Annotated in this window: 85 protein-coding genes, 3 pseudogenes, 1 riboswitch and 1 other annotated feature; of the genes and pseudogenes, 41 read left to right on the forward strand and 47 right to left on the reverse strand. The window is 65.3% G+C overall.

The window, feature by feature from the left end; translation table 11 throughout:
• Positions 1-111: pseudogene (locus tag QLH51_RS08025) on the forward strand (IS5/IS1182 family transposase); the annotation flags it as partial.
• A gap of 66 nt (positions 112-177) precedes the next feature.
• On the opposite strand, the gene QLH51_RS08030 reads toward QLH51_RS08025, so the two are convergent.
• From QLH51_RS08030 to QLH51_RS08040, 3 genes are read right to left on the reverse strand one after another with little or no spacing between them, the layout of a single operon-like run.
• Positions 178-765 carry a hypothetical protein gene (locus QLH51_RS08030; protein WP_283514463.1) on the reverse strand — a complete coding sequence of 196 codons (588 nt, stop codon included), beginning with the start codon at positions 763-765 and terminating at the stop codon, positions 178-180.
• Positions 766-774: 9 nt separating this feature from the next.
• Positions 775-5,220 (reverse strand): RHS repeat-associated core domain-containing protein, encoded by a 4,446-nt coding sequence (locus QLH51_RS08035; RefSeq protein ID WP_283514464.1) that lies wholly within the window; start codon positions 5,218-5,220, stop codon positions 775-777.
• 13 nt (positions 5,221-5,233) lie between these two features.
• Complete coding sequence (locus tag QLH51_RS08040) at positions 5,234-5,659, reverse strand: DUF1795 domain-containing protein (protein WP_283514465.1); 426 nt, start codon at positions 5,657-5,659, stop codon at positions 5,234-5,236.
• Between the two features lie 135 nt (positions 5,660-5,794).
• Between QLH51_RS08040 and QLH51_RS08045 the strand changes: the two genes are divergently transcribed.
• Positions 5,795-6,304, forward strand: a complete 510-nt coding sequence (locus tag QLH51_RS08045) for a hypothetical protein (RefSeq protein WP_283514466.1) — start codon at positions 5,795-5,797, stop codon at positions 6,302-6,304.
• A gap of 4 nt (positions 6,305-6,308) precedes the next feature.
• On the opposite strand, the gene QLH51_RS08050 is transcribed toward QLH51_RS08045, so the two are convergent.
• Positions 6,309-6,767: a hypothetical protein gene (locus QLH51_RS08050; RefSeq protein WP_283514467.1), complete on the reverse strand. Its 459-nt coding sequence runs from the start codon at positions 6,765-6,767 to the stop codon at positions 6,309-6,311.
• Between the two features lie 54 nt (positions 6,768-6,821).
• Here QLH51_RS08050 and parA point away from each other — a divergent pair, with 54 nt between their 5' ends.
• The 3 genes from parA (at position 6,822) to QLH51_RS08065 (ending at position 8,020) form a co-directional block, all read left to right on the forward strand.
• The gene (gene parA / locus QLH51_RS08055; RefSeq protein WP_283514468.1) at positions 6,822-7,475 is read left to right on the forward strand and encodes a ParA family partition ATPase; all 654 of its coding nucleotides are present in this window, start codon (positions 6,822-6,824) and stop codon (positions 7,473-7,475) included.
• Complete coding sequence (locus QLH51_RS08060; protein WP_283514469.1) at positions 7,472-7,747, forward strand: ribbon-helix-helix domain-containing protein; 276 nt, start codon at positions 7,472-7,474, stop codon at positions 7,745-7,747. The genes parA and QLH51_RS08060 overlap by 4 nt, the downstream gene beginning before the upstream one ends.
• A 96-nt stretch (positions 7,748-7,843) precedes the next feature.
• The gene (locus tag QLH51_RS08065; RefSeq protein ID WP_283514470.1) at positions 7,844-8,020 is read left to right on the forward strand and encodes a hypothetical protein; all 177 of its coding nucleotides are present in this window, start codon (positions 7,844-7,846) and stop codon (positions 8,018-8,020) included.
• 54 nt (positions 8,021-8,074) lie between these two features.
• Here QLH51_RS08065 and QLH51_RS08070 read toward each other — a convergent pair whose 3' ends face one another.
• The 3 genes from QLH51_RS08070 to QLH51_RS08080 form a co-directional block, all read right to left on the reverse strand.
• Positions 8,075-8,665: a class I SAM-dependent methyltransferase gene (locus QLH51_RS08070; RefSeq protein ID WP_283514471.1), complete on the reverse strand. Its 591-nt coding sequence runs from the start codon at positions 8,663-8,665 to the stop codon at positions 8,075-8,077.
• Positions 8,666-9,203: 538 nt separating this feature from the next.
• Entirely contained in the window at positions 9,204-10,340 is a 1,137-nt protein-coding gene (locus QLH51_RS08075; protein ID WP_283514472.1) for a sensor histidine kinase, read from the reverse strand.
• A 351-nt stretch (positions 10,341-10,691) separates the two neighbouring features.
• Positions 10,692-11,918, reverse strand: a complete 1,227-nt coding sequence (locus QLH51_RS08080) for a sigma-54-dependent transcriptional regulator (protein ID WP_283514473.1) — start codon at positions 11,916-11,918, stop codon at positions 10,692-10,694.
• A gap of 94 nt (positions 11,919-12,012) precedes the next feature.
• On the opposite strand from QLH51_RS08080, the gene QLH51_RS08085 reads away from it, so the two are divergent.
• From QLH51_RS08085 to QLH51_RS08100, 4 genes are all read left to right on the forward strand, one after another.
• Positions 12,013-13,341 carry an efflux RND transporter periplasmic adaptor subunit gene (locus QLH51_RS08085; RefSeq protein ID WP_283514474.1) on the forward strand — a complete coding sequence of 443 codons (1,329 nt, stop codon included), beginning with the start codon at positions 12,013-12,015 and terminating at the stop codon, positions 13,339-13,341.
• Between the two features lie 8 nt (positions 13,342-13,349).
• Entirely contained in the window at positions 13,350-14,027 is a 678-nt protein-coding gene (locus tag QLH51_RS08090) for an ABC transporter ATP-binding protein (protein WP_283514475.1), read from the forward strand.
• 158 nt (positions 14,028-14,185) lie between these two features.
• Entirely contained in the window at positions 14,186-14,932 is a 747-nt protein-coding gene (locus QLH51_RS08095; RefSeq protein WP_283514476.1) for a GIN domain-containing protein, read from the forward strand.
• A 16-nt stretch (positions 14,933-14,948) separates the two neighbouring features.
• The gene (locus QLH51_RS08100) at positions 14,949-17,378 is read left to right on the forward strand and encodes an ABC transporter permease (RefSeq protein ID WP_283514477.1); all 2,430 of its coding nucleotides are present in this window, start codon (positions 14,949-14,951) and stop codon (positions 17,376-17,378) included.
• 9 nt (positions 17,379-17,387) lie between these two features.
• Here the strand turns inward: QLH51_RS08100 and QLH51_RS08105 are convergent, their stop codons facing one another.
• Together QLH51_RS08105 and QLH51_RS08110 are read right to left on the reverse strand one after the other, a co-directional pair.
• A complete protein-coding gene (locus tag QLH51_RS08105) occupies positions 17,388-17,777 on the reverse strand; it encodes a type II toxin-antitoxin system VapC family toxin (protein ID WP_283514478.1) in 390 nt (129 codons plus the stop codon).
• Positions 17,774-18,016 carry an AbrB/MazE/SpoVT family DNA-binding domain-containing protein gene (locus tag QLH51_RS08110; RefSeq protein WP_283514479.1) on the reverse strand — a complete coding sequence of 81 codons (243 nt, stop codon included), beginning with the start codon at positions 18,014-18,016 and terminating at the stop codon, positions 17,774-17,776. Before QLH51_RS08110 ends, QLH51_RS08105 begins: the two co-directional genes overlap by 4 nt.
• A 439-nt stretch (positions 18,017-18,455) precedes the next feature.
• Between QLH51_RS08110 and QLH51_RS08115 the strand changes: the two genes are divergently transcribed.
• The 3 genes from QLH51_RS08115 (at position 18,456) to QLH51_RS08125 (ending at position 21,818) form a co-directional block, all read left to right on the forward strand.
• On the forward strand, positions 18,456-19,865 hold the full coding sequence (locus QLH51_RS08115; protein WP_283514480.1) for a methyl-accepting chemotaxis protein: 1,410 nt from the start codon (positions 18,456-18,458) through the stop codon (positions 19,863-19,865).
• Positions 19,866-20,187: 322 nt separating this feature from the next.
• Positions 20,188-21,243 carry an N-acetylmuramidase domain-containing protein gene (locus QLH51_RS08120; RefSeq protein ID WP_283514481.1) on the forward strand — a complete coding sequence of 352 codons (1,056 nt, stop codon included), beginning with the start codon at positions 20,188-20,190 and terminating at the stop codon, positions 21,241-21,243.
• On the forward strand, positions 21,240-21,818 hold the full coding sequence (locus tag QLH51_RS08125; RefSeq protein WP_283514482.1) for a hypothetical protein: 579 nt from the start codon (positions 21,240-21,242) through the stop codon (positions 21,816-21,818). The genes QLH51_RS08120 and QLH51_RS08125 overlap by 4 nt, the downstream gene beginning before the upstream one ends.
• 156 nt (positions 21,819-21,974) lie before the next feature.
• Here QLH51_RS08125 and QLH51_RS08130 read toward each other — a convergent pair whose 3' ends face one another.
• A complete protein-coding gene (locus QLH51_RS08130; protein WP_283514483.1) occupies positions 21,975-23,312 on the reverse strand; it encodes an ABC1 kinase family protein in 1,338 nt (445 codons plus the stop codon).
• 124 nt (positions 23,313-23,436) lie between these two features.
• On the opposite strand from QLH51_RS08130, the gene QLH51_RS08135 reads away from it, so the two are divergent.
• On the forward strand, positions 23,437-24,474 hold the full coding sequence (locus QLH51_RS08135; protein WP_283514484.1) for a nucleotidyltransferase domain-containing protein: 1,038 nt from the start codon (positions 23,437-23,439) through the stop codon (positions 24,472-24,474).
• Positions 24,475-24,492: 18 nt separating this feature from the next.
• Here QLH51_RS08135 and QLH51_RS08140 read toward each other — a convergent pair whose 3' ends face one another.
• Both QLH51_RS08140 and QLH51_RS08145 read right to left on the reverse strand, forming a co-directional pair.
• Positions 24,493-26,970: a TonB-dependent receptor gene (locus QLH51_RS08140; RefSeq protein ID WP_283514485.1), complete on the reverse strand. Its 2,478-nt coding sequence runs from the start codon at positions 26,968-26,970 to the stop codon at positions 24,493-24,495.
• Between the two features lie 96 nt (positions 26,971-27,066).
• Positions 27,067-27,936, reverse strand: coding sequence for a hypothetical protein (locus QLH51_RS08145; RefSeq protein ID WP_283514486.1), 870 nt, complete (start codon positions 27,934-27,936; stop codon positions 27,067-27,069).
• 416 nt (positions 27,937-28,352) lie between these two features.
• Between QLH51_RS08145 and QLH51_RS08150 the strand changes: the two genes are divergently transcribed.
• Positions 28,353-31,397, forward strand: a complete 3,045-nt coding sequence (locus tag QLH51_RS08150) for a TonB-dependent receptor plug domain-containing protein (RefSeq protein WP_283514487.1) — start codon at positions 28,353-28,355, stop codon at positions 31,395-31,397.
• A gap of 70 nt (positions 31,398-31,467) precedes the next feature.
• Here the strand turns inward: QLH51_RS08150 and QLH51_RS08155 are convergent, their stop codons facing one another.
• From QLH51_RS08155 to QLH51_RS08185, 7 genes are all read right to left on the reverse strand, one after another.
• Positions 31,468-31,590: a hypothetical protein gene (locus QLH51_RS08155; protein WP_283514488.1), complete on the reverse strand. Its 123-nt coding sequence runs from the start codon at positions 31,588-31,590 to the stop codon at positions 31,468-31,470.
• Between the two features lie 211 nt (positions 31,591-31,801).
• Positions 31,802-32,056, reverse strand: coding sequence for a WGR domain-containing protein (locus QLH51_RS08160; protein ID WP_283514489.1), 255 nt, complete (start codon positions 32,054-32,056; stop codon positions 31,802-31,804).
• Positions 32,057-32,187: 131 nt separating this feature from the next.
• The gene (rfbA, locus tag QLH51_RS08165) at positions 32,188-33,057 is read right to left on the reverse strand and encodes a glucose-1-phosphate thymidylyltransferase RfbA (protein WP_283514490.1); all 870 of its coding nucleotides are present in this window, start codon (positions 33,055-33,057) and stop codon (positions 32,188-32,190) included.
• Positions 33,054-33,941 (reverse strand): dTDP-4-dehydrorhamnose reductase, encoded by an 888-nt coding sequence (rfbD, locus tag QLH51_RS08170; protein ID WP_283514491.1) that lies wholly within the window; start codon positions 33,939-33,941, stop codon positions 33,054-33,056. Before rfbD ends, rfbA begins: the two co-directional genes overlap by 4 nt.
• Positions 33,942-33,972: 31 nt before the next feature.
• On the reverse strand, positions 33,973-35,022 hold the full coding sequence (gene rfbB, locus QLH51_RS08175) for a dTDP-glucose 4,6-dehydratase (protein ID WP_283514492.1): 1,050 nt from the start codon (positions 35,020-35,022) through the stop codon (positions 33,973-33,975).
• Between the two features lie 13 nt (positions 35,023-35,035).
• Positions 35,036-35,602 carry a dTDP-4-dehydrorhamnose 3,5-epimerase gene (gene rfbC, locus QLH51_RS08180; protein ID WP_283514493.1) on the reverse strand — a complete coding sequence of 189 codons (567 nt, stop codon included), beginning with the start codon at positions 35,600-35,602 and terminating at the stop codon, positions 35,036-35,038.
• Between the two features lie 49 nt (positions 35,603-35,651).
• Entirely contained in the window at positions 35,652-36,599 is a 948-nt protein-coding gene (locus tag QLH51_RS08185; protein ID WP_283514494.1) for a 2OG-Fe(II) oxygenase, read from the reverse strand.
• Between the two features lie 89 nt (positions 36,600-36,688).
• Between QLH51_RS08185 and QLH51_RS08190 the strand changes: the two genes are divergently transcribed.
• Both QLH51_RS08190 and QLH51_RS08195 read left to right on the forward strand, forming a co-directional pair.
• Positions 36,689-37,327, forward strand: coding sequence for a DapH/DapD/GlmU-related protein (locus QLH51_RS08190; RefSeq protein WP_283514495.1), 639 nt, complete (start codon positions 36,689-36,691; stop codon positions 37,325-37,327).
• Between the two features lie 105 nt (positions 37,328-37,432).
• Positions 37,433-38,248 (forward strand): glycosyltransferase, encoded by an 816-nt coding sequence (locus tag QLH51_RS08195; RefSeq protein ID WP_283514496.1) that lies wholly within the window; start codon positions 37,433-37,435, stop codon positions 38,246-38,248.
• Between the two features lie 3 nt (positions 38,249-38,251).
• Here QLH51_RS08195 and QLH51_RS08200 read toward each other — a convergent pair whose 3' ends face one another.
• The 10 genes from QLH51_RS08200 to QLH51_RS08245 form a co-directional block, all read right to left on the reverse strand.
• A complete protein-coding gene (locus QLH51_RS08200; protein ID WP_283514497.1) occupies positions 38,252-39,721 on the reverse strand; it encodes a glycosyl hydrolase family 28-related protein in 1,470 nt (489 codons plus the stop codon).
• A 259-nt stretch (positions 39,722-39,980) separates the two neighbouring features.
• Entirely contained in the window at positions 39,981-41,012 is a 1,032-nt protein-coding gene (locus QLH51_RS08205; RefSeq protein WP_283514498.1) for a glycosyltransferase family 2 protein, read from the reverse strand.
• Position 41,013: 1 nt separating this feature from the next.
• Positions 41,014-42,051 carry an EpsG family protein gene (locus QLH51_RS08210; RefSeq protein WP_283514499.1) on the reverse strand — a complete coding sequence of 346 codons (1,038 nt, stop codon included), beginning with the start codon at positions 42,049-42,051 and terminating at the stop codon, positions 41,014-41,016.
• Positions 42,048-43,205 carry a glycosyltransferase family 2 protein gene (locus QLH51_RS08215; protein ID WP_283514500.1) on the reverse strand — a complete coding sequence of 386 codons (1,158 nt, stop codon included), beginning with the start codon at positions 43,203-43,205 and terminating at the stop codon, positions 42,048-42,050. Before QLH51_RS08215 ends, QLH51_RS08210 begins: the two co-directional genes overlap by 4 nt.
• Entirely contained in the window at positions 43,205-44,221 is a 1,017-nt protein-coding gene (locus tag QLH51_RS08220; protein ID WP_283514501.1) for a polysaccharide biosynthesis protein, read from the reverse strand. Before QLH51_RS08220 ends, QLH51_RS08215 begins: the two co-directional genes overlap by 1 nt.
• Before the next feature lie 12 nt (positions 44,222-44,233).
• Positions 44,234-45,559: a lipopolysaccharide biosynthesis protein gene (locus QLH51_RS08225; protein WP_283514502.1), complete on the reverse strand. Its 1,326-nt coding sequence runs from the start codon at positions 45,557-45,559 to the stop codon at positions 44,234-44,236.
• The gene (locus QLH51_RS08230) at positions 45,559-46,692 is read right to left on the reverse strand and encodes a DegT/DnrJ/EryC1/StrS family aminotransferase (RefSeq protein WP_283514503.1); all 1,134 of its coding nucleotides are present in this window, start codon (positions 46,690-46,692) and stop codon (positions 45,559-45,561) included. The genes QLH51_RS08225 and QLH51_RS08230 overlap by 1 nt, the downstream gene beginning before the upstream one ends.
• The gene (locus QLH51_RS08235; RefSeq protein ID WP_283514504.1) at positions 46,689-47,780 is read right to left on the reverse strand and encodes a DegT/DnrJ/EryC1/StrS family aminotransferase; all 1,092 of its coding nucleotides are present in this window, start codon (positions 47,778-47,780) and stop codon (positions 46,689-46,691) included. The genes QLH51_RS08230 and QLH51_RS08235 overlap by 4 nt, the downstream gene beginning before the upstream one ends.
• An 11-nt stretch (positions 47,781-47,791) precedes the next feature.
• A complete protein-coding gene (locus tag QLH51_RS08240) occupies positions 47,792-48,676 on the reverse strand; it encodes an acyltransferase (protein ID WP_283514505.1) in 885 nt (294 codons plus the stop codon).
• A gap of 39 nt (positions 48,677-48,715) precedes the next feature.
• A complete protein-coding gene (locus tag QLH51_RS08245; RefSeq protein WP_283514506.1) occupies positions 48,716-49,984 on the reverse strand; it encodes a sugar transferase in 1,269 nt (422 codons plus the stop codon).
• A gap of 256 nt (positions 49,985-50,240) precedes the next feature.
• Between QLH51_RS08245 and QLH51_RS08250 the strand changes: the two genes are divergently transcribed.
• The 9 genes from QLH51_RS08250 to QLH51_RS08290 all read left to right on the forward strand — a co-directional run bounded on the left by QLH51_RS08250 (position 50,241) and on the right by QLH51_RS08290 (position 62,194).
• Positions 50,241-51,554, forward strand: a complete 1,314-nt coding sequence (locus QLH51_RS08250; RefSeq protein WP_283514507.1) for an O-antigen ligase family protein — start codon at positions 50,241-50,243, stop codon at positions 51,552-51,554.
• 50 nt (positions 51,555-51,604) lie between these two features.
• Positions 51,605-52,318, forward strand: coding sequence for a polysaccharide biosynthesis/export family protein (locus tag QLH51_RS08255; RefSeq protein WP_283514508.1), 714 nt, complete (start codon positions 51,605-51,607; stop codon positions 52,316-52,318).
• Between the two features lie 14 nt (positions 52,319-52,332).
• Positions 52,333-54,534 carry a GumC family protein gene (locus QLH51_RS08260; protein WP_283514509.1) on the forward strand — a complete coding sequence of 734 codons (2,202 nt, stop codon included), beginning with the start codon at positions 52,333-52,335 and terminating at the stop codon, positions 54,532-54,534.
• Positions 54,534-55,754, forward strand: a complete 1,221-nt coding sequence (locus QLH51_RS08265) for a hypothetical protein (protein ID WP_283514510.1) — start codon at positions 54,534-54,536, stop codon at positions 55,752-55,754. The genes QLH51_RS08260 and QLH51_RS08265 overlap by 1 nt, the downstream gene beginning before the upstream one ends.
• A 43-nt stretch (positions 55,755-55,797) precedes the next feature.
• On the forward strand, positions 55,798-56,154 hold the full coding sequence (locus tag QLH51_RS08270; RefSeq protein ID WP_283514511.1) for a hypothetical protein: 357 nt from the start codon (positions 55,798-55,800) through the stop codon (positions 56,152-56,154).
• 136 nt (positions 56,155-56,290) lie between these two features.
• Positions 56,291-57,205 carry a replication initiator protein A gene (locus tag QLH51_RS08275; RefSeq protein WP_283514512.1) on the forward strand — a complete coding sequence of 305 codons (915 nt, stop codon included), beginning with the start codon at positions 56,291-56,293 and terminating at the stop codon, positions 57,203-57,205.
• A gap of 447 nt (positions 57,206-57,652) precedes the next feature.
• Positions 57,653-58,486 (forward strand): helix-turn-helix domain-containing protein, encoded by an 834-nt coding sequence (locus QLH51_RS08280; RefSeq protein WP_283514513.1) that lies wholly within the window; start codon positions 57,653-57,655, stop codon positions 58,484-58,486.
• 263 nt (positions 58,487-58,749) lie between these two features.
• The gene (gene mqo, locus QLH51_RS08285) at positions 58,750-60,483 is read left to right on the forward strand and encodes a malate dehydrogenase (quinone) (protein ID WP_283514514.1); all 1,734 of its coding nucleotides are present in this window, start codon (positions 58,750-58,752) and stop codon (positions 60,481-60,483) included.
• Between the two features lie 307 nt (positions 60,484-60,790).
• Positions 60,791-62,194: a hypothetical protein gene (locus QLH51_RS08290; RefSeq protein ID WP_283514515.1), complete on the forward strand. Its 1,404-nt coding sequence runs from the start codon at positions 60,791-60,793 to the stop codon at positions 62,192-62,194.
• 14 nt (positions 62,195-62,208) lie between these two features.
• Here QLH51_RS08290 and QLH51_RS08295 read toward each other — a convergent pair whose 3' ends face one another.
• The 4 genes from QLH51_RS08295 to QLH51_RS08310 are packed head-to-tail and all read right to left on the reverse strand — an operon-like array spanning position 62,209 to position 65,111.
• Entirely contained in the window at positions 62,209-62,724 is a 516-nt protein-coding gene (locus QLH51_RS08295) for a tetratricopeptide repeat protein (RefSeq protein WP_283514516.1), read from the reverse strand.
• A 43-nt stretch (positions 62,725-62,767) separates the two neighbouring features.
• Positions 62,768-63,505 (reverse strand): ATP-binding cassette domain-containing protein, encoded by a 738-nt coding sequence (locus tag QLH51_RS08300; RefSeq protein WP_283514517.1) that lies wholly within the window; start codon positions 63,503-63,505, stop codon positions 62,768-62,770.
• Positions 63,502-64,485, reverse strand: coding sequence for a hypothetical protein (locus QLH51_RS08305; RefSeq protein ID WP_283514518.1), 984 nt, complete (start codon positions 64,483-64,485; stop codon positions 63,502-63,504). Before QLH51_RS08305 ends, QLH51_RS08300 begins: the two co-directional genes overlap by 4 nt.
• Positions 64,482-65,111, reverse strand: a complete 630-nt coding sequence (locus tag QLH51_RS08310) for a recombinase family protein (RefSeq protein WP_283514534.1) — start codon at positions 65,109-65,111, stop codon at positions 64,482-64,484. The genes QLH51_RS08305 and QLH51_RS08310 overlap by 4 nt, the downstream gene beginning before the upstream one ends.
• Before the next feature lie 138 nt (positions 65,112-65,249).
• Between QLH51_RS08310 and QLH51_RS08315 the strand changes: the two genes are divergently transcribed.
• On the forward strand, positions 65,250-68,219 hold the full coding sequence (locus tag QLH51_RS08315; RefSeq protein WP_283514519.1) for a Tn3 family transposase: 2,970 nt from the start codon (positions 65,250-65,252) through the stop codon (positions 68,217-68,219).
• 21 nt (positions 68,220-68,240) lie between these two features.
• Here the strand turns inward: QLH51_RS08315 and QLH51_RS08320 are convergent, their stop codons facing one another.
• Positions 68,241-68,420, reverse strand: a complete 180-nt coding sequence (locus tag QLH51_RS08320; RefSeq protein WP_283514520.1) for a hypothetical protein — start codon at positions 68,418-68,420, stop codon at positions 68,241-68,243.
• Between the two features lie 89 nt (positions 68,421-68,509).
• Here QLH51_RS08320 and QLH51_RS08325 point away from each other — a divergent pair, with 89 nt between their 5' ends.
• Positions 68,510-68,695: a hypothetical protein gene (locus tag QLH51_RS08325; RefSeq protein WP_283514521.1), complete on the forward strand. Its 186-nt coding sequence runs from the start codon at positions 68,510-68,512 to the stop codon at positions 68,693-68,695.
• 146 nt (positions 68,696-68,841) lie between these two features.
• Here the strand turns inward: QLH51_RS08325 and QLH51_RS08330 are convergent, their stop codons facing one another.
• On the reverse strand, positions 68,842-69,609 hold the full coding sequence (locus tag QLH51_RS08330; RefSeq protein WP_283514522.1) for a glutaredoxin: 768 nt from the start codon (positions 69,607-69,609) through the stop codon (positions 68,842-68,844).
• Between the two features lie 63 nt (positions 69,610-69,672).
• On the opposite strand from QLH51_RS08330, the gene QLH51_RS08335 reads away from it, so the two are divergent.
• Positions 69,673-70,080, forward strand: coding sequence for a MerR family transcriptional regulator (locus QLH51_RS08335; RefSeq protein ID WP_283514523.1), 408 nt, complete (start codon positions 69,673-69,675; stop codon positions 70,078-70,080).
• Between the two features lie 3 nt (positions 70,081-70,083).
• Here the strand turns inward: QLH51_RS08335 and arsH are convergent, their stop codons facing one another.
• The 5 genes and pseudogenes from arsH to QLH51_RS08360 form a co-directional block, all read right to left on the reverse strand.
• Positions 70,084-70,827, reverse strand: coding sequence for an arsenical resistance protein ArsH (gene arsH, locus QLH51_RS08340; protein WP_283514524.1), 744 nt, complete (start codon positions 70,825-70,827; stop codon positions 70,084-70,086).
• Positions 70,827-71,261 (reverse strand): arsenic resistance N-acetyltransferase ArsN2, encoded by a 435-nt coding sequence (gene arsN2, locus QLH51_RS08345; RefSeq protein ID WP_336620698.1) that lies wholly within the window; start codon positions 71,259-71,261, stop codon positions 70,827-70,829. Before arsN2 ends, arsH begins: the two co-directional genes overlap by 1 nt.
• Positions 71,258-71,413 (reverse strand): annotated as a pseudogene (locus tag QLH51_RS08350) (YnfA family protein); the annotation flags it as partial. The pseudogene QLH51_RS08350 and the gene arsN2, both read right to left, overlap by 4 nt.
• 518 nt (positions 71,414-71,931) lie before the next feature.
• Positions 71,932-72,276 (reverse strand): DUF190 domain-containing protein, encoded by a 345-nt coding sequence (locus QLH51_RS08355; protein ID WP_283514525.1) that lies wholly within the window; start codon positions 72,274-72,276, stop codon positions 71,932-71,934.
• 64 nt (positions 72,277-72,340) lie between these two features.
• Positions 72,341-73,699, reverse strand: a complete 1,359-nt coding sequence (locus QLH51_RS08360; protein ID WP_055982128.1) for a voltage-gated chloride channel family protein — start codon at positions 73,697-73,699, stop codon at positions 72,341-72,343.
• Positions 73,700-73,722: 23 nt separating this feature from the next.
• A riboswitch (Fluoride riboswitch) is annotated at positions 73,723-73,799 on the reverse strand.
• Between the two features lie 164 nt (positions 73,800-73,963).
• Between QLH51_RS08360 and QLH51_RS08365 the strand changes: the two genes are divergently transcribed.
• From QLH51_RS08365 to QLH51_RS08380, 4 genes are read left to right on the forward strand one after another with little or no spacing between them, the layout of a single operon-like run.
• The gene (locus tag QLH51_RS08365; RefSeq protein ID WP_229668351.1) at positions 73,964-74,329 is read left to right on the forward strand and encodes a DUF305 domain-containing protein; all 366 of its coding nucleotides are present in this window, start codon (positions 73,964-73,966) and stop codon (positions 74,327-74,329) included.
• A 1-nt stretch (position 74,330) separates the two neighbouring features.
• Entirely contained in the window at positions 74,331-75,770 is a 1,440-nt protein-coding gene (locus QLH51_RS08370) for a YncE family protein (RefSeq protein ID WP_055982125.1), read from the forward strand.
• Between the two features lies 1 nt (position 75,771).
• Positions 75,772-76,281 (forward strand): RNA polymerase sigma factor, encoded by a 510-nt coding sequence (locus QLH51_RS08375; RefSeq protein WP_055982122.1) that lies wholly within the window; start codon positions 75,772-75,774, stop codon positions 76,279-76,281.
• Positions 76,278-77,048, forward strand: a complete 771-nt coding sequence (locus QLH51_RS08380; RefSeq protein ID WP_037529333.1) for an anti-sigma factor family protein — start codon at positions 76,278-76,280, stop codon at positions 77,046-77,048. Before QLH51_RS08375 ends, QLH51_RS08380 begins: the two co-directional genes overlap by 4 nt.
• Positions 77,049-77,099: 51 nt before the next feature.
• Here the strand turns inward: QLH51_RS08380 and QLH51_RS08385 are convergent, their stop codons facing one another.
• Positions 77,100-77,612 carry an MgtC/SapB family protein gene (locus tag QLH51_RS08385; RefSeq protein WP_052149081.1) on the reverse strand — a complete coding sequence of 171 codons (513 nt, stop codon included), beginning with the start codon at positions 77,610-77,612 and terminating at the stop codon, positions 77,100-77,102.
• Positions 77,609-78,667, reverse strand: a complete 1,059-nt coding sequence (locus QLH51_RS08390) for a sulfite oxidase (protein ID WP_283514526.1) — start codon at positions 78,665-78,667, stop codon at positions 77,609-77,611. The genes QLH51_RS08385 and QLH51_RS08390 overlap by 4 nt, the downstream gene beginning before the upstream one ends.
• Positions 78,668-78,822: 155 nt before the next feature.
• Here QLH51_RS08390 and QLH51_RS08395 point away from each other — a divergent pair, with 155 nt between their 5' ends.
• The 4 genes from QLH51_RS08395 to QLH51_RS08410 all read left to right on the forward strand — a co-directional run bounded on the left by QLH51_RS08395 (position 78,823) and on the right by QLH51_RS08410 (position 82,663).
• Positions 78,823-79,695 carry a LysR family transcriptional regulator gene (locus tag QLH51_RS08395; protein ID WP_055982119.1) on the forward strand — a complete coding sequence of 291 codons (873 nt, stop codon included), beginning with the start codon at positions 78,823-78,825 and terminating at the stop codon, positions 79,693-79,695.
• A complete protein-coding gene (locus tag QLH51_RS08400) occupies positions 79,692-80,843 on the forward strand; it encodes a TDT family transporter (RefSeq protein ID WP_055982116.1) in 1,152 nt (383 codons plus the stop codon). Before QLH51_RS08395 ends, QLH51_RS08400 begins: the two co-directional genes overlap by 4 nt.
• An 89-nt stretch (positions 80,844-80,932) precedes the next feature.
• The gene (locus QLH51_RS08405; RefSeq protein ID WP_055982114.1) at positions 80,933-82,168 is read left to right on the forward strand and encodes a molybdopterin-dependent oxidoreductase; all 1,236 of its coding nucleotides are present in this window, start codon (positions 80,933-80,935) and stop codon (positions 82,166-82,168) included.
• A gap of 12 nt (positions 82,169-82,180) precedes the next feature.
• A complete protein-coding gene (locus QLH51_RS08410; protein WP_037529331.1) occupies positions 82,181-82,663 on the forward strand; it encodes a c-type cytochrome in 483 nt (160 codons plus the stop codon).
• 201 nt (positions 82,664-82,864) lie between these two features.
• Here the strand turns inward: QLH51_RS08410 and QLH51_RS08415 are convergent, their stop codons facing one another.
• Complete coding sequence (locus QLH51_RS08415) at positions 82,865-85,822, reverse strand: Tn3 family transposase (RefSeq protein WP_283514527.1); 2,958 nt, start codon at positions 85,820-85,822, stop codon at positions 82,865-82,867.
• A gap of 138 nt (positions 85,823-85,960) precedes the next feature.
• Between QLH51_RS08415 and QLH51_RS08420 the strand changes: the two genes are divergently transcribed.
• Both QLH51_RS08420 and QLH51_RS08425 read left to right on the forward strand, forming a co-directional pair.
• On the forward strand, positions 85,961-86,524 hold the full coding sequence (locus QLH51_RS08420; protein WP_137898443.1) for a recombinase family protein: 564 nt from the start codon (positions 85,961-85,963) through the stop codon (positions 86,522-86,524).
• 20 nt (positions 86,525-86,544) lie between these two features.
• Positions 86,545-86,811: a hypothetical protein gene (locus tag QLH51_RS08425; RefSeq protein WP_037529330.1), complete on the forward strand. Its 267-nt coding sequence runs from the start codon at positions 86,545-86,547 to the stop codon at positions 86,809-86,811.
• Positions 86,812-86,876: 65 nt separating this feature from the next.
• Here the strand turns inward: QLH51_RS08425 and QLH51_RS08430 are convergent.
• Positions 86,877-87,197: pseudogene (locus tag QLH51_RS08430) on the reverse strand (SulP family inorganic anion transporter); the annotation flags it as partial.
• A 54-nt stretch (positions 87,198-87,251) separates the two neighbouring features.
• Positions 87,252-87,307, reverse strand: a sequence feature (sul1 is cis-regulatory element that is thought to sense ions involved in sulfur or methionine metabolism; They are found in Alphaproteobacteria).
• A 242-nt stretch (positions 87,308-87,549) separates the two neighbouring features.
• On the opposite strand from QLH51_RS08430, the gene QLH51_RS08435 reads away from it, so the two are divergent.
• From QLH51_RS08435 to poxB, 3 genes are all read left to right on the forward strand, one after another.
• Entirely contained in the window at positions 87,550-89,637 is a 2,088-nt protein-coding gene (locus QLH51_RS08435; protein WP_283514528.1) for a catalase, read from the forward strand.
• Between the two features lie 219 nt (positions 89,638-89,856).
• Positions 89,857-90,099, forward strand: a complete 243-nt coding sequence (locus tag QLH51_RS08440; RefSeq protein WP_283514529.1) for a hypothetical protein — start codon at positions 89,857-89,859, stop codon at positions 90,097-90,099.
• 249 nt (positions 90,100-90,348) lie between these two features.
• Positions 90,349-92,067, forward strand: coding sequence for a ubiquinone-dependent pyruvate dehydrogenase (gene poxB / locus QLH51_RS08445; RefSeq protein WP_283514530.1), 1,719 nt, complete (start codon positions 90,349-90,351; stop codon positions 92,065-92,067).
• A gap of 15 nt (positions 92,068-92,082) precedes the next feature.
• Here poxB and QLH51_RS08450 read toward each other — a convergent pair whose 3' ends face one another.
• The 3 genes from QLH51_RS08450 to QLH51_RS08460 form a co-directional block, all read right to left on the reverse strand.
• On the reverse strand, positions 92,083-92,541 hold the full coding sequence (locus QLH51_RS08450) for an SMI1/KNR4 family protein (RefSeq protein WP_283514531.1): 459 nt from the start codon (positions 92,539-92,541) through the stop codon (positions 92,083-92,085).
• On the reverse strand, positions 92,541-93,116 hold the full coding sequence (locus QLH51_RS08455) for a hypothetical protein (protein ID WP_283514532.1): 576 nt from the start codon (positions 93,114-93,116) through the stop codon (positions 92,541-92,543). The genes QLH51_RS08450 and QLH51_RS08455 overlap by 1 nt, the downstream gene beginning before the upstream one ends.
• A 181-nt stretch (positions 93,117-93,297) precedes the next feature.
• Positions 93,298-93,567: an NTF2 fold immunity protein gene (locus QLH51_RS08460; RefSeq protein WP_283514533.1), complete on the reverse strand. Its 270-nt coding sequence runs from the start codon at positions 93,565-93,567 to the stop codon at positions 93,298-93,300.
• Between the last annotated feature and the right edge of the window lie 137 nt (positions 93,568-93,704).

Raw genomic sequence — 93,704 nt, forward strand, 5'->3', positions numbered from 1 at the left:
TGCCGACGCCTCGCCAAGGACTGGGAGGCTTCCATCGCCTCGTCAGAAGCATGGCTCATCATCGCATCCATCAGGCGAATGACCCGCCGTATCGCAAAGCTCGAATTATGAGTCGGGCTCTAAGGATTCCCGCCGCCAACGCATTTGGTGCCGTCGACGGCAGGAGCATGTGCTTCACTACGCGGTTTGAACGATGGAACGCGTTGTATCGTCTTCAAGATTTATGAAGACGTAAAGTTGCGACGTGTCATGCTTCAGGGCATCGAGGCTTAACTGGCCCACGAATATCATCGGCTTTTCGCCATTGAATATCCATGACGGGGATTGCAGCCATTTCGGTGGTTTGCCCAGATAAAGAAAATCCCGCTTTATTTCATCCTTGATGATGGAGCGCGCCTGTTTGGCATCGTTTCCCTGGATCTTGTCCTGCAGCTTTTTGATGTAGAATTCCGGAGGATTAAGCCAAGATGGCATCGCCTTGAGTATCAACTCATATTCCTGCAGGGCGGAGTTGTCCCCGGAATAAGAAACGCCTTTCCAGTCCAGGAATTTCGGAAGGACGTCCTGCAAATTTACGTTCGTGTCCGGTTTGTCATAGTTCTGGCTGATTATGTAGAGATATAAGGATCCATCATTGGTGTAGGGTTTGGCGGAAAATCCTTCAAAAAGGTCTTCTGCGTCAGGATTTGATGCGGCCTTTTCGTAGAGCTCTTTGGCGGACATTCGGCCTTCCACAAAGGATTTAATGTCTTCGATCAGATCCACAAGATTACCTCATAAATGTCTGAAAGGATCAAGAGCGGAATGCTGCTCTCGGGTAACTTCACGCAGGTTTCCTGGATTGTTGGTGGTCGGGCTGGGCGCGCGTTGTGGGACGTGGTGGTGCAACTCCATTGGGTTCCCGTTCGCGTCTGGAGGTGCGGCGCCCCGCCGCATCCGTGCCAAGGTCGCGGCATCGAACTCTCCGGTATTTTCGCGGACCGCTGCGTCTGCGCGGTTCTTCCAGTATCGTGATCGTACGACGTCCCATCTGGGCGGGCTACCGTCCGGCATCGGCTTGTCGATTGCGTCGCCCGGTTTCCAGCGCCTGAATTTGACGCACGCAGCCAACCCATCCGGATCCATCCACCGCAACGGATCATGGACATAGGCATGGGTGCGCAGGCCGCCGTCGACGCCGATCGGGTCGGGGGAGAGATACTGGCCGGTGTCGGGGTCGTAATAGCGGTTGAGGTTATAGTGCAGCCCGCTTTCCGCATCCTCCCATTGCCCGGGGAAGCGCAGCGCGCAGGGTGTTTCGGCGTCGGTGCCGGGCTCCCCCTGCCGTTCGCGCAGCAGCGCGCGGGCGGTGCGGGTGCGGCCCCATAGTTCGGGCTCGGCACGCCAGCGGCAGCTGCCGTCCTCGTCGAACAGCGCGTGCGGCGCGCCCAGCTGGTCGGCGACGATCGGCAGCCATTCCGCGTCCGCCGTCAGCGGTTGCGCATCGGCGTCGGCGGGTACCAGCTCCCTGGCGAGCGGGCGCAGCCCGTCGGGTTCGAAATGCCAGCGCTCGATCGACAGGCGGCCCTGCCCATCGTCGCCCGCCGAGCGGTGCCACGCCTCGGCCAGCGAAATGCCCTGCCAGACATAGTTGACCCGCCGCGTGCCCGGACCGCCGCCGACCAGCGCCTTGCCGACGCGTCGCCCGAACGCGTCATAGGTGTAGCGCCAGCGCGCACCGTCGGGCGTTTCCAGTCCCACCAACCGGTCGAACCCGTCCCAGCGATAGCGCCAGCACCGCGGACGAAAGCCGTGTTCGGACAGGATGCGTTCGACCATCCGCCCGCGTGCGTCGTAGCGGAAGCGGTTGGCGCCCGCCTCCACCACGCAGTCGCGCCAGTAGCGGTGCTCGCCCGCCAGCCCCTCGGCAAGGTTCATCAGCGCGTCATAGCGATAAGCCTCGCGCACCGCGCCGCGCTCGACGGCGACCGCCTGGTCGCGCAGGTCGTAGTGGAAGCGTGTCTCGCCCGTGCCCGCCGCCGATCCCGCATCGGCGATGCCGGCGAGCCGTCCGGTGCGATCCCATTCGTAGCGGCGCAACACCGCGTCCGGCGCCTCGCGCGTGCCCGAGAAGACTGCGACGCCTCCGGCGCGCTGTTCGGCGAGGCGCCCCGCCGGATCATAGGCCTGGACCAGCTGGAACGCAGTGCGGGTGCCGAGCGCCGCCGCTTCGCGCAGCGTCTCCAGCCCGCTGGGGTCGTGGCCGAAGCGCAGGGCGTGGCCATTGCTCTCGTAGCGGCGCAGCAGCCCGGCATCGTCGAAGTCCAGCACGGTCTCGCCGCTGGGGCTCGTGCGGCCGATGCAGCGCCCGGCCGCGTCGTAGCGATAGGTGACGGCGATGCCGTTCTGCTCTTCGCCGATCAGCCGCCCCTTGCCGTCGTAGCGCAGCGCGACGTCGGCGACCTGCCGGGGCGTGCCGTCCGCCAGCTGCCACGTCGTGGCGCCGGTCAGCCGGTCGGTATCGTCATAGCGATAGGTGATCGCGTCATCACCGGCGATCACCCGGGTGATGCGGTCGCGATCGTCCCATTCGAAATGCTGCTCGGTCGCGTCCGGCATCCGCCGGGCGAGCACGCGGCCGAGCGCGTCGCGATGGTAGCGCGTCTCGCGCCCCGCCCAGTCGAGCTGCGCCTCGACCCGGCCGGCGGCATCGTAGCGGAAGCGCCATTCCTGCCCCGTCGCATTGGTGATCGCAGACAAACGGCCGGCACCGTCATAGGTGAAGCGGGTGGTGGCGCCCAGCGGATCGATCGTCTGGCGCAGCGTGTCGAAGGCGCCGTGGACGAACCGGGTCGCCTGTCCGTCGCCGCGGATGCGCGCGGCGAGCAGCCCTTCGCCGTCATAGGCGAAGCGGGTCTCGCCGCCATCGGGAGTGCGCGCGCGGCTGACCGCGCCACGCGGGTTGTCGGGCGAGCGGTCATAGGACCACGCGCTGGTGCGCCCGGCCGGATCGGTCAGATCGAGCAGCCGTCCGAACCGGTCCCAGCGATAGCGGGTGACGCGATCGCCCCCCATGGCGGATGGCGGATCGTGGCGGGCGATCGGGCGACCGGCCGCGTCATTGTCATAGGTCGTGGTGCCGGCGCCGGCGACGCTTTCCTCGACCAGCGCACCGCGCGTGTCATAGCGCGCGGTCACCTTGACCCCGTCGGCGCCGGTCCAGGCGATGATGTTGCCGGCCGCGTCGCGGGTCCACTGCGCCGCGCCGTCGGGGCCCGCGAACGCCACCAGTGCGCCCCAGCGGTCGTAGCTCCACGTCGCGGTGCGCCCCGCCCAGTCGGTCTGCGCGATCAGCCGGCCGTCGCTGTCATAGGCGAAGCGCGTTTCGCGCCCGGCGGGGTCGATGCGCCGTTGCAGTCGCTCCAGCGCGTCCCATTCGCTGACCGTCCGCGCGCCGAGCGGATCGACCTCCTCGATGACCAGATTGTTCGCGTCGTAGCGGAAGCTGGTGACCGCGCCCGTGGCATCGACATAGCGCGACAGGCGCTCGTTCGGGAAATAGAGGAACCGGTCGTCGAACATGCCGTCACCGGTGCGCGTGCCGGTAACGCGTCCGGCGGCGTCGTACAGGATCTCGACCCGGGTCGGGCCGCTGTCCTGCCACGCGTTCAGCCAGCCTTCTGGCGAATAGCGATAATGGAACTCGCCGGTGAACGTGCCCAGCACGTCCAGCAGATGTCCGGCCGTGTCGTAGCGGTACCGGACCACCGGATCGCGCTCGCCCTCCATCCACAGCGCGCTGATCCAGCCCTGCGGCGTGGTATCGACGCGAAAGGTGGTGCCGTCGGGCGCGCGGACCCGGCGCAGATGCCCGTCGGCATCGCGGGCGAAATCGATGCGGTTGCCGCTCCGGTCCTCGATCCCCGCCAGCAGCAGCGTCGCGGGATCGCGAGCCGGGGCGAACAGCAGGAATTGCTGGCTGCGGCTGTCATAGAGGCGCAGGCGATCGCGGGTGCCTGTCAGCCGGTAACAGGGTGCCTTCAGGTGGCGGGCGTCGACATGGGGATCGTTGCCGATCGCGAACAGCAGCCGCTGTCCGCCGGCATCCTCGAGCAGGACGGTGCCCGCCGCCGCGTCGAGCAGCAGCCGCTGCGACCAGCTGCAGATCCAGCGGGGCCCCATCAGCCCCTCGACACGCATCCTGCCCGGATAGGTGCGTTCCAGTCGCAGCGGCAGGAGGCCCGGATATTCGAAATCGGTCCGCGCGTCGGCATAGTCGCCGGTGACCACGTCGACCGGTTCGCCGAACAGCCGGCGCAGCGGGCCGTCGAGCAGTCCGCCCTTGCGGACCGCCGAGCGCATGCCGGCCACTTCCGCGACCGACAGCAGCAGCTGTTCGGTGACCGACAGCGCGGCATCGGGCGTGCCGTAGCTGGCGGTGGTATTGTCGCCGAAGATCGTCCGGCACCCCTCCTGTATCACCGCGTCGCACGACAGCTTGTGGCCGATCCGCGCCATGGGCAGGCCGTTGATGAAGACGGTCTCGCTGCCCTCGATGATCGCCGAAGGGGGGGTGCCGGGATGCTTGGTACAGGCGGCGGTGTCGGTGACGCGGGCGGCGTTCTTGCCTTCGAAGAAGACGTTGGGCGAGCCGCTGGTGATCGGGCCGGACAGGGTGGCGGTCTTGGCGCCCGCGCCGGCGATGGCGGTTGTGACGAAGCCGCCTGCGGCCCCCGCGCCGAAGGCGACCGCGGCGCCCACCAGCGGTGTCGCCATGCCCGCCGTACCGATGATCGCCGCCGCGCTGACCGCCACCACCGCGCCGACGATGATCCCGGCCGCGATCCCGGCGAGCAAGCCGTTGAAGGTGTTGTCGTGCGCGATCTGGTGTTCGATATGCGCGGCCTGCGGCCCCGGCGAGGCGATACGTTGCGCGCCGAACTGCTGCGCGACCCAGAAGGCGCCTTCGTCCGCATGCACCGCTTCGGCAAGCCATGCCCCGGCCATCGCGCCCGCAATCGGTGCGGCGATGCGGCCGGCAAAGCATTTCAGCGCGGTCACGCCGCCCGACGCCCCGGCGGAGTAGGCGCCGGCCGCGACGATCCCGGCCGAGGCGACATGGCCGGTCGTGGCGATCGCCGACACGGTGCCGGCATTGCTCGACGCCGCCGTCCGGTCGCGCAGGTCGCGCAGCTTCTCGTCGGCGGTCGGCGTCGGGGCGGGGGTCGCGGGTCCCGTCACGCGGTCGCGTCCGTTACTCGGCGGCGAAGGTGAAGGAGGTGATCGCCGCGACCAGCGCGTCGCGGGTTTCGGCCTCCAGCCCGCCCGGGATCGATCCGGTGAAGGTCAGGATCGCATTGTCCCGGTGCAGCACCATCGCCATCACCTGATGGATCGGCTTGCCGCCGCTGCGCCAGGCAAGTTCGAGGAACTGCGCCTCGTGCCCGTCGATCCGGCCCGGCGTGTCGGCGATCGCTTCGAATCCGGCGAGTTGCGACCGGAAATTCTGCCGCTGCTGGATCACATAATCCTGGAATGTCATGCCGAGCGGCAGCTGGTCGCGGGCGATGACGAGGTTGGTGCCCTGGACCTTCGCGTCCCGGGGCAGCAGCACGTTGATGCTCTGATCCTGCCACGGCATCGGCGCGGCAAGCGATCCTTCGGCAATCCGATACGCCATGCGTGGTGTCTCTCCGCTGTCGATCGTTACGCCTTGTGGTAGCGGCTCGAACCGGCCGCGCCTACCCTTCTTGGAAACACCCGCCCAATTCGGGTCTGACCGTTCGGAGCGGATGAACGTGCATGGAAATTGCGGATGAGCGGTAAGGACCGGCCGGCCGTGGGGCAGATCTTCTACGCCCCCCTGTACGAAGGGGGCTATGCGTTCGGCTATGTCAGTCTGATCGACAAGACCACCATCACCCTGTGCAGTTTCTTCGATCTGGTATCGGAAACGCCCGAACCGCCCACCGGTCTGGTCGATCTGCCGCTGGTGCTCGAAGATCTGCCGGTCGGCGGGGCGGAGTTCATGCAGCGCAAGCGTTACCCCGAACTTCGCTGGATCGCCATCGACCAGCATATGCCGGGGGAAGTGAAGGCGACGCACACCCGCTACATCATGCGCTCGCGCCCGGACTTCCAGTTGGTCGACCTCGCCGACAAGAGCAGCAAGCGGGTCGCCACCGAACAGGAGATCGCGCGCTATCCCGATCTGTCGGTGCCCTTCTCCCCGTTCACGACCAGGCAGGTCGAAAAGGCGGTGCGCCATCTGGATATCGATGAAGAGCTGATCGGTGTCGACCGCGCCGCAGGGACGGTCCACTGACGCGCTATTCCGGCTGACCTGCGATCAGCCGGACCCGCAACTGCCGGTAATAGCGGGCCGAGGCGGCGTTGCCGGCGCGGCGATGGGCTGCGGCGGCTGCGGCTGCGCCCGCGAAACTGTTCTGGAATGCGTGCCCGGACGTGTCCGCCGCCTGATCGATATAGGGCCGCTCGGGTTCGGGCGTCGTAGCCACCATGGTGAAGCCGCCTTCGTCCAGCACGACGATGCCATAGGTCGCCTGACCGGCTTTTGCCCGTCCGGCGAAGACGCCCGGTCCCAACTGGTCGCGTACCCGCCCCGCACCGAGCCCATCGGCCAGCCCCGCGCGGCAGGCGCCGGCCCAGCCCCCCATCACCGGTCCGCCGTCCACGGCGATGCGGCACTTCACCCCCGTCGCTGGCTCCGGCGCCGCCGCGGCGAGCGGGAGGGCGAGCAGGGCAGGAACGAGCAGTTTGCAGACCATATCTACCCTTCGACACCTTGACCTGTCGGCATGTCGACACGTAGAAGCGCCGACATGCCGACCATCGCCATCATCTCGCAAAAAGGGGGCGCGGGGAAGACCACGCTCGCGCTGCATCTGGCCGCCGCGGCACAGGCGTCGGGCCGGGTCGCGCTGGTCGTCGACACCGATCCGCAGGCGACCGCCAGCCAGTGGGCGGCGTGGCGCCACGAGGCGCCGCCCGAGGTGATCGACAGCCCCCCGCCCCGTCTCGCGGCCAAGATTGCGGCGGCGAAGGAACAGGGCGCCGAGGTGATCGTGATCGACACCCCGCCACATGCCGACAGCGCGGCGCGCGCGGCGGTGGAGGCGGCCGACCTGGTGCTGATCCCGTGCCGGCCGAGCGCCTTCGACCTGTCGGCGATCCAGACGACCGCCAAGCTGGTGCAGCTGCTGCGCCGTCCCGCTTTCGTCGTGTTCACCGCCGGGCCGCCCAATGCGCCGCGCATCTATCAGGAGGCCGGCGAGCTGGTCGACGGGTTCGGCACGCCCCCCTGCCCCATGCTGCTGCCCGATCGCGCCGCCTACCGCCATGCCAGCGCCGAGGGGCGCACCGTCATGGAAAGCGAACCCGCCGGCAAGGCCGCCGAAGAGGTGCGCGAACTCTACAAGTGGACATGTCGACAGCTCGACATGCCTGCCCCCCGTTTCAGAAAGGTCGCGTCATGAGCCGCAAGCCGTCCTTCGCCAACCTGCGCGACCGCACCCCTGCCCCCGCCCCCGCCGCGGCGAAACCGGTCGCTGCCAATGCCGATCCGGTCGAGGTGAAGGGGCCGGTGAGTCGCCAGGGCCGCAAGCAGATCGCCGGTTTCTTCACCCCCGACATGTCGCTGGCGATGCACATGCTCGCGCGGCGGCAGGACCGCAGCCTGCAGGCGCTGATGGCCGAAGCGTTCAACGACGTGCTGCGCAAATATGGCGAGAGCCCGATCGGCGACTGATCTGTCGAGCGGTCTACCTGTCGACATGTCGATGCAGCAGAGCGGCATCCTCGGACGGCGGACCGTCGCCTTCCGCACGAAAAGCTGCGGTCCGTTATGGACATTGCGCGCCATGGATTGCAAGAAACTGCCATGGATATGTCGCGCGAACTCCTTGCCTATGCCATTATCGGCCTTGTCGTGGTGATCGGAGCGCCGCTGCTGGGGGTAATGTTGCACCGCCGCAAACGGCGGCGGTTGCGCCAGCGCGGGATCAAGAAATACGGCCACTGACCGAGCGGGCAAGATCGCCTGTCTACCCGTCGACGTGTCGACAGGTAGACGATCCTACCTGTCGGACCTGCGTGCGACGGCGTCGAAATAGTCGTTTCCGCCGGAATCGACCGGCATGCCGACGATGTCGAGGCGATGCCCGGCGAGCAGCGCGCGATACGTCCCCTCCCCCAGCGATCGCGACATCCGCCCGGTCAGCGTGTCGTGCCAGTGGCAGGCGCGGCGCGGGGCGCTGAACAGCAGGCGGCCACCGGGGCGCAGCGCGCCGGCGATCCGCGCGATCGCGCTGTGCTGATCGGCGTCGTCGAGCAGGAACAGCAGCCCGATCGCGACCACGCCATCGAACGTCCGGCCGAAGAAGCTGCTGGTCTGGACCGGTTCGCACGCGGCGGGTGCGCCGGGCAGCGTCTTGCGGAACGCGGCGAGCAGCGTCGGCGAAGGATCGATTCCCGACACGGCAAGTCCGGCATCGGCGAGGATCCGCGCGATCGGCCATCCGGTGCCGCAACCGATGTCGACGATCGATCCGCCCGGCGGCAGTTGTCCGGCCCAATGCTGAACGACATCGCTGCCGGTATCGCTGCGCAGGCTGGCGAAGCGGGTGGCGACCCTGTCCCAGCCCAGCGATGGATCGGATGACGACATGGGAGTTCCGGTTGGGCGAAGCCGCCGGCGTTGTTGCGGGCGATCGCGGCAGGATCGTATCGGAACGCTGGCCAGGACGGAAGAGAGTGGTCTACGTGTAGAGGTGTCGACATGTCGGCAACGCTGGCGAGGGAGGGGCCGGGGGCGGGTCGACCTGCGAGGGACGGAAGGCGCGCCACAAGGGCGGACGTACCCCCACCCGGCTTCCGGGAAAGGAGCAACAGGTGCCGATGCTCTGCTGAACGTCGAACGGTACGAGTTGGGCTTCCTCTGCGAAAGCCGCTTCCTCGCACCCCTGCACAGGCGGAAGTCCAGGCCGGATCGACATTCAGCGGTTCCGGGCGGACCATGGGCGTTCTCGGTCGAACGATCCCCCCAATTCCTTCACCCGGACGTGTTCCGGCGGCCACGGCACGGCGACAGGTGACATCCGGACTTCTATCGACTGCGTCCGCGGCAAGGGGACCCCGGAGCGCGTCCGGGCTGACGAACGGCGCGGGACGTTCGAAGGACACGCGCATCGCCGGTGAACCGGACCCTACATGTCGACATGTCGGATCGCCGCCACGGTCATCCGGAACATAGTCTCGCCGTCGTCGAGCAGCAGGAGGTCGCCGCCATGGCCGCGGGCGATGCGGCGGGCAAGGGTCAGGCCGATGCCCGAGCCGCCCGGCTTGGTCGTATGGAACGGCCGGAACACGCGGGCGCGGTCTGACGAGGAGATGCCCGCGCCGCTGTCGCGGACCGTGATCGTGAGCTGGTCGGTGACGGCGATCAACAGCGCGACGCGCGGTGGGGCGGGGGCGGCGAGGGCGGCTTCGGCACCGTTCTGGAGCAGCGCCCACAAGGCCTGCACCATCTGGTCGCGGTCGATGGTGGCGATCCCCTGCGCCTCGACCGACAGCGCCACCTGTCCGCCGAAGCGGACCGCGAACAGCCGGGCGAGATCGTCGGCCACTTCCTTGAGCGCGACCGGCGCCACCACCGGATCGGGCAGCCGCGCCAGTTCGCGATAGGCGCGGGTGAAGCCCTCCAGCCCCTCGACCCGGCGGGCGAGGGTGGCGAGGATGTCGCCGAGCATCGCGTCGCCCCGGGCGGCCGCCAGCACCGCGCTGTCGGCCAGCGACACGATCGGCGACAGGCCGTTCAACAGCTCGTGGCCGAGGATGTCGATCATCTCGTCCTGCGCGCGCTCCTGCGCGGCATGTTCCTCGGCCGCGATGTCGATCAGCGCCGCGAGGCGCGTGCCGTCGCTTAAGTGCACGGCATCGATCCGCCAGCGCCGCCCGGCGTGGCGCAGATGCGCCGCCGCCGGATCGGCGAGCGCGGGCGGGGGCAGGGGGATGCGATCGTCGGCGACGAACAGCGCGCGGGCGGCGCGGTTGATCGCGCGCACGTCGCCCCCCTCGATGCGCAGCAGCGGCACCGGCACCTGATCGAGCAGCGCGGCGATCGGCCAGGCCTGCCGCGCGGGCAGCGCCGGGGCAGGGGGCGGGGCGCGTCGCAGCGCGATCCAGCAGCCGAGCGCCAGCGTCCAGACGACGATGCCGGCGGCGCCGAGCAGCGAGCCCCACATGCCCGCCTGCCACGCCGCGACCAGCGCCGCGCCGCCGCCGGTGAGGGTGACGCCCGAGGCGAGCGCGGTGAGCGCGCGGCGGTGGCGGGGGGTCAGCATGGGGTTTGGAGTGTGCCGGTGGGGCGGGAGGACGACGGTGTGATGCGGCTGCGACACCGTAACTGGACCCTGGCCTTCGCCGGGGTACGGGGAGGGGTGGGGCAGGCGCCTTCCGTGCCCCCGCGCAGGTAGGGGTCGAGGGTTATGAAGGTCAGCGCTGCCTGGCTCTGGATCCCCGCCTGCGCGGGGATACGGTTTGGGGTGGTCGAGGCATCCCTGTCACGCACGTCACCCCAGCGAAGGCTGGGGTCTCTCGGGCGTAGGGCGGTGTCCTTGCCGCGGGAGACCCCAGCCTTCGCCGGGGTGACGTGCGTGGCGATCGGGATGTTCGCGGGCGTCACGGCACCCGTCCTACAACCCATGGCGCGCCATCCGGCGGTAGAGCGCGCCGCGGCTGAGGCCCAGTGCGGTGGCGGCGTGGCTGACATTGTGGTGATGCTCGCGCAGCGCCGCCTCGATCACCGCGCGCTCATTGCCTTCGAGGTCGAAGCGTATCGCCGGTTCGGCGACCGCCGCGACGGATGCGGGGGCAAGCAGCGCGGCGTCGATGGTGTCGCCGTCGCCCAGCAGCACCGCGCGCTCGACCGCCGCCGCCAGCCCGCGCACCTCGTCGGCCCATGGTCCGGACAGGATGCGCACCTCGGCCGCGGCGGTGAAGGCGGGGACCGGGCGGCCGTGGCGCGCCGCCGCCACCCGCGCGAAATGGCGCGCGAGCAGCAGCGCGTCGCCGTCGCGCGCGACAAGCGGCGGCACCGCGATCTCGACCGTGGCGATGCGGCGGGCCAGCGCCGGGGCGATCGCGCCGGCATGGTCGGCGATGGCGATGCAGCGGGTGTCCGGCCCCAGGCGGGCGAGCAGGCGCGCCTGCGCGACGTCGCCCAACCGGTCGGGATGGCGCAGCAGCAGCACCGGCGCGTGCGCGTCGATCGCGTCCCATGCCATGTCGTCGCGCAGGTCGATCGCCGGCAGCGGGCGTGCGGCGTGGGCCGAGGCGGCGTGGAGCGCGGCGGCGGTCAGCCCGCGCCCCGACCCGGCGGGGCCGGTCACCACCACCCCGGCGCTGGTCGGGCCGATCCGGCGGAGCAGCGCACGCAACCGATCGATCGCCGCACTGTCGCCCAGCAGCCGCGCCGGTTCGAGCGGGGCAGGGGTGGCGGCCGCCAGCGCGCGCGGCGTGGCGGCCGAGGCGATGCGCGCCAGCAGGTCGGCGTTGCGCCACGGTTTCATGATGAAGTCGCGCGCACCCGCGCGCATCGCCTCCACCGCGATCCTGACGCCACTATGCGCGGTGATGACCACGATGGCGGCCCCCGGCTCCTCGGTCAGGATGCGGGCGAGCAGCGCCAGCCCCTCCGCCCCGTCGGTGCGGCCCGGCGCATAGTTCATGTCGAGCAGGATCACGTCGTAGCGCGCCGCCGCCATGCGCGAGAGCGCTTCCTCCGGCCCCGTCGCACCGTCGATGCGGTGTCCGCCCAGGCGCACCGCCAGCGCGATCGATTCGGCGATGCTGGCATTGTCGTCGACCAGCAGTACCGACAGGCCGCTTGACGCCGCGTCCGACTGTCCATTTCCGGACATGCTGTCCGAACCCGGACGGTCACCCGGCGGACATTCGGTGGAATGTTTATATGGTTCAGGCACTTAGGATTTTCCGCCGCGATCGGTGACACTCATGTCCATGATGACCGAAGCGACACACGGCGCAAGCACCCCTGAACCGCACGCCAGCGCACCGGCCGGCGCGGCGATGGACCGGCGCATCGCCCGGCCGGCGCGCGCATGGTGGCGGCGGCGTGCGACGTGGATCGTGGTGGCGGTGATCGTCATGGGCGTCGTGCTGTGGCGCTTCCTGCCCGCCGCCGGATCGACCGACATCGCCGCGAGCGCGATCGAGACGGGCGAGGTGACGCGCGGTGCGTTCGACGATTACCTGCCGGTGCGCGCGACGGTCGCGCCGCGGCTGACGACGCTGGTCGGGGTGCTGTCGGGCGGGCAGGTCGAGCAATTGCTGGTGCAGGACGGGGCGATGGTCGCCGCCGGGCAGCCGCTCGCGACGCTGGCCAATCCCGAACTGCGCCTCGAGGTGCTGACGCGCGAGGCGGCGATCGCCAGCCAGCTCGGGTCCATCGCCGGCGAGGGGCTGGGGATCGAGCGCAGCCGGCTCGACCGGTCGGCGCAGGTGGCGCAGGCCGAATATGATCTCATCAAGGCGCGGCGCGACCTCGCCATCCGCCAGCAGCTGTTCGACAAGGGCATCGTGTCCGAGGCCGGGGTCGCGGGCTATCGCGCCGAGGCGGAATATCAGACCCGCCGTCTGGCGCAGCTGCGCAGCGGCGCCGGGACCGAGGCGCGGATCACCGCGACGCAGGGGGCACGGCTTGCCGATACGCAGGCGCGGCTGTCGGGCAACCTCGCGGCGGTACGCGGCGGGCTGTCGGCGCTGACGATCCGCGCACCGGCGGCGGGGCGGCTGACCAACTTCACGCTGCAACCGGGCCAGACGCTGAAGGCTGGCGACCCGGCGGGACAGGTCGACAGCGAGGGGTCGTGGAAGCTGGAGGCCGATGTCGACGAATATTATCTCGGCCGCGTCGCCGTCGGGCAGAAGGCGAAGGCCGACGGTGCGAGCCTTACCGTCTCCAAGGTCCTGCCCGCCGTGAAGGACGGGCGGTTCCGGGTCGAACTGACGTTCGCCGGCACCGCTCCCGCGCAAGCGGCAAGAACCCCCAACCTCAATCGCGGGCAGACGCTCGACATCCGCATCACGCTGGGTGCCGCATCGAAGGCGGTCGTCGCGCCGGTCGGCGGGTGGCTGGCGACGGACAATGGCGCGTTCGCCTTCGTCCTCGACGCCGATGGCGCCCATGCGACGCGCCGCCCGGTGAAGGTCGGCCGCCGCAATCCCGAAGTCGTCGAGATCCTGTCGGGGCTGAACCCCGGCGACCGCATCGTCACCACCAGCACATCGTCCGTGAAGGGCGACATCATCAACATCCGATAGGGGGGCATATGATCCGTCTCGAGAATATCCAGCGCCGCTATGTCTCCGACGAGGTCGAGACGACCGCGCTGCACGACATCGACCTGCATGTCGAAGCCGGCGAGTTCGTCGCGATCATGGGGCCGTCGGGCTGCGGCAAGTCGACGCTGCTCAACACGCTGGGCACCGTCGATCGCCCGACCGGGGGCAAGTATCTGTTCGGCGACCGCGACCTCGCCGCGCTGGGCGAGAGCGATCTGGCGAAGTTTCGCGGAAGCACGCTGGGCTTCGTGTTCCAGAGCTTCAACCTGATCGACGAGCTGACGATCGAGGAGAATGTCGCGCTCGGCCTCGCCTATCGCGGCGATGCCGGGGATCGCAAGGGCCGGGTCGCGGCGGCGATGGACAAGGTCGGCATCGCGCACCGCGCCCGCCATTTCCCGCACCAGCTGTCGGGCGGACAGCAGCAGCGCGCGGCCATCGCCCGCGCGATCGTCGGCGATCCGAAACTGATCCTGGCGGACGAACCGACCGGCAACCTCGACACCGCCAATGGCGAGCAGGTGATGAACATCCTGATGGGGCTGAACGCCGAAGGCGCGACGATCGTGATGGTCACCCACTCGCCCGCGCATGCCGACATGGCGAAGCGGCGGATCGACATGCTGGACGGGCGCATCGTCGCCAATGCGATGCGGGCGATGTGATCCTCCCTTTCTCCCCATGGCGTACCCCCGCGCAGGCGGGGGTCCAGGGCCACGAATACCGCCGGTTCCTGCCGCCCTGGATCCCCGCCTGCGCGGGGATACGGTCCGGGGCGGGCGCCGCCTTCTTCAAACTTCCCTCCCCATCCGGAGACGCACCCATGAAACTCCTTCCTCTCGCGCTGTTCGCCTCGCTTGTGCCGACCCCGGCGCTGGCGCAGGATGCGCGCAATTTCGCCGCCGCCGGGTTCGACCGCATCGTCGTGCGCGGGTGCGATGCCGTCGTCGTCACGCTCGGCGCGCGCTTCGCGGTGCGGGCGCAGGGACCGTCGGCGTCGCTGACAGCGATCGGCGTCGCGGTACGCGGACAGGTGCTGACGCTGACCCGCGCGCCGGGCAGCTGCGACAGCCGCCAGCGCAAACCCGCCGCGACCATCGCGATCACCCTGCCGCGGCTGCGCGCGGTCGAGGCGAGCGGGACCGGATCGATCCGGATCGGTGCGCTTTCCGCTCCCGACTTCGATGCGAAGCTCGGCGGGACCGGCAGCCTGACGATCGACGGCCTGCGCGCGGCGCGGGCCACGGTCGCATTGTCGGGCACCGGTTCGGCGAAGCTGGACGGGGTGCAGGCCGACCGGCTGTCGCTGACCCTCGGCGGCACCGGGCGCATCGTCGCCGCCGGGCGTGCCGACACGCTGGCAATCACCGCCAGCGGGACTGGACATGTCGACACCTCGACACTGACGACGGGAGCGTTGTCGGTGCGGGCGAGCGGTACCGGATCGGTCCGGGCGCGTGTCGACGGGCCGGCGGCGGTCGACGCCAGCGGTCTGGCGCGGGTGACCGTCACCGGCCGTCCCAACTGTTCGACGTCGAAGAGCGGCCTCGCCCGCGTCACCTGCGGCTGATCTTTCGGGGGTTGCCATGAGCCGTTTCGCGCTGCTGTCGCTCTATCGCTCGCTTGTGCGCCACAAGCTCCACGCCGCGCTCAACATCGGGGGGCTGGCGGTCGGGATCGCGGTGTTCCTGATCCTCGGCCTCTATGTCCGGTTCGAGACGGGGTATGAGACGTGGCTGCCCGATCACGACAAGGTCTATGTCGTGCAGACGGTCTATACCATGCCCGACAGCCCGGCGAACGGGGCCTTTGCCTATACGATGGGCGGGCTGCTCGACCAGCTGCGCGAGGATTTTCCGGGCGTCGTCGGCACCCGGATCGGCGGCGGGCAGGAAGCCGGCACGATCCTGATGAACGGACGCGCAACGCGGGTCGACGCGGCGCAGGTCGACGCTACCTTCTTCGACGTGTTCCGCCTGCCGATGGTGGCGGGCGATGCCGCCACCGCGCTGGCGCAGCCGGGCAATGTCGCGATCGACCAGAAGACCGCGCGCGCCTATTTCGGCAACCGCGATCCGATCGGCCAGACATTGGTCGTGTCGATGGACAAGGTGCGGACGTACCGCGTCGCCGCCGTGTTCCGCGACCTGCCGAAGAACAGCGATTTCAAGCTGTCGGTGCTGATGCCGATCACCCGCGATATGGCGAACCAATATTGGTATCACTGGGGCAGCGTGTCGCTGGCCACCTATCTGCGGTTCGACACGCCGGCCGCTGCGCGTGCGTTCGAGGGCAAGCTGACCGCGTTCGTCGACCGGCGCGGCAAGGAGCTGACCGGGGGCGGCGGCAAGCCGTCGGACCTGCAGCATCTCGAGCTGCTGCCGCTGGTCGACCTGCACTTTGCTCCGCAGGGGACCGAGAGCGCGAGCGCGAAGACGACCGTCGTCACGCTGGGGCTGGTCGGGCTGCTGACGCTGCTGATTGCAGTGGTCAATTACGTCAACCTCGCCACCGCCCGCGCTGGCCTGCGCGCCCGCGAAGTCGCGATGCGCAAGGTGCTGGGGGCGAGCCGGGGCGTGCTGGTGCGCCAGTTCTTGGGCGAGGCGGTGCTGACCGTCGCCATCGCCGCGCTGTTCGGGCTGATCCTCGCCGAGCTGGGGCTGCCGCTGGTCAATGCGGCGGGCGGGCTGTCGCTGACCATGCCGTACGGCGTCGTCGTGCCGGCGCTGGCGGTGCTGGCGGTGGTCGTGGGCGTGGCGGCCGGCGTGTATCCCGCGATCCTGCTGTCGCGCTTTCCCGCCGCCGCGGTGCTGGCCTCGGCGCGGTCGCCCGGTGGCGGACGGGCGGGAACGCGCGTCCGCGAGGCGCTGGTGATCGGCCAGTTCGGCCTCGCCATCGCCTTCATGATCGGCACCGCCGTGCTGGTCGCGCAGACCCGCCACGTCCGGGCCGCCGACCTGGGGTTCCAGCGCGAGGGGCTGCTGGTGGTGACCGCCGCCGTCGACCCGGCGGTGCCAAAGGACCGCAAGCCCGCGATCCTCGCCGCGATCCGCGCGCTGCCGCAGGTGAAGGACGCCACCATCGCCAATGCGACACCGGGCGGCAGCGGCGAGGGGAACAACAACAACGTGCCGCTGCCCGGCGTCGCCGGACCGGGGCCGTCGCTGACCTGGGTTCGGGTAAGCCCGCGCTTCTTCGAAACGCATGGCGCGCGGCTGATCGCCGGGCGGTGGTTCGACGACGCCCATGGCGCCGACGACGTCACCGGGCGCAAGGGGAGCGATCCGACCAACATCGTCATCAACCGCCGCGCGCTGACCCCGCTGCGCTTCGCATCGGCACAGGATGCGATCGGCAAGACGGTGGGCGGCGACCGGCCGCGTACGATCGTCGGCGTGGTCGACGACCTGCGCTTCGACACCCCGCGCAGTCCGGTCGCGCCGACCTACTATATCTACAACCGCGCACCCGAGGCGATCGACACGTCGGTCATCGCGATCCGGGTGAGCGGCGACCCGCGCACCGCGCTGGCGGCGGTGCGCGACCTGTGGCAGCGGATGGTGCCGCAGGTGCCGTTCGCCGGCCAGACCGCTGACGAACGTCTTGCCGACTATTACGAGGCCGACGACCGCGCCATGCGGCTGTTCGGGATCGGCGCCGGCCTCGCCGTGCTGATCGGCTGCGTCGGGCTATGGGGTCTCGCGTCGTTCAACACCGCGCGGCGCACGCGCGAGATCGGCATCCGCAAGACGCTGGGGGCGTCGTCGGCCGATATCGTCAAGCTGCTGGTCGGGCAGTTCCTGCGGCCCGTCCTGCTCGCCAACCTCGTCGCATGGCCGCTGGCGTTCCTCGCGATGCGGACATGGCTGGCGGGGTTCGAGGATGCGGTGCCGCTGTCGCCGCTGTTCTTTGTCGGCGCCAGCGTCGTCGCGGTGGCGGTCGCGGTGCTGACCGTGCTGGGGCAGTCGCTCCGCGCGAGCCGTGCGGCACCGGCTTGGGCGCTCAGGCACGATTGAGGGGGGGCGCTACCGAATGACTACGATCCGGACCCCGATATCGGCGGCAATATCCTTCCACGGCCGGTCGGCGGTATAGGCCGGGGCGTCGAGCCGGCGGGCGAGCGCGAGGCAGAAGCGGTCGCCGAGCGACAGGCCGGCCGACGCGGTCGTCTGTCGCAGGTCGCCGGCGTCCCATGCCAGCGCATCGTCCGCCGCGATCACGCGATAGGGAAGCGCGCCGAGCATCGCGCGAATATCGTCGAGCGGTGCGCCGAGATGGACGAAGTGGCTGACGACCTCGGCCTGGTTCACCGCACAGAGCGCGGCGTCGGCCAGAACGCCTGCGACCTTCGTCGCGCCACGTTCGCCCTTGAGCAGCGCGATGATCGCCGAGGCATCGAGGACGACGCCGCTCATTCGCCGCTGTCCTGACGCCGGGCGGCGAGAAAGGCGTCGACCGACGCATCGGGGTGCGCGGCATAGCGTTTGGCGATCGCCTGCGCCTTGGCCACCGCTTGGTCGACGGTGCGCAGGATCACGCCATCGTCAGTCTCCTCGACGAGGATCGCACCGCCCCCTTCCAGTCCCAAACGCTTTCGGATGTCGGCAGGAAGGCTCATGCGACCATTGGCGGTAATGTTTACTTGAAGCGTCACGTTAGTATTGTCCGGCAATGTGGCATAAGAGCTACCTTATGCCACATTCATAATCACGTGTCTCGTTTCATCCGACAGTGCGTCAGAAAGGGTATACCCGTATCGCACAGGGTGCCTGCGACGTTATCGCCGTCCGATCAGGGTCGGTTTCAGCAAAATCGGACAGATGGTCCGTTAGGTCTAGACCATGATCGGACAGAATCCGGATAATGACCCGCTCGATCCCGTATTTTACGGAATGCCGATGCGTCCGGCCGGTCCGCGGACCGGAAATCCTGCGGAAGACCGGCAAATAGCCATACACCTATAGTTAAATCCCGGCGCGGCATTGTCCGGAGCGTGATGGGGCGCGCCATGTCCGCCGGTCGGCGGGATGGGGCGGACCCGCCGGTCGAGGCGCCAGGGGCAGGCGCATCGTCGGAGCGACAAGGGGGATGATATGATCGGATGGTTTTCGAACGACGCGCCGATACGGAAGAAGTTTCAGGTGCTGGCGATCGTCTATCTGCTGCTGTCGGGCGGCATCGCTGCGCTGGCCGGCGTTGCGGCGTTCGCGCCGGATGCGGTCGCGCCGGGGGTGGTGCTGGGCGGGGCGATCGCCGGGGTCGCGGCGATCGTCGGCGTGACGCTGGGCGCGTCGCGGCTGATCTGCACCCCCTATGTCACCACGGTCGTGCGGATGGAGGCGCTGGCCGCGGGCGACCTCGACAGTCCGGTCGCGCATACCGGCAACCATGACTGCGTCGGCCGCCTGACCAAGGCGATGGCGGCGTTCCGTGAAAGCGCGCTCGCCGCGCGCCAGGCCGATACCCAGCGGCAGATGGCGCTGGTGCTGGGCGAGGGGCTGGGCAAGCTTGCCGCCGGCGACCTGTCGGTGCGGATCGATGCCGAGTTGCAGGAGCCGTTCGCGACGCTGGCCCGCGATTTCAACGCGGCGGTCGCGGCACTGCGCGCCGCGATGCTGTCGGTATCGACGGTCGCGACCGATATCCGGAAAGGCGCGGGCGAGATCAGCGCGGCGTCCGACGACCTGTCGCAGCGCACCGAGCAGCAGGCCGCCAGCCTCGAACAGACGGCGGCGGCGATGGAGCAGATCACCGCGACGATGCGCGAGACCGCGCTGAGCGCCGGCCGCGCCGACCAGGCCGTCGGTGCCGCGCGCCACGAAGCGGTGGAATCGGGCCAGATCGTCCACCGTGCGGTCGAGGCGATGTCGCGGATCGAGCGGACCTCGACCGAAATCTCCGACATCATCGCGGTGATCGACGGCATCGCGTTCCAGACGAACCTGCTGGCGCTGAACGCCGGCGTGGAGGCGGCACGGGCAGGCGACGCGGGCAAGGGCTTCGCCGTCGTCGCATCCGAAGTCCGCGCGCTGGCGCAGCGTTCGGCCGACGCGGCCAAGGACGTGAAGCAGCGCATCACCGCATCGGTCGCGACGGTCGATACCGGCGTCGCGCTGGTCAGCGAGACCGGCCGTTCGCTGGAACGGATCATCGCCCGCATCGCCGAGATCAACACGCTGGTATCCGACATTTCGGGATCGGCCGCACAGCAGTCGCAGGGGCTGGCCCAGGTCAATACCGCGGTGTCCGAGATGGACGGCGTGACCCAGCGCAACGCGGCGATGGTCGAGGAAAGCACCGCCGCCGCGCGCAGCCTGTCGTCGGAGGCCGACGCGCTGTCGGCCGAGATCGCGCGGTTCTCGCTGGGCGAGACCGGGTTGCGCGACCAGCGCGATACGGTGCGGGCGCTGCCGGTCCGCATGGCGCGACCGGCGCTGGTCGCGCCGGTGCGGCGGGGGAAGGCGGCGGTCGCGCTGGTCGAGGACGACTGGTCGGAATTCTGAGGCGGGTTTCCCCACCTTGGCCGCGGACGTCATCCCGGCGCAGGCCGGGATCTCCCGGTAAGGAAGCGCGCGCCTCGCCGCAGGAGGCCCCAGCCTGCGCTGGGGCGACGGGAAGGGCACCCTCCCTTTTCGTTACCCCCGTGCGCCGGACCGTCGGCGTCAATGGATTCCCGCCTGCGCGGGAATGGCGAACATTCGTGGTTATCGCTGGATATCGCGCGCCCCCCAGGACGGGCATGCCGGCAGATGGCCGGGGTCGGGGAACGCCCGATATGGTTGAACGTTACGGCAAAGACATGAAACGGACGGGAGTTTTCCGGCGGTGGCAACCTTCAGGACGCCGTTGATTTCGAGTTCGGTCGGGCTGGCCGGGACGAATGTGAAGCGCGATGTGCTGGTGGTCCAGCATCTGCTGAACCGTGCGGGAGGGCGGACGCCCCTGCAGGAGGACGGCGTCGCGGGCCGACGGACGATCGATGCGATCCGTTCCTATCAGAAGACGGTGTTGCACTATCCCCACCCCGATGCGCGGGTCGATCCCGGCGGGCGGATGCTGCGCAGCCTGGCGTCGCGCGCCGCGCCGCGTGCGGCACCGCCCGCGGCCGCATCCGGGCCGTCGGGGCTGGAAACCGTCGGCCGCTGGGCCGGGCAGGCGCTGGCGGGACTGCAATCCACGCTGCAGGGCTGGCTGCGCGACGAACAGGTGGAGGCCCCGCGCGGCGCGCGAGTGCGGGCGCGCGGTGCCCGCCCGCCGGCGGCATCGTCGGGCGGTGGCGGCGGGCGGCGCAACCTGACCGATGCCGATTTCACCCGCGCGGCGCAGCGGCTGAGCCCGAAGGTCGATCCGCTGCTGGTCAAGGCGCTGGCCGAAAAGGAATCCGGCGGCAAATCGGGTTTCGGCCCCGGCGGACGGATCGTGATCGCGTTCGAAGGGCACAAGTTCCGGAAATATACCAACCGCGTATATGACGGCAGCCATCCGAAGCTCAGCTACCCCTATACGCGGTCGGGATGGCGGGCGAAGTGGGTCGTCAACAATCGCGATCAGGCGACGGCATGGCGGACGCTGGAGGAAGCGATGGCGCTGGACCATGACGCCGCGCTGAAATCGACGTCGTTCGGCGCGTTTCAGGTGCTGGGCGAGAATTACCGCGACTGCGGCTATGGCGATGTCGACAGTTTCGTGAACCTGATGAAGAGCGGCGACGCCGGACAGCTGGAGGCGTTCGTCCTGTTCTGCAAGGCGAAGGCCGGGCTGGTATCGGCGATGGAACGGCAGGATTTCAACGCGATCGGCAACAGCTACAACGGCAGCGCCCAGGAAAATTACGATACGGGACTGCGCAGGATCTACGACAGGTTGAAGGGCGCACAATGAAGACAGCGTTTCGTATCGCCGCCGCCGTGCTGGCGCTCGCCCCGGGATGTGCGACGGCGGCGGGGCCGACCGGCGGACAGTTCGAGATGTTCGACATGGCGGTCGCGGGTGACCGGATCGTCGGCCGCTATCTGGAGGTGCAGGGGCAGGGGGTGACCCGAACCTGCACGTTCAGCTTTTCGGGCACGCTGCGTCCCGACGGCCGGGCCGATGTGACGGCGCGCGGGCCGGGCGGCAAGCAGGCCCGCGGCGCGCTCAGCCTGCGCGGGGACGAGCTGCGTCTCGACCTGCCGCGGGTCAACGACTTCGGCGGCTGTTCCGTGCCCTCGGGCGAGGCGTTGCAGGGCAGCCGGACGCTGACCGCCGCGTGGATCGACCTGGCCCGCATCACCGTGCCGCGCGCCCGGTTCCGCGCGAACCCGACGGGCAGGATGACGCCGCGCTTCGTCGTGCAGGGCGATCTCGTCGGGGTATTGCGCCGCCAGGGCGGGGCGATGCTGGTGGAATATGCCTCGGGCGAGGGCAAGCCCGTCCAGGGCTGGATCGCCACGAGCGAGGCGCGTTCGATCGGCTGACAGGCGCGCGGGTCCGCGCCGGATCGACCTGCCGCGCGTCGGATGGAAACGCATGGCCGGACCCCGTTCGTCCGCCCGCTACGATCGCGTTGCCAAACGAAATGTCCTGCGCGGATGGTCGCGACATCGGCAGGTACGGCACCTGCCCCGGGCGGGTCAGGTGGCGGCGTGCCGGGCGGACGCGATCCGGGCCAGCCCCTGCACGTCTACCCGTGCCTTGAGCCGCGCGCCCAGCAGCGCCGTACCGCTGATCTTGCGCTGGACGAACAGCGTCTCGACCTGCGGGACGTGCCACGTCGCGCGGTCGGCGGCCAGCGTGCGGGCTTCCTCGCGGACCACCGGCACGAAGGCGCGGTCGCCGAAGTCGAACGGGCCGGGGCGCGCCATCGCGTCGTCGATCGCGGCGATGATCCGGTCGACCGCGCCGCGATGCGCCGCCACCGCCGCCGCGCCCAGGAACCCGGTTTCGACCGCGACGTCGCGGATCGTGTCGCGATCATGGGCGAGGCCGGCGGCGATCAGGCGGGCGTAGGCGTCGGCGGTGTCGGCCGGCACCGGACGGGTCGCGCCGAAATCGAGCAGCACGACGCGGCCGGTATCGGCCTGCCAGCGATAGTTCGCGAAATTGGGATCGGTCTGCATCTCGCCGAAATCGAACAGCTCGCGCAACACCAGCTCGATCAGCGCGGTCATCGCCGCGTCGCGCGTCGGCTGCGGCGCGGTGGCGAGGTTCTCGATCGGGGTGCCGTCCATATAGTCCATGGCGAGGATGCGGGACGTGGTCAGCGCGTCGACCGGCAACGGCACGGCGTAGCGCGCATCGCCGGCGAGCCGCTGGGCATAGCGGCGCATCGCGTCGGCCTCGCGCGCGTAATCGGCTTCGTCGGCGAGCTGGCGCTTGGCCTCGGCCAGCAGCGGTTTGAGGTCGAGTTCGCGCGGCAGCAGGTTCGACACGCGCAGCAGCGTGGCGACATTGTCGACATCGGCGTCGATGCTCTCGCGCACGCCGGGATATTGCACCTTGATCGCCAGACGCCGGCCATCGGCCAGCTCGGCGCGGTGGACCTGCCCGATCGAGGCGGCGGCGATCGGGTTCGCGTCGAACTTGGCGAGCTTGCCGCGCCACTGCGGGCCCCATTCGGCGACCAGCAGCCGGTCGAGCTGCGCGGGCGGCATAGTCTGCCCCTGGTTGCGTAAGGTGGCGAGGATCGTGGCGAGTTCGGGCGGCAACAGGTCGCCGGCGTCCATCGAGATCATCTGCCCCAGCTTCATCGCCGCGCCGCGCAGGTGCGACAGCCGGTCGGCCATGCGCTTCGCATTGGCCGGCGTCAGGATCATGTCGCCCATGCGCGGCCGCTCCCCGCTGGCGATGCGCCGCGCGCCTTCGGCGAGCATGCCCCCGGCGATCCCGCCGGCGAGACGCCCGAAACCGGACAGGCGCGACAGGCGGCCGCTGGGCACGGCCCGGCCGGGGCGAAGGGGTTCGTCGGTCATGGCGGTGTGAGCGGTCGGGCGGGGCGTGTGGTTCCCGTGGGTGCCCGAAGATGCGGACACTCTACCGAGAGGGCGTTATCCCTTTTAGGTTGAAAAAATTTCAAAAAGGGATAACCGTTCCATTATGTTGGACTTGAGCGCGCAGCAGACCCGGCAATTGATCGACTGCGAGCAGCTTTATGCCACCTACCGCAACACGACCCGCGAACTGGCGACGCGCTATGCGGGATCGATGACGTGGAAGACGGTCAAGGAACGGGCGTATCTGTACCGCAAGACCGACGGCGTCTGGAAAAGCCTGGGGAGCGAGGACGATCGTACGCGCGAGGCGCATGTTGCCTTTCATGCCGGGCGCGGGGCATTGCGTGAACGACGCGACCGGCTCGACCAGCGGCTGCGCGAGATGGCACCGGTCAACCGGGCGCTGCGCCTTGGCCGGGTGCCGGTCACCTCGGCGCGGATCATTCGCCGGCTCGACCGGGAAGGGATGCTGGGTAAAGGTCTAAAGATCGTCGGCACCCATGCGCTCTACGCCTATGAAATGATGGGCGGCGTGCAGCTGGGCGAGGAAGCGATGACCACGATGGACATCGACATCCTGTATGATGCGCGCCGGTCGCTGAAGATCGTCGGCGATGTGCGGGCGGACGGGTTGGTCGGGCTGTTGCAGGGGCTGGACGGCAGCTTCCAGCCTACCGGGCCGGGCAGTTTCCGAGCGGTCAACGATGTGGGGTACATGGTCGACCTCATCACTCCGGCGACACGCTTTCCTGCCGACGCGCGCCCGCCGGCACGGATCGGCGATCCGGCCGACGATCTGGTGGCGGTGGAGATTGCCGGGCCGGCCTGGCTGGAAAACGTGCCGGTGATCGAGCGGATCGTCATCGACGAACGGGGATTTCCGTTGTGGATGGCGGTGCCCGATCCTCGCGCCTTTCTGTGCCACAAGCTATGGGTCGCCGGTCGCGACGATCGTGACGTGGTGAAGCAGCGCCGCGACCGGCATCAGGCGCACACGCTGGCCGAAATGCTGGCGACGCGGTTGCCGGCAATGCGGATCGACGATCCGGCGCTGGCCGCCGTGCCCAAGGCGTTGCGGGGACCGGGCGGCGCGCTGCTCGCGTCGTTCGCCGGTGGTGACGCGGCGGGGTGGGACGATTGATCCCGCCCCGCCGATTCCTCAGAACGACGCCGACACCGTCACGCCATAGGTGCGCGGATCGCCGGGCTGTCCGACGATCAGGCCGGTATTGCCCGACTGGGTGGCGAGCAGTTCGTAATAGTTCTGGTCGAAGGCGTTGCGCAGCCACAGGAACGCGTTCCACCCGGCGTCGGCGCGGTAGCCGAGGCGGAAGTTCGAGATGCTGTAGCCGTCGATATAGGTATAGGCCGAGGGCGACGGGTTCGACGAGAAGCGCGAACGGTAGCTGCCGTCATAGCCCAGATACGCGTTGCCGTCGGTTTCGCCGATCCGCGCGGGCAGCGCATATTCGGCGCCGTAGCTGAACGCCCATTTCGAGATGCCGGGCAGCCGCTGTCCCGACACGTCGCATGCGCTCGGGCTGATACCGCCGGGGGTGCCGGGCGCGCTGGGGCTCTGGCCCGCCGCCGGTGCGCTGCCGCCCGACAGTTCGGGCGGGCAGGGGGCGTCGACGAAGCGGACGTATTTCGCGTCGGTATAGGCGGCGTTGGCATAGACGTTCAGCCGCTCGGTCGGGCGGAAGGCGGTGTCGAGCTCGATCCCGCGGGTGCGGACCGCCTCGGCATTGGCCAGATAGCCGCGCAGCACGCCCAGCTGGCCGTTGGTCACCGTCGCCTGATAGTCGCTGATGTCGGTCCAGAAGGCGGCGAGGTTGGCGGTCAGGCGCCGGTCGAGCCACTGGGTCTTCAGGCCCAGTTCGTAATGGTTGACCCGTTCGGGCTTCACCTGCGCGGCGGCGAGGATCGGGTTGTTGCTGCCGTCCAGCGGCAGGCCCGACAGGTTGATGCCGCCCGATTTGTAGCTGCGCGCATAGGTCGCATAGCCATGCACGTCGCGCGCGAAGTCATAGGCGATGGTCACGTCGCCCGACACGTTCCAGTCGTCGAAATCGGGGCGGTAGCTCTGCGGGGCCAGCACGCCGCGCTGGTCGGCGCTGAGCGTGGTCGATCCGGTGCCGGTGGTCACCACCGACACGTAATCGCCGGTCTTCCTGTCGTAATTTACGCGCGCGCCCGGCGCGATCGAGAGCGCGTCGGTGATATGCCATGTCGCCTTGCCGAACACCGCGGCGCTGGTGTTCGAGAAACCGATGGTGTTGCGCGCGGTCAGGCCGTTCAGCGCCGCCGGGTTGCACGCCGCGGTGGTCGCGGTCGCGCAACCGCTGCTGCCGACGGGAATGTTGCCGGGGTTGAGCAGGAAGCGCGACGCCGCCGGGCCCTGTACCTGCAACCCCTGCGTATCGATGGTCTGGTGGAAATAGAACAGCCCGGCGACGTAATCGACCGCCCGCTTGCCGTTCGACGCGATGCGCAGTTCCTGGCTCCACTGGCGCTGCTGCGACGGATTGGCCGATACGGTGGTGATCGGTAACCCGGTGAAATCGCGGTCGTTCGACGGGTCCCAGTCCCAGAAGCGCCACGCGCTGACCGAGGTCAGCGTCGCCCCGCCCAGATTGAGGTTCCCGACCAGCGAGACGCCGCCCAGCTCCTGTTTCGCGCGCAACGGGGTGTCGAGGTCGGTCAGCCGGTCGAACGCGTTGGTCGAGGGCGGGGCATAGCCGAAGGCGGCGGCCAGCGCAGCATATTGCCGGGTCAGCGGCCGCTGCGTCGCGCCGGTGCGGACATAGATCTGCGCGCAGCAATTCGGGTCCTGATGATTATAGTCGCCGTACAGCGTCAGGTCGAGATTGTCGGTCGGCGTCCACAGCAGCTGGCCGCGCACGCTCTGATTGTCCTGCGCATTGGCATAGCCGCCGAGCACGGTGTTGCGGATCGTCCCCCGGCGCGAGGTGACCGAGGCCGAAATGCGCGCCGCCAGCTTGCCGTCGACGATCGGGCCGGAGGCGGATGCCTTGGCCTGGATGAAGTCGAGATTGCCGGTGGTCAGTTCGACGCGCGCTTCGGGGGTGAAGCTGGGCTTGCGCGTGGCGATGTTGATCGCGCCCGCCGTGGTGTTTTTGCCGTAGAGCGTGCCCTGCGGCCCGCGCAGGATTTCGATGCGTTCGGTATCGGTGAAGTCGAACGTCGCCGACGCGATGCGGCTGTAATAGACGCCGTCGACATAGATGCCGACGCCCTGTTCGATGCCGTCGTTGGTCAGCCCGAACGGCGCGCCGAGGCCACGGATGTTGGCGGCGGAGTTGCGCGGGTTGGTCGAATAGAATTGCAGCGTCGGTTGCAGCTGGGTCAGGCGGCTGACGTTGTACGCGCCGGTATCGGCCAGCGTCGTGCCGCCGATCACCGAGATCGCGATCGGCACCTGCTGCACCGTTTCGGCGCGGCGGCGCGCGGTGACGACGATCTCGCCGCCCGACTGTGCGGGGGCGAGGCGGCCGGTGTCGGGGCGCGGCACTTGTGCCTCGACCGGCGTTTCCGACGCCGCCTGCACCGGCGCGACCGGTTCGGGCGCGGTCGGAACGGCGACCTGCGCCAGAATCAGCGCCAACGACAATGCCATGCGTATCTCCCTGTATTTTGCTGGGAGAATGACGCGGTGCAGTATGTCTATCAATAGCGTAGGGATTTAGGCTGCGGGTAGTTTTGCTTGGGGGGTTCAGCCTTCGGGCGGCGCGGCGACGATCTCGCGGACCATCATCGCGCGCTTCATGCCCGCGGTGACGTTGCCCTGCCCCTTGTAGAGGCCGCGCAGCAGGCCGAGGTCGAACGGGGTCAGGGTGGCGGGTGCAGCGGCGGCGGGGGTGAAGGCGGTGAGGATCGACGCGGTATCGCCGATCCGGGCGGGGCGGGCATCGGCCAGCGCGCGCATCGCGGCATAATCGGCGATCTGGACCGGATCGTGTCCGGCCAGTGCGGCGGTGTCGATCACCACGATCGCGCTGACGATGTCGCGGCGGATCGCACTGACGATCCGACTGGAACCCTGTACGGCCAGCGTCGGCGGCCCGTCGTTCTGTGGCATGGCGCGCTGGCCGTCGCGGTTGCGTACTTCCCATTCGACCCAAGCCCGCGCGCCGCCCGGCTCGGCAAGTATCCGGCGCAGGTCGGCCAGCGTCTGCGCCTGGATATTGGCGGGGCGTCGCGCCATCATCCGCCGCACCAGCGCCCGGCCGTCGGCGGTCGCGATCACCAGCAGATTGGGGTCGCATCCCGGCGCCCCCACCTTCAGGCCCAGCATGTCGGCGACGATACCGATGCGGTCGACCACCGCCTGCCCCGATGCGCGCGCCATGCCGACGACGCCCGGACAGATCGGATCGGTGAAGCGCGCCAGCGGCTGTTCGATCGTCGTCGGCGGCAGTGCGGCTTCGACCCGCCGCGCCGTGTCGCGCGCCCGATCGCGCATCCGCGCCGTCACGACGATGTCGTCGGTATCCTGCGTCGCAGCGGCGGTGTCGGCCGGCGGGGGCGGCGTCTGCGCCGCCTGCGCGGTGATCGCGGCGACCAGCGCCAGCAGCATCGTCATGTCAGTCTCTCCATCGGCGCGTGCCGGGGCGGACGGACGTCCCGGTGTACGATATGTGACATTTCCGCATCATTCCGCATGAAGATATCTTTTCTCATGTAGTCCGCCATTTTGTACTTGAATATATTGAATACCGAAGCAGTATCACAAGCATTGGTCGGGCTCCGGGGGGATGGCTACAATGAAGCTGGTCGTATTTATAAATGGTACCAGTTGCCGGACGGATGATATCGATTCCGTTTGCTGGTTATAGCCGCATTTTGTCGCGTGTGACCGTGCGGATGACTGCACGTTAACGCTACTAGATATTTTCGGTCGGTCGAATGATCGATCCATGCGGCGTAGGGGCGCGCCGATATTCTCCGGATATACCAATTTTTAGAAAACAAAATTACAAACTACAGGGGGTTTTCGTAATGAAACGTGCAAGGATTGCGGCATTGCTATCGACGGCGCTGGTAACGGCCATCGCCAGCCCGGCGATGGCGCAGGTTGCGCCCGCAGAGGAGCAGACGACCACCGGCGACCCCGTCGCCGATGCGAAGCTGGCTGCCGTGCCCGTTACCGAACGGAGACCCGACGACGAAGCGGTGGTCGTCACCGGCACGCGCATCGTGCGCCCCAACAACAAGTCCGCAGCCCCCGTCGTTACGACGACCTCCGCCGAGATCGCAGCGCAGGGTGCCGCCACGATCGAGGAAGTGCTCAATCGCCTGCCGCAGGTGCAGGTGAATCAGGAGCAGAATTTCAGCGACTCCGAGGGACGTCAGCGGATCAAGCTGCGCAGCCTGGGCTATGAGCGTACGCTGATGCTGATCGACGGGCTGCGCTTCGGCCTGCCCAACACCATCGACGTTGGAATCGTGCCCACGATGCTGACCGAGCGCGTTGACGTGCTGTCGGGCGGCGCATCGTCGGTCTATGGATCGGACGCCGTGTCGGGCGTCGTCAATTTCATCCTGAAGAAAAACTTCGAGGGCGTCCGGTTTGACGCCAATTACAGCTTCTTCAACCACCACAATCGTGACGGCGTCGTCAGCGATACGGCGCGCCGGGCCGGATTCAGTTTCAAGAACGGGTGGACCAACGACGGTGCGCGCTTCAACGCCAGCTTCGCCGCGGGCGTGAACCTGTTCGACAACCGGGTGAACATCACCACCTATCTGAACTATGCCCAGTCGGAAGTGCTGCCATTCGCGAACCGGTCGCATTCGGCATGCGAACTGACCAAGTCGGGCCGCAACGCGACGCCGAGCTGCCTGCGCGCGTCGTTCACCGCACCGGGAACGATCATTCCGCAATCGGGTCCGCGCGCCGGACAGGTGCTGGTCAACGACCCGACCGGATCACGCACGTTCATCCCGATCAATTCGGCGCCGGGCACTTCGGCGAACCCCTATGACGATTTCGCCTATCAGCGCGCGTTCGAACGGTGGAACACCGGCGGTTTCCTGACCGCGGAAATCACCGATGAGATCGAGTTCTACGCCACCGGGATCGCGTATCGCGACGTGTCGAACAACCCGTCACTGAACCGCACCTTCAACTTCAGCGCCTACGGCGAAGGGCCGTACCGTGTGAATTGCGACAACCCGTTCCTGTCGACGTCGCAGGCACGCGACCTGTGCGGTGCATCGGCGGGCGTGGCCGGCGCATTCGCGCCGATCGACCTGCGTTACCGCTTTGACGGGTTGCCGCCGACCGAAACCCGTTTCGTCAACCAGAGCTATCGCCTGACCAGCGGGTTCCGCGGCCGTACCGCAGATGGCACCTGGTCCTATGATCTGGCGGGAATGATCTCCCGCTCGCAGATCGAGAATTACGGTACGCCGTTCATCGCCTATGAACGGCTCGTCGAAACGCTCGACGTGGTGAACGTCAATGGTCGACCCACCTGTCGCGTCGGCGGCAGTTGCGTACCGTTCAATGCCTTTATTCCGTACAACAGCGATCCGGTGCTCGCCCAGTATCTGTTCAATGCGAACAATCAGGTGGCGACCATCCGCACCCCGCGTCTGATGCAGTTCCTGGGCACGGTCAGTGGCGATCTCGGCAAATACGGCATCACGTCGCCGCTGGCCGAACAGGGGGTCGCGATTGCGCTGGGTGTCGAATATCGTGATGAACTGGACCGTAGCACCGCTAATGCCGCGTTCCGCGAACAGAATGGTGGTGACGACACCCGCTTCACGCAGAACATCCTCGAATCCAACATCGAGGTGCAGGCCCCGCTGGTCGAGAACCAGTCGTGGACCGACCTGCTGCAGCTCAACGGTGGCTATCGCGTCTCGAAGTACAACCGCCTTCAAGGCCGTTTCGATACGTGGAAGGTCGAGGGGCTGTGGGCACCGGTCGCCGACGTCACCTTCCGCGGATCGTACAACAAGTCGCAGCGGGCGCCGGATGCACGGACAGTAACGGACGCGCAGGACGTCTTCACCGAACTGGGCTTCTATGCCGATCCTTGCGCACCACGCCAGAACCCGAGCAATCCCAATGCGCCGCGCCTGGCACCCAGCGCGACGCTGGCCCAGTGCCGCAGCACGGGATTGCCCGACAATCTGTACGGCAGCGCGACGCTGATCTGTCCGGACGATCGCTGCACCGTCCGCCAGAACGGCTATGCCTTGACGCCGGAAACCGCCTTCACCCTGACCTATGGCGTGGTGCTGCGCCCGCGGTTCCTGCCCGGCCTGACCGTGTCGATCGATCGCTGGCAGATCGATGTCCAGGACGAGCTCGCCTTCGTGCAGCCGCAGGATTATCTCAACGAATGCCTGACCACCGGCCTCGACTATTTCTGTCAGGGCGTGGTGCGCAATCCCGGGACGTTCACCCTATCCAGCGCGCCGGGTCGCAACGTCACCACCGGTTACGTCGTGCGTGGCGTCCGCAACGCATATGAATCGAAGTCGCACGGCGTCGATTTCCAAGGTCAGTACGATTTGGGCCTCGGTGGTTTCGGCCGGCTCAACCTGAACTTCAACGGCACGTTGATGACGAAGGTAGGCAGCCAGGCGACGCCCACCGCCACCGCCCGCAACTGCGTCGGCTATTTCGGCTATGGCTGCGGCGAGAGCATGCCGAAATGGGCGCATCAGTTCCGCACGACTTGGTCGTCGTCGGATGATGTCGCCAGCATCTCGCTGAACTGGCGCCATCGCGGTGCGATGCCGCTCGCCACGTTCGCCCCGGCCAGCACCGGCATCCCGCCCCAGTCGGACGATACCAAGTGGACCGACTATCCCGGTATCGATGCGTTCAACTGGTTCGACCTGTCGCTGTCGTTCAATGTCGCCAAGCGGATGACTTTCCGCCTGACCGCGAACAACCTGTTCGACACCGACCCGCCGCTGGTGCCCAACAGCCGCGAGCGTATCGGCCTGCTGCGGACCAACTCGATCATGGGCTACGACCTGCTGGGTCGCCAGATCGTGGCGGGGGTCTCGCTGCGACTGTGATCGACACCGCCTGACGGTCACCGGAACGGCCCGCCGCATATCCCTGCGGCGGGCCGTTTCGCGTCGTGCCTCAATCGTCCTTCACGAACACCCGGTCGCCGAGGAACAGCATGTCGTCGTCGAAGCGTGCCGGCGTCCCCTGCGATCCGAAGGCGAAGAATTCGCGGACCGGGCGGCCGTCGGGGCCGGTCATGGTGATGGTGTAGCGCGCGATGCGGTACCGGCCGCCGCCGCCGCCTCGCCACAGGCGGGGAGGAGGAGCGCGCCGGGCAGCAGCGCCATCGCCAGATACCGGTTCGCCGCGCGCATTCCTGCCTCCGTGTCGTGGTGTGGCTACGCTCGGATGGTGGCGCGGCGCAGGCAAGCGTGCGGGACGAAGCGTGGCGGCCGGTGGGCGAATTGCACTAGCGATAGGCCACGGCGATCCGCCGCACCGCCCCCGCTCGGCGACGCAGGAGCGCGCGGACATAGGCATGCGCGGCGGCCTCGTCGGCAAAGGCGCGCACCAGCCTCTGCCCGCTGCTGCCGATCCGGCCCCATTGCGTTTCGATCAGCAGCGTCCCGAACAGGTCCCGCATCGCCGCCACCCGCCAGCGGCGATGGATGCGCCGCGCGGGATTGCGGGCGACGAGCTCGATCGGGGTGAAGGGCAGGTCCATGGCGGCGATGCTACATCCGTGGGCGCGCGAAGGCTCACGGATAGTCTGACTCGATCGGCGAGGTTTGAGTGGGCGGGTGAATCAGTGGACACCCCGATGATGGCCTCCCGGTGGCCAATGCGAGGGAAGCCCTACCGCCCCGCCACCGCATTCAGGATCGCCCGCCCATAGGCCGTCTTCTTGAACCGTTCGCCGGCCTCGCGCGCCTGATCGACCGAGATGAACCCCATCTCGAACGCGATTTCTTCGAGGCAGGCGACCTGCACGCCCTGACGATGCTGGAGCGTGCGGACGAACTCGCCGGCTTCCAGCAGGCTGTCATGGGTGCCGGTGTCGAGCCAGGCATAGCCGCGGCCCATCTGTTCGACGTACAGGTCGCCCGCCTCCATGTAGAGCCGGTTGAGATCGGTGATCTCCAGTTCGCCGCGCGGGGAGGGTTTCAGGTTGCGGGCGTATTCCACGACGCGGTTGTCGTAGAAATACAGGCCGGTCACCGCATGGTTCGACTTCGGAGCGGCCGGCTTTTCCTCGAGGCTGATCGCGCGACCGCCTTTGCCGAATTCGACCACGCCGTAGCGTTCGGGGTCCTCGACACGGTAGCTGAACACGGTGGCCCCGGTCGGCCGCGCGACGGCGCTGGCGAGCAGGTCGGTCAGGTGCGCGCCGAAGAAGATGTTGTCGCCCAGCACCAGCGCGACGTTATCGTCGCCGATGAAGTCCGCACCGATGGTGAAGGCCTGCGCGAGGCCATCGGGGCTCGGCTGTTCGGCATAGGCCATGGTCAGGCCGAACGCCGATCCGTCACCGAACAGGCGGCGGTAATTGTCGATGAATTCGGGGCTTGAGATGATGAGGATGTCGCGAATCCCCGCGAGCATCAGGACGCTCAGCGGGTAATAGATCATCGGCTTGTCATAGACGGGCAGCAGCTGCTTGTTCACCGCCAGCGTCGCCGGGTGAAGCCGCGTGCCCGAGCCGCCGGCGAGGATGATGCCCTTCATGCTTTGTGTCCGATCAGTTCGTCGAGAATGTCGCTGAGCGCCGCCTGCCACGGACGTGGGGCGATGCCGTAGGCGGCGTGGATGGCGGTGTGGCTGAGCAGCGAGTTCGACGGCCGCCTGGCCGGCGTCGGATAGTCGCTGCTGGGGATCGGCGCGACCTCGGCGGTCGCACCGCCGCGCGCGCGCGACTGGGCGAAGATCTCGCGCGCGAAGCCGGCCCAGCTGACCGCGCCGGCGTTGCTGAAATGGAAGGTGCCGGTGGGGGCATCGGCATCGTCGGCGAGCCGGACGGCGATCGCCAGCAGCGCCTGCGCCAGGTCGGCGGCGGCGGTCGGGCTGCCGATCTGGTCGTCGACCACCGACAGCTGGTCGCGGGTCGCGCCGACGCGCAGCATCGTCTTCACGAAGTTGTTGCCGTGCGCCGACACGACCCATGCGGTGCGCACAATCGCATGGCGCACGCCCGCGGTCCGCACCGCCAGTTCACCGCCGAGCTTCGACGCGCCATAGACGCCGAGCGGCGCGACCGGATCGGTCACCTCCCATGCGCCGTCCTTGTCGCCGGCAAAGACATAATCGGTCGACACCTGCACCAGCGGGATGTTCGCCATGGCGCACGCCTGCGCGAAGGCGGCCGGTGCCAGCGCGTTGACCTGCCATGCCGCGACGACGTCGCTCTCGGCCTTGTCGACCGCGGTATAGGCCGCGCCGTTGATGACCGCCGCCCAGTCGCGCGCGGCGACCAGCGCGGCGATCGCCGCCGGATCGGTCAGGTCGAGCGCCGCACGGTCGAGCGCCACCACCTTGTACCCGGCAGGGCAGGGAATGCGCACCAGTTCATGCCCCAGCTGGCCATTCGCGCCGGTAACGAGGATCGGCTTCACAGGCCACCCGACATGTCGACAGGTCGACGCATCACGCGACGCCGCGCCGCTGCGCCGCCTTCGCGGCGACCAGCGGGCGCCACCAGGCTTCGTTGGCCAGATACCATTCCACCGTCTTGCGGATGCCGGTCTCGAACGTTTCGGCCGGATGCCAGCCCAGTTCGTCGCCGATGCGCGAGGCGTCGATCGCATAGCGTTTGTCATGGCCCGGGCGGTCGGCGACCTCGGCCATCTGCCCGGCGTACGGCTTGCCATCGGCACGCGGGCGCAGTTCGTCGAGGATCGCGCACAGCGTCTGTACGACCTCGATATTCTGCCGCTCGTTATGGCCGCCGACATTGTAGGTGCGGCCGACCTGGCCGCGTTCGAACACCGCCTGCAGCGCGCGGACGTGATCCTCGACATACAGCCAGTCGCGGACCTGGTCGCCCTTGCCGTAAATGGGGAGCGGTTCGCCATCCAGCGCCTTGGCGATCATCAGCGGAATCAGCTTTTCGGGGAAGTGATACGGCCCGTAATTGTTCGAACAGTTGGTGATGAGCACCGGCAGGCCGAAGGTGTGGCCCCATGCGCTGACCAGATGGTCGCTGCCCGCCTTCGACGCCGAATAGGGCGAGCGCGGGTCGTAGGGCGTATCCTCGGTGAACAGCCCGGCATCGCCCAGCGTCCCGTACACCTCGTCGGTCGAGATATGGTGGAAACGGAAGGCAGCCTTCGCTTCGGGCTCAAGGCTCAGCCAGTAAGCGCGGGCCTCGGCCAGCATCGTGTAGGTGCCGACGACATTGGTCTGCACGAACGCGCCGGGACCGTCGATCGAGCGGTCGACATGGCTCTCGGCCGCCAGATGGGTGATGACGTCGGGCCTGAAGCCGGCGATCGCTTCGCGAACGGCATCGGCGTCGCAGATGTCGCCCTGCACGAACTGGTAGCGATCGCTGTCGGCGACCCGCTCGACCGTGGTCAGCGTGCCGGCATAGGTCAGCTTGTCGAAGTTGAGCACTTTGTGGGTCGTGTTCTCGATCAGGTGGCGCACCAGCGCCGACCCGATGAAGCCGGCCCCGCCGGTGACGAAGATGCGCATGTATCGGTCCTTATCAGGAAAGCGGGGTCAGCAGGCGGCCGTCATAGGGAAACGGGCTGTCGAAGTCGGCCAGCGTGGATTGGCGGGTATCCTTGGGGGACAGTCCGGGAATGGTCCCGGCGGGCATCGGCCAGTCGATGCCGACACTGTCCCACGCGATGCCGCCGTCCTGCTCGGGCGCATAGGTGTCCGAGCATTTGTAGGTGACTTCGCAATCGGGCTCGAGCGTCACGAAGCCGTGCGCGAACCCGATCGGGATGAACAGCTGGTGACCGTTTTCGGCGCTGAGTTCCGCGCCGACCCACTGGCCATAGGTGGGCGAGTCCTTGCGCACGTCGACCGCGACGTCATAGATCCGCCCGCGGATGCAGCGCACCAGCTTGTCCTGCCCGCGCGGCGGCGTCTGGAAATGGAGGCCGCGAAGCGTGAAGGCGGGGGCGGAATAGGAGTGGTTGTCCTGCACGAAGGTGCAGGTGATACCGAGCGCGGCGAAGGTCGGTTCCGAATAATATTCAGTGAACCAGCCACGGTCGTCGCCATGGCGCCTGGGGCGGATCAATTTAACGGGCGACGTCATCATCAAGGGCAGAGGTTGGTGCTGGCTTGAAGGCAGCATTCATCCAGCCTTCTCATTTGTCCTGATCTCGCTTGTACAGATGCTCGTTTTCGACCACGCCCTTGCTAAATACCTTACGCAACGCCATGCGCGCCGATGCATCCGCACGCAGCAACACATCGCGGACCTTTTGCTCGGGTCGACCACGGAAGGTGGTGACATGGAACTGATCGTCTGGCCGCAATGGCTCGTCTGCGAAATAATAGTTCGATACGCAGCAGCGGAAGCCGTCCGCCGTGATCGGGCTGACCGAATGCCACGAACGATGATGGGTCGCCATCACCGCTAGGCGATTGAAGCGGCTGTGGATCGTCGTCTGGCCTCCTTCTACGCCTTCAGGCCACAATTCGAGGTTGCCGCCGCTACCCTCCTCCCAATCCGGGGTGACGTAGTACAGGAGGTTCAGGACCCGCCAGCGATCTCTGTCCTTGTCGTGCGAATTGTCGAGGTGGGGGTTAAGGTACTGTCCCTTCCCCATCATCGAAATACCACCGGCATAAAGATTGACATCGGGATATGCCGACGGCATCTGACAAATTTCTTTGACTATCGAAACCACTCTCTCGTCTTGAAACGCATAGACTATTTCTTCAAGAAGAGGATCATACTGATCCATCTGAGCGGCAATATATTTATATTCTCTAATGGTTTTCTTGAGTTTCATCGTTTCTGGGGTAGGGAATTTTGATCTTACGTTGAGTGCAATATGGTCAGGAAGTAAGTCGTCGATATAAAAATATCCAACATCTTCTTTGGATGCGGAGTATTGTTCCATCATGCGGGGCTTTTCCGCATTCATCCGGTCCACAATCAGGTCCGCAATACTCTTTCGATCAACCATTTCATCCACCGTACAAGCCGCTATATCGCGCTTTATAGAAACACCTGCCGTAGAATAAAATAGAAAAGCTGCTTGCGGTGCGCTTGCCCGGATACCTTCGGTGGTTTTGCAGCCAACCATAATTCCCTAAGGGAGGCAGCACGGGGCAGGCAGGCATTCCATGCCGCATTGCCAGGAGGAGAAAGTTTCTAGTGGCAGGGTCATATACGTTGTTCGGTTGGCTGCGGATGGCTTGGGAGGTTGCGTTGACCCGAGGGCTGTATCCCGATGCCCGCCTGATCCGCCGGCCCTTTTACGTGCGGGGTGTGCGGCATATCGACTTAGGGCGCCGGATCACCATTGGTCGCGGCATGCGGTTGGAAGCATTCGGTAGCGGTCGGGAAACCAACATCGTCTTTGGCGACGATGTTCAGATCAACGACCATGTGCATATTGGCAGCGAAGGCCGGATCACGATCGGCGATCGCGTTCTGATCGCCAGTCGGGTCTTCATCACGGACCATAACCATGGCCATTACGGCGAGGGTCTTGCCACGATGCGCCCGACCCGGCGCGGTCCGGAAGGAGCGGGGCTCGACGGGAGCAGGCCCGAGCATTCCGCACCCTCGGTTCCGCCGGCCGATCGCCCGCTGTCGATCGCGCCCGTCGTAATCGGCGACGACGTATGGCTGGGCGAGGGAGTTTGCGTTCTGCCCGGCGTCACGATCGGTGCCGGCAGCATCGTCGGCGCGAACGCGGTCGTCACGCGGGATATTCCCCCGGCATCGATCGCCGTCGGCATTCCGGCACGGGTCGTGCGCCGCTACGAACCCGGCCGTGGCTGGGTCGCCGTTTCCCGGACGGCATGATCGTCCCGATGTCCGCCCCCATTCGCCGCGGCGATCCGCCGCGCATAGAAAGATAGCGTTATGTCCTCGAAATACGCCGGTATCATTCCTTCTATCCCGCAGGAGGTGGATGTCTGCGTCTCGTTCGTGCTGTTCGGCACGTCGCGCGATGAAATCGAGCGGGCGATCGCGCAGGCGCGCAGCGATATGGTCAACGTGCATGTCGTGCTGGTCGACAACAGCCAGCCTCCCCTTGACTTGGCATTCGCGCAGGCTCCCGACGTCACCATCGTCACGACCAACGCCAATCTGGGCTATGGACGGGGACACAATATCGCACTGGCGGCAAGCAGGGGGCGGTGTCGCTACAACCTGGTGATGAACACTGATCTGCAAATGGGACCGGAGGTCGTCCCCGGCATGGTCGCGTTCATGGATGCCCATGGCGATGTTGGCTTGACCATGCCTAAGGTCCGGTACCCCGACGGATCGTTGCAGCGGCTGTGCCGATTGCTGCCCGACCCCGCCGATCTGCTGGGCCGTCGTTTCTTCAGCAGGACGCAATGGGCCAAAGAGCGCAACAGGCGCTATGAATTCCACAACTGGAATTACGACACCGTGGCCGAATTCCCGTTCCTGTCGGGCTGCTTCATGTTGATCCGGCGGTCGGTGCTGGATGCTGTCGGCTATTTCGACGAACGCTATTTCCTTTATGCCGAGGATCTCGACCTGTCGCGCAGACTGCATGCGGCGGCGCGGACGCTCTATGTCCCCGATTACGGCGTGGTGCACGAATATCGCAGCCAGACGCGGCCGTCGTTCCGCCGGCTGCGCTATGCGATGGTGAGCCTTGCCCAATATTTCACCAAATGGGGATGGGTGCGCGACGCCGAGCGCGACCGGATCAACCGCAAGACGTGCGAACAGTTCGAAGCAGGTTGATCCTCAGGTGCAGATCTGGAGCGACCCGGTAATGGACGCTCCCCCCGACCGGTTGTCGATATCCCCCACGCGCAGCCGGACCCGACCCTGATATTGTTCCAGTAGAATTCGCTTGTTGCTGCGGTCCTGCCGGACCAGTTGGTCGCCATAGATGTCGCCGAACAGTTTGTGCGCGCCGCCATTGTCTACCAGCGTGAAAACGAAGGTCGCGCGGAGCGAATTGGGACGCCAGGTTATGCCGCTGTCCACGGTAGCAACGGCGGCGGTACCGGTCGCCATGGTTATACGCGAGCGGTCGATGGTCCCGGGAAAGGGATCGCCGACATCGCCTTCGCGCGCCAGGGGGATCGGTGCGCCATAGTGAAGCCGCGAACGGGAGCGCACGTCGGATAGCGACCGGCCGGTGAACGCCGTATCGCGCGCGACTTGGATGCTGGGGCCGATTGTCCAGTGCGCGGGAGCCTCTGTCGGGGCGTCGTTGGCGAAGGGAATTTCGTAGCGAATGAAATTGCGCGGACAGGATAGCAGCATCCGACCGCGATAGGTCCGGTTGCCATGGGCGATGCCGATGTTGGCGAGATAGTTGCTGCTGTCGAAGCTTCCGAACAGGGTGGCGGGTGATTGCGGGCCGCCATCATCAAGGATGGTATCGGCATAGTTGACATAGTTGCCACGGAACGACACCGAACAGACGTCCGCTGCCCTGAAGTCGAACACGGTTCCGGGAATGGCTTCCCAATAGCCCGCATCGATCGAGATTCCGAGGCAGTCGCCGCGAAAGGTGACTGCACTCCCGCCGCCGCCTTCGCACGAACAACCGATAAGGCTGACCGACGTCGTGCCGCCCTCGAACAGGAAGCCGCTTTCCATCGTAGCGCTGACCCGCAGCAGCGAGATCAGGTTGTTGTTGCCGGTAAACGCGAAGGCGGCCTTCGTCCGGTCGCTGGGGCCTCGCGCGGAACAGTTGGTCAGCGACATGTAGAAGCATTGGAAGAAAACGCCGAACTGTAGCGCCTCGAACGTGGCGACGTCGGTGATCGAACAACTGACGTTGAAGTTTTGGAAGTCGAACGCGATCGCGCAGCGCCTGATGGTGCCGTTGCGGACCGAGGAATACAGGACCGCCCCGTCATGATCCGATGCGCGGTGGTTGCGAACCAGGGTATCGCCGCGCACCATGGCGGTTGCGAACATCACCCCCTCGTTGAAGCTGCGTCCGACAAGCGTCTGGCCGTTCAGATTGATCGCGACATTGGACGGAAGGAGGATCGGTCCGACGACATGATAGGGCGACGGCGAACTGCCGAAGATGACCTCGCCGCCGCCGGCACGGTGGACCTCGAGGATCGCGGCGTTGATGGCCGCGGTGTCGTCCGTCCGCCCGTCGCCCAACGCACCCTTGTCATTGACCGAATAGATGTCGAGTGCTTTCGCCTGGAGCGTCCGTGCCCGGCCACCGGGGCGAGCAACCATTGCGCCGGGGGCGGTGCCAGTAGGCACTGGGTCGCGCTGTCCCGCTACTGCCAAGGGTACCAGCGGTATTGCTCCCCCCATCGAAAGCATCAGTGCGTCGCGGCGTGACAGCCGCGTAGCCGCATCGCTACCCGGCTTCGTGCGACGTAGGGATGCGAACAACCGGCGGACAATCGACACGTTTCGTTCTCCTTGGACCGTTCATTTCCCTGCCGAAGCGCTTTGCCGGTTCCCGGCGTCGCTGACAATTTTTGCAGGGTCAGTACGGCCCGCGGTTAAAATGCCGTGCGGTCACGGCGAGAAGGCGCTGGACCTTCGGAAGCCGTGCCAGCCAAATCTGCATGCGGACCCGAGCCGGCAATAGCGCCATTGCCCGGGGATCGGTCGCACAGACGGTGAAGCCTGCCTGATCGGCGATGCGACGGCATTCCATCCGTTCGGCCCGGTCGTTGATCCGAAACGCCGCCAAAAGGATCAGATAGGCGAAGAAGCGGGCGACATGGGCATGGAAGGCGGCGATCCGTACTGGATCGGTCTCGCATTCGCAAAACATCCGCCGTTCGAGTTCGATCATCGTTGCAGCATGTTCGAAACTGGTCGTGCTTAGTCCGCGCGAGGTGCTTCCCCGGCGGGTCAGCGCGACATACAGCCGGTCGGGGATGTAGCGTACCGAGCGCGTATGTCGGGCGACATCCCGTGAGAACACCGAATCCTCGAATGCGCGCAGTTCGGGAAAGGTGATGTCGTTGTCGCTCAACAGCGCGCGTCGATAGACCTTGTTGCAGACACTGGTCAGAAAATTGCGGTCCATCATCGCGTCGATGAAGATCGCGTCACCGGTCGAGGCGAATTCGCGATCCGGGCCACGCGCTGCGACGAGTTGGCCCTGATCGTCGCGGAACTCGAGACCGAAGGAGACAATGTCCAGCATAGGATCGGAGAAGAACGGCAGGACGCGGGCCAACAGGTCGGGGGCGATCGTATCGTCGCTATCGACGAACGCGATGTAACGGCCTTGGGCTTGGGCCAACCCGAGATTGCGGGCCGACCCTTGCCCGCCGTTGGGTTTGGCAAAGACGCGCAACCGCGCATCCTGCCGTGCGATGGCCCGCAGGATGTCCAAGCTATCATCGGACGAGCCATCGTCGACCGCTACAACCTCGAGATCGGGTAGACTTTGATCGAGAATGCTGCGGATGCAGCCTTCGAGATAGGCCGCCATGTTATACACCGGAACGATGACGCTGAGTGTGGGGGGGGGCGCAGAATGCTGTACCGGTGGCAGGCTCATGTCAGCCCTTCAGTTCACTTTGGAAATAAAAGGGATTGAACGGCGAAAAGCCACCGGTGTCCTCGCGAAAGTTGGACAGGCGCGATACCGAACACAGCATGAGGGTCACCAGCAAGGATCCGGTAAGCAAGCGTTGGCCGCTCAGTTGCACGGCCGAGCGACGGACGGACATGGCGACGAACAAATAGAGCAGGAACACGAACAGGGTCTGGAAGCGCAATCCAGCATAGTAGAAACGAGCAAGACCGAACGAGGCAAGCTGCATGCCAAGAATTGCAAACATAGGGAATTTGCTCGCAACGATCGGACGATCGGAATAACGGATCGCAACTACAACCCCGACCGTGGCGGCCAGCGGAACGATACCTGACAGTCCCCCCAATCCTACGGCATCAGTATTCTGCGATATCTTATCTTCGAGATAGCTGCCGAACACAACCAGGATAGCGACCATCCCTAGCGCTGCGCCGATAAAGGTCTTGATCCGGACCTCCATCAATGCCCACAGACCGACGACGAGCAGCACCGACGATATTTGTATGCTGGTGGCGATGATCCCGCACAGGATGAATACTCGCAGGCTGCCCCGTGCGAACGCAGCCGCGCCCAAGGCGACGATCGCGAACGCCAAGCCATAGCGCAGGCCGTTGATCGACATGTCGATCAGGAAGAACGGCATGATGATCGTCAGGAACAGGAGCGGCGAACGTTCAAGGAGCAGACCGGCGGACAGCATGATGATCGCCGTGGCGCTGCCCAGAACAATCAACACGTCGAGCGAGTCCCGAAAGACCCAGTTCAGCACCTCGACCAGCAAGGTAAATCCCGGTTCGAAACTAGAGGCCAGCATACCCTGATAGCGGATGATGTCGAAGCTCTGGACATAATTCGCGCTGTCGGTTCCGACCATGCCCCGGCCCGCGATCAGTACGAACATCGGAATGAAGGCAAGAATCGTTGCGACCCGCATCTTGTCGAGCAGCAATCCTGCCGCCACCGATAGGATAAGGATGGCATAGCAGATGTAATAGGGAGTCATGTTCTGTAGAAATCCGGCTTTGGTCCGGCCGCAATGATGCCATCGGAGACTTTCGCCGCCGCCGCAATCGTATCGACGCCGGCAATCCGTTCGTCCTTCGTCACCGCGAAGCGAACCGTCAGCCGCCGCCATACCCGGCCCAGCGCCCATCCTGCTTCGGCGACGGTGCCCGCGGTCAGCGTGGCGACGAGTGCCGGCAGTGATTTCTCACGGACGAAGTTGCGCATCGCCTGGAAGGTGAAGCTCCAATAGGGACGATAATATAGCAGACACTGTGCATAGAGCCGCCCCCAGTTCGGCTTGACCGGCGGATCGAGCTTGATCTGCTCAAGCGCACGGATCAGCGAATAGCCCCATACCGTCGGCACGCTATAGAATTCGGGAACCAGCGGATGCCAGACGAGGTCGCGGAACGGACGGATATGGGCATTGTCGCGCAAGGCCCCGACATGGCGGCCGGCAGCGCTCTGTCCGGCGGTACTCGCGCCCGACGCACCCAGGATGACCGCCGGAAAGTCGATATCCAGCGTCTTTCGTGCATGCGTCGCGATCAGCGCCGCCGAATAGATGTCCGGGCTGACCCCGCCGAACAAGGCGCCGTGCTGCGCCACGATCCGTTCGATCAGCGGCCGCGCGACCAGTCCGCAATAGGCGCGCGGCATGTCGAAGACGCCGTGCCCGACCTTGTTTGCCGCCTCGCGCAACGCGGCATGGGTATCAAGCGTCCGTACCTGCCCCGAATACCCACTGATCCAGACCGTGCCCGAATAGGCTTCGGGGTTGCTGCGATGAAGATAGTCGGGCCAGTAGAACAGGATCGGAAAGGCGAAGCGCACCGCATCGGCGTCTAGAACCTGTGCGCGTCGCGCGATGTCCACGATCTCCGGTGCGACCAGATCATCGTCGCCGATGAAGCAGACATAGTCGCCGGTCGCGTGGGACAGGGCGATGTTGAAATTGTCCACGACGCTGATTCCGGGCGTGGGACGCACCACCTTCAGGCGGGGATGCACGATCGCATCCCACGGATTTTCCGCGCTCGTGTCGGACACGATCAGTTCGATGTCGTCGCCCATTGCGAGGATCGTCTCGACGGTTCCCTCCGCATAGCGGAACCGCTCATGCGTGGGGATGATGAGCGAGAGCGCAGGCATCAGCGGTTGGCCAGTGCGTTCTGCACATAAGGCAGCGTCAGCAGTGTCTGCTTCACTTCGGCGACCGTCAGGCGCTGCGTGTTGTGCGAGGTATAATCGTCGACCAGATTGGCCTGCGGCGAGCCTTCGGAGATGAACACCTCATAGTTCAGATCGCGATTGTCCGCCGGGATGCGCCAGTAGCGGTCCATGTCGTCGGCCTTGGCCATCTCCTCGCGCGAGACGAGCGATTCATACAGTTTCTCGCCATGGCGCGTGCCGATGATGCGAACCCGCTCCGGCACGTCGAACAGCTCGCACAGGGCGGTCGCCAGATCGCCGATGGTGCAGGCCGGAGCCTTCTGGACGAAGGTGTCGCCCTGCGCGCCATGCGCAAAGGCGTGCAGGACCAGGTCGACCGATTCCTCCAGCGACATCAAGAAGCGCGTCATCGCCGGATCGGTAATGCCCAGTTCCTGTCCCGCCTTGATGCGTTCGATGAACAGCGGAATGACCGACCCTCGCGAGGCCATCACATTGCCGTAGCGCGTCGCGCACAGCACCGGATCGTTCGCGCTCATCGTGCGCGAGCGCGCAACCAGCACCTTTTCGGCCATTGCCTTGGAGATGCCCATCGCGTTGATGGGATAGACCGCCTTGTCGGTGCTCAGCAGCACCAGCCGCTGTACACCGTTCGACAGCGCGGCATTGATGACGTTTTCAGTGCCGATCACGTTGGTGCGCACTGCTTCCATCGGATAGAATTCGCACGACGGCACCTGTTTGAGCGCTGCGGCGTGGAAGACGTAGTCGACGCCGCGCATCGCCATATTGATCGATTCCGGGCTGCGCGTATCGCCTATGACGAAGCGCACCCGGTCGTTCTGCAGCGCAACGCGCATGTTTTCCTGCTTCAGCTCGTCGCGCGAGAAGATTACGATCTGGCCAACATCGGATGACAGGAAGCGACTGAGCACGGTCTTGCCGAAGGAGCCAGTGCCCCCCGTGATCATCAGGGTTTTGCCTTGAAACATCATGTCACCAATAGGTTAAGGTTGAGGAGCAGGGGCGGGCTCCGGTTGGTCGGCGCTCCCGTTAGCAAGACAGCCCGCGATCGCAAACGGATTGGCGAAGCACGGCTCAATGCGCGCCGCGCGCCACCACAGCACGGCCGCGGCGAGCGCATGGTAAAGCGCATAGGCGATGCATACACCGGTGATCGCATCGTGCGCAGCAAGCCAGGCGGTGGCTGACAACACCGCCACCGCCATCATGCACGACATTGCCGCCATCGCGCGATAGTCGCGTCGCGTCACCAGCACGATCGCCGGGATCAGCCCCAGCGCACCAATCGCCGCACCGGGCATCAGCAGCGTGACGTACCGTATCACCGCGGCCTGCTGCGGCGAGCCCTGCAGCCACAGCGGCACCAGCCAGGGAGCGGCAAAGCCCAGTGCGATCCCCGGTAACACAGCCAGCAGGAGGATTGCCAGCACCAGCCGCGCGATCCAGCGCTGTGCATCCATGGTACGGCGCGCGTCGAGCGCGGCGATCAGCCGCGGCTGCACGAATTGCGACGCGGGGCTGGCGAGGAAGGTGATCGGCACCAGCGACAGCGTCGAGGCGAGGAAATAAGGGCCGGTGTCGACCGGTGAGGCGAGCGCCGAGAGCAGCACCTTATCGAGTTGCATCGCGCATGCCCCAGCGATCGAATAGACCATTACCGCCACGCTCGTCACCTGCACCGCGCGGGGTCTTGCCGGAGTGGCGGGATCGGTGCGGCGCCGGCGTGCGAAGGCGAAGCGCGAAACCGCCAGCATCAGCGCCGCCCCGGCCACCTGCCCCGCGACAAACACCGCCACCGTCCCGCCGAGTGCGAGCACCGCGACCAGCGAGATACTGTGGCGCAGCAGCAGGCTTGTGAACTGGACCAATGTCGAAACGACGAAACGCTGCCGCGCGATGTAGCCGATGACGACCAGATTCTGCCACACGATCAGCAGCAGCGACACGCAAGTCAGCAGCGCGACGGGGACGGGCACCGGCAGCAGGCCGGTTGCCGCCAGCGCGGTCGCCCCGGCGGTCACCGCCAGATAGAGTTTCAGCAGCACGCGCTCGCTGCGCTGCATGAGCGCGCGTCGGGCGCACTCGCTGCCAAGCACCGGAAATTCGCGCGCGATGGTGATCGACAGGCCGAGGTCGAGCACCACTGCCAGCGTCTGCAGCGCGATGATTGTCGCTGCCAGCCCGAATTGCGCGGGCGACATGACGCGGCTCAGCCACGGCAGCACGACCAGCCCGAGCGCGGCCACGCCGATCCGTCCACCATACAGCACGGCCATCGGCAGCAGGCGTCGGACCGTTGCGGGTAGCATCAGGCGCGCGCCTCCATTACATCCGCGATGGTCTCCGCGATCCCGGCGATCGCCGTATCGTCAAGCCACCAGCCGCACGGGATCGCCAGCATTTCCGCCTCCAGCACCATCGTGCCGGGCAGGTCGTGCGGTGGGGTGCCGAAACCGCTGTAATGATGGTTGGGATAATGCAGCTTCGAACACAGTACACCTCGCGCCTTGAGCGCGCGCATTGCCGTGTCGCGGTCGGCGAGGCGGATCAGCCAGGTCCAGTAGACCGGTTCCGCGCCGGGTCGCGCGGCGATCGGCACGAGCGGCAGGTCATGCGTCCGCTCCGCCAGCATCGCGACGTTATGCCGCGAGCGGGCGATGCGATGGTCGACATCGGCGAGACTCGCGAGCGCGAGCGTCGCGTGGATATTATCGAGCGACGAAGAGGTGCCGATCTCGGGCACGTCGAGCCGCGGATCGATCTCGCCATCGCCGTCGCGGAAGCGCGCAGTGTCAATGCCGAAGCGGCGCAGGCGGCGCGCGTGATCTGCATCTTGCGCGCGCGCGCATAGCAGTATCCCGCCGTCGATTCCGTTCACCTGCCTGTTCGCATAGAGCGAGAAGACCGCGAAATCGCCGGCCATCCCCACATCCTGCCCGTTGCTGCATGCGCCGAAGGCGTTGTTGACGTCCTCGATCAGCGGCAGACCATGATCGTCGCACAAGGTCCGCAACGTCGCGAGATCGGCCGGATAGCCGGACACATGATAGGCCACCACCGCCTTCGTCCGCGCGGTGATGCGTGTGCGCGCCTGATCGATGTCGAACGTCGCGGTCGCCGGATCGACATCGACCCAGGCAACGTCGGCGCCGATCATCGCGATTGCCGAATTCGACGACATGCAGTTGAAGGCGAGCGAGAGTACCTCGTCGCCTTGGCGCACCCCGGCAAGCCGCAGCGCCATCACCAGCGCATGCGTCATGTCGCCCACCGCGACCGCGTAGCGACCGGGATGGCGTGCGGCGATCGCCTGTTCAAGCTGCCCCACCGCTGGCCCCGCAGCGAGCTGCCCCAGTCGGAACGGGTCGGTCAGCGTCGTCAGCGCGCTGTCGGGCAGGCGGCAGTCGAAGAGTTGGGCGGGCGGCGGCGCTGGCGCCTTCATCGTGCAGCCTCCGTCACGATATCGACGATCCGCTGGCGATCGGCGTCGCTCACCCACCAGCCGCACGGCACATGCAGCAACCGGCCATAGAAATGATCAAGCCCCGGCATCGACCCGGCATAGGGCGCCAGCACGCTGTGCAGATGGTTGGGGCGATGCAGCTTCGACGCGGTGATCCCGGCCTCGACCAGCGCCGCCTCGACCGCCGCTGCATCATCGCATAACAGGGTATAGAGCCAGTAGCTCGGTTCGCTGTCGGCCGCGACATGGGCCGGCATGGCGCCGGGGGTCTGCGCGAAGGCGCGGTCGTAAAAGCGGCCGTTCTCGATATGCCGTGCGATCGCCTCACCGATCGTCGGCAGCTGGTGCCGGCCGACGACCGCGGTGACGTTGTTCATGTTATATTTGAAGCCCGGTGTCGTGATATCGACCTCGGTGCGCGGCACGCCCTTGCGCAGCCCGAACCAGCGCAGCCGACGCGCCAGATCCAGCCTGGCTGGATCCCGCAGCGCCAGCATCCCGCCATCCACGCTGGTCATGTGCTTGATCGCTTGGAACGAGAAGATCGCCGCGTCGCCGATCGTGCCGACCGGAACCCCGGCGATCCGCGCGCCCAGCGCATGCGCGCAATCCTCGATCAGCGCGATGCCGTGGCGGTCGGCGATCGCGCGCAGTGCCGTCATGTCGGCGGGATAGCCGGCGTAGTGGACTACGCAGATCGCTTTGGTCGCTGGCGTGATCGCGCGTTCGACCGCGGCGGGGGCGAGGTTGCCGGTATCCGGCTCGACATCGGCGAACACCGGGCGCGCGCCGATCTGCAGGATCGTCGTGTTGGTCGGCTCCGCAGTCATCGCAGTCGTGATCACCTCGTCGCCAGGACTGACGCCGCAGACGAGAAATGCGACGTGCAGCGCGCCAGTACCGCTCGACATGGCCAGCACATTCGGCAGGCCGAACTGTTCGGCGAACTCACGCTCGAAGGCATAGACCTCCTCGCCCTCGGCGATCATCCCGCCGTACAGAACGCGTTCCAGCGCGGGCATCAGTTGCTCGCGTGGCGGCATCCGAACCTTGACGAGTGGGATCATGAAGATGTTACCTATTGCACAGAAATGTTATCATGAGCGAAAAAGCGTGCCTTGTTGCCGGAAAGATACTTCAACACTCGGCGTTCAGCCGAACTGAAGGTCTTCACATAGCGCTTCGTTTCGATGCAGCATGAAGTATCCGATTTGTCATCAGCCACATGCTTCTCGAACCGATCGGCATCGCGGTAGAAAAATATTCTGCTAGAACCGTCTAGCGTAACCGTCACCACACCATCGGCATGATTGGTGACGATCACGGCGCCGTCAGCAAAGGGTGCCGCGCGCAGCCAGCCTTCCAACATCACGAATTTTTCTTCCAAGGACACATCGCGATAGAAACTGACTCCGTCCTTAGGCTTGGCAGGCATGCCCGCTAACACTGACTGTGGTGGACAACTCTTGATGATATTGGAGCCGGCCAATGCGACGGTCCGACGGCCGATCCGCACGCCAGAACCGACCGTGCATGTGCCGACCAACCAGACATCGGATTCGATGTGGGTCGGCGTCTCGGCAAAAAGCGTACAGCCTTCGATCTGTTCGCCAGCCGCGACATGCGTCCACAGTTGCGAAAACATACCGACCCGAACGCCATTTTCTATCGTAATGCCGCCAGTGCCATCGATAACGGTATTTTGGCCAAACCAGCAATGTTCCCCGATAGTGACGCCAGCTTTTGAAAAAACTTTCGTGTCATTGTGCAATGTGGACCAGTCGCCAATCGACACGTGGCCTCCCTCGATAATCATCTTCACGTTGTCGCCTAGCGTAACGTAATCAGCGATTGTCACTGATCCCTTACCTATGAAGATAATTTGGACATCTCGACCGATCGAACATGATTCACCGAGCGTAACGTTTCCGTTATCTACGTTGACGATGTCAATATTGTTCATGTGATCCCTCGTAATATCGTGAAGCGGCCTATCATTGTCCTACCGCGCGCCGAATCCCGTCAGCATCGTTCTCACGGTACGCGCCACGATCAGTAGGTCGATCCACGGTGAGAAATGCTTGATGTAGTAAAAATCGTAGTGAAGCTTGCTTTTCACTTCCTCCACCTCAGCAACATGGCCCTGGTTGACCTGTGCCCAGCCAGTGATCCCTGGCCGCACGATGTGGCGATAGGGATAGAAGGGAATTTCCTTCTCGTACCAGCGCGAAAGGACTTCGGCTTCCGGACGCGGGCCGATCCAGCTCATCTCGCCCTTTATGACATTGAGCAACTGGGGCAGTTCGTCGAGCCGGCTCTGGCGCAGGAACCCGCCAGGGCGGGTCACGCGCATGTCGCCGTCCTTGGTCTTCGCAGCGTCTAGCAGGTCACCAGTTCCCGCCGGTACATGAGTCATCGTGCGGAACTTGAATACACGGAATGGACGCCCCTGATATCCGATCCGAACCTGACGGAAGAGAATGGGACCCGGCGATGTAAACCGTACCACCAGTGCAATCACGATCAGTAACGGCATCAGCAGGACGACAGCGGTCAACGCGCACACTACGTCCATGAAATGCTTCGCGCGCATATAGGATCGTAGCGGGGATAACGTGCCAAAGCTGTTTTCGGACAAATGCTCGAGCTCGACCTTGCCGCTCAACGACTCCAGTAAGTGTTTGAAGTGATAGACAGGCAGATCGCTCAGCGCACACGCCGCAAGGCGACGATCCCATGCGTCGGAAATGTCCGCTCGCAAGTCGACGGCAATGGCATGCAGATGGGATACGTCATCAAGTGGATCGGTTAGTAGAAACCACTGTATATTGTCCACATCGGGCGGTATCGTATATTGTCCTTCGGGAATGATCCCGATACACATACGTCTCCGTCGCCCGGCAAGGGCAATAGAAAAAAATACTACAATATTGCATATGAAGCTTGTCGTCAGCAGTATGCGGCTATACTCAAATCGACCAAGGATGAATATTGCGATAAGTGCGGCATATGCAATCGCGAAACTCGGTACGATATATGCGCTTGCTTCCACGCCAGGATATTTACTTACACCGCGAAAAAAGAATATGCCTGCGATACTTGCAATGGTGCATCCGATTAAAGTGTCGAATAGAAGTTTATCGCTGTGTGGACCGTTGGGTACAAGCTGTAGGACGCAGAGATATTGCACCAGAAGAGCGATTGCTCCGAACACGATCTGAGCGCTTTTGCTATCCAGCAGCGAAAGTTTGACGACGGTCTTTTCTTGCATGGTAACCGTCTTTGGAGCCTAGGGTAATGTCCGGGTATGGACAGCCTGTCGAGCGTGACATTGCCTTCTGAATATGGCCTATAGAAACGAAGCGCTGGATCGTAAATAGTTGGCAAAATGGCTCTGCCCGTACCGGATCAGGGCTGGAATGCTGCGCATAAGGTTCCGTTCGGAGCGCGTTTGTCCTAGACGAAGCGGCGATATGAAATCACGTCCCTCAACCGCCTTAATGGCAAAGCCCTCGTTTTCGTTTTCGATGCTGTTGCTGCTGATTGCCGCTTTGTGGCTGGCTGGCGGTGCGTCGCGGGCGGATGCTTCAGGTCAGATAGTCGTCCGCGTCGCCGCATGGGCGGCCATGTGCGCAGCCGCCTTGTTCGGTGCCCCCCCCCGGCTGTCCGAAGAGCGGCCGATCGTTCTGCTGTTGGGTGCGGCGGTCCTGCTGGCGGTGATGCAGTTGGTGCCGCTGCCGCCTGCGCTGTGGCAGGCCTTGCCCGGTCACGCGCTTGCAAGCGAAGCGGCGACCATCAGCGGGCAATCTCAACCTTGGCGGCCATGGGCAATCGTTCCTGGCGCGGCATGGAACGCACTTTCGTCGCTAGCCATACCAGTAGCGATCTTGTTGCTGACGACCGGCAGCCGACCCGAAGAGCGCCGGTTGCTCCCGAGCATAATGCTGTTCCTGATTTGCGTATCCGCCTTTCTGGGGCTGTTGCAGTTTTCCGGAAAGGTTTTCACGAACCCGTTCGTCAACGACACGATGGGTCAGGTTAGTGCGACCTTTGCCAATCGCAATCACTTTGCTCTCTTCGTTGCCTTCGGTTGCGCAATCGCGCCGGCCTGGACGTTTCTGGGAGGCAGAAGGCCGGGATGGCGTGGGCCGGTGACATTGGGTTTGCTGCCGATCTTCCTATTGATCATCTTGGCAAGTGGATCGCGTGCCGGCATGCTCGCCGGCCTGGTTGGATTGGCGGCAGGGCTGGCAATGGCCTGGCGGCCGCTTCGACAGGAACTGGGGCGTCGGCCGCCTTGGGTTGGCTGGGCGTTGGTCGGCGGGTTCGTCGCGGCGATCATCCTGTTGACGGCACTGAGCATCGCGGCGGACCGCGCCGTATCGATTAGCCGGGCGCTGACGCTCGACAACGGGCATGATATGCGTCAGCGGGGGTTGCCTACCGTCATCGAGATGCTTGGGTCGTATTTTCCGGTCGGGTCGGGGGCGGGCGGATTTGATCCGATGTTCAGAATGAACGAGCCGTTTGATCTTCTGAAGATTACCTACTTCAACCATGCGCATAACGACTATCTGGAAATTATGCTGGATGCCGGAATAGCAGGTTTGCTTGTCCTGATATGTGCAATCGGATGGTGGCTATGGAAAAGCATTCACGCATGGCGGCAGGTCGAAATGTTGCCTCGGCTCGGATCGATCCTGCTTATGCTGGTGCTGATCGCCAGTATGTTCGACTATCCTGCGCGTACCCCACTCGTCATGGCGACGATGGTGATTGCGGGCATCTGGCTGAACGGGACACGCGATTTGGTACGTCCAGCTTTACCCGTCCAAGGGTAGCACCTATAGGCCGCGATCATTCTTTCATCGTTCCAGGAAATCTCGGGTAGATGCGTTATCTTATTCTCGCCCTGCTCACGGCAGCGACTGGCCTCGCGGGCTGTGCCGGTCGGCCGGAGCTGGTATCGACCGAGCGCCTGACCGTCGTCAAGGATACGAGCGCATTCCCCGCTCCCAATCGTAGTGATTTGACCGTCGCCGACCGGCCTTCGTTGATTGGGCCGCTCGATACGATCCAAGTGGATGTGTTCAACGTTCCCGATCTCAGTCGCGAAGTGCAGGTTGATGCAAGTGGGCGTATCTCGATGCCGCTTGCCGGGACCATTCCCGCCAGCGGCAAGACGGCAACCGAATTGGCAACTGCCATCGAGACGGCGTTGCGCGCGCGGTATGTGCGTCAGCCCGAAGTGACGGTAAACATCAAGAATTCTGTGAGCCAGGTCGTGACGATCGACGGTCAGGTCGTCGAGCCGGGCCTGTACCCGGTAACCAATCAGATGACGCTGATGCGCGCCATAGCGTCGGCCAAGGGAATGTCGGAATTCGCACGCGCGGACGACGTCGTGATCCTGCGGACGGTCGACGGACGCAAGATGGCAGGACTGTACAACATGACGGCGATCCGCCGCGGTGCGTACGACGATCCTGCGATTTATGCCAATGACGTGATCGTCGTCGGTGATTCACCGCAGCGTCGCATGTTCCGCGATTTCATTTCGCTTGCTCCGCTTTTGGCTGCGCCGCTCGTAGCCATTCTGCAATAGAGTTCTCATTTGCCATGAACGATATCGTACTCCCCTTGCCCAACCACGCGGCAGTGCCCGGCATAACGTCCGTGCACGAGCAAGGGCGAATGCCGCTGATCCGGCAATATATGCGGATCGCGGCGCGCTGGCGCTATGTCATCATCGGCGCGGTCGTAGCCTCCGTCCTGTTGGGGCTCGTCGCAACTTTGCTGATGACCCCAAAGTATACCGCTATCTCCACGATCGAGATTTCGCGCGAAGCCAGCCAGGTTACCGATTTTCAGGGAGTCGAGCGCGAAACCAGCGTTGCCGACCAGGAATTCTATCAGACGCAATATGGTTTGTTGCGATCGCGCACACTATCCGAGCGGGTGGCAATGCAGCTGCGCTTGGTTGACGATCCAAAATTTTACGAGATGTTCGGTTTTACCAGCGATCATCCTGGTTTTCAGCTCACCAATGGTCGTTTTTCGGCGTCGGGACGCGATGTGCGTCAGCGTGCAGCAGGCGAAATCCTGCTGAAAAACTTCTCGCTGTCGCCGACCCGACTGTCGCGTCTCGTCGATGTTGGCTTCACCAGCCCCGATCCCGCGCTATCCGCACGGATCGCCAATGCGTGGGCGGAAAATTTCATCCAACTCAATCTCGAGCGCAAAGTCCAAGCTACTTCTTACGGTCGTAATTTGCTTCAGCGACAGTTGGCGCAGTTGAAGGAGCGCCTTGACACGTCGCAACGTCAACTCGTCGCCTATGCATCGGCGCAACAAATTATCAACCTCCCGTCGCAAGGCAGCGATGGACGTGGTGTCACTGAACGGTCGATCGTCGTGGACGACCTTGCGGCGCTGAACGCCGCTTTGTCGCAAGCGACTGCGGACCGCATTCAGATGGAAGCGCGCTACGCGCAGGCAGGTAGCGGCGGCGGTTCGACAGAGGCGTTGCGCAACCAGGCAATCAACAGCCTGCGTCAACGGCGTGCCGAACTGGCAGCCGAATATCAGCGACTGATGATACAGTTCGAACCGGAATATCCTGCCGCGCGAGCGATACAGTCGCAACTGACCCAGCTTGACCGGTCGATTACGCGCGAGGAAAACCGCGTTTCGGGATCCCTGCGGGCCGATTATCTCGAAGCGCAGCAGCGTGAGGCTGCATTGCAGAGCAAAGTCAATCAGTTGAAGGAAAGCTATCTCGACATACGCCGGCGTAGCATCCAGTATAATATCTATCAGCAGGAAGTTGATACTAATCGTGCGCTGTACGATGGGCTGCTACAGCGTTTCAAGGAGATTGGTGTTGCCGGTGGAGTAGGTGTGAACAACATCTCCGTCGTCGATCCTGCTGATATTCCAAGCGTTCCATCAAGTCCGAAGTTGCTGATTAATCTCGCGATAGCTCTACTCGTTGGTCTGCTTCTCGGAGCGGGGATCGCCATTGCGCTCGAACAGATCGACGAAGCGATCGCTGATCCGACAGAGGTCGAACGTCGTCTCGGACTGTCAATGCTGGGCCCGGTGCCCAAGGTCAACGACGTCACGCCGAAGGAGGCACTGCTCGATCGCAAGTCCGATCTGGTCGATGCCTATCTCGCGATCCAGACCAACCTCGCCTTCACCACCGAACATGGCGTGCCGCGGTCGCTGTCGGTCACCTCGACCCGCCCGGCCGAGGGCAAGTCGACGACCGCGCTGGCGCTGGCCACCATGCTGGCGCGCAGCGGCAAGCGGGTGATTCTGGTCGATGGCGACATGCGTTCGCCGTCGGTCCATCATCTGGGTGGGGTGAGCCACGACCATGGCCTCAGCAACTTCCTCGCCGGGCAGGACGATATCGCGCCGCTGACCTTCGACATGGCCGATCTGGGCTTCACTGCCATGTCGGCCGGGCCGATCCCGCCCAATGCGGCCGAGCTGCTGACCGGCAACCGCCTGTCGCTGCTGATCGAGCGGCTGCACGAGCATTTCGACCATGTCGTGATCGACAGCCCGCCCGTCATGGGTCTGGCCGACGCGCCGCTGATCGCGAGCCGGGTCGAGGGCGTCGTCTATGCGGTGGAATCGCACGGTATCCGCTCGACGCTGGTCAAGACTGCACTCGCCCGGCTCGCTGCGGCTAATGCGCATATCCTCGGTGGCGTGCTGACCAAGTTCGAGGCGCGCAAGGCACATTACGGCTATGGCTATGAATATGGCTATGGCTACGGCCGCGACAAAGCCGCTGAGGCCAAGGGCTGATGTCGAAGCGTCGTGCTACCCGTCCCAGGCGGTCGCCGATCGAGTGGGGGGTGCGCGGCGCGCTGGCAGTAGCCGCGGCGGGATTGGGCTATCTCTCGGTCACGCATTCCGTGGCCTATATGATCCGCGGCAGCGCACCGGCGCGGGCGCATGCGCTGGCGCCGTGGGACGGGCGGATCACGGCATTGCTGTCCGAGCAGTTGTCGGGACCGGGGGCGAGCGCTGCCGATCGCAAGCGTGCCGACGATCTGGCCCGGCTCGCGTTGCGACAGGATCCGACGGCGGTACCGGCCGTTGCGACGCTCGGCATCAACGCGCAGGTACGCGGCGATACGGCGGCGGCGCGACGCATCTTCGCCTATTCGGAAACGCTGTCGCGACGCGACTTGCGTACGCGGCTCTGGGCGATCGAGGATGCGGTCGGACGGAATGATATTCCCGGTGTGCTGCGCAATTACGACATTGCGCTGCGCACTTCGCGGATAGCGCCGGACCTGTTGTTTCCGGTATTGGCGTCGGCGATCACCGATGCCGAAATTCGGCAGGCGCTGGTCACGACTTTGGCAAAGCGGCCGATGTGGAGCGACCAGTTCATCGGGTTCGTATCGGGCAATGGTCCCGACGTACGGGCGACGGCGAGCCTGTTCGAGGCGCTCCATCGTCGGGGGATCGCTCTTCCGGCAGGGGCGCCGGTCGTGCTGATCGGGCGCCTGCTCGCTGAAGGGCATGTCGACGATGCATGGCGCTTCTACGCCACGCTCACGCCGGGCGTCGATCGGCGCATCGCACGCGATCCGGGGTTCACTGCCAATTTGACGTCGCCGACGCCGTTCGACTGGGCTCCGATCACCGACAGCGGCGTATCGGCGACGATCCAGCGGGGGGAACAGGGCGGAATCTTCGATTTCGCTGTGCCGCCTAATCTCGGTGGTCCGTTGCTGCGTCAGACGCAGCTATTGTCCCCGGGCGACTATAGGATCGAGGGGCGCAGCATCGGCATCGAGCAGGCGACCGATGCGCTGCCCTACTGGACGCTGACTTGCGCTGAAGGGCGCGAACTCGGCCGCGTGACGGTGCCGAATGGCCGTTTCGCCGGCCGCTTCACCGTGCCGACGGGATGTCCGGTCCAGCAATTGCTGCTGGTCGCACGTCCTTCGGAAAGCCTGTCGGGGTTGACCGGACAGATTGACGATGTCCGCCTGCGGCCGGCGGGGCGTTGAGGGCCCTATGCGGCCACCGGGCAATCGCGCTATGATCGCGGCAATGCGTATTGCTCCGCTCCTCCTGATCCTGTCTGCTGCCCCTGTCGCGGCGCAGGATCGCTATCAGGACGATACCCCGCAACAGCCTGCGCCCGTCCAGCAATCGCTTCCCGAAACCCGCCAGGGCGAAACCGCGCGATCCGCTGCTGGCCAGGCCGGGCAGCGCCAGACGCGCGACCAACTGGCCGCCGAAGCCGGCATCGAACCGATGTCGCGGATTAATGGGCGGATTCAGAACCGGGTGCAGACGCGGATACGCAACCGGATCGACCGGTATTACGACCCGCAGGCCAATGCCGCCTCGCCGTTCGCGGTCGCCGGCGACCAGGCGCGCGCCGCCGGGCGGCCGCGGCGGTGACCCCTTGGGCGGGCGGCATCGCCCGTCCGGCCATTTCCTACTCGAAAGCACGAATGGGCCATGTGCCCGACCGTAGCGCTGGCAGGACAGGCCCGGTTTTCCATCGCATCTTCGTGCTTTCGAGTAGGAAAGCCCCATGAGCCGCAAGCCTCCCGCGCCCCGCGCCCCCGCCCGTCCGCAGGGCGATCTGTTCCGGCTCGACAGCCCGCTGACCGCCGAGATCCGCGGCGAGCGGTCGCTGATGGCGTTTCCGTTCTTCGCGCTCGCCAAGAATGCGTGGATGAAGCCGCTGACCTACCAGACAAATACCGTGTCGATCGAAGTACGCCCGTCAGCCAGCGGCGTCGCGACGATCTATGACAAGGAGATCGTGCTGTATATCGCCAGTCTGATGTCGGCGAAGATCGAGATCGGCGAGAATGTGACGCAGGACTTCATCTTCACCGCGCACGATCTGTTCACGGTCACTGGCGCCAATCACTCGGCGCGGTCGTACGGACGACTGTCGGAGGCGCTGGAACGACTGCAGGGCACGCAGATCAAGACCAATATCGAGGCGGGCGGCGAGGGCGAGGAAGGCTTCTTCTCGTGGCTGTCCGAGGCCAAGCTGCACTATTCGCGCACCCGCGGCGGCGAGCGGCGGCTGAAAGCGGTCAAGGTGCGGCTGTGCGACTGGCTGTTCCGCGCGATCCTGCTCGACCGCCACGTGCTCGACTATGCCGCGGCCTATTTCCAGCTCGGACCGATCGAACGGCGCATCTATGAGGTCGCGCGCTCGAGCGGCGAGGAGCGGTTGGAGACCGACCTCGCGACCTTCCGGCTGCAGATCGGCTATCAGAATCCGCTCGCCAATTTCCGCAATGCTTTGAAGCAGATAGCGGCATCGGACAGCATTCCCGACTATCGGCTCGAGCTGATCGAGCAGGAGATGGAAGCGACCGACGCCCCGCGGCGCGGGCGGCGCAGCGCACCGGTGCAGGTGGTGCTGACCCGGCGGCCGCCGCTGCTTGGCAGCGATGATTCGGGGCCAGGCGAATCACCCGCCGGCTGAGCACGGCATTTCCTACCCGAAAGCACGAATTTCCGCCGGTAATTGCTACCCGAAAGCACGAATCGGCGGCACCATTCCTACCCGAAAGCACGAATCCGACGCGGGAAATTGCGCCGAAACGAACATAATTGTGCCTTTCCTACTCGAAAGCACGAACCGGGAACGCTTCCGATGTTGGATTTCATCTGCAAAGGTCGGTCGATCGGCAGCGGTGCCGGAAGCACGTCGGCAGCGGGGCCGGCACAGGGAATGGCCGTGACCACATAAAGGAAAGCCCGGCACGAAGGCCGGGCGTCCCAAGGGTTTCTGGACGACGTCGCCAAACGTCGCAGCATCAACAACAGTGCGTTCCAGATACCCCCGATCGCTTGCCGGTTCAAGGACGCGCGCTTCGCGCCACGCCCCTTTTTTGCGAAAATGGTCCCGGCCCCGGACAAGGGGACGACGATGGCGCTCATCCTGAGCGAAGCCTTGGCGCGCATGGTGGATCCGGCGCGCGCGGATGCGGGACGCACCGCACGGGCACGCAGCGGCGGGGTGCATCGCACCGGCGCACCGGTGCGCCGCGGCAGCGTCGAGGCAGGCAGCGTCGAGGACAGCTTCTTCGCGGTCCCGGCCAAGGGCGAGACCGACCGGCTGCTGCGCGCCGCGCGCGCCGCGCTCGACGCCGGGCGGCGGGTGCGCCGCGATGCGCGCGCGCAGGGGCGGTTGCTCAGCGCCGACGAGACGGTGCTGGCCGCGCTCACCGCCGGCGCGGTGCGCGTGTTCGAGGAGTTGTGCACGCTCGCCCGGCTGAACGCGGGCCGGGTGTTCCCGACCTACGACCATCTGGCGAAGGCGACCGCGCTCGGCCGTGCCACCGTCGCCCGCGCGCTGGCGGCGTTGGAGGCGGCCGGGTTCCTCGTGCGCCAGCGCCGCTTCTGCCGCACCACCGGCGCGGGGCCGCGCTATCGCCAGACGTCGAATATCTACCGCCCGCTGCTGCCGGGCCGGCTGCTGCGTTTCCTGCCGCGGCGGTTCCGCCCGGCGCCGCTGCCGTGCGATGCCGCGGCCCATCACGCCGAACAGGCCGCCGAGCTGGCGGCGATGCGCGCGACGCTCAGCTGCCGCGAACTGGCCGAGGCGACGCTGGGCGGCGCGCTCGGCCGGGTCCTCGCGTCGCTGGGCGCAGCGATCGATCGTGCCGCGTGCGAGTCTCATGGCGATCCGCAACCGCTTACGGAGTCATTATTCAGGACGACAAATGTCGTCGGCCTCACCGGCCGACGGCGTCCAGCCTGACGGCCAACAAGCACAAGCGCGATGGCTCAAACCCACGACACCCTTGCCGCTCCTGCGGGACGCACCGGCTGAAGCCGCTGCGATGCTCTCCGGCGAGAGCAGGCGGAGCCGTGGGTGGCCCGAACGTTACATAGCATTGCCCGGAAACGGCGGATTTGCGTCGGATCGGGTCATCGTATAACGCGTAGAACATGAGGATTTCCGGCGCGGTTCGAACCGAACACGGCGTATCCGCGCGCCCATCTTCCTGACGGACCCGTTCCATGCAAGCTCCCACTGCCCCCGCCCCGCGCCGGCATCGCCGGCGCAAGACCAAGATCGTGCTCGGCATCCTCGGCCTGCTGCTGTTCTGCATCATCGCTTTCCTGTTCCGCCCGATGGCCTCGCCGCCCGGACCCGCCCCGGCGGAGGATCAACCGCTCGACGTGGCGGTGATCGGCGGCGGGGTGATGAGCGTCACGCTCGCCACCTATCTCCAGGAGCTGGAGCCCAACTGGCGCGTCGCGATGTTCGAACGCCTGGGCGGCGTGGCCGAGGAAAGCTCGAACGGGTGGAACAATGCCGGCACCGGCCATTCGGGCTTCGCCGAGCTGAACTACACGCCCGAGAACGCGGACGGGTCGATCGACACGACCAAGGCGGTGCAGATCGCCGAACAGTTCGAGGTCGCGCGCCAGTTCTGGGCGCATGAGGTGAAGACCGGGCGTCTGGGCGCACCGAACGGCTTCATCAACCCGACGCCGCATATGAGCTTCGTATGGGGCGACGCCAATATCGACTATCTGCGCCGTCGCCAGGCGGCGCTGGTCAGGAACCGGCTCTTCTACGGCATGGAATTCACCCGGGACCGCTCGCGCATCGCCGCATGGGCGCCGCTGGTGATGGAGGGGCGCGATCCGGCACAGAAGATCGCCGCGACCTATATGCCGATCGGCACCGACGTGAACTGGGGGGTAATCACCAACCAGCTGGCCAACGCGTTAAAGCGCAACCCCAATTTCAGCCTGCAACTGCGCCATGAGGTGCGGGGCATCCGCCGCGGCGCCGACGGCATCTGGAACGTGACGGTCCGCAACCTCGCCGACAACAGCGACCGCACGGTGCGCGCGCGCTTCGTGTTCATCGGTGCGGGCGGCGCGTCGCTCAAGCTGTTGCAGATGTCGGGCATCCCCGAGGCGAAGGACTATGGCGGCTTCCCCGTCGGCGGCCAGTTCCTCGCGTTCGAGGCCCCGGCGCTGACCGCGCGCCACGATGTGAAGGTCTATGGCAAGGCGGAGGCCGGATCGCCGCCGATGTCGGTGCCGCATCTCGACGCGCGCAAGCTCGACGGCAAGTCGGTGATCCTGTTCGGGCCGTTCGCGCTGCAAAGCACGAAGTTCCTGAAGAACGGGTCGTGGCAGGACCTGTTCAACAGCGTGTACAAGGACAATGTCGGGCCGATGATGGCGGTCGGCGCGGAAAATGCCGAGCTGGTGAAGTATCTGGTCCAACAGGCGATGCTGACCGACAAGGACCGTCAGGCCGAACTGGTGAAGTATTTCCCGAACGCCAAACGCGGCGACTGGAAGCTGGTCACCGCCGGACAGCGGGTGCAGATCATCAAGCGCGACCCGAAAAAGGGACCGGTGCTGCAGTTCGGGACCGAGATCGTCACCGACAGGCAGGGCAGCATCGCCGCGCTGCTCGGCGCGTCGCCCGGTGCCTCGACCTCGCCCGCGATCATGCTCGACGTGCTGAAAAAGGCGTTCCCGCAGCGCTTCGCCAGCATCTGGACCCCGAAGATCGAGGCGATGATCCCGTCCTATGGCCGGACGCTCAACGACGATCCGGGCTTCACCAACCGGATCCGGCGGATGACCAGCGAGACGCTGAAGCTGCCGTTCGTCGAGGTCCCGGCCGATGTCCGCGCCACCCCGGCGGGCGCGCGGGTCCCGGCCGCGGTGCCGACAGCGACCCGGCCCGGGCGCAGCCTGAACCGCGAACAGCAGGCGATGTGACCAAGGGGCTGGAGCATGGCGGCACAAGGCGAAACCGTTCGTCCTGAGTAGCCATTGAGCTTGTCGAAATGGCGTATCGAAGGACCGACACAGGTGCTTCGATACGGGCCTTCGACTTCGGTGCACAGCACCGAAGCCTGTCCAGAGCGCCTGCCGCAGGCAGGCAGTCGAAGGGCTCAGTCCCTACTCAGCACGAACGGTTCTACAAAGGTATCAGCCTCTGACCGGGCACCGGTGAGAGGATGGTCGAAAACGTACGCTAAGCGGTGATGCTTGCGCGCCATGCAATCCGAGGTAGCCTGACGCGATGTTGATCGCGCGTCTCCGCACCATCTCTGTCTTTGCCGCGACTGCGTTGCTTTCGACCGGGTGTGGCAATGCCGCGCCCGTTGACAGCCTCGCTGTTCGGGCAGTTGCAGCAGCAAAGTCGATGCCGGCGGGTCGGGAGCGCGACGTGACGCTACGGGAGGTGTCGCGCAATCTTCGCCATGCCGATCGCGACCAGGCCATCGAGGCAGCCTCTGGCATGTCCGAGGATTACGAGCTGCGGACGTTCGGCCCCGGTCCGGACAAGCTGACGCGTCAGATTGTGGCGCAACAGGATGAGCAGCGAAGCGAGGACCGCGCTTGCGAGCGTTTCGTCGAACGGCTCCGCCCGGGCGGCGCGAGCGCCGCAGATGACAGGCGTATCCGCGACTGCTTCTCCATGGACGCTCCGCCCGGCATCGTTCCGCCACTTATCCCGCCATTCCGGCTGATACTGCTGGCCGCAGATGCGCTGCCCGCTGGGCCGACCAAGGCGTCGCTCCTCTACAGGGCAACATGGGACAGCGTTCCTGATCGGCCTGCCGGTGGGGCGGCCGAGGCTGTGCGGCGTTTGCGGGCATTGATTCCGCTGCTCGCCGGCGAAACCCGCCGGGAGGCGATGACGTGGCTGGATACGACTTCGGTCGATCTGATCGAGGGTCGCCCCGACGATGCCGTGGACCGCATCCGGCGGAGTTTTGCACGACGCCAAGCCACGGGTGACGCGCCATTGCCCGAACCCGGCCAGCAGGCGCAGGGACTGATCGCCGATTTTCTGCACGCCCGCGACCTCGATCGTGCCCTGACGGTGACTAACCTGCTGTCTCCCTCGGACGACTGCGCCGCAGTGGACGACGGACTGACCGGTGTCCTGGAATGGGTATTGCCCTCGCAGGACAGCACCGTCGTGGCAGCCTATATGACGCGCCTGACCACGTCGGGCATCCTTGCGCGCTTATGCCCGAAGGGATTGAGCAGCGAGATCGCCGCGGAAGCCTGGTTGAACGCCGGCAACGATGACAAGGCGCTGGAGGCCGCAAGCCGGTCGGGCGATCCGCTGGTGCTCGGGAAGACACGTTTGGCGGTTATCCAGCGCCGTATGACGACAGGCGATGCCAGCGGTGCCGGATCATTGCTTCGCATGATGGCCGACGCACCGCCTCCGCTCGATCGGGGCGATCCGTTCGAGCGGGTCCGGGCGGCAAGGCAACGGATACAGCTCATCCATCTGCTGACAAAGGCCGGTAACATCGAGGACGCGGAGCGGCTCGCCTCCGCTTACGCCGGTCCCGGATGGCGGGCCTTTGCCTGGTCGGTGATCGTCGGAACGAAGGGGCGCGACCGCGCCGGTCCGAACTGGGCTGGTCCTTCGCTCGATCTTCAGGACGTCCCGGCGGACCACTGAACGGCGCATCCGCACTATGGCTTAAATCCTTGCCGTTCCGCTTCGGCGATTAGTTGCCGTCCACGTTCAGGGTCGCGTGCGATACCCCGGCCTTCGACCAGCATGTGACCGAGCCGATGCTTCGCCTCGGCGTTCCCCGGCCCGCCGTCCGTATTGGGGATCATCATGACCTGCCCCGCACCGCCGAGCCGGACGGGCGGAGAATAGATGCTGGTGAACGTGGGGCGGTCCTGCGCTGCCTTCTCATAGAGTGTGGCGGCACGGCTATCGTCGCGCACCACGCCGCTACCCGTTTCCAGGGCGCGGGCGAGTTCGACCATCGCCGTCCGATCGCCCTGATCGGCCCGGCATTGCAGGTGCGGCAGCCGCACCGCCTCATCGGCATAGGTGTAGCGGATGCGGGTCACGCCCGCCGCGTCGGTGATCGGTACGGCACCGACGCCGCGAAGGCCGACGCAACTCGGCGGAGAAGAGGGTGTAGCACAGCCTGCGATGACCATCAGGAGAGGCAACACGGTCCACGTCCTCATTGCACTTCCCGAGGTCATCGCAGAATCCCTTTCTCAGCGTACGCTAAACGTTGGGCGTAGCTGATCCGGATCGCAGGCGGTCGATCGTCTGCCGCTCGAACGTTTGCGGATTCTGGGCAGCGATCCGCAGCATGCCTTCGTCCAGCGCCAGTGCGACCTTGCCATCGGCGAGCATGAGACCGGCGTCGCATGCCGATGCCAGCGTGCCGAGGTCGTGGAGGGCAGTGATAAGCGCCAAGCCGCCATCGACCCTATCGCGCAGAACCTCGCGCAGGTCGAAGATCGCGACAGGATCGAGCCAGTTGAACGGTTCGTCAAGGATCACGAGGGAGTGGCCACCCGCGAACGCCGCAGCAATGGCGATCCGCTGTCGCATGCCTGCGGAGCAGTCGCCGATCCAGCGGTCGAGCAGCGGCGCCAGGCCCAGCGCTTCATGCAGCTTTCCCAGGCGGGAGCGAACATCATCGATGTTCCCGCCGACGAGTTCGAGAACGTCGCGTCCCCGCAAGGCATCCGGCAGTTTGTCGGCCGGAGGAGAGAAACCGAAACGCAGCGCGCGAGCGGCACGATCCTCGATCAGTTCTTCGCCACCGATCCGGCATGATCCACCGGCGAAGGGCAGCCGGCCGGCAAGCGCCCTGAGCAGGCTGGTCTTGCCCGATCCGTTGGCGCCGATGAGGCCGAACCACGATCCGGGTGCGACGGTCAAATCGACGTCGTGGACGACGCGCTCCCCGCTCCGCTCGACGGTTGTGCCTGTTAGATCGACGGCGGGGTTCATACCAGCAGCCACGTCTTCGTCCGCCCCCGGCGATGTAGTTGCCAGAACATGGCAAGCGTGATGACAGGCAGGGCCACCGGCATCGAATAGGCGACCAGCATGAGCAATCCTGTGAGGATGGAGACGAGGAAGTCGGCGAACCGCTTGGTATGCAGCCGATAGGCGAGGACGCGCAGCGCCAAGAGCAACAGCGTGGCGACACAGGCGGCAGCGGCGATCCCGGCCGCAACCGGCCCCAGCATGATCCAGCATCCCGGCACCGACACGGCAAGGAAGGTCGCGATCCCCTTGCCATGGTGAACGAAAATGCGTCGCGATCCGTGTCCGGCGATCGTCATGAAGCGGACGATGGCGTCATCGGCGCTGGTGAGGATCAGCGCGAGCAGGACCGTGCCGATCCCGACCACCGCCATCAGGGCATTCGTGCCCAGCGTGCGGGTCGGCAACAGCAGCACGAGCAGGACCGTCGCAGCCGCTACCCCGGCGATCGGGCGATGCGACCATGCCCGGAGCGTCCATCCCGGTCGCGCCGTGCCAGCGAGCCGCTTCGGCATCCTGACGCCACCCGTCAGTCCGGCGATCAACACCCCGGCAAGATAGGCGGGCACGCTGATGACCAGCAGCGAAGGGCGCACGATCAGGGTCGCCACGGTCAGCAGCGCCAATCCGATGCCATGCCATGCCGTCCTGTAGCGCAGGCGGGTGTGCGGGTGCAGGGCATCGGCCGCGAGCAACCCGTCGAAGGCATGGAAGGCGAGGCGCGCCCTGACAAGGCGTCCCGCCCCGATGCCGATCAGCGTGCCCGCACCGAGCGCCGTCCACGCTGCAACCCTCCACGGGCGATCGGTGAACCACGCATGGGCTACGGCCAGTACGACCAGTAACATGAATGCGGCGATCGCCTGGTCATGCCAGCCCGCGAACGTCGCTCGGATCGTGTTCGAGGCGATCAGCCGATCCTGACGGAACAGGCGGTTCATTTCGCCTTGCGCCGGTCGAGTAGTCGCTGCCCGTCATTGCGCAGCTCGCGCTTCGGCCCGACAAAGCGGTAAAGCGTCTGCCGAGTGATGCCGAGTTCGGCGCACAGCTCGGCGACCTTGGTTTCGGGCTTACCCATCGCGGCCTGGGCGAGGCGCAGCTTGGCCGGCGTCATCTTGAACGGGCGGCCGCCGCTTCGTCCACGGGCACGCGCCGCAGCGAGACCGGCCTTGGTCCGCTCGACGATCAGCTCGCGCTCGAACTCGGCGAGGCCGGCGAAGATCGCGAAGATCAGCCGACCGTTGGCGGTGGTGGTGTCGATCGACGCGCCTTCGCCCGCCAGCACCTTGAGGCCGATCTGCCGCTTCGTCAGCTCCCCGACCAGATTGACGAGATGGCGCAAGTCGCGCCCTAATCGGTCGAGCTTCCACACAACCAGCGTGTCGCCGCGCCGCAGCGCCTTGAGGCAGGCATCAAGTCCAGGCCGCGTGTCGCGCCGGCCCGATGCCGCATCCTCATAGATATGGTCGGGATCGACGCCGGCCGCGACCAGCGCGTCGCGCTGGAGGTCGTGGACCTGACTGCCGTCCGCCTTGGACACCCGTGCGTAGCCGATCTGGGTCGTCACATATACGTCCGTATAGGTGACAAAGCCGGATTGCTCGCCACGGAGCAGCTTCTTTGTCACTTAACCCGTGTCCCTGTCTATGCTCCATCAACATTGTAAACAGCTTGTTTCGTGACAGTCGCCGAATGAGAGATCGCCATGTCCGTCAAGACGATCCTCTCGCCCGGCCAGCGGGCCGCAATCTTCGATCCGCCCGTCGACCGCGAGGTGATCGAACGGCTCTATACGCTCGGACCGGACGACCTCGCACAGGTCGGCCGACGACGTCGCGGATCCAACCGGATCGGCTACGCGGTCCAGCTCTGCTACCTTCGCCACCCGGGGCGAGCGCTCGCCCCGGGTGAGGTGCCGTCCGAGCTCATGCTGGCTGCTTTATGCGAGCAATTGGGCGGCAACACGTCCGACTTCCTTGGCTACGCCGATCGCGGTCCGACCTTGCGCGAGCACCGAGCCGAGATCGAGGCGCTGCTCGGCCTGAGGGCATTCGAACGATCGGACCTGCGCGCAATGCTGGCGATAGGCATCGAGATCGCCACCTCGACTGATCGTGGAGCGCCGATCGTCGCCGCCATGGTCGACCGATTGCGTCTGACCCGGGTTGTCGTGCCCGCGGCGTCGACGCTGGAGCGTATCGCCCTGATCGCCCGCGCCCAGGCGCGCCGTACTGCCTATACCGGATTGATCCGGGACTGCACTTCGGAGCAGGAGGCCAACCTCGCCGATCTGATCGACGCGGGTGAACGGGGCCGCACGGGCCTGGGCTGGATTCGTGACTGGTCTGAGGCGCCCAGCGCAGCCAACCTGAAGGCATTGGTCGAACGATTGAACCGCGTACGTGCGCTCGGGATTGAGTCCGACCGGGCTCGCCGCGTTCACGGTGCCCGCTATGCCGTGATCGCACGCGTCGCCGGGATCGTAACCGCTCAGCATCTACGCCGGCTCGAGCGTCGCCGACGCGTCGCCACGTTGATCGCGTTCGCAATCGAGATGGAGGCGGCGCTGACGGACGCCGCGCTGGCCATGGTCGAGAAGCTGGTCGGCTCGCTGTTCCGCCGCGCCGACCGGACGCGCTCCGAGCGGCTGCTGGGTCAGGCCCGGCTGCTGAAGGACACGGCGCGCGTCCACGTCCGACTCGGCCGAGTGCTGATGGATGCGCGCGTGAGTGGTCGCGACCCGCTGCCCGCGATCGAGAGCCGCATCGGTTGGGATCACCTGGAGCGCAGCATCCGGTTTGCCGAGGAGCTGACCCGCTCGGCTGACGACGGCCTGGACGAAGTGGTCGAGCGCTATCCCGCCGTGCGCAAGTTCGCGCCTGCCTTCCTGTCCGCCTTCACTTTTCGCGCCGCGCGGCCAGGCGATCCGCTGCTCGGTGCCGTCGAGGCGTTGCGGCGCATGTACCATGACGGTCGCTCGGTTCTGCCGAAGCGGGTGCCGACCACTTTCCTGAAACCGCGCTGGCGCAAGGTGGTGTTTCCGGCCGAAGGCGACATCGACCGGCGCGCCTACGAGATCGCGGTCATCGTACACCTTCGCGAGCGGCTCGCGTCGGGAAGTATCTGGGTCGATGGGAGCCGCGCCTACCGTACGCTCGATGACTATCTCCTGCCGCATGCGGCGTTCGTCGACATGCGAGCCGAGGGCGAGCTCGGGCTGGCGGTCGCCCCTACGTTCCGGGACTGGTGCGATGAGCGCCGCTTGCTGATGAGCCGTCGCATGGACGAGGTAGAGCGCGCGGCCTCAGCCGGCGAGCTGGTCGACGTTGCGATTGCGGGCGGCGAGCTGACTATTACCCCGTTGCGCCGCTCGGTTCCGGACGAGGCCGAGGAGCTGAAGGCAAAGCTCTACGCCCTCCTGCCCCGCATCCGCGTCACCGACCTCCTGGTTGAGGTAGCGACCTGGTCTGGGTTCGCCGACCGCTTCACCCATGCGCGCAGCGGCGAGCCCGCGTCCGACCAGTCGGCGCTGATGGGTACGATCCTAGCCGATGCGACCAACCTCGGGCTCGGCCGCATGGCCGAAAGCTCGCGCGGGCTGACGCTCGCCCGCCTGCGCTGGACGGCCGAGTGGCACGTCCGCGACGAGACGTACCTGTCGGCGCTGGCCGCCATCGTCGACACCCACACCGCGCATCCGCTCGGGGCGGTATGGGGGCCGGGCGATACCTCGTCTTCTGACGGTCAGTTCTTCCGGGCGGGCGGCCGCGGAGAAGCTCGCGCCGACCACAACGCGCGTTACGGCAGCGACCCGGGCGTGCTGTTCTACACCCACGTCTCCGACCGGTTCACGCCGTTCCATACCAAGGTCATTGCCGCGAACGCGGGCGAGGCCGCCCACGTCATCGACGGCCTTCTCGACCACGAGAGCGAGCTCGTCATCCGCGAGCACGCGACCGACACCGCGGGCGCGGTTGACCATGTGTTCGGGCTTTGCCACCTGCTCGGCTTCCGGTTCGCGCCGCGTATTCGAGACCTGAACGAGCGCCGACTATATAGTATGGGTGCGCTTGACCCCTGGCCGACACTGCGGCCGCTCGTCGCGGGCCCGATCAACGTCAAGGCGATTGAGGAGAACTGGGACGAGACGCTCCGGCTCGCCGCGTCGATCAAGGCGGGAACGGTCAGCGCGTCCGCCATGCTCCGCAAGCTGGCCGGCTACCCACGCCAGAACCCGGTCGCCCGCGCGCTGCGCGAGATCGGCCGTGTCGAACGGACCCTGTTTATGCTCGACTGGTTCGATGACCTCGAGCAGCGGCGCCGCACCGGCTCCATCCTCAACAAGGGCGAGGCCAGGAACGCGCTTGCCCGCGCCATCTTCTTCAACCGACTGGGCGAGCTTCGCGACCGCACGTTTGAGAACCAGCGACACCGCGCCTCCGGGCTCACCCTGGTGACGGCCGCAGTGACGTTATGGAACACGGTGTATCTCGACCGCGCCGTCCAGCACCTCCGTCGCAGCGGGATTGACGTCCCGAATGAGCTACTCGCTCATGTCGCTCCGCTCGGATGGGAGCATGTGGGGCTTACTGGCGACTATCTCTGGAGCGAGATCAATCGCCCGCGCGAGCACTTCAGGCCGTTGCGCTTGCCGCGGACCGGCGAGGGTCGTTAGCGTACGTTTTCGGGCCTTCTCTCACCGGCCCCCATGATCGCCGCCCTTCTTCATGTCCTTGCAGCAATCGCCCTTGCCGTCCTTGCAGCAATCGGCACCGTCTTTGCAGCACGCCATGTCGGCGCAGCAGGACCCGGCCGCGAAGGCTGCGGTGGGAAGGGCGAGCGCCAGCGCTGCGCCGATCAGCTTGAACTTGGTCATCAAAATCTCCGTTGATTGAATGTGTGAACCTGTTGGAGGGTCACACGGCTCGCGGAGGTGGAGTGGCGGGCGGTATCAGCCACCCGCTCATGACATTAGCCGGCGATGGCCAGGCGGCGATTGGGAGTGAGGATAACGGCTCGACCCTCGCCAGGGCTTCCCCGGGGACGGCGATGCAGGGCGTCGCGCAGGCCGCTTGCGGCGCCTTTTTGTCCGGGGCCGAAGGGTTCTTCTCCTCGCACCCGGCCATTGCCGACGCGATCGGAGCGGCTTGAGCACTGGCTTCGCAGATCGGCCCCAGCCGGATAAGCAGCATCATCGCAAGCACGGCCAGGACGGCCGTGCGAAAGACGCTGATAAAAGGACGAGACCCGGACTTCACGCCCACTACCGGCAGCCTTTTGGACCTGAAGTCAACGGCTCAGTGCGGCATCGAGAGCGCAGCCGGGGCGATCACCATCCATAGCGCCATGGCGACCATCATCACGTTCTCGGTCAGCGAGAGGAAGCCGAGAGGTACGTTGCTATCTCCGCCCACGCAGGCGCACTTGAGTTCGCGCTTGTCTACATAGACCGCCTTGATGACGGATATCGCACCGATCGTCCCGATGACGAGCGCGATCGGCACCGACAGCCAGGTGAGCACACCAGCGGCCATCAGCACGCCCGCGACACCTTCCGCGTAGGGATAGACGTAGGAATAGGGCACCCAGCGCTTGGCGAGCAGATCGTAGTTGAGGAACATGCTCGAGAAGCTCTCTACGTTCTGGAGCTTCAGCAGGGCGAGCACGCACATCGAGAAGGCGATGAACCATTCCCCAGCGCGGACCGTGAACGGCGAGCCGAAGGCAGCGTAGCTGGCCGCGAGCGCCATCAGCGCGGCCATGGCGAACACCGCGACTACGGGCCGGTATGTGACGGCCTTGGGATCGCGCACCGCCTTGCCGAAGAAGCGGCGCAGATCGTCATAGCCTCCTACCCGCTCGCCACTGATAAAGGTTTGGGGCGTGGTCTTCACGCCGTGCTCCGCCTTGAACGCGTCGGTTTCCTCGCGCGTGCGCAGCCAATGATCCTCGACCTCGTAACCTTGCCGGCGCAGCAGATCCTTGGCCTTCACGCCATAGGGGCAGGTGTGCGCAGGCATCACCATACGATAGATCGTCGCTTTCTTGGGCGCCGCGGTCGCCATCTCACTTCTCCGTCCTGTTCGCGGAGCCTATATAGGGTCCGTACTATAGTACGGAGTCAAGGCATGGCGGCGCTGACAATTGCGGGTTTCGCGCGTGAAGGGGACGTCGGTGTCGAGACCGTGCGCTACTATCAGCGCCGGGGTTTGCTCGATACGCCAGACCGACCGCAAGGCTCCGGCGCGAGCGGCAGTATTCGCCGCTACGGAATCGATGACGTGCGCCGCCTCCGGTTTATCCGATCGGCGCAGGCAGCCGGGTTCACGTTGGAGCAGATCGGCGAACTGCTAGCGCTCGACGCAACGGACGATCGCGCCCGCGCACGCGAGCTTGCCAATGAGCGGATTGAGGCGCTGGACGCCAAGATCCAGGAGCTTGAGCGGGTGCGCGCCTCCCTTCGCCATCTCGCGAGAGAGTGCGGAAGCGGCTCGGCCGGGCCGTGTCCAATCCTTCAAGCCTTCGATCACGCTTGAGCGTCAGACGCGGGCGATAGCGATGCTCGACAGGTCGGTAGCCACGTCGACCGGCACGCCGACTTGCTTGCGCTCCGAATAACGATCGACGAGCTGCACCGCATGGGGGCGCAGGAGGACGGTGAAGCGCACCAGTTCCTCCATCACGTCGACGATCCGATCATAATAGCTCGACGGCTTCATGCGGCCAGCATCGTCGAACTCCTTAAAGGCCATCGCCACCGAAGATTGGTTCGGAATCGTGACCATCCGCATCCAGCGGCCGAGCAGGCGCAGCGTGTTGACCGCGTTGAACGATTGCGATCCGCCCGATACTTGCATGACGGCCAACGTGCGCCCCTGCGTTGGGCGCATGCCCTTAATCTCGAGAGGCAGATGATCGATCTGCGCTTTCATGATGCCGGTAATCTGGCCGTGCCGCTCAGGGCTGCACCAGACCTGTCCCTCGGACCACATCGACAACTCGCGCAACTCGTGAACAGCCGGGTGATCGTCGCCCGCTACTTGGTCGGGCAGCGGCAGCGTAGAGGGATCGAAGATGCGCGTTTCGGCACCAAACAGGCGCAGCAGGCGAGCAGCTTCCTCGACGGCAAGCCGGGAAAAGGAGCGCTCGCGTAGCGACCCATAGAGTAGCAGGATGCGTGGGGCAGGCTCGGTTGGCCCAAGAGCCTCAGCAGAGCGAGGGCGGATAAATGCAGGGTCGAGCGCAGGCAGAATGTCGGGATCGGTAAGTGTGCGAAGCGGCATCAGAGAGCTTTCACGAGGTAAGTAGCCGAGGCGGGGCAGAGCAAGGTGAACTCGCGCGTGGCGGCAATGGCCGAGGGTGCCGCATGCCGATCGGCAGCCGCATAGCCCAGCGCGCGGAAGAACACGGCCGCGGTCGTGGTCAGCAGATGCAATCGCTCCACGCCCAGTCCGCGCGCTTCTTGTTCCAGCGCCGCGACCAGCGTTCGGCCGATGCCGGCGCCTCGGCGATCCGGGACGACGAGAATGGAGCGGAGCAGGCGGTCGGCTCCCTCGCCTTCGAGACCGCCATAACCGACGAGGCAATCCGCATCGAACCGGAAGAAGACGCGGTCAGTCTCCGCGAGATCGGCACTGGGGAGGCTTGCGGTATTGAGGAGACATGCCAGTCCCGTCAGCTCGTCCGGATCGAGGCGTGTGGCGATCAGCGCGGTCACGCAGAACGCGGCCCGAGCAGGATCACACAGGTTCCAATCAGGCACAGGGCAGCGCCGCCGACGTCCCAGCGATCGGGACGGATGCCCTCCACGCTCCACAGCCAAAGCAGGGAGGCGCAGATGTAGATGCCGCCATAAGGGGTCACTGCACGAAAGTGCGCTTTGCGTACGCCAGGCCCGAACGAACAGCGAACGACACGGATCGGTGGTTAGGCGACAGGCAGATTTCGGGATGGTTGAAAGCTGTCTTTGAGCGGTGTCATAACCGTTCTAGGCTGTTGAAAAAGTTGCTTCGGCTCGGAAGAGGCGTCGGTCAGGGCAATATTCTTCTCGTATCATGCCTATCTTTGCAACTTCTTGTTAAAATTGGTCACCTCAACGCAGTCATATTACGCGCGAGGTCGTCGCACTGCCTGCTTGCCGAGTTTTTCAACAGTCTCGGTCGGTTGTGACGCCTGTCAGCGCCCCGGTTAGCGTTTCTGGCACAGCAGCGCGGCATGGCGAACCGACCGTTGAGCGTCTGGAGCAGTCCCGCTTCTCCATGTACAGCGGGTCATTTCGGGAAAACTCAATCGGGAACAGGTTTCGGGAAAAGCGTGTCGACCCGCGCATCGGGCAGACCAATCCTGTCGTGACGGTCCTTCTGGAAGTTCCATTATGGGAACGCCGATCAGGCTCTGGTTCGCTCAGTTTCGCGCGTGATCGTCCAATGCTCCAATTGTTTGTAAACTATCACCTTGTTGCCGAGCAGATCGCCATGCCGGCGACAGAAAATGTTGAGCTGGTCACGTTCGCCGACCAGCTCGACGCAGATAGTCAGATGCGGATCGGCAATCTCCGATCCATTTTCCCGGATTGGGCCGCGATTGCTGAAGCCGTAATGCATGTTCTGCGCGACGGCGTTGATGATGCCGTCCGCCTTCGCGGTGCGGATCAGCTCGCGATAAAAAGGTTTCGCACCCCAGAAGCGACGTGGGCCGACCTTGTCAGACGGCTTCAAATAGATGCGCAGCATTCCAACTCGCGGTGCTGGACGGTGAAACGATCAGGCATAATGGGCCTTTCGATAGGAAGCAGGATCAGACGCGCGAGCGACGGCGGGAAGCACGGTGCGTGCGGGCATCACGCAGGGTCGCATCGGGTGTGAGGCGCGCAGCAGGCACCTTGGGGACTGCGACGCGCTGCGACAGATAAATGCCGTTATGACCCGAGCAAAGGTAGGCGACGAAGCATGCGACCGCGATCGGCACAGCATAGGCCGCCCCGAACAATTCGATCCCCATGAACGTGCAGGCAAGCGGCGTGTTGGCCGCACCCGCGAACAGCGCAACGAAGCCGATCGCCGCGAATAACCCTGTCGACACCCCGAACATAGGCGCGAGTGCATTGCCGAGCGCCGCGCCGATGAAGAACAGCGGTGTCACCTCCCCGCCCTTGAAGCCGGTACTAAGGGTGACGACGGTGAAGAGCAGCTTCAGCGCCCAGCTCCACGGGTCCGTATTGGAGCCGAAGAAGCTGGCGATGGTCAGGCCATCCGGCGTCGCCGCTAGCGTGCCCAGACCGAGATAGTCCCGCGTGCCGAACAGCCAGACCAGTGCGATCACGGCCACGCCACCGATGACGGGTCGTAGTGGGCCATAAGGCACCATGCGCTTCAGCCATCCGCCCAGCGCATGATTGGCCTCTGCAAAAGCTAGTCCGACTAACCCGAATACGACGCCCGCGACGCCAACCTTGATGACGATTAGAGCGTCGACCGGCACTGTCGCATCGACATGGTAGATGCCGTGGTGAATGCCCCAGGCAAGACAGGTCCAGTCGCCGACCAGTGCCGCGACCAGGCACGGCACCAGCGCGCGATACTCGACCCGGCCAATCGCCAGCACCTCCAGCGCGAAGACCGCTCCCGCGATCGGCGTCCCGAACACTGCGCCGAACCCTGCCGCGATCCCGGTCATCAGCAGGATGCGCGTTGCTTGCGTATCCAGCTTGAGGGCGCGCCCGAACCCGCCGGAAAGACTGCCGCCCAATTGCACGGCGGTGCCTTCGCGCCCCGCCGATCCACCAAACAGATGTGTCACGACCGTGCCGAAGAAAATGAGCGGGGCCATGCGCAGCGGCACGCCGCCCCCCGGTTCGTGGATCTGCTCGACGATAAGATTGTTGCCACCTTCGACCGAGCGCCCTGTCAGATGGTAGAGCAGTCCGACCACGAACCCGCCGATCGGCAGCAGGTAGAGCAGCCAGGGAAAGGCGAAGCGAATCCGGGTTACGGCATCGAGGCTCCACAGGAAGGCTGCGCAGAGCGTTCCCACCGTTGCGGCCATCGGGACCAGGATCAAAGCCCACCGCAGCACCGACATGGCATGGGTGCGGCGATCGCGAATGAACGCTGCCATGTTGAACTGGTCGTAGAGATTGCGAAATGTCGCGCGCACGATTCCTCCTTGCTGCCTTACGGCGCCTGGTAGGAATCATCGGCCCTTGCGAGGGCGGTTCGGCCGAATGGCCCGGCGGAAATCCATCGCCGTGCCCGAGCATATGCTGTCCGACGGCGACCTGGTCAACCAACGGCAGGGTCACGATGAGACGATTGTTTTGCTGAGGATCAATAATTGGCTCACCCATGGAATAAACCCCGACGGGCGTCGTCTACCCTTTCGAGACTGATCCGCAGGAGGCTTATGCGTAGACGAAATTGGATGCTGGGTCTGACTGCTTCGGCCATGCTCACCGGCGCAGTCGCGGCCGCCCCCGCCGATGGCTACGCCAGCATGGTATCTGCCGCGATGGACCGGATGATGGCGGGCATGATGGTCAAGCCGTCCGGCGACGTCGACCGCGATTTCGTCGCGATGATGCTTCCGCATCACCAGGGCGCCATTGATATGGCGGTGGCAGAGCTGCGCTACGGCCATAACGAGCAGCTCAAGCGCATCGCGCAGGAGATCATCATCGATCAGCAGCAGGAGATCGCCGCCATGAAGTTGGCGATCGGTCAGCCGCTACCCCCTTCGACGCCAGCCCCGACGCAGGGCGGCGACCACCACAGCCATATGGAGCACTGACATGATCCGGACCTTCCTGCTCTCGGCCGCCTTGCTGATGAGCGCCGCACCGGGCATTGCCATGGCTCAGCAGGCGCCGTGGAACGCCAAGGACGTGCCTGTCAGCCACCGCGACCGCGTCTATGCATCCGAACAATTCTCCAACACGGTGTCGGTAACGGACCCGGCCGACAACAGGTTGCTCGGCGTCATCAAGCTCGGCGATCCGCAGCCGATGAATTTTTCCCCGCTCTACAAGGGGCAGGTGCTGGTTCACGGCCTCGGCTTCTCGCCGGACGGGAAAACACTGGCGGTCGTGTCGATCGGATCCAACGCCGTGTCGTGGATCGACACCGCCACCAACACCGTCAAGCACACGACCTATGTCGGGCGCAGTCCGCATGAGGCGTTCTTCACGCCGGACGGCAAGGAGGTGTGGGTCACGGTACGCGGCGAGGATTACATCGCCGTGCTCGACCCCACGACGTACAAGGAGACCGGTCGCATCAAGACGCCCGGTGGTCCGGGCATGACGATCTTCTCTCCCGATGGCCGATACGGCTATGTCTGTTCCTCATTCAATCCGGTGCTGGCCGTGTTCGATGTCTCGACCCACGCGCAGGTCGGACAGGTGGCGCAGCCGAGTCCGTTCTGTCCCAACATCGCCGCGACGCCGGACGGCAAGCAGGTTTGGTTCACGCTGAAGGACATCGGCAAGACGGTCGCATTCGATGCCAAGCCGCCTTTCGCGATCCTCAAGGTGCTGGATACCGGACCGATCACCAATCACGTCAACTTCGCCCGCACGGTCAAGGGACAGTTCGCCTATGTCACGGTGGGCGGGGAAAACGCGGTGAAGGTGTTCCGCACGTCCGACTTCGCGCTTGTCGCCACCATCCCGGTCGGCAAGATGCCGCACGGCGTCTGGCCATCGGGCGACGGCCGGCGCATCTATGTCGGGCTGGAGAATGCCGATGAACTTGCCGCGATCGACACCGCCGGCAACAAGGTCGTTGCCACCGTGCCGGTCGGACAGGCACCGCAGGCGATCGCCTATGTGCCGAACGCTGTTCCGACAGGCCCCGGCACCGACAATCTCCAACCGCTCGGTACGGCAGGCAAGGCGGTGCATCTGAACATGGGGCCGGTTGGCGGCAATGGTGCGGCAAGCAGCATTACCCTCTTCGACCAGGGCATCATTCAGGTCGTGCAGAGTGCCGTTACCGGTTTGCAGCCCAAGAAGCCTTACATGCTCGTGCTCACCGCCAACGCGGACGGCAGCGGTGCGGTAGAGCCGCTTGCGAACTTCATGAGCAATCCGGCAGGTGCGGCGATCGTCAACGCATCGGGTCCGATCCGGCAGATCGTTCAGGGCAGTGCAGCGGCCCCCCGGCGCTTTCTGGCGGTCGCCGAGGTAGTGAATGGCGCACCGGGCCGCATCGTGCAGGTGCAGCGCGACTGAGATGGACCCGCTTGCCGCCGCGATCGAGCCCCTGGTCCCCGGTCTGCGCCGTTATGCCCGGTCGTGGTTGCGCGATCAGGCGATGGCGGATGACCTGGTGCAGGATTGCCTTGAGCGCGCGGTCGGGCGCTGGCGGCAACGACGCGGGACGGAGGTTCGCCCCTGGGTCTATGCAATCCTGCATAATCTGTTGGTCGATCATAAGCGGCAGCATGTCCGGCGAGGTACGGCGGTTCCGCTCCACCTCGTGGACGACGTTGCGCTCGGTCGCCCGGCCGATCAGGACGCAGGCCTGCACCACCGAGACCTGTTGCGCGCACTTGATGCGTTGCCCGAGGAGCAGCGGACGGTGCTGCTCCTCATTTCCGTCGAAGGTCTGTCATATGGGGAAGTCGCTGCCGTCGTCGGTGTGCCGCTGGGAACGGTGATGTCGCGCATATCGCGGGGGCGCGACCGTCTGGCGACGCTCCTCCGGGAGGGTGAACGGCCACGATTAAGGAGTATTCGATGACCAGCCCGATCGGAGAGGACGATCTGGCCGCGTGGATCGATGGCAGGCTGTCGCCCGAGCGGCAGCGTCTGGTCGACGCTTACCTTGAAGGCCAGCCGGACGTGCATGCCCGTTTGCGGGAGCAGGCGGAGCAGGCGCGAGCCCTTGCATCGCTTTTCGCTCCAATCGCGGATGAACCTATCCCGGCGACGATGCGCGTCGCAGCCATCAGGGGACGGCAACGCCAACCGCGTTGGCAACTCGCCATCGCCGCGTCGCTTCTGCTGGCGGTCGGGTTTGGCGGGGGCTGGTCGAGTGCGCGTTGGAGCGGCGAACCCCGCGCGGGCATCGCGGCGCTGGCCAACGAGGCGAGTGACAATTTCCGTGTCTATGCCGCCGACCGGATACGACCGGCGGAAATCGGCCCCGACCAGCGCGCCATGCTGATCCGGTGGACCTCCGCCCGATTGGGTGAGCGCGTGACCATCCCGGACCTCAGCACAGCCGGTTACCGCTATGGCGGGGGGCGATTGGTCGCGACGCCCCACGGCCCTGCGGTTCTTCTCCTCTACGATGGACCGCAAGCGTCAAAGCTCGCGGTGCTGACGAGGCCTATGCAAATCGACAAGAGCGCAAGCATGACCAGCACGTCCAGCGGGACCATGGGCCGGGTCACATGGGCTGTCGACGGGATCGGCTATAGTGTAGTGGGCGAGCGACCCGCTGCCGAGCTGCATCCGATCGCCGATGAGGTCCGGCGCCAGGCCGATGCGGGGCTTGTCTCCTGATAGCGCCTGGCCGCTTCTTAGCGCCGACAGGCACTGGGCGGACCAGCGGGATCACGGCTTGCGCTCGGCATCCTTCCGGTCGGCCTCTGCCGGAGTCAGCCTGGCCCGCTCGCGAATGCGACGTTCGAGCGGAGCGCCCGCGAACAGTACGAGCATCGCAAGGCTCAACCCGCCGATGATGAGCGGCCACACCGCCAACCCTGCTGCCGCGCCGATCGTGGCCGTGACCCAGATGCACGCGGCGGTCGCCAATCCATGCACTTCCTGACCCTGGCCGACCCGCAGCACCGCGCCGGCACCGATGAAGCCGACGCCGGACAGAATGCCCTGCATCGCCCGTCCTGCGGCATCGGCGTTTACGTTCGGCAAGCCACTGTGCACGATCGCCTGCACGGCGATGCAGCTCGCCAGACCGACCAGACCCAGCGTTCGCAATCCCATGATCTGCCGGTTCTCGCGCGAGCGTTCCCAGCCGAGCACCATCCCAGCCGCGGTCGCCACCACCAGCCGCCCGATCGCATCGATCCAGAAGCCGAGGTCCGATGCCGCTGATGCTTCGATCATTCGACCAGCACGTGCACATGATGCCAGGCGGTGCACAGATAGCCGGCGAAGTTCCACACCGTATCCGGCCGCTCGGGCTGACCCTGTCCAGTCTCGTCGAAGGCGCGCACGACAAGGTGCTGGCGCCCCTTGGCGAGCGTGGCGTCGAGGGTCCAGCGCCGCCAACCCCAGTGCGCCTCCGGATCATCGGTGAACGTCGCCTGTTGCCAGTCGCGACCACCGTTTACCGACACTTCGACCCGAGAGACGCGGCGATCATAGGCGATGGCATAGCCCTCGATCCGCACCTCCCCGGCCGGCAGGCTTTCGCCAGAGCCGGGCACGCAGATCGCGGCGTTGAGCGGCATGGCATTGATGGTCAGACCCTGGCTCCAGTCGACGGTGTCGCTCGTCACATCGGCAGGAAAGAGCTTGTAGTCGTGCGCCTGGATCGGTGCGTCGGATGGCGTCTCGCGCACCTCGATCCGTGTCAGCCATTTGGCGCTCCGCACCCCGGCATAGCCCGGCACCACCATGCGGAGCGGTGCGCCGTGTTCGGGCGTCAGCGGCTCGCCGTTCATCGCCCAGGCAATAAGGACGTCGGGTTGCCGCGCCTTGTCCATGGCGATCGAGACCCCGAACAATGCTTCCTCGCCTTCGACGTCCACCTCGTCCGCGCCGGTGAACGCCACGAACAGGTCGGACGCATTCGGCGCACCGACGGCATCCAGTACGTCGGACAGTCGTACGCCGGTCCATTCCGCATTGCCGATCGCGCCCACGTCCCAGGGGTCGCCGGACGTTTTAGCGACCTGCTGGAGATCCGTGCGCCGGTTGCCGGCGCACTGGAGAACTGCCGTCACCGTCCGCGTGGCCAACGCGCTTTTCAGTTCCTCCACCGAGAAGGAGCGGCTCGCCATGCCCGTCCCGCTCACTTCGATCCGGTGATCGGCAGGCAGATCGGGCACTGCACCATGGCTGCGCACGTAGAACAGCGCCTGCGGCGTCAGGAACCGCTCGATCAGCGCGCCGGGCGTCGGCTCGGCGTTGTAGGGATCGGATTTGCGCTCGATCATATCAGTCATGGACGAACCAACGCCGCAAGCGCGCGGATCGCTTCAAGCCTTCAAGACTATCGCAGACGAAGGATTACCAATCGTTCCGATATCCAGATTGGAACAAACAGATCAAACGGTTGGTCGTATCGATCAGTTTCCGCGATACAAGCTGCATGACCCTGGAGCAGCTCAGAATCTTCGTCGGTGTCGCCGAGCGCGAACACGTCACCAAGGCAGCAGAGGTGCTGAACGTCACGCAGTCCGCTGCCTCCGGCGCGGTCGCGGCCCTCGAAGCGCGCTACGGGGTTCCTCTGTTTCACCGCGTCGGGCGTGGCATCCAGCTGACCGAAGCGGGCCGCGGCTTTCTGGAGGAAGCGCGCGCGGTGCTGGGGCGGGCAGCGCATGCCGAGACGATGCTGGCGGACTATGCCGGGCTTGCCCGTGGTTCGTTGCGGATCGTCGCCAGCCAGACGATCGCAAGCTACTGGTTGCCCGCAAGGCTTGCCGCCTTCCACGAGCGCCACCCGCAGATCGCGGTCGAGCTGGCGATCGACAACACCGAAGGCGCGGCAGCGCAGGTCCTTAGCGGAGCGGCGGAACTCGGTTTCGTTGAAGGCGAAGTGGACGAACCAGCGCTGGCGCATTGGGAAGTCGGACGCGATCCGATGGTGCTGGTCGGACGCAGGGACGCCGAGCGTGTCGACGAGGACTGGCTTCGCGCTGCACGCTGGATCGTCCGCGAGCAGGGTTCGGGCACGCGCTCGACCTTCGAGGACGTGCTGCGAACGCGCGGGTTTGATCCGGCCCAGCTGACGGTAGCGATGACGCTGCCGTCCAACGAGGCGGTGCGTACCGCGGTCGAGGCCGGTGCCGGCGTCGCTGTGTTGTCGCGATTGGTCGTCGCACGCGCGCTCAAGGCCGGCGATCTGGTCGAGCTGGCGCTTGAGTTACCCGATCGCGCCTTCCACGCGCTGCGCCACAAGGAACGCTATCGCACCCGCGCGGCCGACGCGCTGACGGACCTCATCAAGGAGCAGGTCGCATGACTGCCGACGCACCTTCGGCCCTGACCGGCCTCAAGCCGCTAAGCAGGCTCGATCACCCGCGCGAGATGATCCGCCAGTTCACACCCAACTGGTTTGCCGCGACCATGGGCACCGGCATCCTCGCTCTCGCGCTGCCGCAGGTGCCCGGCATCGGCCCCGCGCTCAAACCGATTGGCGAGGTGTTGTGGTTCTTCAACATCGCGCTCTTCATCCTGTTCGCCGGTCTCTATGGCGCGCGCTGGGCGATGTTCGGGCATGAGGCACGGCGCATCTTCGGCCACAACACCGTGTCGATGTTCATCGGGACCATCCCGATGGGCCTGGCGACGATCATCAACGGATGTCTCGCCTTCGGGATCGCGCGATTCGGTAACGGCATCGTGCCGGTCGCACACGTCCTGTGGTGGATCGACGTCGCCATGTCGCTCGCCTGCGGCGTGTTGATCCCCTACCTGATGTTTACCCGCCACGAGCACAGCCTGGACGGCATGACCGCGGTATGGCTGCTGCCGGTCGTCGCAGCGGAAGTGGCGGGTGCCAGCGGCGGGCTACTCGCTCCGCATCTGACCGATCCCCACGCGCAGATCGTGACGCTCGCGACCTCGTATGTGCTGTGGGCCTATTCGGTGCCGGTCGCGTTTGGCATCCTCGCTATTCTGATCCTGCGCATGGCGCTCCACAAGCTCCCGCACGAGAGCATGGCGGCATCCTCCTGGCTCGCGCTGGGGCCGATCGGCACCGGGGCGCTGGGTATGCTGGTGCTTGGGGCGGATGCGCCGGCGATCCTCGCGGCGCACGGGCTGGTCGGTGTCGGTACCGTCGCGCAAGGGATCGGCGTCGTCGCCGGGCTCTGCCTGTGGGGTTTCGGCCTGTGGTGGCTGGCGCTCGCGACGCTCATCACCATCCGCTACTGGCGCGCCGGCGTCCCATTCAACCTTGGCTGGTGGGGCTATACCTTCCCGCTCGGCGTCTACACCGTCGCCACCTTCCGCCTCGGTACGACGCTGAACCTCGGCTTCTTCGGTATCGTCGGCACGGTGCTGACGATCGCGCTCGCGGCGATGTGGCTGCTGGTCGGTGCCAAGACGCTCGCCGGAGCATGGCGCGGCAACCTGTTCGTCTCGCCCTGCATCGCTACCCCGAACTGATCCACCCTGATGATCGGATCAGTCGGTCCGATCACTTGCAGAACGCCCCTTCGATCCGCCAGCGTGGCTGGCCACAGGAGAGCCTTGTCATGGACAATTTTGACGCCGCGCTGGCGAGTGAAACCAGCCGTCGCCGCTTTCTCAGGCGTACGGCGCTCGGCACCGCCGGCCTTGCCGCAGCACCTGCGCTGGCGCAGCAGCTCGTCGACCTGAAGCTGCCTGGCGGCAATGCCGAGCGGCCGATGACCAGCGCCTTTCCTGGCAAGGGCAGCATGATCCTCCAACGCATCCATCCTCCGCTGTTGGAGACGCCGATGGACGTGTTCGACAAGTCGGTGTTCACGCCCAACGACCAGTTCTTCGTCCGCTGGCACTGGGCCGACATCCCGACCTCGATCGACGTCGAGAGCTTTCGCCTCAAGGTCTTCGGCCACGTCAACAGACCGCTGTCGATCAGCCTTGCCCAACTGCTGCGCCTGCCGCGCGTCGAGATGGCAGCGGTCAATCAGTGCTCGGGCAACAGCCGTGGGTTGTTCCAGCCGCGTGTCGCCGGCGCGCAATGGGGCAACGGCGCGATGGGCAATGCCAAATGGCTCGGCGTGCGCCTGCGCGACGTGCTGGACCTCGCGGGGGTCAAGGCAGGCGCGGTACAGGTGCGCTTCGGCGCGCTCGATCAGCCGGTTGTGACGGGCGCCCCTGACTTCGAGAAGGCGCTCGACATCGACCATGCCCGCGACGGCGAAGTGATGATCGCCTTCGGCATGAACGGCGAGCAGCTGCCGCTCCTCAACGGCTTTCCCTGCCGGCTGATCGTCCCGGGCTGGTATTCGACCTACTGGGTCAAGATGCTGAACGCGATCGAGGTACTGCCCGGCCCTGACGACCAGTATTGGATGGCCAAGGCCTACAAGATACCGGCTACACCCGGCGCGAATGTCGCGCCCGGTGCCAAGGACTTCCCGACCGTGCCGATCAATCGCATGATCCCGCGCAGCTGGATGACCAGCCTGCCGGATGGCCAGGCGATCGCCTATGAAGCGTCCATCCCGGTTGGCGGGATCGCGATGGGCGGCGACTGCGGCGTCGCCAAGGTCGATGTCTCATCCGATGGTGGCCGCACTTGGTACAGGACGACGCTCGGAGCGGACGAGGGCAAGTATAGCTTCCGGCGCTGGGATGGTCGCGTGCCGCTTAGGCGCGGTCCCAACCCCATCATGGTGCGCTGCTGGAACGCCAACGGTGTCGCCCAGCCGATGAAGCCGATCTGGAACCCCGGCGGGTTCATGCGCGGCAACATCGAAACCACCACCATCATTGCGGCCTGAGGAGCGAGTAGCATGAAGACCCCGTCTCCCGGCATCATGGCCGCTGGCCTGATCGGCCTGACCGGTATCATCCTCATCTCGATAGGTGCGCCGAGCAGCCGCAAGGCGTCTGCCCCGATCTCCGAGACGTCCGAGCCGGCGCCCCCCGTCAGCGTGTCGGCCCGCGGCTTCTCGCTTACCTCGACCAGCGTCGACCTGCCGGTCGACGACGCGAGCTATCCCGATGGTCCGCACGCCGACGTCATCAACGCCAACTGCACCTCATGCCACTCGGCCAGTATGGCGCTGACCCAGCCTGCGCTATCGGCGGCTCAGTGGAAGGCGACCGTCACCAAGATGCGCGAGGTGTATAAGGCGCCGGTGGCCGAGAAGGACGTCGACGCAATCGTCGCCTATCTCACCGCCATGCCGCATCAGAAGGCGGCACCCGCAACCGGCAAGGCGCAGGACCCCGACCCCAAGGTGGCTCCCGATGTTTCAGGTGGAACCGGCTAACCGAGCCACTTCCATAATCCCAAAATACCATCTCAATCGGGAAAGTCGCTGGTGTCATAACCGGACGGTTGTGAAGCTGCCGCAGGCCCACGTATTCTTGCGCGGCGCGAAGTGTCAGAACCGTGGTTCGAAATGTCCGCTTTCGAGAACGGTCAATTTACTCGCTATCACCGACTTGGGCGTATCAGGTCATACAAAGGGCTAAGCTGCCAAGAGCGAGGGCGAGATGCGTAGCGGCCTGAGCTGATCCGGTGCCGGCCTATCGTCCCGCTCCCAGCTATAGTCGCCGGTGAGCGCGATATGCTCCCAGCCCAGCGGTGCGATATGGCGGGCAATATCGTCCGGCGCTCCCATGTCGGCCAGTGACCGTTCGAGATAGCGTGTGTTCCACAGGATGATCGCGGCGACCAGCAAGTTGAGGCCGGAGGCGCGGTAAGACTGATTTTCGAACTGGCGGTCGCGCAGCTCGCCGAGCTGGTTGAAGAACAATGCGCGGGCAAGCGCGTTGCGCGCCTCCCCCTTGTTCAGCCCCGCCTGGGTGCGCCTGCGCAGATCAATGTCCTGCAACCAGTCGAGCATGAAGATCGAGCGTTCGAGCCGTCCGAGCTCGCGCAGCGCTAATGCCAGACCGTTCTGGCGCGGATAGGCGGACAGCTTGCGCAGCATAGCCGACGCGGTGACGGTTCCGGTTCGGATCGAGGTGGCGAGCCGCAGCAGTTCGTCCCAATGCGCGGCTAAGTGGTCGTGCGCGATCGGATCGCCAACCATGCCGGCAAGCAACGGCCCCGCTTCCTGCCCGGGCAGGAGGTGCAGGCGGCGCTCCTTGATATCACGCAAGCGTGGCGCGAAGCGGTAGCCGAAGAACGGCATCAGCCCGAACACATGGTCGGACGCGCCGCCCGTATCGGTATAATGCTCTTCGATCGACAACCCGGTCTGGTGATACAGCAAACCGTCGAGGACATAGGGAGCCTCGCCCGCGGTCGCGGCGATCACGCGCGAGCCGAACGGGTCATACTGGTCCGAGATATGAGTGTAGAACGACACACCGGGTTCGTTGCCGTTGCGCGCGTTGATATCGCTGATCGCAGCGCCCCGCCCGCCGGCATGGAATTGCTGTCCGTCGCTCGACGAGCTGATGCCGCTGCCCCATAATCCGGCAAGCGGCATCGCGCGATGCGCCTCGATCAGTCGTCCGAGCGCCTCGCCATAGGCGGCTTCGCTGATGTGCCAGTCATGCAGATGCGCGAGTTGGCGCAGACTGGCACCACGGCAACTGTCCGCCATGCGGGTCAGGCCGAGATTGATGCCATCGGCAAGGATCACGGTCAGCAACGCATTACGGTCGTCGGCCGGACGGCCTGATCGCCGGTGGGTAAAACAGTCGCCGAAGCCGGTCCACGTATCCACATCGAGCAGGATATCCGTGATTTTCACGCGGGGGAGACGGTCATAGGCGGTGCGGCGGGCGACCTCTGCGGCGGGCGGTGTGATCGCCTTCAAAGGGGAGATCATCAGCCCGTTTTCGTCGAGCCGGACCTGCGGCAGTTCGCCCTGCCGGGCCAGCACCGTTACCCGTTCGATCGCGCGGTTCAGGCGTTCACGGCGATCCTCGATATGAGATACGAACCCGGTCGCGATCGCGAGCGGAAGTGGCCCCTTCTCGCGCAACGCTGCGAAGGTAGCGGGCGGAATGAGATAGCTGTCGAAATCCCGAAACTGTCGGCTGCCTGCCACCCAGATATCGCCGGCCCGCAGCCGATCGCGAAGCTGAGACAGTGCGCAGAGTTCATAGGCCGCGCGATCAACGACACCGTTACGGATTACGAATGGACGCCAGCCCGCCGGCACGAAGCGCAGCGGCACCTTGTCAGGCAGGCGTCGTTTTCCAGTATGGTAGAGATCAGCGATGATGGCGAGCGCGTCGAGAATTCCCTGCACCGGCCCGGCACCGCGAAACTCGAACGCCCGCAGGAACTGCCCGGCGAACAACTTCACCGTGCGATGCCGCTCAATAAGTTCGGCCGTGCGGTCGATCGTCTCGGGGCGGACCAGGACTTCCGCCTGATCGACGGCGGAGCCGAACCGTTCCCAGTCGAACGGGCCGAGACGCGCGAGGGAGTCGATACCCTTGGCGTGTGCGTCGATGAGCACGCGGCAACTGTTGGTCAGGGTGCGCAGATGCCCCTGCATCTCGCGCACCGTCCTGATTGCCTTGTCGCGCGTTCGGTTTTCCGCCCGGCGTACCATGCTGCCGAGAAGCTTATCGAACATGGTGAGCGTCGCGTCGGTGAGGCTTTCCTCAAGGCGGATTGTTGCGGCCGCCAGTGTCGCATGGCGGCGTAGCGGGGTCAGTTCGCCGAGGTGCTGCGGCGTGATCCGTACCGCCTCGTCGGCAAGCCGGTCGAATGTCGCTGATGGGATCATGGCGGCGCGCGCAAGGTCGAGGCCGAGGTTGCGGACATGATCGAGCCGTTCCAGCAGCCGCAGGATGTTGCGCGGTGCCGGTGATTGCGGCGCATTGCGCAGCCAGGCCAGCCATGTCGTTCCCTGATCCGACCGCCGGGTCAGCAAGGCATCGAGCATCGTGAGCTTGTCAGGCTCAATGCCGCTGGTCAGGATTTCATGGGTGAGTTGTTCGGCCTGCTGGCGCGCGTGCCTGACGATTGCCTCGATGACAGCCGGGGGCGGCAGTAGTACCCGTCGCCGACGCAACTCGTCGATCACGGTGCCGGCAAGCAAGAGAGGCTGCGCGACGGTCTGCGCGACCGGCATCGCGAACGCCACGATCTCGCGAAAGTGGTTACGGTCGAAAGCGGTATAGCCGAACCGCTGCATGAGATCGGCGAGATGCCCGCGGCGGGTTTCATCGCGACGGGCGTAATCGTCGAACGCCTTTGCCGCCGCGTCGACCTGATCGCCGACAAAGGCGAGGATGGCACTCGGCGGTTTCTCACCGGCTTCCAGCACGCGGCCCGGCCAACGCATGTAAAGCAGCAGCAGCGCGAACCCGAGGCGGCTTGGCGCTCCACGTCGTTCGCTGACAAGATCGAGATCCTCACGGCTGAGGGTAAAGTGACGGGCGATCTCCCGTTCGTCGGTTGGAGGATCGTAATGTGAGCCGAGCGCTTCGCGTGTCAGCAACTGCCGTCTTGCCATGCGTCACGACCTTTCCCGCACTGTCCGTCAGACGGTCCTCTGGCGGCCAGCATGAATATGTCCGTCAACTCTGGACCCGCGATGGCGATTCGGACAAGAATGCAAATCGATGGGAAAACGGACAGATCGGAACCGACCGTGGCGCTGATCGGCTATGCGCGGGTATCGACCGGCGACCAGAAGCTGGCGCTACAGCACGACGCGCTCAACGCGGCCGGATGCGAGCGCATCTTCGACGACCATGCGTCCGGCGCTAAAACTGATAGGCCGGGGCTTGCCGAGGCCCTGGCCTATCTACGTGGCGGTGACACGCTAGTTGTATGGAAGCTGGACCGCCTCGGTCGCTCAATGAGCCACCTGATCGAAAAGGTCGGCGAACTGGCCGCGCGTGGCGTTGGTTTCCGATCGCTCACCGAGCAGATCGACACCACCACGTCGGGCGGGATGCTCGTGTTCAACATCTTCGGCTCGCTCGCCCAGTTCGAGCGCGACCTGATCCGCGAGCGCACCAACGCCGGCTTGAAGGCTGCGCGGGAACGGGGGAGCCTTGGCGGTCGGCGTCCGGTCATCACGCCTGACAAATTGCGCAAGGCGCGCGATCATATCGCGGCAGGCCTGACGGTCCGGGAGGCGGCCACGCGGCTCAAAGTCGGTAAAACAGCGCTCTACAAGGCGCTCGAAGGCGCCGCTGCCAAACCGTAGCAAAGCATGAGGAAAGAGTGATGCACGAACGCGACCCCAACATCGTCACTTCGAGCCTATCCGGCGTCGTTACAGAGCAGGGCATCACCGTGAGTGTAAATATCATAAGGCTCGAGAATGAGCCGGGTTGGTCGCTCGAAGTGGAAAATGAGAATGGAACGTCCACGGTGTGGGATGACCTCTTCGCGACCGACGATGCGGCTCATGCCGCCTTCCGCCAGACCGTTAAAGAAGAAGGCATGCGCGTCTTCCTCGATCAGGCTGTCGTCATTCCCTTCAGACGTTAGGACCGTCCGCGTTCGCCGTTCGTTCGATCCTAGCGTACGTAAACTTCACTTTCGTGCAGTGACCCCATCTGGATCAGCCCCATCAGGATGGTGGCGGCGAACAGATATGCGACGCCGTGGTCGCGCACCAGCGGGCCCACCAGCACCGCCACCGCGGCGGTCGCGGCGGAGATCATCCCCGATCGCCCGCCCAGAAACGCGATCGTCACCGCGATCGCGACCGAGGCATAGAGGCCGACGCGCGGGTCGACCCCGGCGATGATCGAAAAGCCGATCGCCTCGGGGATCAGCGCGAGCGCGACGACGATCCCGGCGAGGATGTCGGCCCGTATGCCGGCGGCACCGCGAAACCATTGGCGGCGATAGGTTGCAAAATCGAATGTCATGGAAATTCCACATCGGGCCGCAGGGCGCATCACGGGCGCGGGTGCCTGCGGGGATGTTGTCCGGCGGATCGGCGGCCGGAATAGCCACCCGGAATTGCACCGGGTCCTTGCGAATGGCCGCGCTGTAGCCGGGGGATGGGGGTCGGGCAAGGGCAGCGTGGGGAGCCTGTAGCGGTCTGCGCCAGGCTATGCCCTGCCACGCACGTCATCCCAGCGCAGGCTGGGATCTCCCCGTTGTTCGTGCGGGCCCCGTCCCACCCCATTGTTATTTCGCCGCAATCGCCTCCGGCCGGGCAACTTCACCCTCCGCCGGGACGTTGGTCTTGCGACCTCCGATCCCAAGGACTCCCCCATGACCGACACGAATCCCCGCAACGCCGGCAACGGCGGCGAAACCCATCAGGTGACCGATGCCGATCATCCGGTGCTGACCACCAACCACGGCACGCCGATCAGCGACAACCAGAACCAGTTGAAGGCGGGGGCGCGCGGCCCCGTGCTGATCGAGGACGAAGTCTTCCGCGAGAAGATGAACCATTTCGATCATGAGCGGATTCCGGAGCGGATCGTCCATGCCCGTGGGAGCGCGGCGCATGGCTATTTCGAATGCACCGACAGCCTCGCCGACATCACCATCGCCGACCTGTTCCAGAAGAAGGGGCAGCGGACCGAGGTGTTCACCCGCTTCTCGACCGTCGCCGGTGGCGCCGGATCGGTCGACACCCCGCGCGACGTGCGCGGCTTCGCGGTGAAGTTCTACACCCGCGAGGGCAACTGGGACTTGGTCGGCAACAACATCCCCGTCTTCTTCATCCAGGACGCGATCAAGTTCCCGGACCTGATCCACGCCGCCAAGATGGAGGCCGATCGCGGATACCCGCAGGCGGCGACCGCGCACGACACCTTCTGGGACTTCATCTCGCTGATGCCGGAATCGACGCACATGGTCATGTGGGCGATGTCGGACCGCACCCTGCCGCGCACCTTCGCGAACATGGAGGGGTTCGGCGTCCACACCTTCCGCTTCGTGAACAAGGAAGGCAAGTCGACCTTCGTCAAGTTCCACTGGAAGCCCAGGGCCGGCCTCGCCTCGACCATCTGGGACGAGACGGTCAAGATCGCCGGTGCCGACCCCGATTTCCAGCGCCGCGACCTGTTCGAGCGGATCGACCGCGGCGACTTCCCGACCTGGGAGCTGGGCGTGCAGCTGTTCGACGAGGAGTTCGCGAACAGCCTGCCCTATGACGTGCTCGACGCGACCAAGATCATTCCCGAGGAAGTGCTGCCGGTCCGCATCGTCGGGCGGATGGTGCTCGACCGCTATCCGGACAATTTCTTCGCGGAGACCGAACAGGCGGCGTTCGTGCCGAGCCATGTCGTGCCGGGCATCGGTTTCTCGAACGACCCGCTGCTGCAGGGCCGGCTGTTCAGCTACACCGACACGCAGCTGTCGCGCCTCGGCTCGGTCAATTTCCACCAGCTGCCGATCAACAGTGCCAAGGGCCGCGCCGAAGCCGCCGGGTGTCCATTCCTGAACCAGCAGCGCGACGGCCACATGCAGATGGCCGTCCCCAAGGGCCGCGCCAATTACGAACCCAACAGCCTTGCCAAGGCCGGCGAAGAGGCTGGCGCGCGCGAGGACCCGGACAAGGGCTACAAGACCTTCCCCTCGGAGGAGCAGGGCCAGAAGCTGCGCATCCGCCCCGAAAGCTTCGCCGACCATTACAGCCAGGCACGGCTGTTCTTCCGCTCGATCGACCCGGCGGAACAGGCGCATCTGGCCTCGGCCTTGGTGTTCGAACTGTCGAAGGTCAGCCTCGAGCATATCCGCACCGCGATGCTCGCCAACCTGCGCAACGTCGATGAGGACCTTGCCACCCGTGTCGCCGACGGCCTTGCGATGAACCTGCCCGAAGCGTCGCCGACCGCCGCGCCGGTGCTCGACATGGACCCCTCGCCCGCGCTGCGCATCATCCGCGGGCCGCTCGAAAAGCACACGCTCGAGGGGCGCAATGTCGGTATCCTGATCGCCGACGGCAGCGACGCCGGCGAACTGGCGAGCCTGAAGGACGCGATCAAGGCCGCCGGCGGCAACGCGATGACGATCGCGCCGAAGGTCGGCAAGGTGCCGCTGTCCGACGGATCGACCATCGCCGCCGACGCGCAGCTGTTCGGCCAGCCCTCGGTCACGGTCGATGCCTGCGCGGTGCTGCTGTCGGCCGACGCCACGGCCAAGCTGGTGAAGGAAGGCGCGGCGGTCCAGTGGGTGATGGACGCGTTCGGGCATTTGAAGGCGATCGGCCACAACGCCGACGCGAAACCGCTGCTCGACAAGGCCGGGGTGGAAGTTGACGAAGGTGTCACGGACCTTGCCGGCTTTATCGACGCTGCCAAGAAGCGTTACTGGGACCGCGAAGCGAAGGTGCGCACGCTAGCGTGATTTGTCACCCATTGATGAAGCCTCCGAAAGGTATTTCATACCTGCGTAGATTTCGGTCATCGCTAGGCGATGGCCGACGCTATTTGTCGAGTATCGTGCGAATGAAATCGAATAGGATCCGAATCTTCAAATTTGTAAGATAATGTTTCGCTTGGTCAATAACGCCTAGACTTGATCTACATGGGGAGGCAGTCAGCCCCCTCACCGAAGGAGACCATTATGATTGCCAAATTCATCACCGCAGTAGCGGCTACCACGCTGGTCGCCGCTCCGGTCATGGCTGCTCCGGCAAACCCGGCAACCAAGCTCTCGGTCGTGCAGCCGGTGCGTGCTTCGGCTTCGGCCGACAAGTCGAACAAGCTTGCCGGTCCCGGCCTTATTGCTGCGGCTATCGGTGCGGGTATCGCCGCGATCGGCATCCTCGCCATCGTGAAGAGCGACGAGTCGCCCGACAGCAACTGATCGGGCTGGCGTCGGCGTCATAGGGGACCGATCGGTCCCCGCGACGCAACGCAATGAGCGGTCGTGCGCAGCAGCGCACGACCGCTTTTTCGTATCGACTATCGCGCTAGAAGTCTGTCCGACGCTGGAACGCGGCAGGCGTCGGAACGGGCCAGTGCAGAAATCCACAACTCGCCCTGCACGCTTTGCACGAAGCCAATTGCGCGCTCACCGGTTTCCCCTTCCGAACACTCTTCGGAAGGTACCCCCATGCAGATCGCCGACCTCATCACCGACACTCTGGTTTCCGCTGGTGTCGAACGCATCTGGGGCGTGACCGGCGACAGCCTGAACGCGATCAACGACAGCCTGCGCCGGTCGGGCCAGATCGACTGGATGCATGTCCGCCACGAAGAGGTCGCCGCCTTTTCCGCCGGGGCGGAGGCTGCGGCGACCGGCAGGCTGGCGGTGTGCGCGGGGAGCTGTGGGCCGGGCAACCTCCACCTCATCAACGGGCTGTTCGACTGCCAGCGCAACCGGGTGCCCGTGCTGGCCATCGCCGCGCATATCCCGTCGAGCGAGATCGGCCTCAACTATTTCCAGGAAACCCACCCGACCGAGCTGTTCCGCGAATGCAGCCATTTCTGCGAGATGGTGCAGACACCCGAACAGCTGCCCGAACTGCTCCACCGCGCGCTGCGCACCGCGATCGGGCAACAGGGCGTGGCGGTGCTGGTGATCCCCGGCGACGTCGCGCTGAAGGACGCCCCGAAGGGAGCGCGCGCGGACTTCGCCGCCCCCCTCCCCCCGCGCATCGTGCCGCAGGTGGGGGAAATCGAGCGCCTGGCCGAACTGCTTAACGGATCGCAGGCGGTGACCCTGCTGTGCGGCGCGGGCGTGGCCGGGGCGCATGACGAGGTGGTCGCACTGGCGGCGAAGCTCAAGGCACCGATCGTCCATGCCTATCGGGCTAAGGAATGGATCGAATGGGATAACCCTTATGACGTCGGCATGACCGGGCTGATCGGCTTTTCGTCGGGCTATCACGCGATGATGGAGTGCGACACGCTGCTGATGCTCGGCACCGATTTCCCCTATCGCAACTTCTATCCCGAGAAGGCGAAAGTGGCGCAGATCGATCGCGACCCCTCCGCGCTGGGGCGGCGGGTGCAGATCGACATCGGCATCGTCGGCGACGTGGCCGAGGCGGCGGCTGCCCTCATCCCGCTGATCGCGTCGGGCCGCGACGATGGCTTCCTGACCAAGGCGCGCGACCATTATGCCAAGGCGCGCAAAGGCCTCGACGACCTCGCCACCCCGCGCGACGGCGACAAGCCGCTCCACCCGCAATATGTCGCGCGGGTGATCGATGCGGTGGCGGCCGAGAATACGGTGTTCACCGCGGACGTCGGTACGCCGGCGGTGTGGGCGGCGCGCTACCTGACGATGAATGGCAAACGGCGGCTGATCGGGTCTTTCAACCACGGGTCGATGGCGAACGCGATGCCGCAGGCGCTGGGCGTGCAGGCGGCGTATCCGGGGCGGCAGGTCGTGTCGCTGTCGGGCGATGGCGGGCTGACGATGCTGATGGGGGACATGCTGACCGCGGTGCAGATGCGGTTGCCGATCAAGATCGTCGTGTTCAACAATTCGACGCTGGGGTTCGTCGAGCTGGAGCAGAAGGCGGCAGGCTATGTCGACACCAATGTCGCGCTGAAAAACCCCGATTTCGGCGCGATCGCGGCGCAGATGGGATTCTTCGGCGCCCGCGTCACCCGCTCCGACGAACTGGAAGCAACCTTGCGCGCCGCCTTCGCCCATGACGGCCCGGCGCTGGTCGATGTCGTAACCGAGACGCTGGAACTGGCCATGCCGCCCAAGATCATGGCCGAGCAGGTCAAGGGGTTCAGCCTCTATACGCTGCGTGCGATCATGAGCGGGCGTGGCGACGAGGTGATCGAGCTGGCCAAGGCAAATTTGTTTCGATGAAAGGCGTTGGCGCCCTTACTGTTCGGTCAGGTTGTCGAAGAAGTCGGCAACCGAACCGCTGAGCCGTTCCATGGTGCGAGCATGGTTTTCCTCGGGAGACTGATCTTCTTCCCAAGTGTCCATCGGATGATACCAAATACTGCCGTCGCTGCGCGCGACCGAAAAGTAATTGCCGCCGCCATCCATGCCGAACGCCAGATTGTCGGCAGGGATCAGGTTTTCCTGCTGTAACGCGGTGTTGACCCGTATGATGTCCTGTTCGGCGGGTTCGAGTCCGCCTTCCGGAATTGGGAGGAGATATTCCATGACGTAATCGTCCCCGGCCTCGCTGAGGAACAACGAGCGTTCCAGCATGCCGCCATTTTGGCGACGATAGATTGCGAGGAGAGCATTTGGGATCGGGCCTGTCACGCGTTCGGCATGCAGGACGTCGTGATCGGATAGAGAGGAGGAGCCGAACATGGTGTGGGACATCACTTTCCTACCAGAAGCGCAAGTGCGGCATGGGGATCGTCCAGACCGGTGGCCGTCCGTATCATGTCGCGGACCGTGTTGCGGGTGGGGTCGTCGATTTCGAAACTGTCGTTGAACAGGTTGCCGCCGCGTTCGACGACGAAATAGCGCAGCCAGGCGGCCAGAAGGTTGAAAAAGCCGGGAAGATCGGGCGCGATCAGGGCGTAGGTCCAGTTCCTGCGGCCATGGCGGGCATAGCGGATCGCGCCATCCGCACCGATAATGATCGGATTGGCCGCCCAGTCGGCGATCACATGCTGGTTCGTGTCCCAGTCCGCCGCCGCTTCGACGGTGCGGACATCGTATCGATAGCCTGCCTGACGCTCGGCCAGTTCACCTAGGGAGTAGAGGTAGAGTTCCTCCACGACCCAGGGAAGTTCGACCCCGGCGGGATAGCCCGCGACCTGGATCTCACGAGCAAGTGCATTGCCGAATATGGCGCGGTCGACCGCTTGTTCGGGGTGGACCAGGGCGATTGGGACACCTGCTTCCGCTCCGGCGCGAGCGAGGTTCCGGGCTGCTTCGAGATAGGTCATCAAGTCGTGCCGGGGAAAGCATGATCCATCGTTGCGCGGGGGTCCTTAAAGCAGATACTTTCCCCATTTCCCTTTATCATCCCAGAAAATCTCACTTTTCTCGATCATCCAGCGTCCATCATGTTCGCCAAGACGTGGTGGAATCTATCGTTGAGTTGCGTCCTTTTCTGTACGTAGATCGTCACCTTTGAATGACTGGCTTCGATTTTTCGATAAGGTCGCGCTGTGGATCATGATCGGGCGGAGATCCGACATCCGGACCAGCCATGCGTCCTTCTTCGTCCCGATAGCCATACACATACTCGTCAAAGATAACTTTGAGATCGCGTTTGGCTTGTTCGGCGTATTTTTCCCAGTTTTCTTGAATGAGCAGGAAATATTTGGTCTCCCACTGGTTCATAACGGCCTGAAATTCAGTAAATCTGTTTCGTGCTGCTGCAAAATCCGGCATAGCGATCCTAAGAGCCCAACCGGAAATTAGGTTGAGCGATTTCAGCCAGTTGTGATTCACCGAGGGTTGCGAAGACCACGGGGATCATATGGGCTGGACCGAAACCGCTCGCCGCGAGCATGACAGAAGAAGGCTGC

Source organism: Sphingomonas sp. 2R-10 (assembly GCF_030062225.1).
Classification (GTDB): domain Bacteria; phylum Pseudomonadota; class Alphaproteobacteria; order Sphingomonadales; family Sphingomonadaceae; genus Sphingomonas.

Bases quoted from the DNA above. Each gene is read 5' to 3' on its own strand.
- QLH51_RS08040 (WP_283514465.1), bottom strand. From the start codon at position 5,659: ATGGCGTATCGGATTGCCGAAGGATCGCTTGCCGCGCCGATGCCGTGG.
- QLH51_RS08045 (WP_283514466.1), top strand. From the start codon at position 5,795: ATGAGCGGTAAGGACCGGCCGGCCGTGGGGCAGATCTTCTACGCCCCC.
- QLH51_RS08050 (WP_283514467.1), bottom strand. From the start codon at position 6,767: ATGGTCTGCAAACTGCTCGTTCCTGCCCTGCTCGCCCTCCCGCTCGCC.
- parA (WP_283514468.1), top strand. From the start codon at position 6,822: ATGCCGACCATCGCCATCATCTCGCAAAAAGGGGGCGCGGGGAAGACC.
- QLH51_RS08060 (WP_283514469.1), top strand. From the start codon at position 7,472: ATGAGCCGCAAGCCGTCCTTCGCCAACCTGCGCGACCGCACCCCTGCC.
- QLH51_RS08065 (WP_283514470.1), top strand. From the start codon at position 7,844: ATGGACATTGCGCGCCATGGATTGCAAGAAACTGCCATGGATATGTCG.
- QLH51_RS08070 (WP_283514471.1), bottom strand. From the start codon at position 8,665: ATGTCGTCATCCGATCCATCGCTGGGCTGGGACAGGGTCGCCACCCGC.
- QLH51_RS08075 (WP_283514472.1), bottom strand. From the start codon at position 10,340: ATGCTGACCCCCCGCCACCGCCGCGCGCTCACCGCGCTCGCCTCGGGC.
- QLH51_RS08080 (WP_283514473.1), bottom strand. From the start codon at position 11,918: ATGTCCGGAAATGGACAGTCGGACGCGGCGTCAAGCGGCCTGTCGGTA.
- QLH51_RS08085 (WP_283514474.1), top strand. From the start codon at position 12,013: ATGTCCATGATGACCGAAGCGACACACGGCGCAAGCACCCCTGAACCG.
- QLH51_RS08090 (WP_283514475.1), top strand. From the start codon at position 13,350: ATGATCCGTCTCGAGAATATCCAGCGCCGCTATGTCTCCGACGAGGTC.
- QLH51_RS08095 (WP_283514476.1), top strand. From the start codon at position 14,186: ATGAAACTCCTTCCTCTCGCGCTGTTCGCCTCGCTTGTGCCGACCCCG.
- QLH51_RS08100 (WP_283514477.1), top strand. From the start codon at position 14,949: ATGAGCCGTTTCGCGCTGCTGTCGCTCTATCGCTCGCTTGTGCGCCAC.
- QLH51_RS08105 (WP_283514478.1), bottom strand. From the start codon at position 17,777: ATGAGCGGCGTCGTCCTCGATGCCTCGGCGATCATCGCGCTGCTCAAG.
- QLH51_RS08115 (WP_283514480.1), top strand. From the start codon at position 18,456: ATGATCGGATGGTTTTCGAACGACGCGCCGATACGGAAGAAGTTTCAG.
- QLH51_RS08125 (WP_283514482.1), top strand. From the start codon at position 21,240: ATGAAGACAGCGTTTCGTATCGCCGCCGCCGTGCTGGCGCTCGCCCCG.
- QLH51_RS08130 (WP_283514483.1), bottom strand. From the start codon at position 23,312: ATGACCGACGAACCCCTTCGCCCCGGCCGGGCCGTGCCCAGCGGCCGC.
- QLH51_RS08135 (WP_283514484.1), top strand. From the start codon at position 23,437: ATGTTGGACTTGAGCGCGCAGCAGACCCGGCAATTGATCGACTGCGAG.
- QLH51_RS08140 (WP_283514485.1), bottom strand. From the start codon at position 26,970: ATGGCATTGTCGTTGGCGCTGATTCTGGCGCAGGTCGCCGTTCCGACC.
- QLH51_RS08145 (WP_283514486.1), bottom strand. From the start codon at position 27,936: ATGACGATGCTGCTGGCGCTGGTCGCCGCGATCACCGCGCAGGCGGCG.
- QLH51_RS08150 (WP_283514487.1), top strand. From the start codon at position 28,353: ATGAAACGTGCAAGGATTGCGGCATTGCTATCGACGGCGCTGGTAACG.
- QLH51_RS08155 (WP_283514488.1), bottom strand. From the start codon at position 31,590: ATGACCGGCCCCGACGGCCGCCCGGTCCGCGAATTCTTCGCCTTCGGA.
- QLH51_RS08160 (WP_283514489.1), bottom strand. From the start codon at position 32,056: ATGGACCTGCCCTTCACCCCGATCGAGCTCGTCGCCCGCAATCCCGCG.
- rfbA (WP_283514490.1), bottom strand. From the start codon at position 33,057: ATGAAGGGCATCATCCTCGCCGGCGGCTCGGGCACGCGGCTTCACCCG.
- rfbB (WP_283514492.1), bottom strand. From the start codon at position 35,022: ATGCGCATCTTCGTCACCGGCGGGGCCGGCTTCATCGGGTCGGCGCTG.
- rfbC (WP_283514493.1), bottom strand. From the start codon at position 35,602: ATGATGACGTCGCCCGTTAAATTGATCCGCCCCAGGCGCCATGGCGAC.
- QLH51_RS08185 (WP_283514494.1), bottom strand. From the start codon at position 36,599: ATGGTTGGCTGCAAAACCACCGAAGGTATCCGGGCAAGCGCACCGCAA.
- QLH51_RS08200 (WP_283514497.1), bottom strand. From the start codon at position 39,721: ATGGTTGCTCGCCCCGGTGGCCGGGCACGGACGCTCCAGGCGAAAGCA.
- QLH51_RS08205 (WP_283514498.1), bottom strand. From the start codon at position 41,012: ATGAGCCTGCCACCGGTACAGCATTCTGCGCCCCCCCCCACACTCAGC.
- QLH51_RS08210 (WP_283514499.1), bottom strand. From the start codon at position 42,051: ATGACTCCCTATTACATCTGCTATGCCATCCTTATCCTATCGGTGGCG.
- QLH51_RS08215 (WP_283514500.1), bottom strand. From the start codon at position 43,205: ATGCCTGCGCTCTCGCTCATCATCCCCACGCATGAGCGGTTCCGCTAT.
- QLH51_RS08220 (WP_283514501.1), bottom strand. From the start codon at position 44,221: ATGATGTTTCAAGGCAAAACCCTGATGATCACGGGGGGCACTGGCTCC.
- QLH51_RS08225 (WP_283514502.1), bottom strand. From the start codon at position 45,559: ATGCTACCCGCAACGGTCCGACGCCTGCTGCCGATGGCCGTGCTGTAT.
- QLH51_RS08230 (WP_283514503.1), bottom strand. From the start codon at position 46,692: ATGAAGGCGCCAGCGCCGCCGCCCGCCCAACTCTTCGACTGCCGCCTG.
- QLH51_RS08235 (WP_283514504.1), bottom strand. From the start codon at position 47,780: ATGATCCCACTCGTCAAGGTTCGGATGCCGCCACGCGAGCAACTGATG.
- QLH51_RS08240 (WP_283514505.1), bottom strand. From the start codon at position 48,676: ATGAACAATATTGACATCGTCAACGTAGATAACGGAAACGTTACGCTC.
- QLH51_RS08245 (WP_283514506.1), bottom strand. From the start codon at position 49,984: ATGCAAGAAAAGACCGTCGTCAAACTTTCGCTGCTGGATAGCAAAAGC.
- QLH51_RS08250 (WP_283514507.1), top strand. From the start codon at position 50,241: ATGCTGTTGCTGCTGATTGCCGCTTTGTGGCTGGCTGGCGGTGCGTCG.
- QLH51_RS08255 (WP_283514508.1), top strand. From the start codon at position 51,605: ATGCGTTATCTTATTCTCGCCCTGCTCACGGCAGCGACTGGCCTCGCG.
- QLH51_RS08260 (WP_283514509.1), top strand. From the start codon at position 52,333: ATGAACGATATCGTACTCCCCTTGCCCAACCACGCGGCAGTGCCCGGC.
- QLH51_RS08265 (WP_283514510.1), top strand. From the start codon at position 54,534: ATGTCGAAGCGTCGTGCTACCCGTCCCAGGCGGTCGCCGATCGAGTGG.
- QLH51_RS08270 (WP_283514511.1), top strand. From the start codon at position 55,798: ATGCGTATTGCTCCGCTCCTCCTGATCCTGTCTGCTGCCCCTGTCGCG.
- QLH51_RS08275 (WP_283514512.1), top strand. From the start codon at position 56,291: ATGAGCCGCAAGCCTCCCGCGCCCCGCGCCCCCGCCCGTCCGCAGGGC.
- QLH51_RS08280 (WP_283514513.1), top strand. From the start codon at position 57,653: ATGGCGCTCATCCTGAGCGAAGCCTTGGCGCGCATGGTGGATCCGGCG.
- mqo (WP_283514514.1), top strand. From the start codon at position 58,750: ATGCAAGCTCCCACTGCCCCCGCCCCGCGCCGGCATCGCCGGCGCAAG.
- QLH51_RS08290 (WP_283514515.1), top strand. From the start codon at position 60,791: ATGTTGATCGCGCGTCTCCGCACCATCTCTGTCTTTGCCGCGACTGCG.
- QLH51_RS08295 (WP_283514516.1), bottom strand. From the start codon at position 62,724: ATGAGGACGTGGACCGTGTTGCCTCTCCTGATGGTCATCGCAGGCTGT.
- QLH51_RS08300 (WP_283514517.1), bottom strand. From the start codon at position 63,505: ATGAACCCCGCCGTCGATCTAACAGGCACAACCGTCGAGCGGAGCGGG.
- QLH51_RS08305 (WP_283514518.1), bottom strand. From the start codon at position 64,485: ATGAACCGCCTGTTCCGTCAGGATCGGCTGATCGCCTCGAACACGATC.
- QLH51_RS08315 (WP_283514519.1), top strand. From the start codon at position 65,250: ATGTCCGTCAAGACGATCCTCTCGCCCGGCCAGCGGGCCGCAATCTTC.
- QLH51_RS08320 (WP_283514520.1), bottom strand. From the start codon at position 68,420: ATGACCAAGTTCAAGCTGATCGGCGCAGCGCTGGCGCTCGCCCTTCCC.
- QLH51_RS08325 (WP_283514521.1), top strand. From the start codon at position 68,510: ATGACATTAGCCGGCGATGGCCAGGCGGCGATTGGGAGTGAGGATAAC.
- QLH51_RS08330 (WP_283514522.1), bottom strand. From the start codon at position 69,609: ATGGCGACCGCGGCGCCCAAGAAAGCGACGATCTATCGTATGGTGATG.
- QLH51_RS08335 (WP_283514523.1), top strand. From the start codon at position 69,673: ATGGCGGCGCTGACAATTGCGGGTTTCGCGCGTGAAGGGGACGTCGGT.
- arsH (WP_283514524.1), bottom strand. From the start codon at position 70,827: ATGCCGCTTCGCACACTTACCGATCCCGACATTCTGCCTGCGCTCGAC.
- QLH51_RS08355 (WP_283514525.1), bottom strand. From the start codon at position 72,276: ATGCTGCGCATCTATTTGAAGCCGTCTGACAAGGTCGGCCCACGTCGC.
- QLH51_RS08365 (WP_229668351.1), top strand. From the start codon at position 73,964: ATGCTGGGTCTGACTGCTTCGGCCATGCTCACCGGCGCAGTCGCGGCC.
- QLH51_RS08370 (WP_055982125.1), top strand. From the start codon at position 74,331: ATGATCCGGACCTTCCTGCTCTCGGCCGCCTTGCTGATGAGCGCCGCA.
- QLH51_RS08375 (WP_055982122.1), top strand. From the start codon at position 75,772: ATGGACCCGCTTGCCGCCGCGATCGAGCCCCTGGTCCCCGGTCTGCGC.
- QLH51_RS08380 (WP_037529333.1), top strand. From the start codon at position 76,278: ATGACCAGCCCGATCGGAGAGGACGATCTGGCCGCGTGGATCGATGGC.
- QLH51_RS08385 (WP_052149081.1), bottom strand. From the start codon at position 77,612: ATGATCGAAGCATCAGCGGCATCGGACCTCGGCTTCTGGATCGATGCG.
- QLH51_RS08390 (WP_283514526.1), bottom strand. From the start codon at position 78,667: ATGATCGAGCGCAAATCCGATCCCTACAACGCCGAGCCGACGCCCGGC.
- QLH51_RS08395 (WP_055982119.1), top strand. From the start codon at position 78,823: ATGACCCTGGAGCAGCTCAGAATCTTCGTCGGTGTCGCCGAGCGCGAA.
- QLH51_RS08400 (WP_055982116.1), top strand. From the start codon at position 79,692: ATGACTGCCGACGCACCTTCGGCCCTGACCGGCCTCAAGCCGCTAAGC.
- QLH51_RS08405 (WP_055982114.1), top strand. From the start codon at position 80,933: ATGGACAATTTTGACGCCGCGCTGGCGAGTGAAACCAGCCGTCGCCGC.
- QLH51_RS08410 (WP_037529331.1), top strand. From the start codon at position 82,181: ATGAAGACCCCGTCTCCCGGCATCATGGCCGCTGGCCTGATCGGCCTG.
- QLH51_RS08415 (WP_283514527.1), bottom strand. From the start codon at position 85,822: ATGGCAAGACGGCAGTTGCTGACACGCGAAGCGCTCGGCTCACATTAC.
- QLH51_RS08425 (WP_037529330.1), top strand. From the start codon at position 86,545: ATGCACGAACGCGACCCCAACATCGTCACTTCGAGCCTATCCGGCGTC.
- QLH51_RS08435 (WP_283514528.1), top strand. From the start codon at position 87,550: ATGACCGACACGAATCCCCGCAACGCCGGCAACGGCGGCGAAACCCAT.
- QLH51_RS08440 (WP_283514529.1), top strand. From the start codon at position 89,857: ATGATTGCCAAATTCATCACCGCAGTAGCGGCTACCACGCTGGTCGCC.
- poxB (WP_283514530.1), top strand. From the start codon at position 90,349: ATGCAGATCGCCGACCTCATCACCGACACTCTGGTTTCCGCTGGTGTC.
- QLH51_RS08450 (WP_283514531.1), bottom strand. From the start codon at position 92,541: ATGTCCCACACCATGTTCGGCTCCTCCTCTCTATCCGATCACGACGTC.
- QLH51_RS08455 (WP_283514532.1), bottom strand. From the start codon at position 93,116: ATGACCTATCTCGAAGCAGCCCGGAACCTCGCTCGCGCCGGAGCGGAA.
- QLH51_RS08460 (WP_283514533.1), bottom strand. From the start codon at position 93,567: ATGCCGGATTTTGCAGCAGCACGAAACAGATTTACTGAATTTCAGGCC.